The 113,269-nt window shown below is 63.0% G+C and carries 105 protein-coding genes and 2 tRNA genes (1 of these 107 cut by a window edge); 60 read left to right on the top strand and 47 right to left on the bottom strand.

What is annotated here, in order from left to right; all coding sequences use genetic code 11:
• The 4 genes from PJE01S_RS16575 to PJE01S_RS16560 all read left to right on the top strand — a co-directional run.
• Positions 1-380, top strand: partial view of an aspartate aminotransferase family protein gene (locus PJE01S_RS16575; protein ID WP_068834748.1) — the end only. 943 nt of this gene lie to the left of the window's left edge; 380 of the gene's 1,323 nt are visible here — the last part of the coding sequence; its start codon lies off the left edge, out of view; its stop codon occupies positions 378-380.
• Between the two features lie 29 nt (positions 381-409).
• Positions 410-1,390, top strand: a complete 981-nt coding sequence (locus PJE01S_RS16570; RefSeq protein ID WP_068834747.1) for a Bug family tripartite tricarboxylate transporter substrate binding protein — start codon at positions 410-412, stop codon at positions 1,388-1,390.
• Between the two features lie 2 nt (positions 1,391-1,392).
• The gene (locus PJE01S_RS16565) at positions 1,393-2,913 is read left to right on the top strand and encodes an amidase (RefSeq protein WP_084389603.1); all 1,521 of its coding nucleotides are present in this window, start codon (positions 1,393-1,395) and stop codon (positions 2,911-2,913) included.
• A gap of 66 nt (positions 2,914-2,979) precedes the next feature.
• Entirely contained in the window at positions 2,980-3,612 is a 633-nt protein-coding gene (locus tag PJE01S_RS16560; protein WP_068834745.1) for a class I SAM-dependent methyltransferase, read from the top strand.
• A gap of 126 nt (positions 3,613-3,738) precedes the next feature.
• Here PJE01S_RS16560 and PJE01S_RS16555 read toward each other — a convergent pair whose 3' ends face one another.
• From PJE01S_RS16555 to PJE01S_RS16510, 12 genes are all read right to left on the bottom strand, one after another.
• Positions 3,739-4,620 carry a DMT family transporter gene (locus PJE01S_RS16555; RefSeq protein WP_068834744.1) on the bottom strand — a complete coding sequence of 294 codons (882 nt, stop codon included), beginning with the start codon at positions 4,618-4,620 and terminating at the stop codon, positions 3,739-3,741.
• Positions 4,613-5,443: a DUF2182 domain-containing protein gene (locus PJE01S_RS16550; protein WP_068834743.1), complete on the bottom strand. Its 831-nt coding sequence runs from the start codon at positions 5,441-5,443 to the stop codon at positions 4,613-4,615. The genes PJE01S_RS16555 and PJE01S_RS16550 overlap by 8 nt, the downstream gene beginning before the upstream one ends.
• A gap of 12 nt (positions 5,444-5,455) precedes the next feature.
• Positions 5,456-6,058: a DUF1326 domain-containing protein gene (locus PJE01S_RS16545; protein WP_068834742.1), complete on the bottom strand. Its 603-nt coding sequence runs from the start codon at positions 6,056-6,058 to the stop codon at positions 5,456-5,458.
• A gap of 263 nt (positions 6,059-6,321) precedes the next feature.
• Positions 6,322-6,792 carry a C40 family peptidase gene (locus PJE01S_RS24610; RefSeq protein ID WP_157090370.1) on the bottom strand — a complete coding sequence of 157 codons (471 nt, stop codon included), beginning with the start codon at positions 6,790-6,792 and terminating at the stop codon, positions 6,322-6,324.
• A gap of 579 nt (positions 6,793-7,371) precedes the next feature.
• The gene (locus PJE01S_RS16540; protein WP_068834741.1) at positions 7,372-8,418 is read right to left on the bottom strand and encodes an XdhC family protein; all 1,047 of its coding nucleotides are present in this window, start codon (positions 8,416-8,418) and stop codon (positions 7,372-7,374) included.
• Between the two features lie 21 nt (positions 8,419-8,439).
• Complete coding sequence (locus PJE01S_RS16535) at positions 8,440-10,686, bottom strand: xanthine dehydrogenase family protein molybdopterin-binding subunit (RefSeq protein ID WP_068834740.1); 2,247 nt, start codon at positions 10,684-10,686, stop codon at positions 8,440-8,442.
• A gap of 10 nt (positions 10,687-10,696) precedes the next feature.
• Complete coding sequence (locus tag PJE01S_RS16530) at positions 10,697-11,170, bottom strand: (2Fe-2S)-binding protein (RefSeq protein WP_068834759.1); 474 nt, start codon at positions 11,168-11,170, stop codon at positions 10,697-10,699.
• A 235-nt stretch (positions 11,171-11,405) separates the two neighbouring features.
• On the bottom strand, positions 11,406-11,780 hold the full coding sequence (locus PJE01S_RS16525) for a c-type cytochrome (protein ID WP_157090366.1): 375 nt from the start codon (positions 11,778-11,780) through the stop codon (positions 11,406-11,408).
• Positions 11,781-11,924: 144 nt separating this feature from the next.
• On the bottom strand, positions 11,925-12,347 hold the full coding sequence (locus PJE01S_RS24600) for an aldo/keto reductase (protein WP_084389600.1): 423 nt from the start codon (positions 12,345-12,347) through the stop codon (positions 11,925-11,927).
• A complete protein-coding gene (locus PJE01S_RS24595; protein ID WP_174548552.1) occupies positions 12,289-12,708 on the bottom strand; it encodes an ester cyclase in 420 nt (139 codons plus the stop codon). Before PJE01S_RS24595 ends, PJE01S_RS24600 begins: the two co-directional genes overlap by 59 nt.
• Before the next feature lie 88 nt (positions 12,709-12,796).
• Positions 12,797-13,174 carry a DUF1330 domain-containing protein gene (locus tag PJE01S_RS16515; RefSeq protein ID WP_218017527.1) on the bottom strand — a complete coding sequence of 126 codons (378 nt, stop codon included), beginning with the start codon at positions 13,172-13,174 and terminating at the stop codon, positions 12,797-12,799.
• A 23-nt stretch (positions 13,175-13,197) separates the two neighbouring features.
• Positions 13,198-13,836 carry an NAD(P)H-dependent oxidoreductase gene (locus PJE01S_RS16510; RefSeq protein ID WP_068834737.1) on the bottom strand — a complete coding sequence of 213 codons (639 nt, stop codon included), beginning with the start codon at positions 13,834-13,836 and terminating at the stop codon, positions 13,198-13,200.
• A 237-nt stretch (positions 13,837-14,073) separates the two neighbouring features.
• Here PJE01S_RS16510 and PJE01S_RS16505 point away from each other — a divergent pair, with 237 nt between their 5' ends.
• Positions 14,074-14,970 carry a LysR family transcriptional regulator gene (locus PJE01S_RS16505; RefSeq protein WP_068834736.1) on the top strand — a complete coding sequence of 299 codons (897 nt, stop codon included), beginning with the start codon at positions 14,074-14,076 and terminating at the stop codon, positions 14,968-14,970.
• 687 nt (positions 14,971-15,657) lie between these two features.
• Here PJE01S_RS16505 and PJE01S_RS16500 read toward each other — a convergent pair.
• Together PJE01S_RS16500 and PJE01S_RS16495 are read right to left on the bottom strand one after the other, a co-directional pair.
• Positions 15,658-16,842 (bottom strand): IS91 family transposase, encoded by a 1,185-nt coding sequence (locus PJE01S_RS16500; RefSeq protein WP_068834735.1) that lies wholly within the window; start codon positions 16,840-16,842, stop codon positions 15,658-15,660.
• A gap of 10 nt (positions 16,843-16,852) precedes the next feature.
• Positions 16,853-17,728: a tyrosine-type recombinase/integrase gene (locus PJE01S_RS16495; RefSeq protein WP_068834734.1), complete on the bottom strand. Its 876-nt coding sequence runs from the start codon at positions 17,726-17,728 to the stop codon at positions 16,853-16,855.
• A gap of 480 nt (positions 17,729-18,208) precedes the next feature.
• Here PJE01S_RS16495 and PJE01S_RS16490 point away from each other — a divergent pair, with 480 nt between their 5' ends.
• The 10 genes from PJE01S_RS16490 to PJE01S_RS16445 all read left to right on the top strand — a co-directional run bounded on the left by PJE01S_RS16490 (position 18,209) and on the right by PJE01S_RS16445 (position 27,218).
• The gene (locus PJE01S_RS16490) at positions 18,209-19,861 is read left to right on the top strand and encodes a cbb3-type cytochrome c oxidase subunit I (RefSeq protein ID WP_068834757.1); all 1,653 of its coding nucleotides are present in this window, start codon (positions 18,209-18,211) and stop codon (positions 19,859-19,861) included.
• A complete protein-coding gene (locus PJE01S_RS16485) occupies positions 19,851-20,453 on the top strand; it encodes a cbb3-type cytochrome c oxidase subunit II (protein WP_068834733.1) in 603 nt (200 codons plus the stop codon). The genes PJE01S_RS16490 and PJE01S_RS16485 overlap by 11 nt, the downstream gene beginning before the upstream one ends.
• A 15-nt stretch (positions 20,454-20,468) precedes the next feature.
• Positions 20,469-21,077: a c-type cytochrome gene (locus PJE01S_RS16480; RefSeq protein ID WP_068834732.1), complete on the top strand. Its 609-nt coding sequence runs from the start codon at positions 20,469-20,471 to the stop codon at positions 21,075-21,077.
• Positions 21,078-21,203: 126 nt separating this feature from the next.
• Complete coding sequence (locus PJE01S_RS16475; protein ID WP_068834731.1) at positions 21,204-21,845, top strand: SCO family protein; 642 nt, start codon at positions 21,204-21,206, stop codon at positions 21,843-21,845.
• 5 nt (positions 21,846-21,850) lie between these two features.
• Positions 21,851-22,504 carry a hypothetical protein gene (locus PJE01S_RS16470; protein WP_068834730.1) on the top strand — a complete coding sequence of 218 codons (654 nt, stop codon included), beginning with the start codon at positions 21,851-21,853 and terminating at the stop codon, positions 22,502-22,504.
• Positions 22,505-22,677: 173 nt separating this feature from the next.
• Positions 22,678-23,415: an IclR family transcriptional regulator gene (locus PJE01S_RS16465; RefSeq protein WP_068834729.1), complete on the top strand. Its 738-nt coding sequence runs from the start codon at positions 22,678-22,680 to the stop codon at positions 23,413-23,415.
• Between the two features lie 3 nt (positions 23,416-23,418).
• Complete coding sequence (locus PJE01S_RS16460; protein WP_068834728.1) at positions 23,419-23,817, top strand: cupin domain-containing protein; 399 nt, start codon at positions 23,419-23,421, stop codon at positions 23,815-23,817.
• A 26-nt stretch (positions 23,818-23,843) separates the two neighbouring features.
• Positions 23,844-24,818, top strand: coding sequence for a Bug family tripartite tricarboxylate transporter substrate binding protein (locus PJE01S_RS16455; protein ID WP_068834727.1), 975 nt, complete (start codon positions 23,844-23,846; stop codon positions 24,816-24,818).
• 19 nt (positions 24,819-24,837) lie between these two features.
• Entirely contained in the window at positions 24,838-26,055 is a 1,218-nt protein-coding gene (locus tag PJE01S_RS16450; RefSeq protein ID WP_068834726.1) for a CaiB/BaiF CoA transferase family protein, read from the top strand.
• Positions 26,052-27,218, top strand: a complete 1,167-nt coding sequence (locus tag PJE01S_RS16445) for an acyl-CoA dehydrogenase family protein (protein WP_068834725.1) — start codon at positions 26,052-26,054, stop codon at positions 27,216-27,218. Before PJE01S_RS16450 ends, PJE01S_RS16445 begins: the two co-directional genes overlap by 4 nt.
• Positions 27,219-27,246: 28 nt before the next feature.
• On the opposite strand, the gene PJE01S_RS16440 is transcribed toward PJE01S_RS16445, so the two are convergent.
• Complete coding sequence (locus PJE01S_RS16440) at positions 27,247-28,149, bottom strand: LysR family transcriptional regulator (protein WP_068834724.1); 903 nt, start codon at positions 28,147-28,149, stop codon at positions 27,247-27,249.
• Between the two features lie 113 nt (positions 28,150-28,262).
• Between PJE01S_RS16440 and mdlC the strand changes: the two genes are divergently transcribed.
• From mdlC to PJE01S_RS16425, 3 genes are all read left to right on the top strand, one after another.
• The gene (mdlC, locus tag PJE01S_RS16435) at positions 28,263-29,885 is read left to right on the top strand and encodes a benzoylformate decarboxylase (protein ID WP_068834723.1); all 1,623 of its coding nucleotides are present in this window, start codon (positions 28,263-28,265) and stop codon (positions 29,883-29,885) included.
• A gap of 91 nt (positions 29,886-29,976) precedes the next feature.
• A complete protein-coding gene (locus PJE01S_RS16430; RefSeq protein ID WP_068834722.1) occupies positions 29,977-31,428 on the top strand; it encodes an aldehyde dehydrogenase in 1,452 nt (483 codons plus the stop codon).
• Between the two features lie 46 nt (positions 31,429-31,474).
• Positions 31,475-32,479, top strand: a complete 1,005-nt coding sequence (locus PJE01S_RS16425) for a Bug family tripartite tricarboxylate transporter substrate binding protein (protein WP_068834721.1) — start codon at positions 31,475-31,477, stop codon at positions 32,477-32,479.
• A gap of 53 nt (positions 32,480-32,532) precedes the next feature.
• Here the strand turns inward: PJE01S_RS16425 and PJE01S_RS16420 are convergent, their stop codons facing one another.
• Positions 32,533-33,879 carry a glycerate kinase type-2 family protein gene (locus PJE01S_RS16420; RefSeq protein WP_068834720.1) on the bottom strand — a complete coding sequence of 449 codons (1,347 nt, stop codon included), beginning with the start codon at positions 33,877-33,879 and terminating at the stop codon, positions 32,533-32,535.
• 88 nt (positions 33,880-33,967) lie between these two features.
• On the opposite strand from PJE01S_RS16420, the gene PJE01S_RS16415 reads away from it, so the two are divergent.
• Positions 33,968-34,300 carry a DMT family transporter gene (locus PJE01S_RS16415; RefSeq protein ID WP_068834719.1) on the top strand — a complete coding sequence of 111 codons (333 nt, stop codon included), beginning with the start codon at positions 33,968-33,970 and terminating at the stop codon, positions 34,298-34,300.
• 130 nt (positions 34,301-34,430) lie between these two features.
• On the opposite strand, the gene PJE01S_RS16410 is transcribed toward PJE01S_RS16415, so the two are convergent.
• Both PJE01S_RS16410 and PJE01S_RS16405 read right to left on the bottom strand, forming a co-directional pair.
• Positions 34,431-35,432, bottom strand: coding sequence for a Bug family tripartite tricarboxylate transporter substrate binding protein (locus tag PJE01S_RS16410; RefSeq protein WP_084389598.1), 1,002 nt, complete (start codon positions 35,430-35,432; stop codon positions 34,431-34,433).
• 28 nt (positions 35,433-35,460) lie between these two features.
• Entirely contained in the window at positions 35,461-36,558 is a 1,098-nt protein-coding gene (locus PJE01S_RS16405; protein ID WP_068834718.1) for a tartrate dehydrogenase, read from the bottom strand.
• 129 nt (positions 36,559-36,687) lie between these two features.
• Between PJE01S_RS16405 and PJE01S_RS16400 the strand changes: the two genes are divergently transcribed.
• Positions 36,688-37,623 carry a LysR family transcriptional regulator gene (locus tag PJE01S_RS16400; protein ID WP_068834717.1) on the top strand — a complete coding sequence of 312 codons (936 nt, stop codon included), beginning with the start codon at positions 36,688-36,690 and terminating at the stop codon, positions 37,621-37,623.
• A gap of 30 nt (positions 37,624-37,653) precedes the next feature.
• Here the strand turns inward: PJE01S_RS16400 and PJE01S_RS16395 are convergent, their stop codons facing one another.
• Both PJE01S_RS16395 and xdhC read right to left on the bottom strand, forming a co-directional pair.
• Entirely contained in the window at positions 37,654-38,871 is a 1,218-nt protein-coding gene (locus PJE01S_RS16395; RefSeq protein ID WP_068834716.1) for a urate hydroxylase PuuD, read from the bottom strand.
• Positions 38,872-39,024: 153 nt separating this feature from the next.
• Positions 39,025-39,861: a xanthine dehydrogenase accessory protein XdhC gene (xdhC, locus tag PJE01S_RS16390; protein WP_068834715.1), complete on the bottom strand. Its 837-nt coding sequence runs from the start codon at positions 39,859-39,861 to the stop codon at positions 39,025-39,027.
• A 156-nt stretch (positions 39,862-40,017) separates the two neighbouring features.
• Here xdhC and PJE01S_RS16385 point away from each other — a divergent pair, with 156 nt between their 5' ends.
• Entirely contained in the window at positions 40,018-40,524 is a 507-nt protein-coding gene (locus tag PJE01S_RS16385) for a hypothetical protein (protein WP_068834714.1), read from the top strand.
• Positions 40,525-40,749: 225 nt separating this feature from the next.
• On the opposite strand, the gene PJE01S_RS16380 is transcribed toward PJE01S_RS16385, so the two are convergent.
• Together PJE01S_RS16380 and uraH are read right to left on the bottom strand one after the other, a co-directional pair.
• Positions 40,750-41,766 (bottom strand): tripartite tricarboxylate transporter substrate binding protein, encoded by a 1,017-nt coding sequence (locus PJE01S_RS16380; RefSeq protein WP_068834755.1) that lies wholly within the window; start codon positions 41,764-41,766, stop codon positions 40,750-40,752.
• 105 nt (positions 41,767-41,871) lie between these two features.
• Positions 41,872-42,225, bottom strand: coding sequence for a hydroxyisourate hydrolase (gene uraH / locus PJE01S_RS16375; RefSeq protein WP_068834713.1), 354 nt, complete (start codon positions 42,223-42,225; stop codon positions 41,872-41,874).
• A 92-nt stretch (positions 42,226-42,317) separates the two neighbouring features.
• Between uraH and PJE01S_RS16370 the strand changes: the two genes are divergently transcribed.
• The 7 genes from PJE01S_RS16370 (at position 42,318) to PJE01S_RS16340 (ending at position 52,155) form a co-directional block, all read left to right on the top strand.
• Positions 42,318-42,983, top strand: coding sequence for a GntR family transcriptional regulator (locus PJE01S_RS16370; protein WP_068834712.1), 666 nt, complete (start codon positions 42,318-42,320; stop codon positions 42,981-42,983).
• Positions 42,984-43,101: 118 nt separating this feature from the next.
• On the top strand, positions 43,102-44,049 hold the full coding sequence (puuE, locus tag PJE01S_RS16365; RefSeq protein ID WP_068834711.1) for an allantoinase PuuE: 948 nt from the start codon (positions 43,102-43,104) through the stop codon (positions 44,047-44,049).
• 3 nt (positions 44,050-44,052) lie between these two features.
• Entirely contained in the window at positions 44,053-45,828 is a 1,776-nt protein-coding gene (uraD, locus tag PJE01S_RS16360; RefSeq protein WP_068834710.1) for a 2-oxo-4-hydroxy-4-carboxy-5-ureidoimidazoline decarboxylase, read from the top strand.
• On the top strand, positions 45,825-47,048 hold the full coding sequence (locus PJE01S_RS16355) for a M20 family metallopeptidase (protein WP_068834709.1): 1,224 nt from the start codon (positions 45,825-45,827) through the stop codon (positions 47,046-47,048). The genes uraD and PJE01S_RS16355 overlap by 4 nt, the downstream gene beginning before the upstream one ends.
• A 216-nt stretch (positions 47,049-47,264) precedes the next feature.
• Positions 47,265-49,568, top strand: a complete 2,304-nt coding sequence (locus PJE01S_RS16350; protein WP_068834708.1) for an NADP-dependent malic enzyme — start codon at positions 47,265-47,267, stop codon at positions 49,566-49,568.
• Between the two features lie 551 nt (positions 49,569-50,119).
• The gene (locus PJE01S_RS16345; protein ID WP_068834707.1) at positions 50,120-51,445 is read left to right on the top strand and encodes a C4-dicarboxylate transporter DctA; all 1,326 of its coding nucleotides are present in this window, start codon (positions 50,120-50,122) and stop codon (positions 51,443-51,445) included.
• 11 nt (positions 51,446-51,456) lie between these two features.
• A complete protein-coding gene (locus PJE01S_RS16340) occupies positions 51,457-52,155 on the top strand; it encodes a GntR family transcriptional regulator (protein WP_068834706.1) in 699 nt (232 codons plus the stop codon).
• Between the two features lie 91 nt (positions 52,156-52,246).
• On the opposite strand, the gene PJE01S_RS16335 is transcribed toward PJE01S_RS16340, so the two are convergent.
• Positions 52,247-53,161 (bottom strand): LysR family transcriptional regulator, encoded by a 915-nt coding sequence (locus PJE01S_RS16335; protein WP_068834705.1) that lies wholly within the window; start codon positions 53,159-53,161, stop codon positions 52,247-52,249.
• A 111-nt stretch (positions 53,162-53,272) separates the two neighbouring features.
• Between PJE01S_RS16335 and gcl the strand changes: the two genes are divergently transcribed.
• The 6 genes from gcl (at position 53,273) to PJE01S_RS16305 (ending at position 59,621) form a co-directional block, all read left to right on the top strand.
• Positions 53,273-55,066, top strand: a complete 1,794-nt coding sequence (gene gcl, locus PJE01S_RS16330) for a glyoxylate carboligase (protein WP_068834704.1) — start codon at positions 53,273-53,275, stop codon at positions 55,064-55,066.
• A gap of 10 nt (positions 55,067-55,076) precedes the next feature.
• Positions 55,077-55,856: a hydroxypyruvate isomerase gene (hyi, locus tag PJE01S_RS16325; RefSeq protein WP_068834703.1), complete on the top strand. Its 780-nt coding sequence runs from the start codon at positions 55,077-55,079 to the stop codon at positions 55,854-55,856.
• A gap of 9 nt (positions 55,857-55,865) precedes the next feature.
• Positions 55,866-56,768 (top strand): 2-hydroxy-3-oxopropionate reductase, encoded by a 903-nt coding sequence (locus PJE01S_RS16320; RefSeq protein ID WP_068834702.1) that lies wholly within the window; start codon positions 55,866-55,868, stop codon positions 56,766-56,768.
• A gap of 151 nt (positions 56,769-56,919) precedes the next feature.
• Entirely contained in the window at positions 56,920-57,948 is a 1,029-nt protein-coding gene (locus tag PJE01S_RS16315) for an ABC transporter substrate-binding protein (RefSeq protein ID WP_068834701.1), read from the top strand.
• A gap of 84 nt (positions 57,949-58,032) precedes the next feature.
• Positions 58,033-58,857 carry an ABC transporter ATP-binding protein gene (locus PJE01S_RS16310; protein WP_068834700.1) on the top strand — a complete coding sequence of 275 codons (825 nt, stop codon included), beginning with the start codon at positions 58,033-58,035 and terminating at the stop codon, positions 58,855-58,857.
• Complete coding sequence (locus PJE01S_RS16305) at positions 58,854-59,621, top strand: ABC transporter permease (RefSeq protein ID WP_068834699.1); 768 nt, start codon at positions 58,854-58,856, stop codon at positions 59,619-59,621. The genes PJE01S_RS16310 and PJE01S_RS16305 overlap by 4 nt, the downstream gene beginning before the upstream one ends.
• 121 nt (positions 59,622-59,742) lie before the next feature.
• On the opposite strand, the gene PJE01S_RS16300 is transcribed toward PJE01S_RS16305, so the two are convergent.
• Both PJE01S_RS16300 and PJE01S_RS16295 read right to left on the bottom strand, forming a co-directional pair.
• Positions 59,743-60,240, bottom strand: coding sequence for a cyanophycin metabolism-associated DUF1854 family protein (locus PJE01S_RS16300; RefSeq protein ID WP_068834754.1), 498 nt, complete (start codon positions 60,238-60,240; stop codon positions 59,743-59,745).
• 14 nt (positions 60,241-60,254) lie between these two features.
• Complete coding sequence (locus PJE01S_RS16295) at positions 60,255-62,630, bottom strand: cyanophycin metabolism-associated ABC transporter (protein ID WP_068834698.1); 2,376 nt, start codon at positions 62,628-62,630, stop codon at positions 60,255-60,257.
• A 334-nt stretch (positions 62,631-62,964) separates the two neighbouring features.
• On the opposite strand from PJE01S_RS16295, the gene PJE01S_RS16290 reads away from it, so the two are divergent.
• From PJE01S_RS16290 to PJE01S_RS16280, 3 genes are all read left to right on the top strand, one after another.
• Positions 62,965-65,184: a cyanophycin synthetase gene (locus PJE01S_RS16290; RefSeq protein WP_068834697.1), complete on the top strand. Its 2,220-nt coding sequence runs from the start codon at positions 62,965-62,967 to the stop codon at positions 65,182-65,184.
• Complete coding sequence (cphA, locus tag PJE01S_RS16285) at positions 65,184-67,790, top strand: cyanophycin synthetase (RefSeq protein ID WP_068834696.1); 2,607 nt, start codon at positions 65,184-65,186, stop codon at positions 67,788-67,790. Before PJE01S_RS16290 ends, cphA begins: the two co-directional genes overlap by 1 nt.
• 160 nt (positions 67,791-67,950) lie before the next feature.
• The gene (locus PJE01S_RS16280; RefSeq protein ID WP_068834695.1) at positions 67,951-68,781 is read left to right on the top strand and encodes an urease accessory protein UreD; all 831 of its coding nucleotides are present in this window, start codon (positions 67,951-67,953) and stop codon (positions 68,779-68,781) included.
• 108 nt (positions 68,782-68,889) lie between these two features.
• On the opposite strand, the gene PJE01S_RS16275 is transcribed toward PJE01S_RS16280, so the two are convergent.
• Positions 68,890-70,053 (bottom strand): MFS transporter, encoded by a 1,164-nt coding sequence (locus PJE01S_RS16275; protein ID WP_068834753.1) that lies wholly within the window; start codon positions 70,051-70,053, stop codon positions 68,890-68,892.
• 268 nt (positions 70,054-70,321) lie between these two features.
• Here PJE01S_RS16275 and PJE01S_RS16270 point away from each other — a divergent pair, with 268 nt between their 5' ends.
• Positions 70,322-70,765, top strand: coding sequence for a hypothetical protein (locus tag PJE01S_RS16270; RefSeq protein ID WP_068834694.1), 444 nt, complete (start codon positions 70,322-70,324; stop codon positions 70,763-70,765).
• Between the two features lie 264 nt (positions 70,766-71,029).
• On the opposite strand, the gene alaC is transcribed toward PJE01S_RS16270, so the two are convergent.
• Together alaC and PJE01S_RS25245 are read right to left on the bottom strand one after the other, a co-directional pair.
• Positions 71,030-72,238, bottom strand: coding sequence for an alanine transaminase (alaC, locus tag PJE01S_RS16265; RefSeq protein ID WP_068834693.1), 1,209 nt, complete (start codon positions 72,236-72,238; stop codon positions 71,030-71,032).
• A 425-nt stretch (positions 72,239-72,663) separates the two neighbouring features.
• Positions 72,664-72,828 carry a hypothetical protein gene (locus tag PJE01S_RS25245; RefSeq protein ID WP_157090364.1) on the bottom strand — a complete coding sequence of 55 codons (165 nt, stop codon included), beginning with the start codon at positions 72,826-72,828 and terminating at the stop codon, positions 72,664-72,666.
• Between the two features lie 120 nt (positions 72,829-72,948).
• Between PJE01S_RS25245 and PJE01S_RS16260 the strand changes: the two genes are divergently transcribed.
• Positions 72,949-75,054 carry an ATP-dependent nuclease gene (locus PJE01S_RS16260; RefSeq protein WP_068834692.1) on the top strand — a complete coding sequence of 702 codons (2,106 nt, stop codon included), beginning with the start codon at positions 72,949-72,951 and terminating at the stop codon, positions 75,052-75,054.
• A gap of 1 nt (position 75,055) precedes the next feature.
• Positions 75,056-76,894, top strand: coding sequence for a UvrD-helicase domain-containing protein (locus tag PJE01S_RS16255; protein WP_068834691.1), 1,839 nt, complete (start codon positions 75,056-75,058; stop codon positions 76,892-76,894).
• A 509-nt stretch (positions 76,895-77,403) separates the two neighbouring features.
• On the opposite strand, the gene PJE01S_RS16250 is transcribed toward PJE01S_RS16255, so the two are convergent.
• Entirely contained in the window at positions 77,404-77,670 is a 267-nt protein-coding gene (locus PJE01S_RS16250; RefSeq protein WP_174548551.1) for a hypothetical protein, read from the bottom strand.
• 274 nt (positions 77,671-77,944) lie between these two features.
• Between PJE01S_RS16250 and PJE01S_RS16245 the strand changes: the two genes are divergently transcribed.
• Positions 77,945-78,442: a VOC family protein gene (locus PJE01S_RS16245; protein WP_068834690.1), complete on the top strand. Its 498-nt coding sequence runs from the start codon at positions 77,945-77,947 to the stop codon at positions 78,440-78,442.
• Between the two features lie 635 nt (positions 78,443-79,077).
• Here PJE01S_RS16245 and urtE read toward each other — a convergent pair.
• The 5 genes from urtE to urtA form a co-directional block, all read right to left on the bottom strand.
• Positions 79,078-79,770, bottom strand: coding sequence for an urea ABC transporter ATP-binding subunit UrtE (gene urtE, locus PJE01S_RS16240; protein WP_068834689.1), 693 nt, complete (start codon positions 79,768-79,770; stop codon positions 79,078-79,080).
• Positions 79,771-80,408: 638 nt separating this feature from the next.
• A complete protein-coding gene (gene urtD / locus PJE01S_RS16235; protein ID WP_068834688.1) occupies positions 80,409-81,290 on the bottom strand; it encodes an urea ABC transporter ATP-binding protein UrtD in 882 nt (293 codons plus the stop codon).
• Positions 81,287-82,420: an urea ABC transporter permease subunit UrtC gene (gene urtC / locus PJE01S_RS16230; protein ID WP_377372289.1), complete on the bottom strand. Its 1,134-nt coding sequence runs from the start codon at positions 82,418-82,420 to the stop codon at positions 81,287-81,289. The genes urtD and urtC overlap by 4 nt, the downstream gene beginning before the upstream one ends.
• Positions 82,417-84,003 carry an urea ABC transporter permease subunit UrtB gene (gene urtB, locus PJE01S_RS16225; protein ID WP_174548550.1) on the bottom strand — a complete coding sequence of 529 codons (1,587 nt, stop codon included), beginning with the start codon at positions 84,001-84,003 and terminating at the stop codon, positions 82,417-82,419. The genes urtC and urtB overlap by 4 nt, the downstream gene beginning before the upstream one ends.
• Positions 84,004-84,210: 207 nt before the next feature.
• Complete coding sequence (urtA, locus tag PJE01S_RS16220) at positions 84,211-85,488, bottom strand: urea ABC transporter substrate-binding protein (RefSeq protein WP_068834686.1); 1,278 nt, start codon at positions 85,486-85,488, stop codon at positions 84,211-84,213.
• A 312-nt stretch (positions 85,489-85,800) separates the two neighbouring features.
• Between urtA and PJE01S_RS16215 the strand changes: the two genes are divergently transcribed.
• Positions 85,801-86,862 carry an NAD(P)-dependent alcohol dehydrogenase gene (locus PJE01S_RS16215; protein ID WP_068834685.1) on the top strand — a complete coding sequence of 354 codons (1,062 nt, stop codon included), beginning with the start codon at positions 85,801-85,803 and terminating at the stop codon, positions 86,860-86,862.
• A gap of 257 nt (positions 86,863-87,119) precedes the next feature.
• On the opposite strand, the gene PJE01S_RS16210 is transcribed toward PJE01S_RS16215, so the two are convergent.
• On the bottom strand, positions 87,120-88,742 hold the full coding sequence (locus PJE01S_RS16210) for an AMP-binding protein (RefSeq protein WP_084389597.1): 1,623 nt from the start codon (positions 88,740-88,742) through the stop codon (positions 87,120-87,122).
• A gap of 231 nt (positions 88,743-88,973) precedes the next feature.
• On the opposite strand from PJE01S_RS16210, the gene PJE01S_RS16205 reads away from it, so the two are divergent.
• From PJE01S_RS16205 to PJE01S_RS16195, 3 genes are all read left to right on the top strand, one after another.
• Entirely contained in the window at positions 88,974-89,678 is a 705-nt protein-coding gene (locus PJE01S_RS16205) for a TetR/AcrR family transcriptional regulator (RefSeq protein ID WP_068834683.1), read from the top strand.
• Between the two features lie 54 nt (positions 89,679-89,732).
• Positions 89,733-90,488: an enoyl-CoA hydratase/isomerase family protein gene (locus PJE01S_RS16200; protein WP_068834682.1), complete on the top strand. Its 756-nt coding sequence runs from the start codon at positions 89,733-89,735 to the stop codon at positions 90,486-90,488.
• A gap of 252 nt (positions 90,489-90,740) precedes the next feature.
• Entirely contained in the window at positions 90,741-91,124 is a 384-nt protein-coding gene (locus PJE01S_RS16195; RefSeq protein ID WP_068834681.1) for an EF-hand domain-containing protein, read from the top strand.
• 212 nt (positions 91,125-91,336) lie between these two features.
• On the opposite strand, the gene PJE01S_RS25240 is transcribed toward PJE01S_RS16195, so the two are convergent.
• Together PJE01S_RS25240 and PJE01S_RS16190 are read right to left on the bottom strand one after the other, a co-directional pair.
• Positions 91,337-91,510: a hypothetical protein gene (locus PJE01S_RS25240; protein WP_157090363.1), complete on the bottom strand. Its 174-nt coding sequence runs from the start codon at positions 91,508-91,510 to the stop codon at positions 91,337-91,339.
• A complete protein-coding gene (locus PJE01S_RS16190; RefSeq protein WP_174548549.1) occupies positions 91,507-91,881 on the bottom strand; it encodes a hypothetical protein in 375 nt (124 codons plus the stop codon). The genes PJE01S_RS25240 and PJE01S_RS16190 overlap by 4 nt, the downstream gene beginning before the upstream one ends.
• A 388-nt stretch (positions 91,882-92,269) precedes the next feature.
• Between PJE01S_RS16190 and PJE01S_RS16185 the strand changes: the two genes are divergently transcribed.
• The 3 genes from PJE01S_RS16185 to PJE01S_RS16175 all read left to right on the top strand — a co-directional run bounded on the left by PJE01S_RS16185 (position 92,270) and on the right by PJE01S_RS16175 (position 94,994).
• Positions 92,270-92,884, top strand: a complete 615-nt coding sequence (locus tag PJE01S_RS16185; RefSeq protein ID WP_068834680.1) for a DUF502 domain-containing protein — start codon at positions 92,270-92,272, stop codon at positions 92,882-92,884.
• 26 nt (positions 92,885-92,910) lie between these two features.
• Entirely contained in the window at positions 92,911-93,480 is a 570-nt protein-coding gene (locus PJE01S_RS16180) for a glutathione S-transferase family protein (protein ID WP_068834679.1), read from the top strand.
• A 170-nt stretch (positions 93,481-93,650) separates the two neighbouring features.
• The gene (locus PJE01S_RS16175; protein ID WP_157090362.1) at positions 93,651-94,994 is read left to right on the top strand and encodes a dicarboxylate/amino acid:cation symporter; all 1,344 of its coding nucleotides are present in this window, start codon (positions 93,651-93,653) and stop codon (positions 94,992-94,994) included.
• A gap of 46 nt (positions 94,995-95,040) precedes the next feature.
• Here the strand turns inward: PJE01S_RS16175 and infA are convergent, their stop codons facing one another.
• The 4 genes from infA to PJE01S_RS16155 all read right to left on the bottom strand — a co-directional run bounded on the left by infA (position 95,041) and on the right by PJE01S_RS16155 (position 100,472).
• Positions 95,041-95,298 carry a translation initiation factor IF-1 gene (gene infA, locus PJE01S_RS16170; RefSeq protein ID WP_068834677.1) on the bottom strand — a complete coding sequence of 86 codons (258 nt, stop codon included), beginning with the start codon at positions 95,296-95,298 and terminating at the stop codon, positions 95,041-95,043.
• Positions 95,299-95,364: 66 nt separating this feature from the next.
• The gene (locus tag PJE01S_RS16165) at positions 95,365-95,604 is read right to left on the bottom strand and encodes a hypothetical protein (protein ID WP_068834676.1); all 240 of its coding nucleotides are present in this window, start codon (positions 95,602-95,604) and stop codon (positions 95,365-95,367) included.
• A gap of 355 nt (positions 95,605-95,959) precedes the next feature.
• A complete protein-coding gene (locus tag PJE01S_RS16160) occupies positions 95,960-96,973 on the bottom strand; it encodes a response regulator transcription factor (protein ID WP_068834675.1) in 1,014 nt (337 codons plus the stop codon).
• Positions 96,957-100,472, bottom strand: a complete 3,516-nt coding sequence (locus tag PJE01S_RS16155) for a hybrid sensor histidine kinase/response regulator (protein ID WP_068834674.1) — start codon at positions 100,470-100,472, stop codon at positions 96,957-96,959. Before PJE01S_RS16155 ends, PJE01S_RS16160 begins: the two co-directional genes overlap by 17 nt.
• 158 nt (positions 100,473-100,630) lie before the next feature.
• Between PJE01S_RS16155 and PJE01S_RS16150 the strand changes: the two genes are divergently transcribed.
• The 9 genes from PJE01S_RS16150 (at position 100,631) to PJE01S_RS16110 (ending at position 106,135) form a co-directional block, all read left to right on the top strand.
• Positions 100,631-100,933: an urease subunit gamma gene (locus tag PJE01S_RS16150; RefSeq protein WP_068834673.1), complete on the top strand. Its 303-nt coding sequence runs from the start codon at positions 100,631-100,633 to the stop codon at positions 100,931-100,933.
• A 39-nt stretch (positions 100,934-100,972) separates the two neighbouring features.
• Positions 100,973-101,593, top strand: a complete 621-nt coding sequence (locus tag PJE01S_RS16145; RefSeq protein WP_068834672.1) for a HupE/UreJ family protein — start codon at positions 100,973-100,975, stop codon at positions 101,591-101,593.
• A 13-nt stretch (positions 101,594-101,606) separates the two neighbouring features.
• Positions 101,607-101,912 (top strand): urease subunit beta, encoded by a 306-nt coding sequence (locus tag PJE01S_RS16140; protein WP_068834671.1) that lies wholly within the window; start codon positions 101,607-101,609, stop codon positions 101,910-101,912.
• Positions 101,912-103,630 (top strand): urease subunit alpha, encoded by a 1,719-nt coding sequence (gene ureC, locus PJE01S_RS16135; protein WP_068834670.1) that lies wholly within the window; start codon positions 101,912-101,914, stop codon positions 103,628-103,630. Before PJE01S_RS16140 ends, ureC begins: the two co-directional genes overlap by 1 nt.
• A gap of 8 nt (positions 103,631-103,638) precedes the next feature.
• On the top strand, positions 103,639-104,292 hold the full coding sequence (gene ureE, locus PJE01S_RS16130) for an urease accessory protein UreE (RefSeq protein WP_068834669.1): 654 nt from the start codon (positions 103,639-103,641) through the stop codon (positions 104,290-104,292).
• A 13-nt stretch (positions 104,293-104,305) separates the two neighbouring features.
• Positions 104,306-105,007 (top strand): urease accessory protein UreF, encoded by a 702-nt coding sequence (locus PJE01S_RS16125; protein ID WP_068834668.1) that lies wholly within the window; start codon positions 104,306-104,308, stop codon positions 105,005-105,007.
• 38 nt (positions 105,008-105,045) lie between these two features.
• Positions 105,046-105,702, top strand: coding sequence for an urease accessory protein UreG (ureG, locus tag PJE01S_RS16120; protein ID WP_068834667.1), 657 nt, complete (start codon positions 105,046-105,048; stop codon positions 105,700-105,702).
• A gap of 88 nt (positions 105,703-105,790) precedes the next feature.
• Positions 105,791-105,878, top strand: a tRNA-Ser gene (locus PJE01S_RS16115).
• A gap of 181 nt (positions 105,879-106,059) precedes the next feature.
• Positions 106,060-106,135: transfer RNA gene (locus PJE01S_RS16110), tRNA-Ala, on the top strand.
• Positions 106,136-106,341: 206 nt separating this feature from the next.
• On the opposite strand, the gene PJE01S_RS16105 is transcribed toward PJE01S_RS16110, so the two are convergent.
• The 6 genes from PJE01S_RS16105 to PJE01S_RS16080 all read right to left on the bottom strand — a co-directional run bounded on the left by PJE01S_RS16105 (position 106,342) and on the right by PJE01S_RS16080 (position 111,338).
• Entirely contained in the window at positions 106,342-106,554 is a 213-nt protein-coding gene (locus PJE01S_RS16105; protein WP_068834666.1) for a hypothetical protein, read from the bottom strand.
• Between the two features lie 16 nt (positions 106,555-106,570).
• Positions 106,571-107,734 carry a radical SAM family heme chaperone HemW gene (gene hemW, locus PJE01S_RS16100; RefSeq protein WP_245660815.1) on the bottom strand — a complete coding sequence of 388 codons (1,164 nt, stop codon included), beginning with the start codon at positions 107,732-107,734 and terminating at the stop codon, positions 106,571-106,573.
• Between the two features lie 178 nt (positions 107,735-107,912).
• A complete protein-coding gene (rdgB, locus tag PJE01S_RS16095; protein WP_068834664.1) occupies positions 107,913-108,524 on the bottom strand; it encodes an RdgB/HAM1 family non-canonical purine NTP pyrophosphatase in 612 nt (203 codons plus the stop codon).
• Between the two features lie 44 nt (positions 108,525-108,568).
• Positions 108,569-109,297 (bottom strand): ribonuclease PH, encoded by a 729-nt coding sequence (gene rph / locus PJE01S_RS16090; RefSeq protein WP_068834663.1) that lies wholly within the window; start codon positions 109,295-109,297, stop codon positions 108,569-108,571.
• A gap of 134 nt (positions 109,298-109,431) precedes the next feature.
• Entirely contained in the window at positions 109,432-110,334 is a 903-nt protein-coding gene (locus tag PJE01S_RS16085) for a PP2C family protein-serine/threonine phosphatase (RefSeq protein WP_068834662.1), read from the bottom strand.
• Positions 110,331-111,338: a serine/threonine protein kinase gene (locus PJE01S_RS16080; RefSeq protein ID WP_068834661.1), complete on the bottom strand. Its 1,008-nt coding sequence runs from the start codon at positions 111,336-111,338 to the stop codon at positions 110,331-110,333. The genes PJE01S_RS16085 and PJE01S_RS16080 overlap by 4 nt, the downstream gene beginning before the upstream one ends.
• A gap of 69 nt (positions 111,339-111,407) precedes the next feature.
• On the opposite strand from PJE01S_RS16080, the gene PJE01S_RS16075 reads away from it, so the two are divergent.
• From PJE01S_RS16075 to rpoZ, 3 genes are read left to right on the top strand one after another with little or no spacing between them, the layout of a single operon-like run.
• Positions 111,408-112,325, top strand: a complete 918-nt coding sequence (locus PJE01S_RS16075) for a YicC/YloC family endoribonuclease (protein WP_068834660.1) — start codon at positions 111,408-111,410, stop codon at positions 112,323-112,325.
• A gap of 43 nt (positions 112,326-112,368) precedes the next feature.
• Positions 112,369-112,989, top strand: a complete 621-nt coding sequence (gene gmk / locus PJE01S_RS16070; protein ID WP_068834659.1) for a guanylate kinase — start codon at positions 112,369-112,371, stop codon at positions 112,987-112,989.
• Between the two features lie 24 nt (positions 112,990-113,013).
• Entirely contained in the window at positions 113,014-113,217 is a 204-nt protein-coding gene (gene rpoZ / locus PJE01S_RS16065) for a DNA-directed RNA polymerase subunit omega (RefSeq protein WP_068834658.1), read from the top strand.
• Positions 113,218-113,269 lie beyond the last annotated feature (52 nt).

The raw sequence follows: 113,269 nt of genomic DNA, 5'->3' as shown, positions 1-113,269 counted from the left end.
CCGCCGGCCTGGCCGGCCTGACGCAGGTGCTGACACCGGCTGCCCTCGACGCGCTGAACCAACGCGGCGAGCGCCTGCGCGAACGGCTCAATGGCGTGTTCACACGGCACGCGGTAGGGCTGCAGTTCACCGGCCTGGGCTCGGTGATGCAACTGCATGCCACCGACCGTCCCCTGCGCAACGCGGCCGACCTGGCCGGCACCGACGACCGCATCAAGGCACTGCTGTTTTTCGACCTGCTGGAGCGCGGCATCTTTCTGGCGCGGCGCGGGCTGGTGGCGTTGTCGCTGCCGTTCGGCGAAACCCAGGCCGATGAATTCGTGACCGCGCTGGACGCCGTGGTCGCTGCGCGCAGGCCGCTGCTGCCTGCCGCGCGCTGAAGTCCAAACTTTCATCCACTAAGGTCATCATGCAAAACAAACCCTTCAAGCTGCTGCGCCGCACACTGATTGCCAGCAGCCTCCTCTTCGCCGGACTCGCCTGCGCGGCGGGCTACCCCGAGCGGCCCGTCACGCTGGTCGCACCCTACCCGGCCGGCGGCGCGGCCGACGTGCTGGCGCGCATTCTGGCCGGGAAGCTCGAAGAGCAGCTGGGCCGGCCGGTGATCGTGGACAACAAGCCTGGCGCCGGCACAGCCATCGGAGCGGCTGCCGTCGCCAACGCCAAACCCGACGGCTACACCCTGCTCATCAGCTCCAACTCCACGTTCACGCTCAATCCGGCGCTGCAGGCCAAGCTTTCCTACGACCCGGTCAAGGGCTTTGAGCCCATTGGCATGGTCGGCACGGTGGCGCTGGCGCTGCTGGCCAATTCGTCGGTCGCCGCCACCAGCGTGCCGCAGCTGGTGGCTGCCGCAAAAGCCAACCCGGACAAGTTCGTCTATGGCAGCTTCGGCAACGGCACCTCCTCCAACTTTGCCGGGGCCATGTTCAACGCCGCCACCGGCCTGAAGATGATGCATGTGCCGTACAAGGGCAGCGCGCCGCTGATGACAGACCTGATAGGCGGGCAGATTCCCTTGTCGTTCGATACCGTGGTGGCCGCCATGTCGCAGCTCAAGAGCGGCAAGATCAAGGTGCTGGCGGTGACGACAGCAAAACGCTCGGCCCTGCTGCCCGACGTTCCCACGGTGGCCGAAGCGGGCTATCCCGGCTTCGAGATGAATGCCTGGCTGGCGCTGGTAACGCCGCACGGCCTGCAACCGGACGTCAAGGCCCGGCTCGACAAGGCACTGGCAACCCTGATGGCCAGCCCCGACACCCAGAACAAGATGAAGGCCGCCGGCTTCGAGCCCGGCTACCACGCCATCGCAGACTGGCCAGTCATGGTCTCGGCCGAGATCACCCGCATGCGCGGCATTGCCGAACGTGCGCAAATCAGAATGGATTGAACATGGACCAGACCCTGCCCGAAAAATCCGCCGTTGAACTGCGCCGCCTGATCGGCAGCCGCCAGATCTCGCCGGTGGAACTGCTGGACGCCTGCATCGCCCGCATTGAAAGTATCAACCCCGCCATCAACGCGATTTGCGCCACCGACTTCACCCGTGCCCGCGAGGCCGCACGCCAAGCCGAGGCGCAGGTGATGCGCGGCGAGCCGCTGGGCCCGCTGCATGGCCTGCCGCTGGGGGTGAAAGACCTGCAGGACACGGCCGGCCTGCTCACCACCTATGGCAATGTGCGGCTGCGCGGCAACGTGCCCAGCGCCGACAACGCGCTGGTGGCCCGGCTGCGCGCGGCGGGCGCCATCATCACCGCCAAGACCAATGTGCCCGACATGGGCGCGGGCGCCAACACGCGCAACCCGGTCTGGGGCGCCACCGGCAACCCGTTCAACCCCGCGCTCAATGCCGGTGGTTCCTCGGGCGGCTCGGCGGCGGCGCTGGCCACCGACATGCTGCCGCTGTGCACCGGTTCGGACACCGGCGGCTCGCTGCGCATTCCGGCGGCGCTGTGCGGCGTGGTGGGCCTGCGCCCCTCGCCCGGCCTGGTGGCCAATGATGCGCGGCCGCTGGGCTGGTCCGTCATTTCGGTGCTGGGGCCGATGGGGCGCAACGTGCTTGACACCGCGCTGATGTTTGCCGCCAGCGTGGGCCCCGACGCGCGGGATCCGCTGTCCTACCCGGTGGAGGCGTCGACGCTGTGGCCGCTCAAGGAGGTCGATCTCTCGACCCTGCGCGTCGGCACGACGGAAGACTTCGGCCTGTGCATCGTCGACCCGGAAATACGCAGGGTGTTCCGCCAGCGCGTCGAAGCAATCCGGCCGCTGGTGGCGAGCTGCGAGCCGGTGGACCTGCAGCTGGGTGACGCCGACCGCGCCTTTGACATCCTGCGTGCGGAAAGCTTTGTTGCCGCGTTTGCCGACACCTGGCGCAAGGAGCCCGAGACGCTGGGCCCGAATGTGCGCGCCAACATGGACATCGCGGCGGCCATCACCCTGGCGGACCGGGCCTGGGCCCACCTGGAGCAGACCCGCATTGCGCGCCAGTTTGCCAGGGCGTTCGAGCAATACGACCTGATCCTCGCGCCGACAACGCCGGTCACGCCCTTCCCCTGGACCGAGCTGTACGCCGGCAACATCGACGGCCAGGCCATGCGCAACTATTACCACTGGCTGGGCCTGACCTATGTGGTGACGCTGGCCACCAACCCGGCCCTGTCGCTGCCCTGCGGCAGCGACGAACACGGCATGCCGTTTGGCCTGCAGGTCATCGGGCGCCTGCGCGGCGACGCGCAGTTGATGGCGGCGGCCCAGGCGCTGGAGCAGGCGTTTGAAGCCACGCCGGCGCTGCGCCGCCCGAAGCCAGACATGGATGCGCTGCGCACCGCGCGGCCCGAGCTCAAGTCCATCGTCACGCATCCGCCTGAGGCAGACGGTTTCAGAGACTCCGGCGACGGCATGACGGCTGTTTAGCCAATATGTTGGGCAGAAAGGCAGCGAGTGAGCTGCCTTTCAACAAATCGAATAGCATGAGAAGCTATGACCCTGACCCCCGAAGCTCTCAAACGCATCGCCGCACTGACGCTGGCGCATTATGAGCATCACGCCGATGAGTTCTGGCAGGGCACGCGCGATCATGACGTCAGCCAGAACATCGCCGCGCTGCTGCAATATATCGAGGCAAGCCCGCCGTTCGAGCTGCTCGACTTCGGCTGCGGGCCAGGACGCGATCTCAAGACCTTCAAGGAACTCGGACACCACCCCACCGGCCTTGAGGGTGCCGCGCGGCTGGCCACCATGGCGCGCGCCTACAGTGGCTGCGAAGTGCTGCAGCAGAACTTCCTCGAACTCGATTTGCCTGACGGGCACTTCGACGGCGTGTTCGCCAACGCCGCACTGTTCCATGTCCCCTGCCAGGCCTTGCCGCAGGTGCTCAAGCAACTGCATGCCACCCTCAAGCCGGGCGGCGTACTCTTCAGCTCCAACCCCAGGGGCGACGGCCGGGAGGGCTGGAGCGGCGAGCGCTACGGCGCCTTCCATGATTGGCAGACTTGGCGCAACTACCTGCTGGCTGCAGGATTCGTCGAACTGACGCACTACTACCGCCCCGCCGGCCTGCCCTTCGAACAGCAGCCCTGGCTGGCCAGCGTGTGGCGCAGGCCGACGGTCTGAATGGCCGGGCGGTCACTTCGTACGCCGCTTCTATTCAAGTCTGTCTCAGTCGCAATGGAGTGCAAGCGGTCGGCATGGTCCACCATGCGTGATCGGGAACACGGTGCGCCAGATTCGCGATGGGCACTACGGGCGCGGTTTCGGTTTCTCCTGCCTGCGGGTCAGCACCAACGCAATGCCACCCAGGATTGCCACGGAGGCAGCCGCCAGGCGTGGTGTGATCGCTTCCGACAGGAACACCACTCCGCCAAATGCGGCGATCAGCGGCACCGACAACTGCACCGTGGCGGCTCGCATGGCGGAAAGCTTGTTCAGCGCGGCATACCAGATGACATATCCGAGACCGGACGTGAGTGCGCCAGAGGCAATGGCCAGGGTGACCCCGGCCGCATCCGCGTGAGCGTTGGCAACGAAAAGCAGGCTCAGCACGAGGGCGAGCGGCGCCGCCCGCACGAAGTTGCCCGCCGTGGCGACCAGCGGGTCGGGCAGGCCGCGGCCGCGCAGCGAGTACACCCCCCACGCCACGCCTGCGATCGCCATCAATGCCGCGCCGAGGAGCGGCGGCGCAGCGACACCCGGCGACACCAGGTAGACGAGCCCCGCGACAGCCAGGGCGAGACCGAACCATGCGATGAGCCCGAACCGCTCGCCCGAGTGCAGGCCGACGCTGAACATCGTCAACTGAACAGCGCCGAACAGAATCAACGCGCCCGTGCCCGCGGGCAAGGTGAGATACGCGAAGGAGAAGAACGCGACATAAGCAAACAGCATGGCCGCCGCGAGCCAGTCGGCATGGCCGGGCGAGGACCGTTGCGACCGGAATCGCACGATGACGGCGAGCGTGATCGCTCCGGAAACCAGTCTGATGCTGGCGAAGCTGGCCGGATCGATGCTCCCTTGCTGCAACGCGAGCCGGCACAACAGTGAATTGGCCGCGAAGGCGAGCATCGCCACCGCGGTGAGGACGGCCGTCTTCAGGGTGAGCCGGCCATCGCCCGCTTCAGGCATGGGTCGCCACCAGGATGACGGCCCAGGACAGTAGCGCGACACCGAGCGGCGTGCTGAGACGCTGGCCCCAGCGAACGTTCTTTTCAATGGCCATCACGGCCGCGAGCAGGAGCATCCAGCCAAGGCTGCCGGTGCCGAGCGCGAACATCAACAGCATCAGCGCCCAGCAGCAGCCAACGCAAAACAGGCCGTGGTGCGCGCCAAGCGCGAACGCATGCCGAGCCTGGCGCTCGCCACGCCAGTGCCCGATCACGAAGCTCAAGGGCGTGCGGCACTTTTCCAGGCACCGGTACTTGAGCCTGCTGAACTGAAAGGCGCCGGCCAGGGCAATGGTCGCGGTGCCGATCAGCCAGCCATGCCAGGCCAGTGCGGGGACGCTGGCGAGCAGGGTCAGCACTGCGCTGTGAAGTGCATGCGCCAGCAGCCCGAAGGCGCCCCACACCGTCATGTAGCCCAGGCCGAGCAGCATGAGGAGGCGCCCGTGGTCCGGGCGGTGGGCCGTCAACCGGTCGAAGGTATTGAACAACGGCAAGGTGGTCGGCAGCATCATGGCCGCCGTCATGAGTATCCACGCGGCGGCGTAGAGCGCCATGGGCACGACCACATCGCCGGCGGGAACGACACGGCACAGAAACGCCGCCGGTCCCGACGCGGTCCAGTCATCATGTTCGAGATAGCGCCCGTACGGGCTGCGCGCCCACGCCCACAAGGCCACCCACGCGAGCGCAATCAGCGCGGCCAGGACCGGGATGAACACGCGGCGGTGACGAGCGGCGCCGGCCGGCGATGTCCGCGCCGGCGTGGCGCCCGCGGTAACGCTCATGGGTGCACCGCCTCATGCGTCGAAGACGAAGGTGCTCTGCAGGGCGTTGTGGTTTTTGATGTCAAGGTCGATGCCGAGGGCGGCGTTCCTGGACCGATAGGTCGGGGCCTTGCCAACAAACACCGGCGCCCCCGGCACCGTCGAGAACACGGTATCGGAGAGCGTGGTCAGCCCCCCCATCGCACCACGATAGGGCTCGAGTTCGGCATAGTAGTTTTTTCCGATCTCGAGCTGGCCCTTGCCTTCCTCGACGGTGAAGCGGATCGGCGCCCGCTCCACCGACACGACCTCGCCGATCAGCTTGGCGAGATCGGCGACCGGTCCACCGGCCTGGCCGGTGTAGACCTTGAGCAGCGCCTCTTCCTGCGCCTTGGAGGCCTGGTCGTCGACAAAGATCGCGGCCCTCCAGTTGCCTTCCAGGATATTGCCGGGCACATGGGCCACGGCCGCGATGGTGTTACCGCCGACGTCGACGCCGTCGACCGTTCCCTTGTCTATGCGCCACGCGACAATGGTGTCGCAGGTGCCGTTGTCCGGGTCCTCGCCAATCCAGCAGGGGCACAGGACGTCGCAGTTGCAGACCTCGAGCAGGCGACCTTCCAGGTGATAGCTCATACGAACCTCCGTTAAAGAAGCCACACGAACACGGACTTGTCGCCGCGGATCGCTGCGGCAAGGAAGACAAAATTCTACGCCGCGTGGTGAACCAAATCAAGTTCGATGACGGCCAGGCAAGCCGTCATGCGAGGACGTTGAGTCAATCAACCTGGGTGTCGAAAGGACTCTTTGCAGTCGCTGGGCCATGTCGAAAGCGGACCGTCGCCCCGTCGCCTTCGAGTAAAGCAGATTAGCAACATCCGCTCCTGCCTCGGCCGACCTTAAGGCCGTCGAAACGTCACTTGCTGGGACGACCAATATTTTGAATTCAGTTGGTCAAGCCTGACTTCTCCGCCAGTGGACGGCGCGTGCACAAAACGGCCACCTCCGACATAGATGCCAGCATGGGTAACTACGTCGCCTTGTGCAAAAAGGACCAAATCACCCGAGCGAATGTGGTCACTCGAAACCGTCTGCCCCCAATATTGCAGCCTTGACACGGTTCGAGGTGGCGCAACCCCCACTCTCGTTTGGTACACGTGGCCAATCAGTCCACTGCAGTCAAAACCCGACTCTGGCGTATTGCCCCCATAGCGATATGGCGTTCCGACGAGGCCGACAGCATAGATCGTTATGTCGTTGGCCTGCCCTGACGAGATGCTCGATGACACTACCGACGTTTCCCTGGAGGCATCGTCCCCAAGAAAGGATGGCGTGGTGTTGCATCCACCCAAAGCGAGAAAAAGCGTCATCGCACCGTAAGCAGCCGCGAGCTTTTTGCAAGTGTCCATGTCATTATCTTGACCGTTCGCAATCAAAAAATATAGCGTTGGTCAGTTCCATTTGGCATAAACCCAACAGCTAAACGCTGCGCCAACGGCCCAGAGCAACCACGTCTGCGGGACTGCGTATGGGTACGCCATCAAGGCTACGCCTATCCAGGTAAGCGCAGGACGTGATGTTTTCCGACCCCGCCTAAACGAGACATATCCAACGATACCGAACAAGATGGCGCCGGCGATGTAGGCCGGGCTGGGTAAAACCAAGCCAAGTGCTTCAAGATTTTTCAGTTCATCCATGCCGCATCCTAGCGGCATCGCCAGTTACCTCAGTCTTGCGCTCTGGGCCCGAACGGCTCCGGCAGAATACGGTCAGAACCGGCCGGTTCGGTATCCAATCGCAGGTCTACTTCAGACTGACTCCTGACTGTCGAATATCGAAACGGCCTGGTCCAGACCGGTCACTCAAGGCTACAGGTTTTGGTCAGCAATGCGGCCGCGATTCCGATGGCCCCGGCACCCGCGGATCCGTCCGAAAGCGGTCGCTCAGGGTCAGACCGCACAACCGGCCGTGGCAACAGCCTCAAGTCCTGGCACTTCATGGTGCGACTTGCCGGCCGCGACCTGCGCCGACGCGCTCGACTGAATGCCATTCTTCGCGGCCACCACTTCCGCCATGATCGACAGTGCGATCTCGGCCGGCGTCTTGCTGCCGATGTACAGGCCTGCCGGTCCATGCAGGGCCTGCAGCGCGGGTTCTGAGAGATCGAAGTGCTCGCGCAGCCGCTCCCGACGCTGAGCGGTGTTGCGACGCGAGCCGATGGCGCCGACGTAGAACGCGTCGGACTGCAATGCGTCGATCAGTGCCAGGTCATCGAGTTTCGGGTCGTGCGTCAGGGCCACGACGGCGGTACGGGCATCCGGCTGTAGTCGCATGATCAGGTCATCCGGCATCTCGCGGCTCAGCACCACGCCATCCAGACTCCAGCTGACGCCGTGCTCCTCGCGCGGGTCGCAGACGATCACCTCGAAGCCCAGGCTCAGCGCCATCTGGCACAGGTAGCGCGACAGATCGCCGGCACCGATCACGATGAGGCGTGCCTTCGGACCCAGGTAGGTGGTGAGGTGGCGGTCGTCCAGCCGGGGCACGCCGTCGCGCCGGCCTTCGTGCAGTGCCACCCGGCCCGTGCGCAGGTCCAGCAACCGCTCGGTACTGCGCCGCTGCTGGCAGGCCAGCAGCAATTCATCCAGCCGGCTGTGGCCCGACACCGGCTCCAGCACGAGCTCGACCGAGCCGCCACAGGGCAGGCCGAAGCGGTGAGCTTCATCGGCCGAGATGCCGTAGCGCAGCACGGCAGGCGTGGGCGTGGCGCAGACCGCCCGCACGCCGCCTTCGCGGATGCAGTGGATCAGGTCATCCTCGATGCAGCCGCCCGACACCGAGCCGACGGTCTCGCCCCTGCCATTGATGGCCATGAGCGAGCCGGGCGGCCGGGGCGAGGAACCCCAGGTCCGCGCGACGGTGACGAGCACCACCGACAGGCCCGCCGCCTGCCAGCTCAGCGCGGTGCGCAGGACCAGGGTGTCGAGATCTTCCATGGTGCCGGTGTCCTTCTGGGTTCAGGCCAGGTTGAACGGCAGTTGGCGCAGCCGCTTGCCGGTCAGTTGCGCGATGGCGTTGGCGAATGCGGGTGCCAGCGGCGGCAGACCCGGTTCGCCCATGCCCTTGGGCGGCTCGGCGCTGGGCACGATGTGGACATCGAACGCCGGCATGTCGGTGATGCGGGCCACCGTGAAGTCGCCAAAGTTGCTCTGTTCAACCACGCCATCCTTGAGTGTGATGGCCGAACCTGGCAGGCACATCGACAGGCCCATGACCGCCGCGCCCTGCACCTGCGCTTCCACGCTGCGCGGGTTCACAGCCAGGTTGCAGTGCACGCCGGAAGTGACCCGGTGCAGCACGGGTTTGCCTTCCCGCACCGAAGCTTCCACCACGTAGGCCACCACGGATTCGAAGGACTCGTGCACCGCCACGCCCCAGGCGCGGCCGGCGGGCAAGCGCCTCTTGCCGTAGCCGCTCTTGTCCACCGCCAGTTGCAGCGCGGCGCGGTGGCGCGGGTGCTTGTCGCCCCACAGCTGCATGCGGTAGGCCACCGGGTCCTGCTTCGTGGCGCGGGCGATCTCGTCGATCAGGGTCTCCATCACGAAGGCGGTGTGGGTGGAACCCACGCTGCGCCACCACAACACCGGCACGTTGAGCTTGGGGTGGTGAACGGTGAGCCGCATCGGCAACGGGTAGGGGTCCCGCATGCCCTCCGTGGCTGTGGCGTCGATGCCGTTTTTCACCTGGAAACCCTCGAACACCGAGCCCGAGGTGACGGACTGGCCGACGATGACGTGGTCCCAGGCCAACACCTTGCCGCGTTCGTCGAAGGCGATGCGTGCAGTGTGCACATGCATGGGGCGGTAGTAGCCGCCCTTGATATCGTCCTCACGGCTCCACAGCGTGCGCACCGGCAGGTTCAGGCCGGCAGCACGTGCGGCCTTGGCGACCTCGCAGGCCTCGACCACGAAGTCGCTCGTGGCCGAGAAACGCCGGCCAAAGCCACCGCCGGCCATCTGCACATTCACCCTCACCTGCTCGGGCTTGAGGCCCAGCACGCGGGCGACCGCGGCGCTGTCCAGACCGGGGCACTGGGAGCCGGTCCACAGCTCGGCACGCCCTTCGGTCAGCACAACGGTGCAGTTGAGCGGCTCCATCGGCGCGTGGGCCAGGTAGGGGAACACGAACTCCGCTTCCAGTTGCCGGGGTGCGTTCGCGAGCGGCCCCATGTCGGCGTCGAAGTGGCGCGGGCCGGGCCGTGCGGCCAGTTCGCGATACTGGACCAGTTGCCGTTCGCTGTCTACCTTCTCTGCGGCGGCTGTGTCCCACTGCAGCTTCAGCGCGTCGCGCCCCTGCTTGGCCTGCCAGTAGCCGTCGGCCACCACGGCTACGCCTTCGCCGCCGCGGTCCAGCGGCACGCGCAACACAGCCTTCACGCCCTTGATGGCGCGCGCCGCGCTGTCGTCCACAGCGGAGAGCTTGGCGCCAAACACTGGCGGACGGGCCACCAGGGCGGTGAGCTGGCCGGGCAGGCGAACGTCGATGCCGAAGTCCTGACGCCCGCTGCTCTTGGCGCGCGCGTCCAGGCGCGTAGTGGGGCGGCCGATGATGCGGAAATTCTTGGGGTCCTTCAGGGTCACCTTTTCGGGCACCGGCAGGGCCATGGCGGCCTCGGCCAGTTCACCGTAGCCGAGTTTGCGTCCGTCAGGCGCGAGCACCTGGCCGGCCTGCGTGCGCAGCGTGGTCACGTCCACGTTCCAGCGCGCAGCCGCAGCGGCCAGCAACATGGCCCGGGCGCGGGCGCCCAGTTCGCGGTACTGCGTGAAGCTGTTCTTGATCGAGTTGGAGCCGCCGGTCAGGTGAATGCCAAAGAGCGGGTCGAGGTAGGCGGGGTCGCTCGAGCCGTTGCGGCTGCGGACCAGGCTCCAGTCCGCATCCAGCTCCTCGGCCAGGATCATCGGCAAGCCGGTCTGCACACCCTGGCCAAACTCCAGCCGGTTGATGGTCACGGTGACCTCGCCATTCGGGGCAATCTGCACGAAGGCCGACGGCTGCTGCGTCGGCTTGAGGGCGCTGGCCGCCTGCCCGCCACCGTTGGCCTGCGCCGTTGCCAGGTGAGGAAAGGCGCCGAGCGCCAGGCCGCTGGCACCAGCCAGCTTCAGGAAGCTGCGGCGCGGCAGCGTGGCGCTTGGGTCGGATTGGCCCCGGGCCAGCAGGTGCTGCAGGGCGCGCGGCAGTTCGCGGTAGTCGGTATGGGGCAACATGACGGCTCCTTCAGGCGAGGGCTTTGGCGGCATCGGCCACCGCGGCGCGAATGCGGGCGTAGGTACCACAGCGGCAGATATTGCCGGCCATGGCGGTGTCGATCTCGGTAGCGCTAGGCTGCTTGCCGCGCGGCAGCGACTTCAGGAAGGCGGTGGCGCTCATGACCTGGCCACTCTGACAGTAGCCGCACTGCGCCACGTCGTGCTTGACCCAGGCTGCGTGTACGGCTGTCCCGACACGGTCACTGCCATCGGTCGCTGATTCGATGGTGGTAATTGTCTTTCCTTCGGCGGCGGAGATGGGCGTGATGCAGGAGCGGATGGCCTGGCCGTCCAGATGCACGGTGCAGGCGCCGCACAGCGCAGCCCCGCAACCGAACTTGGTGCCGGTCATGCCCAGCGTGTCGCGCAGGGCCCAGAGGATGGGGGTGCCGGGGTCGGCGTCGACCCTGTGGTCACGGCCGTTAACGTTGAGCGTGTTCATGGTGGTCAGTTCTCCGTGGGTGAGTTCTGTAACGCTGCCTGTGCCCTGTGCCTGTGTGAGCCAGACTTTGCTCATGTGTCAGAACTCCTTATCTGGCGGATGAACTGTAGGGGTGAGCGTTAGAAAGAAAAAGCGCCAAATAATTAATGACTTGTGAAGGGTTGCTTCAATATAGAAACCCGATCAAGTGACCAGATTGAGTGCGTTTGTGGAAGGAGGGATGTTTCTCCCGAGATCACTTGGCGCCGTCGAGCACCCATTGCGCCAGCGACTGCAGATCAGCATCGGGAACCTGGGCCTGCGCCGGCATAGGCATCGGCCCCCACTTTCCCGAGCTGCCCGACTTGATGCTTGCCACCAGCTGCGCGGCGGTTCCTTTTCCCCCGCCGTATCTTGCTCCGATATCTTTCCAGGAAGGGCCGACCACTTTGACGGCGGGCTGGTGGCATGCGACGCATGTGTACTTTTGCGCCAGTGCCTGGCTGGCCGATGCGCAGACCGGCCAGACGCTCACACAGGCAGCCAGCGTTGCAAGCAGAGCGGTCGCCAAGGAGCGCAGAACAGCTGTGGTGGGAGGAGTGCTGCGTTTCTGTTTCGATTCTTCGGTCATTTCTGTTTCATCCTCGATAGGGTTGTGGGGTTCAGCAGACACTGTTTCGTCGATTTCGCGCAGCTCTTCGAGCGGGAGCTGGAGACCAGCTGCCGCCTTCGGTCGCAGTCAATGCCCGGTTCAAAGACGCCTTGAAACAACGGGTCAGCGATTGACGAGTTGCTGTCGGTCTTTTGCGTACCGGCCACCTTGCACGGTGATGTTCGAGACGGCATCGTTGATTTCGCGAAGCTCCTCCGGGGACAGTTCCACGTCAGTGGCCCCGACGTTCTCTTTCAAGCGATGCAGCTTCGTCGTCCCGGGAATTGGAACGATCCAGGTTTTTTGGGCCAGAAGCCAGGTGAGCGCGATCTGTGCAGGCGTTGCCCGCTTCTGCGACGCAATCCCGCCGACCAGATCCACCAGCACCCGGTTCGCCTTGCGGGTCTCTGGTGCAAACCGTGGAACGGTGTTACGGTAACGGGGCCAGGGTCGCACCCACGTGGTAGATTGGGCAGAACTTGCATGCTCAATGCGATGGCACCGCGCCGATTTGCTGTAGCAAACCCAACATATCAGGCTGGCCATGCTCTTCAACAAACTTACCGTCAGAGAGACGATAAAAGTTCATGGCCTGTACGACAATTTTTCTTCCAGAGGGTGGGACACCGAAGAACGTTCCTTGATGCGTGCCGCGCATAGTGAAGCGGGCAGCTACTTTTTCTCCTTCAACCACCAATTCGTCAAGAACCCACTGAATATCAGGAAAGCCTGCTCGCATCATTCCAATGATTGTTAAATACCCAACTGGGCCTCGCATTGGTTCTGGTTGTCCCGGCACATGAAATATGGCATCTATCGAGATGAGTTCTTCCGCTAATTTTTCATTGGCGGTATTAATAAACTCTACAAAGCGATGCATCGTAACTTTATTGGCTTCTGTAGTCACAGTAATGTTCTTTATTGATGTTTATGGCGGTTTAAGTGCTCTTGGTATTTGCGCATGGGCGTATTAAAACGCCCCATGTTTTTGATAACTACTGTGGCAAGCCTTCCGTCAGAATGACTGTGCTGGTGCCCTTGGTCGCCGCGATGCGGAATTTGCGCGCTGCGGTGTATTCGGGCGAGTTATAAAAGCGCTGGGCATCCGCAAGGTTTGGAAACTCAACCATGCCAAAGACGGACCGAGGCTTACCTTCCGCGCCTTTGACCTTCATGTTGAATATGGTCACCTTGCCGTTGTAATTCGCAGCCAGCGAACCCGCCGCGTCCATGTATTTTTGAAACATGGCTTGGTCTTTGATGTCATAGCTGATCACCATGTAGCCATGCGGTTGCACTGTGGGCGCTGGAGCGGGTGTGGCATTCTGTGCTTGCGCATGTCCGGTTGCGGCAAGTACGAAGGCGGTCGCCAAAAGGCTTTGGGCGATGATTTTTTTTATGCTACGTTTTCCTCAAGTTGCTGGGTAGAGTGGGTGGAGTGACTTTTGAATGCCTGTTGCAGATGCGCACGAAGTCTCACAATGTCGCCTTCAACATCGGCTTGCTTCATCACGTCATGGCAAGAGAATGAGGGCAGAATTTCTACGCCACAGAACTTGTAGTTGGCGGTGTTGGTGACGAAGACATCATCAACGGTTTTGCCCTCAAATAGATTTTGGCGTGCGTCGCCGAATGCTTGCGCTGGGGCGTTCCACGTCAATGAAATCATGTATTGCTTGCCCTGCAGCAAGCCGCCCGTGCCGTACTGCTTGGTGGGGTCTTCGCGGGTGCGGCCATCACCTGTGATAAAGCTCCCCTGCATCATGCCGGCGGTAAACACCTCATCCACGTATTTCTTGTAGATCCACGGCATGCCAAACCAGTAAACCGGAGATTGCAAGATGATGAGATCGGCCCACAGGTGCTTCTCCACCTCATCCCCAATGTCAAAACCCTTTTCGATGTCGGTTTGCTGGAATTCGTATCCGCGCTTTTCCATTTCTTCCTGGATGACGCCCACCACGGTCCTGTTGAGGCCGCCGGACGAAATTCCCTCATGGAACTGGTGTGCGTTGATCAGTAAAACTTTCTTCATTTCTGCTCCTATGAGTAGTTAACGACCCTATTCAGAATGAGCCGTCAACCGAATGACACGGCTCCGCATGTACGCGCATATCACGCTGGCGAGCTGCACTGCCCGGCATGAACATCGCAATCGCATCTGGTGGCTTGCTCACCAAGCATTCCTTGTGCAATGGCCGAAGTTTAGGGATCACCATAAGAAAGAAAAATACCCTAATGCTGCATGCCTTGTGAAGGTATGCTTCAAGGTATGAAACTGAATCAGATGGACGGATTGATGGCGTTCTGGAAGGTGGCGGAGCACCGCGGGTTCACTGCGGCTGCGGCGGAACTGGAGGTCTCGCCCTCCGCCCTCAGCCAGGCCATCCGGCAGCTGGAGGCCCGCCTGGGCGTGCGGCTGTTGAATCGGACGACACGCAGCGTGAGCCTGACGGAAGCCGGCGAGGCCTACCTCGCACGGATCGGCCCGGCCCTTGGCCAGGTGGTCGAGGCGGGGGAGGAACTGAACGTCCTCCAGGGACGGCCCGCCGGCACCTTGCGGCTCAATGCCGCAAGGATTTCCACCGCGATGGTTCTGCGCCCGCTGCTGGCCGGCTTCCTCCAGGAGAATCCCCATGTCCAGCTCGAGCTCACCAACGATGAGGGCTTCGTGGACATCGTCGAGAAAGGTTTCGATGCCGGTGTCCGCATGGGCGAGAGCGTCCACCGGGACATGGTGGCCGTCCCCTTGGGCGGGCCGGTCACCGTCGCGGTGGTTGCTTCACCCGAATACCTGCGGCGCTTTCCTGCGCCGCGCCATCCGGATGAGCTGGTGCGGCACAACTGCGTGCGCTTCCGCTTTGCAGCCACGGGGGCGATCTACAAATGGGAATTCCAGGTGAATGACCGTCTGGTGGAGTACGAGGTCAAGGGGAGCCTGACCATCAGCGACACGCTGTTCAGCGTGGACGCCGCACTTGAGGGCGTCGGCTTGGCCTACACCTTCGAGCAGCTGGCACTGCCCCATATCCGGGCCAAGCGGCTCAAGCGGGTATTGACCTCGTTCTCACCGACGTTTCCCGGCTTTTACCTGTACTACCCCAGCAGGCACGATCAGCCGACGAAATTGAAGGCACTGATTGAGTACACCAGGCGTCACACGTCTTGAGTGAGGTGTCTCTACACGTGTTAAAACCTGCTCGCTCGCCAGCGACGTCTATGGGCAGGCTCGAGCCGTAACACCCGCGGACGCGGCTTGGGGGGTCTGACGCCTCCTCCGGCCGCCGCTTTGATTCCGCAGTGTGCGCCTTAGGCACACGTTTTCTGACATGTACCTTCACGCCTGCTTTGGGCACGAAGCTGGCCGCCACGAGAGACGGCTGACGGGTAACCCCGCTCATGCAATTGGGTTGCCAGGAAGCGGGCACTGCCCACCGGCAGCTATCGTTTAGGTTTGTTCATCGTTTAGGTTTGTTCATCGTTTAGGTTTGTTCATCGTTTAGGTTTGTTCATCGTTTAGGTTTGTTCGACACCTGCCCGCGCAACACACCAATGACGTGATGCCCCTGAATGGAGGACAGGTGTCGAACAAACCTCGAGGGAGGAAACCGCGGCGCACGTGGCGGTGTCGGTTGACGCTATGGCGATTGCAGGCGTGCGGTGGCGCGGTGATGGTGCGCTCGATTGGCGTGCAGACTCTCGGCGACGAGGCGAATGCAGGCAATGGTGCGCAAGGTCGCGTCAGACAAGATGGTGCGCAGGCATGGACGTAAGGGTACAACGCGCCAGACACGAGGTGACCGTGCCGACGCGTGAAGCGTCGACGAACTTGAGTTGCGCTGGCAGCCAGGAGTGCTCATGGCGTGGGCCGATGAGGTGGCGCGCGGATCGTCTCGCCGCGCGTGAAGGTCTGCACGATGGTCATCGCGTGGCCGCAGTGCGGGCAGACGAAGGTCGGTCGCGCCGTGTCCAGAGAATCGTCGCAGGGCTGCGGATCCTGCGGCGGCACTTGCAGCAACTGGCGTGCGAGAGCTAGGCTGGCGGTTCGGTTGCAGTTGGCCAGCAGCCCGTAGTGGCGGATGCGGTGGAAGCCGCCGGGCAGCACGTGCAACAGAAAGCGGCGCATGAACTCGCCCGCGTCGAGCGTCATGGCCTTGTAGCGGGTGCGGCCCTTGGCGCGGTAGTCCTTCCAGCGGAAGGTCACGCCGTGCTCATCGAGCGCGATGAGACGGCTGTTGGAGATGGCCACGCGGTGCGTGTAGCGCGACAGGTACGCCAGCACCGCCTCGGGCCCGGCGAACGGGCGCTTGGCGTAGACCACCCACTCGCATTGGCGCAGCGGTGCTAGCCAGCGGGCGAACGCCTCGGCGTCGGCCAGCGGCGCGTGCTCACCGAAGAATTGCAACCGGGCATCGCGATGCGCCTGTTGCAGCGCTTCGAGAAAGCGCCGGCGGAACAAGCGGGACAGCACGCGCACCGGCAGGAAGAACCCGCGCCGGCAGGCGATCCAGTGTTCGCCATCGCGCGTCAGGCCGCCGCCGGGGACAACGCCATGCACGTGCGGGTGGTGCGTCAGAGCCGAGCCCCAGGTGTGCAGCACCAGCGTCACGCCCAGGCGCGCGCCAAGGTGCTTCGGGTCGCCGCCGATGGTCAAAAGGGTCTCTGCGGCGATGTCGAACAGCAAGCCGTAAACGACGGCTTTGTTGCAGTACGCGATGTCGGCGATGGGCGCCGGCAACGTGAAGACAACGTGGTAGTACTCCACCGGCAGCAGATCGGCGGTGCGTGCTTCGAGCCAACGTTGGGCCGCGCCGGCCTGGCACTTCGGGCAGTGCCGGTTGCGGCAGGAGTTGTAGGCGATCTGATCGGTGCCGCACCCGTTGCAGCGCAAGACATGCCCACCCAATGCCGCGCTGCGGCACTGCTCGATGGCCGACATGACCTTGAGTTGGGCCAGGCTCAGGTGGTCACGCTGAGCCTGACGCCAGGCAGGTCCATGGAGGCGGAAGATGTCGGCGACTTCCAGGGCGGCGTGCCCCACGACGGCAGGACTACGACGACGGCAGCGTCTCCAGTGGACTGATCACCGCGCGCAGCACTTCGGTGGCCACATGGGTGTACAGCGCGGTGGTCTCCAGCCGCTTGTGGCCGAGCAGCACCTGGATCACCCGGATATCGACCTTCTGCTCCAGCAGGTGCGTTGCGAAGCTGTGGCGCAGCGTGTGCATCGACACTCGCTTGTCGATATGGGCGGCGTCAGCGGCCAGGTGGATCGCGCGATTGAGTTGCCGGGTGGACAGCGAGTCCATGGGGTTGAGCCCCGGAAACAGCCAGCCATTGGGCAGGATCTTGCCCTGCGCGTGGCCCACCCGCCACCATGCCCGCAGCCGCTCGAGCAGCACGGGCGAGAGCAAGGCATAGCGGTCCTTGCGGCCCTTGCCTTGCTCCACGCGCAGCGTCATGCGCTCGCTGTCGATGTCGGTGACCTTCAGCGCGCAGACCTCGCTGGCGCGCAGCCCGGCCCCATAGGCCACGGACAGTGCCGCCTGATACTTGGGGTTCGGTGCAGCAGCGATCAGGCGAGCGACCTCGTCGCAGCTCAGCACTACCGGCAGCGGGCGCGGCTGGTGCACAGGCTGCACCTTGACCATCAGCTCGGCGTGGCCCAGCGTCACATCGAAGAAGAACTTCAGGCCGCTGAGCGTGGAGTTGATGGTCGGCGGGGACGTGCCAGTGTCGACCATGTGCAGTTGGAAGGCCCGAAGGTCCTCGGCGGTGGCGGTGTCCGGCGATCGCTTGAGAAAGGCGGCGAGCCTGCGCACGGCGCGGATGTAATGGATTTGGGTCTTGCCGTTGAACTTGCGCATGCGCATGTCGTCGATCATGCGTTGCCGCAACGGGGAGACGGAGGGCGTCAATGAGCTCATGGTTCACTCCAGTCGAAGAGCGAGGCGGATTGCCTCACCCGTCAACTTGGCAGAACCAGCGGCGGAACGAATAACCACGATGTCGCCGAAGCGATTACCGCGAGAGCGGTTTAGTCCCCCGCTGCCATCCCGTCGTTCGAATCCCAACCACCAGTGACCGCCAAGGGCACTTGGCGGACCTGCAACTACGAGAGCCGACCATGCCGACCGCCCTTGCCTGGGTCGGTGTTTTCATCTTGTATGTTTGGCGCTTTTCCCCCATGATGATCCGGCCACGGCCCGACAAGGGACGTTGAACCGTCCGAGACAAAAGATCCACCCCTGATGCTGACAAGGGGCACCCGCGAATGACAGGGTCAGCAGGTCCGTCCCTACAGGAGGAATGATGAACGTTGCCCACCCCATCCGCAACACGGTATGGCACTACCGTCACTCCAGCCAGCCCCCGGGGGCTTTCTTGTGCCTGCGGGGAGCCGCATGATGGATAGCGCCATTCTCAGCCTGCTCGGCGCATTCCTGCTGTCCATCATCGGCCTGTTTGTTTTCATCTGGTCCCTGCGCAGGGGCTTGCTGCTGGAAAATTCCGCCGCCGCCTCGGTGATCTTCGCGCGCGGCGAGATCGGGCGGGTGGATGATCCGGCACTGGCAGATGCGGCGCATGACTCCATGCAGCGGGCGGCGAAGGAAGGCGGCATCGAGGTGCACGCCGCCGATGCCGCCGAACTGCAGGACCGTATCGAATCCGACCGCTCAAGCGCATTCCCGGTCTTCATGTTCATCGCCTTCGCCTGCTTCTGGCTGCTGGTCGGCTCGCTCGCGGGCCTGACCTCTTCCATCAAGCTGCACGAACCCGACTGGCTGACCCAGCAGGCCTGGCTGACCTTTGGCCGCATCCGCACCGTGCACCTGAACGCCGTGCTGTACGGCTGGATCACCAATGCCGCACTGGGCATGATCCTGTGGCTGCTGCCGCGCCTGCTGCGCACGGAGCTGTACGGTGCGATCTGGGCCATGCTGGGCGGGGCGCTCATCAACACGGGGATCGCCGCCGGCATTGGCGCCATTGCGGTGGGCTGGACCGATGGCATGGAATACCTGGAGATTCCGTGGCAGATCGCCATCTTCATTTTTGCCGGCTTCGCGCTGGTCATCCTGCCGGTACTGTTCACGCTGGTGAACCGCAAGGTCGAGCACCTCTATGTCAGCGTCTGGTACATGGTGGCGGCGCTGCTGTGGATTGCCTTGCTGTTCCTGGTGGGCAAGCTGCCCGGTGTGCACACCGGCGTGCAACAGGCCACCACCAACTGGTGGTACGGGCACAACGTGCTGGGCCTGTGGTTCACGCCGGTCAGCGTGGGGGCCATCTACTACTTCCTGCCCAAGACCATAGGCCGGCCGGTGAGTTCCTACAACCTGTCGATACTGGGTTTCTGGACGCTGGCCTTTTTTTATGGCCAGGTCGGCGGTCACCACCTGATTGGCGGCCCGGTGCCGGGCTGGCTGACCACGCTGTCCATCGTGCAAAGCATCATGATGGTGATCCCGGTGATTGCCTTCAGCATCAACATGGGCGGCACGCTGAAGGGGCGCATGCACCTGGCGCGCTACTCGCCCACCCTGCGCTTCATGATGTTTGGCGGGCTGATGTACCTGGCCTCGTCGCTGCAGGGCTCGTTCGAGGCGCTGCGCAGCGTCAATCAGGTGGTCCATTTCACACACCACACGGTGGGGCATGCGCATCTGGGTGCCTATGGTTTCGTCACCATGGTGCTGTTCGGCGCCGTTTATTTCATGATGCCGCGCGTGCTGAACTGGGAATGGCCCTACCCGCGGCTGATCACCCTGCACTTCTGGCTGGCGGCAACCGGTATCGCGATCTATTTCGTCGGACTGTCGATCGGTGGCTATCTGCAGGGGGTCGCCATGCTGGACGCGGCCAGGCCCTTCATGGATTCGGTCACATTGACCGCACCCTATCTGAAGTGGCGCTCGGTGGGCGGCACCCTGATGGTGCTCAGCCACATTGTCTTCGTCGGCCACTTCCTGGCGATGGCGCTGCGCTTTGGACCGACACGTGCCGGCGCGGCCCTCTTCTGGTCCAACAAGCAACAGGAGCTGGCGCATGGAAAATGAAGTCAAGCTGGTTTCGGGCGCCATGGTGGCCCTGGCGGTTGCCACCGCGGCGCTGGTGGTCATGCCCTACATGGAGGTGCGCGACATCCAGCCGCCCCCGGGACTCAAACCCTATACCAGCGCGCAGTTGCGCGGGCGCGAGGTCTACATCGCCAACGGCTGCGTTTACTGCCACAGCCAGCAGCCGCGCGACCGCAACTTCGGCCCCGACCTGGCACGCGGCTGGGGACGCGCCTCGGTGCCCGGCGACTACTTCTACGACAAGCCGCACCTGCTGGGCAGCATGCGCACCGGTCCGGACCTGTTCAACATCGGCGTGCGCCAGCCCAGCCGTGACTGGCACCTGGGCCACCTCTACCAGCCGCGTGCCTATGTGCCGGACTCGATCATGCCGTCCTACCCTTATCTGTTCATCGTCAAGGATGCGAAGGACGCCGAGAGCGAGGGCGAGCAGCCACTGGCCCTGCCGCCCGCCTATGGCCCCAACGTCGGCCAGGTGGTGGTGCCGACACCCCAGGCGCTGGACCTGGTCAAGTACCTTCAGGGCTTGAACCACACCTACCCGGTGCTGCCGCCCGTCCCCAAACCCTGAACACAAGGTGCACCCATGCTGAACGAACCAGAATCACGGCGCCAGGCGCAAGCGCGTGAGCAGGAAGAGCCGACCGAGCGCAGCCAGCCGATTCCCGTCATCGTGGCGATCATCACGCTGGCCGTGGTGCTTTCCGGGGTCGCCTACATCGTGCTCTCGGAACCCTTTGGCCGGGCCGATCTAGGGGACAGGCGCACCGTGGCCGACCTGAGGGGCCCGGCGCCGGGTGCCGCAGCAGGTGCCGCTGATGGCAAGCAGGTTTTCACCGCCAATTGCGCAGCCTGCCACCAGGCCACCGGCAAAGGCTTGCCGGGGGTGTTCCCGCCACTGGACGGCTCCGAGTGGGTGGCCGGCGATGAACGCACGGTGGCCAACATCCTGCTGCATGGGATCACCGGGGAACTGACGGTGATGGGCAACAGCTTCAAGGGCGCCATGCCCTCATTCCAGCAACTCAGCGACGCCGAACTGGCCGCCGTCGCCAGCTATGTTCGCGGCGAATGGTCGAACAAGGCCGGCGCCCTCAAGCCCGAACTGTTCGAGACCGAACGCAAGGCCAGCACACGCACCACCCCGTTCAACGGCGGCGCCGAGCTCAAGGCGCTGACGGCCAAAGCGCCCTGAACAGCAACGTCCGGAGAGGGGTGTGCGAGACACCAACATGACAGACTCCATTGCGCCCATCGCGACCGATGCAGCCACGGCGCATGGGGTCCGCATGAAACCGCCGGCCCGGGAGCGCCGGGCCTGATGCTTCGCACCACTTTGCTGAGCGCAAGCCTGGCGTTGGCCGGCTATGGCTGCGCAGCGTGCCTGACGCATGATTTTCAGGTCTGGACCGCGGAAGGGGCGCGCCGTCTCGAGGTGGCCCTGGCGCCGGTCGCCACCCCTGCGGTGCGGATTGACGGGCCCGGCATTCCCGCACAGCCACTGCACCAATGGCTGACCGATGGCCGATCTGTCACGCTGGTGGACTTTGTCTATACCCGTTGCCAGACGGTTTGCCTGGCGCTGGGCAGCGCTTACCAGCAATTGCAGGCAACGCTGCAAGCCGCCAGCCAAACCGATGCCTACGCCAAACAGGTGAAACTGCTGTCTATCAGCTTTGACGGGCAGCACGATAGCCCGCAGGTGCTGCAGACTTATGCGGCGCGATTGCATGCCGATCCGGACCTTTGGCGCTTTGCGCGCGTTCAGGACGCACAGGAAACCCAGCGCCTGCTGGAAGAATTCCAGGTCGTGGTGGTGCCCGACGGGCGGGGCGACTTCGAACACAATGCGGCGCTGCTGGTGGTCAATCAACAGGGTCGCCTGGTGCGCATCTTTGACTATGCCGAGCAACAGCTCGCACTCGACTACGCGCGCGATCTGGCCAGCCGCTCTTCACCATAAAGACCATGAAGCCCTTGCCGCAACACTGGCGCCTATGGCTGGCCTCCGCCGCCCTGGCATGGCTGGGTTTGCTGGCCTTGCCCGCTGCGAGGCACTGGCTGGAAGCCGGCATGAGCACCCACATGCTGATTCAATATCCCCTGATCGCCTTGGCCGGATTTTTGCTGGTTGCTGCCTTGCCAACCCGCTGGCGGCTACGCCTGAGTGCCTGGAATGCTTACGGCATCAGTGGCCTGTTCGCCACCGCACTGATCCTGGCCATCTTGATGATTCCGCGCCTGCTCGACCTGGCACTGCTCGATGGCCGGATCGAGCTGGCCAAGTGGCTGGCCCTGCTTGCTTGCGGCGCGGCGGTGCGGCTCTCGTGGCAACCGGCTGGTTGGCTGGTGCAAGGGTTCTTTCTCGGCAATGTGCTGCCCATGATGGCCGTCGTGGGCACCCTGTTTGAGAGCTCGCCGGTACGGGTGTGCAACGCCTACCTGCTCGACGATCAGGAACGGTTGGGGCAAAGGCTGGTCTGGACGGCGGCCGCCATCGGGCTGGTGTGGTTTGCCAGCCTCGTGCGTACGCTGATGCGCAGAGAGGCTGCAGCCGTGTTGCCCGCACCTTCCAATGAAGGCCCAGCCACTACGGAATCAAGAGCGCCCGGAAGTCATTGACATTGGTGCGAATCGACGCCGAATTCGCTCACATGCTTCCTGTTGTCATCCTGGCCAGAGCCGTCATCCCCGGCACTTTGAAGCTGATTGATAGCCCTCTTTGCACGGACTAGCTTCTCTCAATCGGGAAAAAATGGCTTGACTATATTTTTCATACAGGCGAAACTTAATTCATGGGAGTGAAAAATACATTACAAATTTCTCAACTTTTTGAGGTTTTTTCCAGGGAAAAAAGGGCCTTGACCCTCTCGGAATTGGCCCGGCAACTTGAGATGCCTGCATCCAGTTGCCTGAATTTGATCCGGACACTGGAGCTGACCGGATATCTCTACGAAATCGGCCGGCGCCAGGGTTATTACCCGACGGGGCGGCTACTCAAAATAGCTCAAACCATTTCCGCCAACGACCCCGTTCTGGACCGGGTAAAGCCCGCGCTGCAGGAGCTTCGCGATGCCTCCGCGGAAACCGTGGTGCTGTCGAAATTCCGCGATGAGTATCGCGTGGTGTACCTCGACGTACTGGACTCGCCCAGCAGCATCCGCTACACGGCCCAGCCGGGCGAAGTGCGCGACGCCTACTGCAACTCTGCAGGCAAGGCCTTGCTGTCAACCCTGGAGCCCAAAGAACAGGCCCGCGCGCTGGCAGGCATGAAGATGGTGCGGAAAACAGAACGCACGCTGGTAACCCCCAAAGCGGTGGCCGCCAACCTGCTGGAGACGCAGCGCAAAGGCTGGTTTTCCAATCTCGGTGAAACACTGCCGGACCTGGCCGGGGTTGCCTGGCCCTTCAAGTTGGGGACGGAACATTACGCGATCTCGATCGTGGGTCCGCTCTACCGCATTGAGCCCAATATCGAGCGGTTGGCTTCCATGCTGCGCGTGGCCTGTGCAGCCATTGAACAGAAAGACTGATGCATGAAACCCGCCCCGCCCCTCAAACACGTCAACTACTTCATCCGCGAAGCGGACATTGACGGCTACCACCCCGCCAACCACACCGGTACGCTGAACAAGCGACTGATCGGGCCCGAAACCGTGGGCGCCAAACAGCTCGAAGTTTTGGTCGGCAATATCCAGAAGGGCAAAGGCGCCCTGCCCCATGCACACCCCGGCATCGAGCAGGTCTGCTACATGCTGCAAGGCCGCGCTGTCGCAGAAGTCGCAGGCCAACGCTGCGAACTGGGCCCGGGCGACTGCTGCTTTTTTCCAGCTGACCAGATGCACACCTTCACGGTGGTCAGTGAAGAACCAGTGCGGGTTCTCGTTATTTACAGCCCGCCGTATGAAGAGTCCCCCGACCGGGTGATTCGCTGAAGCCCCCCAAAAAAACAGGAGACAAAATGAAACTTAATCGACGCCAGCTTTGCCTGCTTGCCGCCCTCGCAGGCCTGGGCCCCACCTTCGGGGTGCAGGCCGCCGACTATCCCACGCAGCCGATCAGGCTGATCGTGCCATTCGCGGCAGGAAGCGGAACCGATGCCATTGCACGCATCACCGCACAGGCCCTGGGGGAAACGCTCAAAGGCACGGTGATCGTGGAGAACAAGGCGGGGGCGAACGGCGCCATTGCCGCGGAGTACGTGGCCAAGGCAGCCCCGGATGGGTACACCCTGTTCATGACGACCAACACCACGCACTCGGCCAATCCGAGCCTGATGAAGCGTTTGCCTTATGACCCGATCAAAAGTTTCGCCCCCGTGTCGCGCATGGGCAACCTGCCCTTTCTGCTCGTCGTCAACAACAGCCTGCCTGTCAAGACAGTGGCCGAACTGATCGCCTATGGCAAGGCCAGGCCCGGTCAGCTCAGTTATGCCAGCGGCAACAGCACGGGCATTGTGGCAGGAGCCACCTTTGCCGGCATGGCAGGCATCGACATGCTGCATATCCCCTACAAGAGCACGCCACCGGCCATCGTCGACGTCATCGGCGGGCAGGTCTCCATGATGTTCGTCGACACCGCGGCCGGCCTGGCAACCGTCAAGGCAGGCAAGATGCGCGCGCTCGCAGTCACCACCGAAGAGCGCAGCAAACTGTTTCCCGAGCTGCCGCCCATTGCTGCAACGCCGGGTTTCAAGGGGTTTGACATCACGTCATGGAACGGCGTTTTTGCACCAGCGGGAACACCGAAAGATGTTGTCGGGAAACTGAACAAGGCCCTGGTCAGGATTGCCAGCGACAAAGTGGCACGGGAAAAGTTCGCCGGGCTCGGATTCGACGCCTTCGGCAGCACGTCCGACGAACTCGGTGTGTTCGTTGCGACCGAACTGGTCAAGTGGACCAAGCTCGTCAAGAACGCGGGCATTCAGCCTGAATGAGTGCATCGCGCCAACGCCAATGAACACCTTGACTCCCAACACGGGTCCCCTCCAGGGGATCCGCATTCTTGACCTGACTTCCGTCGTCATGGGCCCCTACGCCACGCAGACGCTGGGCGACCTGGGTGCCGACATCATCAAGGTAGAACCGCCCGCCGGCGACAACCTGCGCGCGGTCGGCCCGATGCGCAACCCCGGCATGGGACACATGGCGATACACCTGAACCGCAACAAGCGCTCGGTGGTGCTTGATTTGAAGCAGCCCGAGGGACGCGAAGCCTGCCTCAAGCTGGCTGCGGGCTGCGATGCACTGATCTACAACGTCAGGCCCCAGGCGATGGCGCGCCTGGGTCTAAGCCATGAAGATGTCGCGGCAGTCAACCCGAAAATCGTTTACATCGGAGCCTTTGGCTATGGCGAGGACGGCCCCTACGCCGGCAAGCCGGCCTATGACGACCTGATTCAGGGCGCGGCCGGCGTGCCTTCGCTTTCTGCCCGGCAAAGCGGCGATGTGCCCCGTTACGCCCCCGTCACGCTGGCTGATAGAAGTGTGGGCCTGCAGGCTGCCATTGCCCTGTTGAGCGCGGTCTTGCACGCCCAGCGCACCGGACAGGGACAGGCTGTCGAGGTGACCATGTTCGAAGCCCTGTCGCAGTTCGTCCTGGGTGACCACCTGGGCGGCAAAACTTTCGAGCCGCCGCTTGGCGATATGGGCTACGCGCGGCTGCTGGCAGAACACCGCAAGCCTTATGCCACTGCAGATGGTTACCTGTGCGTGCTCATCTATAACGACAAACACTGGCAGAGCTTTTTCAAGGTGATCAACCGGCCCGACCTGGCGAGCGACCCGATGTTTTGCACGCACACGGCCCGCGCCGCCAACATCGCTGCCGTCTATGCCTTTGTGGCCGATGCCATGAAAACCCGATGTTCTGAAGAGTGGCTGCTGGCGCTGGAGGCCTGTGACATACCGGTGACCCGGCTGCACACGATGGACAGCCTGGTCGAAGACGCACACCTCAATGCCGTCGGTTTTTTCCCCGAGTTCGAGCATCCCACGGAGGGACACATCCGTACGCTGGCGCCGGTGGGCCGCTACAGCGCAACCCCACCCGGCATTCGCCTGCTGACACCGCGTGTTGGCGAGCACAGCGCCGAGCTGCTGCGCGAAGCAGGTTACGACGACTCATCCATTAGCACCTTGCTGGCCAAGGGCGTCACAAGGCAAGCCACATGAATTTCTCCCTGAATGAAGACCAGCAGGCTTTGGTGGCCGCCATTGAGCGCCTGTGCGAGCGATTTCCCCTTGACTACTGGCGCGACCATGACGTTCACGGTGGCTTTCCGCACGAGTTCCACCGTGCGGTAGCCCAGGCGGGCTGGCTGGGCATCGCCATGCCGCAAGCGCAAGGCGGAGCGGGTCTGGGCATTACCGAGGCAGCGCTGATGATGCGCGCCATCAGCGAGTCCGGCGCCGGCATGTCAGGCGCATCGGCCATCCACATGAACATCTTCGGCCTGAACCCGGTGGTGGTGTTTGGCACCGAAGCACAGAGGCAGCGCTTTTTGCCGCCACTGATTTCAGGCGCGGAAAAGGCCTGCTTCGCCGTCACGGAGCCGGATGCCGGACTGGACACCACCAAGCTCAAAACCCAGGCAATTCGTGATGGCGATCACTATGTGATTTCCGGCCGAAAGATCTGGATATCGACCGCCCAGGTGGCCGACAGAATGCTGATTCTGACCCGGACGACCCCGCTGAATGCCGTGAGCAAGCCCACGCAAGGACTAACCCTGTTCTACACCGCGCTGGACCGCGAGCATGTGGAGGTGCGCGAGATCGACAAGATGGGTCGCGCTGGCGTGGACTCCAACATGCTGTTCATAGACGGGCTTCGCGTGAGCGAAGCGGATCGTATCGGTGAGGAGGGTCGTGGCTTTGAGTACATCCTGCATGGTCTCAATCCTGAGCGCATTCTGATTGCTGCCGAAGCCATCGGCCTCGGACGTGTGGCGCTGCGCCTGGCAACGCAGTACGCCAAGGAAAGAGTGGTCTTTGGCCGCCCCATCGGGCAGAACCAGGGCGTAGCACACCCACTGGCCCGGTCCTGGATGCAGCTTGAAGCGGCCAACCTGATGGTCTTGAAAGCAGCGTCGCTCTATGACGCGAATCAGGCCTGCGGCGCAGAGGCAAATACGGCGAAGTACCTGGCCGCTGAAGCCGCGCAGGACGCCTGCCAGACCGCCATATTGACGCTGGGCGGCATGGGCTATGCGCGCGAGTACCACGTCGAACGCTTCCTGCGGGAGAGCTACATTCCGCGCATCGCCCCGGTGAGTCCGCAGATGATCATGAACTTCATCTCGGAGAAGGTGCTGGGGCTGCCCAGGTCCTATTGACCAGGGCCTGTTCCCGATCTACAGGCTCTCAGCCTTCGGCAAACAAATCCACAATCGTCTGCCGCAGCCAGCGATTGCCGGGGTCGGCCTCAAAGCGCTTGCTCCAATGCAGCGACACCGTGAAATCCCGCAAGGGAAGCGGCGGCTCGATGATGGCGTAGCCGCCGGCCGCGGCAAATGTCCGTGCGATATTGCGCGGCATCACCACCCCCAAGTCGGTGCTTTTGACAATGGCCGGCAGCACCATGAAATGTTCGGTGGTCAGGCGCAACCGATCTTCCAGCTGCAGCAGCTGCAGGATGCGCAGCGTGTCGGAGTGGGTGCGCACCGCCACAAACTCCAACTGGTGCAGGTCGTCCAGCAGCGCCTGGCCGCTGCGGCGCCGCTTGATGAAGGGATGCCCCTCGCGCAGCAGCACGATGTAGCGGTCCTTGAGCAGCTGCACGCGCTGCGTATCCTTGACGGTGGGCAAAAAGCCGAACGCAAAGTCGATGCGCCCGCTGTCCAGTGTTTGGGCAATGTCGCTGCTGGCCAGCGGCAAGGTTTCCAGGCGCACGCCTGGCGCAAGCCGCCGCAGCGCCACCATCAGATCCGGCAGAAAACGGCCCTCGCCAATGTCGCTCATGTGGATGCGAAACACCTTGCGCGACTGCAACGGCTCAAACAGCGCCGACTCATTGAGCGCCTGCTCCAGCGTGCCTAGCGCGCTGCGCACCGCATCGGCCAAGCGGTCGGCCTTGGGGGTGGGTTGCACACCGCCGCCGGCACGCACAAACAGCGGGTCCTTGATCAGCAGGCGCAGCCGCGTCAGGCCCTGGCTGGCGGCGGGCTGGGTCAGGTCCAACAACTCGGCCGCGCGGCTGACGTTGCGGGTGCGGTACACCGCGTCAAACAGCCGCAGCAGATTCAGGTCGATGTCTTTTATATGCATGTATCTAATACTACTTAGTCTTTTTATTTTATTGATTTATGACAGGCCAGCACCGAAGATTCGCCAACAACGCAAGTCGCGCGCTCTACCCGCCCAAAACCAGGACCCTTCAGATGCCCCAGGCCAATGCCCTCCCCTTGACGGCAACAACACTCCGCCCGGCCCCCCACACCAGCGTGCGTGAAGCCGTGCTGGATTTGCTGCGCGCTTTCAAGATCGACACCATTTTTGGCAACCCCGGTTCAACCGAGCTGCCGCTGTTCCTGGATTTCCCGCCCGACTTCCGCTACATCCTGGGTTTGCAGGAGTCGGTGGTGGTCGGCATGGCCGACGGCTATGCCCAGGCCACGCGCAATGCCGCCTTTGTCAACCTGCATTCGGCGGCCGGTGTGGGCCATGCCATGGGCAATATCTTCACGGCGCACAAGAACCGCACGCCCATGGTGATCACCGCCGGGCAGCAGGCACGCTCCATCCTGCCGTTTGACCCCTTCCTGTTCTCGAGCCAAGCCACCGAGTTGCCCAAGCCCTATGTCAAATGGAGCATCGAGCCCGCACGCGCCGAGGACGTGCCCCTGGCCATTGCGCGCGCCTACTACATCGCCATGCAGCAACCGCGCGGGCCGGTGCTGGTGTCGATTCCGGCCGATGACTGGGAGAAATCGTGCGAACCCGTGCAAGCGCGCCTGGTCAGCACCGAAACACGGCCCGAGCCGCACGTGCTGAATGCCATCGGCCACACGCTGGATGCGGCCGAACGCCCGGCTTTCGTGGTCGGTGCCGCGGTGGACCGCGATGCTGCCTGGCCCGAGGTGGTGGCGCTGGCCGAACGGCATAACGCCGCGGTGTGGGTCGCACCGATGTCAGGGCGCTGCGGCTTTCCAGAAGACCATCGCCTGTTTGCTGGTTTTCTGCCGGCCATGCGCGAAAAAATTGTGAGCCTGCTGGCCGGCCACGATGTGATTTTTGCCCTGGGCGCCGCGGCGTTCACCTACCACGTTGAGGGCTTTGGCCCGCATGTGCCCCCCGGCGCCCAACTGGTGCAACTGATTGAAGACCCCGGCATCGCCGCCTGGGCGCCCGTGGGCACCTCGGCCGTGGGCGGCATTCGCCTGGGGGTGCAGGACCTGCTGGCCCGCCCGGCGCCCAAGGCCAGGGCCTTGCCGGCGCCACGCCCACCGCGCCCCAGGGCCGAACCGTCCGCGTTGATGAGCGTGGCCTATGTGATGCAGACACTGGCCGAAGTGCGCGCTGCCGACTCCATCGTGGTGGAAGAGGCGCCCAGTTCGCGCGCGGCCATGCAGAACTACCTGCCCATACTGCACAGCGAAACCTTCTACACCATGTGCAGCGGCGGCCTGGGCCACGGCCTGCCCGCGGCGGTGGGCGTGGCACTCGCCAAGCCGGATAAAAAAGTCATCGGCCTGATCGGCGATGGCTCCAGCATGTATTCGATCCAGGCCTTGTGGAGCGCCGCACAGCTGAAGCTGCCCATTACCTTCATCATCCTGAAAAACCGCCGCTACGCTGCGCTGCAGGAGTTTGCTCCGACCTTTGGCTTCCAGCCGGGCGAAACCCTGCAGGGCACCGACCTGCCCGAACTTGATTTTCTGGCCCTTGCCAGGGGCCAGGGCTGCGACGCCATCCATGTGCGCGATGCCGCCCGGTTGGCCGGCGCCTTGCGCGAAGCCCTGCATTCCCCCCGGCCCCTGTTGCTTGAAGTGGAGGTAGCTTGATGAACAAAAAGACGATCAAGCCCCTTTATAACGGGCGCATGCAGCTACTAATTTCATAGCAAATTCAATCTGTTCCAGCAGGAGACACAACATGCCCAGCATTTCCCTTTTAATCAACGGTGAACAGCGCGCCGCCTGTGACGCGGCCACCTTCGAGCGCCGCAACCCGCTCGACGGCACGGTGGCCACCACGGCCCCCGCCGCCACGGTGCAAGACGCCATCGCCGCCGTCGAAGCCGCCGCCAAGGCCTTCCCGGCCTGGTCTGCCACCGGCCCCGGCGAGCGCCGCGCGCTGCTGACCAAAGCCGCCCACGCGCTGCAAGCCAAGGCGCCCGCCTTCATCACGGCCATGGCGGCCGAAACCGGCGCCTCCGGCCTGTGGGCGGGGTTCAACGTGCACCTGGCCGCCGGCACCCTGCTGGAAGCCGCCGCACTGACCACGCAGATCACCGGCGAGGTGATTCCCTCGGACGTGCCCGGCAGCCTGTCCATGGGCGTGCGCCAGGCCGCCGGCGTGGTGCTGGGCATGGCGCCCTGGAATGCGCCCGTCATTCTGGGCGTGCGCGCCGTGGCGGTACCGCTGGCCTGCGGCAACACCGTGGTGCTCAAGGGCTCCGAGCTGTGCCCGGCCACCCATGGACTGATCATCGAAGCGCTGCAGGAAGCCGGCCTGCCGCCCGGCGTCGTCAACTTCATCACCAACGCCCCGGCAGATGCCGCAGCCGTGGTGGAAGCCATGATTGCCCACCCGGCGGTACGCCGCGTGAACTTCACCGGCTCCACCGCGGTCGGCAAGATCATCGCCGGCCATTGCGCCAGGTACCTGAAACCCTCGGTGCTGGAACTGGGCGGCAAGGCCCCGCTGGTGGTGCTGGACGATGCCGACCTCGACGCCGCGGTCAACGCCGCCGCCTTCGGCGCTTTTGCCAACTCGGGGCAGATCTGCATGTCCACCGAGCGCATCATCGTGGACGAAAAAATCGCCGACGCCTTCGTCGCCAGGCTCGCAGCCAAGGCGGCCAGCCTGCCGCTGGGCGACCCGCGCAACGGCCCGGTGGTGCTGGGCTCGGTGGTGGACATGGCCACCGTGCAGCGCTGCAACGCGCTGATTGACGATGCGCTGAAGAACGGCGCCAGGCTGCTGTGCGGCGGCAAGGCCGACAGCACGCTGATGGCCGCCACGCTGATCGACCACGTGACACCCGCGATGAAGATTTACCGCGACGAGTCTTTCGGTCCGGTCAAGGCCATCGTGCGCGTGAGCGGCGTGGAAGAAGCCATTGCCTGCGCCAATGACAACGACTACGGCCTGTCCAGTGCCGTCTTTGGCGCCGACATTGCCCGCGCCCTCCAGGTGGCCGGGCGCATCCAGTCCGGCATCTGCCACGTCAACGGCCCGACCGTGCACGACGAGCCGCAAATGCCCTTTGGCGGCGTCAAGGGCAGCGGCATCGGCAGCTTTGGCGGCCAGGCCGGCATCGCGGCGTTTACCGATTTGCGCTGGCTGACCGTGCAGACCACGCCGCGCCATTACCCGTTCTGAATTTTTTCCATTCACGGGGACAAGTCCCCCACTACAGGAGACACACATGCTTCAAAAAATTCAGGGAAAACCGCACCAGGCGCTTATGCGACGCGCGCTGATCGCTCTCTTTTTGGGAGCAACCGTGCTGTCACCGGTCGCGGCGCTGGCGCAGGCCTGGCCGAGCAAACCGATCCGGCTCATCGTCAACTTCCCACCCGGCGGCGCCGCCGACCAGATCGCCCGCGCCATCGCCCAGCCTTTGCAGGAGGCCCTGGGCCAGCCGGTGATCGTGGACAACCGGGCGGGGGCCGGCGGCAACATAGGCGGTGACGCCCTGGCCAAATCGCCCCCCGACGGCTACACCCTGCTGCTGACCTCGGGTGGCCTGGTGTCCATCAACCCGGCCATTTACCCCAAGATGTCCTTTGATCCGGCCAGGGACATCATCCCCGTGGCCGCTGCGGCCCGCGTGCTGGTGTTTCTGGAAGTCAGGCCGTCACTGCCCGTCAAGGATGTGAAGGCCTTCATCGCCTACGTCAAGGCCAACCCCGGCAAACTGAGCTACGGCTCGCCGGGCAATGGCACGTCCCCCCACCTGGCGGGAGAAATGTTCAAGGACATGACCCAGTCCTTCGCGGTGCATGCGCCTTACCGCGGCGCGGCGCCCGCGATGCAGGATTTGCTGGGCGGGCAGGTGGATTTCATGTTTGATCCGGGCGTAGGCCTGAACCATGTGCGCGCGGGCAAGCTCAGGCTGCTGGCCGTGGGCAGCCCCAAGCGCTCGCCGCTGTTCCCTGACGTTCCCACGCTCAGCGAGGCTGGCCTCAAGGGCTTTGACGCCGACACCATCTTCGGCTTCTACGCGCCGGCAGGAACGCCGGCCAGCATCACGGCCCGGCTGAACCGCGAGATCAACAAAATCCTGGGCACCCAGGCGGTAAAGGACCGCATCGCCACGCTGGGCGGCGAGGTGGCGCCCATGACCCCCGCCGAATTCGACGCCAAAGCGCATGAGGACACGGCGCGCTTCGGCAAATTGATCAAGGAACGTCACATCATGGGGGACTGATCCCCGCCGTGAACACGGATTCCGCGCTCACGGCTCGCTCAAGGCCAAATGACCTAAATAATCAGTATGGCCCTGAAGTCGTTGACGTTGGTATGCGTCGGCCCGGTGATGACCAGATCGCCCAGCGCATCGAAATAGCCGTAGGCATCGTTGCGGTCCAGGTAGGCATCTATCTTCATGCCGGCCGCCAGCGCGCGCTGCAGGGTATCGGGCGCCACATAGGCCCCCGCGTTGTCTTCGGTGCCGTCAATCCCGTCCGTATCGGCCGCCAGCGCGTACACGCCGGGCTGGCCCTGCAGGGCCAGCGCCAGCCCCATGCAGAACTCTGCGCCGCGCCCACCCCGCCCCTTGGCGACCCCCGGCGGCAGCGGCTTGATCGTCACGGTGGTTTCGCCGCCGCTCAAAATCACGCAGGGCTTCTGGAAAGGCTGGCCCCTGAGCGCCACGGCACGCGCCAGCGCCGCATGTACCTTGCCGACTTCGCGCGACTCGCCTTCGATTTCATCGCTCAGGATGTGCGCCGTCAACCCTGCCGCCCGGACCGCCTCGGCTGCCGCCTCCAGGCTTTGCTGCGGCGTGGCAATCAGGTGCACCTCATGGCCGTTGAAAATCGGGTCACCGGGTTTGGGTGTCTCGAGCGCGCCCTGCTCCAGCAGGCTCATGATGTCACCCGGCACATCAATGCCGTAGCGCTGAAGAATGGCCACCGCCTCGGCGCAGCTGCTGGCATCGGGCAGGGTCGGGCCGCTGGCGATGATGGACGGATCGTCTCCCGGCACGTCGCTGATGGTGAGCGTGACCACGCGCGCGGGTGCACAGGCCGCAGCCAGACGCCCGCCCTTGATGCGCGAGAGGTGCTTGCGCACGCAATTCATCTCGGCAATGTTGGCGCCGCTGCCCAGCAGGGCCTTGTTGATGCGCTGCTTTTCTTCCAGGCTCAGGCCCTCGGCCGGCAGGGTCAGCAGCGCCGAGCCACCACCCGAGATCAGGCACAGCACCAGGTCGTTTTTGGTCAGGCCCTGCGTCATCGCCAGAATGCGCTGCGCGGCGGCCAGGCCGGCGGCATCGGGCACCGGGTGTGCCGCTTCGACGACCTCAATGCGCTGCTTGAGGCCCGCGGGACGCGGCGGCGTGTGGTGGTAGCGCGTCACGACCAGGCCTTCAAGCGGCGCGTCGGCCGGCCAGAGCGCCTCCACCGCATGCGCCATTGAGCCGCCCGCCTTGCCGGCGCCCAGAACAATCGTGCGGCCGCCGCTTTCCGGCGTCGGGGGCTTGGGCAAATACCTGGCGGTGTTTTCCAGCGGCAGGGCACGCGTCACCGCAGCCTGGAACAGGTATTCGAGAAATTGGCGGGGTTGCGCGCCGGCGTCGGGAATCGAGGTGGTCTTGAATGTGGTCATGAAATGTCTCCTCCCCCGATTGTGCCGTGGTAACCGGCCGGTAACCAAGCTGCCTAGAATGCCCCATCACCACCCGCAAAAAAACCGCATGAATTCCTACCTGGCCCTGGGCATCGCCATCGTTGCCGAAGTCATCGCCACCACGGCATTGAAGTCCAGCGACAGCTTCAGCCGCCTGGTGCCTTCGATCATTACCGTGACGGGCTATGGGATCGCCCTGTATTTCCTGACGGTCACCATGAAAGCCATTCCCACCGGCGTGGCCTATGCCATCTGGTCGGGCCTGGGGATTGTGCTGATCAGCATCGCCGGCTTCGTCGTCCACCAGCAAAAGATCGACCTGGCCGGCATGCTGGGCATGGCACTCATCATTGCCGGCGTGGTGGTGCTGAACCTGTTTTCCAAATCCACCCTGCATTGAAGCCGGCGCCCCTGCCTTCCATCATCATGCAGGCCTGCAGCCTTGGCAGGCAAAGCGCCAGCAGCTATTGATTCAGTAGCAGCCGGCGTTCCCGGCCGGCCGCACCAAGGCCGCTGCCGGCAACGCCGCTTCACTCGATCGTGACCCTGGCGTCCTTCACCAGCCTGGCGAAGCGATCCGTATCGTCCTTGATCTGGCGGGCCATCTGCTCGGGCGTGTTGCCGACAGGCTCGGCGCCGATATCTTCCATTTTTTTGCGGAAGTCCGGTGAGTTGATGATCTTCACCAGCTCGGTGTTCAGGCGCAGCACGACTTCCTTGGGAGTTGCGGCCGGCGCCAGCAGGCCAAACCAGGTGCCCAGGTTAAAGCCCTTGAGACCCGACTCGTCCAGCGTAGGCACGTCAGGCAGCGTCGGCGAGCGCTTGCCGGTGGTCACCGCCAGCGCCCGCAGCTTGCCCGCCTTGATGTGCGCCAGCACCGGCGTGATGGTGTCGAAGGACATGTTGATCTGCCCGCCCAGCAGGTCGGTGGTCAGCGGACCGCTCCCTTTGTAAGGCACGTGCAGCATCTGCACGCCGCCCATGCCCTCGAACTGCGCGCCTATCAGGTGCTGGCCTGTGCCGTTGCCGTTGGAGCCATAGGTCAGCTTGCCGGGCTCGGCCTTGGCCAGGGCCAGCAGCTCTTTCACGTTCTTTGCCGGCACATTCGGGTTGACGACCAGCACATTGGGCACCAGCGCCACCGTGCTGATGGGGGCGAAGTCCTTCTGGAAGTCATAAGGCAGCTTGCGGTACACGCTGGTGGCGATGGTGTGGTGCACCGCGCCCATCAGCAGCGTGTAGCCGTCGGCCTTGGACTTGGCCACGAAGTCGGCGCCCAGCGTGGCGCCGGCGCCCGGCCGGCTTTCCACCACCACGGGCTGGCCCAGGCTCTTGGACAGCTCCAGCCCCACGGCGCGCGCCAGCAGGTCGGTCGTGCCGCCCGCGGGGAAGGGCACGATCAGGATGATGGGCTTGGCCGGCCAGGCCTGCGCGAAGGCCACGCTGCTGGCCAGACCCAAGACCATCGCTGCGGCCATCGCCACCGCATGAGCCAATTTCAAAACGTACCGGCCTTGTTTTTGTGATTGCATGTCTTGTCTCCTTGGGGTGGTTCTGGAATCAGGCGGCGGCTGCCAGCGGCGGCTGCGCGGTGGCGGCGATGCGCTCGCAGATGGCCTGGGTCACCTGGGCCGTGGTGGCGGTGCCGCCCAGGTCGCGGGTGTGCAGCGCGGCGTTGGCGGTGATCTGCTCGATGGCCTGCATCAGTTGCTGCGCGGCAGCGTTCTCGCCCAGGTGCTCCAGCAGCATCACGCAGCTCCAGAAGGTGCCCACCGGGTTGGCCAGTCCCTTGCCCATGATGTCGAAGGCCGAGCCGTGAATGGGCTCGAACATCGACGGATAGCGGCGTTCGGGATCGATGTTGCCGGTCGGTGCGATACCCAGGCTGCCGGCCAGTGCGGCGGCCAGGTCGCTCAGGATGTCGGCATGCAGGTTGGTGGCGACTATGGTGTCCAGCGTGGCCGGGCGGTTCACCATGCGGGCGGTGCAGGCGTCGACCAGTTCCTTGTCCCAGCTCACGTCCGGAAATTCCTTGCTGATCTGCAAGGCAATCTCGTCCCACATCACCATGGCATGGCGCTGCGCGTTGGATTTGGTGACGACGGTGAGCAGCTTGCGCGGGCGCAACTGGGCCAGCCTGAAGGCGTAGCGCATGATGCGCTCGACGCCGGCGCGGGTCATCATCGATACGTCGGTGGCGACTTCGATCGGGTGGCCCTGGTGGGCACGCCCGCCCACGCCGGAGTACTCGCCTTCCGAGTTTTCGCGCACGATGACCCAGTCCAGTTGCGCCGGCGTGCAGCGCTTGAGCGGCGCGTCGATGCCGGGCAGGATGCGCGTGGGCCGCACATTGGCGTACTGGTCAAAGCCCTGGCAGATTTTCAGGCGCAGGCCCCACAGCGTGATGTGATCGGGGATGTGCGGGTCGCCGGCCGAGCCGAACAGAATGGCGTCCTTGTTGCGCAGCGCGTCCAGGCCGTTCTCCGGCATCATCACGCCGTGCTGGCGATGGTAGTCGCCCCCCCAGTCGAAGTTCTCGAACTCGAATGCGAACGCCTTGGTCGAGGCCGCCAGTGCTTCCAGCACCTTCTGGCCCGCAGGCACCACTTCCTTGCCAATGCCGTCGCCCGGGATGCAGGCTATCTTGTAGGTTTTCATATGTCGTTCCTTGAATTGGTTGAAAGGGGGTGAAATGATTGAAATAGGTGAGGCGTGGACACGACTCTACCGGTTGCCATATTCAATGGAAGCCGCTAAAGTTATGGCATTGTTTACTTTGATTCAACAATGTCCACACCCGTATCCGCTCCATCCGAGATGGCCTTTTTCAGCCTGCTGGCGCGCTGCGGCAGCTTTTCGGCAGCGGCACGCGAGCTGGACGTGAGCACGCCGGCCGTCAGCAAGCGCCTGGCCCAGATGGAAGCGCGGCTAGGCGTGCAGCTGCTCAACCGGACCACGCGGCGGGTCGGCCTCACGCCCGAGGGCGAGACCTACCTCCTGCATGCACGCCGCATCCTGGCCGACATCGACGACATGGAGCAACTGGTCTCCAGCGCCGTGGCGGCGCCCAAGGGCCTGCTGCGCGTCAACGCCACGCTGGGCTTCGGACGCAGCCACATCGCGCCGCTGATCTCGGGCTTTGTCAAACTGCATCCCGAGGTGCAGGTCCAGCTGCAGCTGTCGGTGAACCCGCCGCCGCTGAGCGAGGATGCTTTCGATGTGTGCGTGCGCTTCGGCGAGCCGCCCGATGCGCGTGTCATGGCCAGGCGCATCGCCCCCAACCGGCGCCTGCTATGCGCCGCGCCGTCCTACCTGGCCAAACATGGCACGCCCAAGGTGCCGCACGATCTCACGCGCCACGACTGCATAGGCATCCGCCAGGGCGACGAGGCCTACGGCATTTGGCGCCTGTCGTCGGGCAAGCACACGGAAGCCGTCAAGGTGCGCGGCAATCTGAGCACCAACGACGGCGAGATCGCCGTGAACTGGGCGCTGGCCGGCCAGGGCATCGTGATGCGCGCCGAGTGGGACATCGCCCGCTACCTGCGCAGCGGCAGGCTCAAGCAGGTGCTGGACAACTACCGCACGCCGCCGGCCGATATCCATGCGGTCTACCCGCAGCGCCACCAGGCCTCGGCCCGGGTGCGCGCCTTCGTGGACTTTCTGGCGACCCACTTTGAAAAGTCGTCAATACGCGCGGCCGGCCTGGTGGTGGACTGGTAGCCGCGCCGGCAGCTATTCACCTTCCCACGGTCACGGCGTCCTGGCGCCCGCCAGGAACCACTGCCCGATCAGCGCGCGCTCGGCCTCGGTGATGCCGGTGGCATTGTTCATGGGCATGGCCTTCGTGACCACGGCCTGCTGGTACACGGCCTGCGCATGCTGCTTCACCAGTTCCGGCGAATCCAGCCGTATGTTTTTCATCTGCAGCTGCGCGCCGTGGCAGAGGTAGCAGCGCTGTTCCAGCACCTTCTGCACTTGTTCATAGGCAATTTGGCTTGTAGCCGTGGAAGGACGGGCGCCAACAGCTATCGATTCAGTAGCAACCGGTTTCATCCAGACGATCACGCCGATGATCACGGCCAGCCCCACCAGCGCATAGGGCAGCGGATGGCGGTTGCGCCCCAGCTTCCAGCCGTGGCGCAGCACAAAGAACTGGCGGATGGCCGCGCCGGCCAGCATCATCAGCATCAGCACCAGCCAGTTCCGCGGATGGCTCCAGGTAAAGCTGTAGTGGTTGCTCAGCATGGAAAACAGCACCGGCAGCGTGAAGTAGGTGTTGTGCACGCTGCGCTGCTTGCCGCGCTGGCCGTGCACCGGGTCCACCGCTTCGCCGGCCTTGATCGCGGCGACGACCTTGCGTTGCCCCGGGATGATCCAGAAAAAAACATTCGCGCTCATCGCGGTGGCCATCATGGCGCCCACCAGCAAAAAGGCCGCACGCCCGGCAAACCAGTGGCAGGCCAGCCACGAGGCCACGCAGACCAGCACCGCGACCAGCGCGCCGACGATGGCGTCGCCATTTTTGCCACGACCGAAAAGTTGACAGATGCCGTCATACAGCATCCAGAACACCACAAAGACGGACAGCGCAACCCCTGCGGCCGCGCCGGGCGACCAGTTCATCAATGACCTGTCAACCAGATAGGTGCCGGCGTTCCAGAGGTAGGACACCGTGAAGAGCGCAAAGCCCGACAGCCAGGTGCTGTAGCTTTCCCAGTAAAACCAGTGCAGGTGCGCCGGCAGCTGCGGTGGTCTGACGGCGAACTTGACGGGGTGGTAAAAACCGCCGCCGTGCACCGCCCAGAGCTCACCGCTGGCGCCCTGCTTTTTGAGTTCTTCGTCGACCGGCGGCGTCAGGCTGCTGTCGAGAAAAACGAAGTAGAACGAGGAACCGACCCAGGCGATGGCGGTGATGACGTGGACCCAGCGCAGCAGCAGGTTGGCCCAGTCGAGAAGGTAGTTTTCCATATCCCTCAACCTTTGCAAGCCTGCTCACCACTGCGGGCGCTGTAAGCAGAAACTCGGTCACGAACAAGAGAAATTGCGCCTGGCGGTCAATTTCCCGGCTCCGCTGCGACCTGATGCAGCGAGTTTATCGGGTTTCCGGCCAGCGCCCAGCCATCAAGTCGCGTTGACCGTTTGCAATAGCTGCGCCGCCACCGCCACGGCAATCACCTCGGGCTCCTTGCCTGTGATGCCCGGCACGCCGATCGGACAGGTGACCTGCGCGATTTCGGCGGGCGTAAAGGCGCGCGCCTCCAGGCGGTGGCGAAACGCCGCCCATTTGGTTTTGCTGCCAATCAGCCCGATATAGGGCAAGTCGGCTCTCTCGCGCTGGCGCTGCAGGCAGGCCGCCACCACGTCCAGATCTTCGGCGTGGCTGAAGCTCATGATCAATACGCTGGAGCCGGCAGCCAGTGTCGCGACGGCCCCCTGCACCGGGTCCGAGTATTCGGCATGGACGTTGGAGGGCAGGTCTGCGGGAAATATTTCGTCGCGGCTGTCAATCCAGGTCACCTCAAACGGCAGGCTCGCCAACAGCTGGATCAGCGCCTTTCCCACATGGCCGCCGCCAAACAACGCAACCGGCGCCAGTGCGCGCTGGCTCAGGCGCAGCGCCAAAGCCGGCATGTCGGCGGCGCTGACCCGCTCGAAACGAAGGTGGACCACACCGCCGCAGCATTGGCCGAGAGACGGCCCCAGCGCCACGCGGACCAGCGCATCGTCGCCTTCGCTGCCGGCCTTTTGCAGCCGCGTGCGCGCCTGGGCAATGGCCTCGTATTCCAGGTGGCCGCCGCCGATCGTGCCCACCAGGGCCTCGGCAAAAACGGCCATCCATGTGCCCGCTTCGCGCGGAACGGATCCCTGTGTGGACGCCACCTGCACCAGTACCGCCGGCTCATGGGCCAGCCGGCTCAGGAAGGCCTCGGTGTGGTGGCTCGTGGTGCTGGAAACCATTGGTAACGTTCAGATCAGATCGGGTTAGCTGACAGCTGACAATAGCAGGCAAAATAGCCTGAAGCACCACCTTAGCACCAAGCGACATCGACTGATTACCCTCCGGGCAAGAAGATAGAGATAGTCCGAGCCATCCTCCAGAAAAAGAGACACGACATGCCCGACTCCACACCTCGCCGCTTCTGGCTGCTGGCCATGCTTTCCGCCGCCGCGGCGGCGGTGGTGAGCGCCTGTAAAACCGCGCCCGGGATCGCACCTGGAGAGACCCCTGCAGCACCCGCCGTGACAGGGCCTGTCGCTCCCCCGCAAGGCCCGGCCAAGAGTTCAAGTGCGACTACGGCCCGCGCCTACCGTGCAGACGGTGCCGCCCACATCTATGGCCTCAACGCCGACCGCATCTACAAAGGCAAAATGCCACCCCTGTTGTACGCCGTTGGCGTGCTGAACGTGGAGATAGACCGGACAGGCCGGGTGATCCGCCTCGACTGGATGCGCGCGCCCCGCCATGCACCGGAGGTGATGGCAGAAATTGAGCGAACCGTCCAGCAGGCCTCGCCGTTTCCGGCACCCGTGCGACTGGGCAAGGTGGTTTACACCGACACCTGGTTGTGGCACCAAAGCGGCAAATTTCAGCTGGATACGCTGACTGAAGGGCAGAATTAAAGCCCCCACGTTCGCTCACTGCGTGTAGCTCTCGAGGCCTTGCAGGCCGCGGCTTGCGGGACGCTTCGCCTCTGTCGCCTGTCCAAACCTGCTCAAGCAGGCTTGGAGCCGCAGGCTCCAGCCCCTCGGGGGCGCATTTTTCCTTGGGGCAGCCCTGCGGAAAAACGAGGCCCCACACCGCTCACTGCGTGTGGTGCACTGCCTCAGGATTGGGCAGATTCTTGACTACTCAATTTTGAGATTCTGCGTTTTCACGACGTTGCGCCAGGCGCGGTAATCCGCCTCGATAAAGTTGCCGAGCAAAGCTGGCGAACCGGGTGCGGCTTCCACCGCATCGACCTTGAACCGCGCCACCACGTCGGGCAGGGTCACCACTTTGTTGATGGCCTCGTTCAGGACCTTGACGATGGCAGCGGGCGTGCCTGCGGGCGCCATCAGTGCGAAATAGTTCACCACATCGATGCCGGGCAAACCGGCCTCGGTCATGCTGGGCACATCGGGCAAGGCGCTGGAGCGCCTGGCGCTCGTCACCGCCAGCGGCCTGACGCTGCCGTTCCTGATGAAAGGCAGCAAGGCCGGGATGGTGCCGGTGATGAGCTGGATTTGCCCGCCTATCATGTCCATGGTGGCGGGCGCCACGCCACGGTAAGGGATGTGGGTGATGAAGGTGCCGGTGCGCGCCTTCAGCAGTTCCAGCACCAGGTGGTTGACACCACCCGCACCGGCCGAGCCATAGTTGAGTACGCCGGGTTTCTGTTTGGCCAGCGTGACCAGCTCTTTCATGCTCTTGACCGGCAACTGGTTGCTGGCCGCCCAGACCAGCGGACCGCTGGCAATCATGCCGACCGGCGTGAACTGGCGCAGCGGATCGTAATTGGCGCTGGGAAGCGACGCCGCGACCGTGGTGAAAGGCGAGGCTACCAGCAGCAGCGTGTAGCCGTCCGCAGGCGCTTGTGCCACAGACTGTGTGCCTATTGCCCCCGAAGCGCCGGCGCGGTTCTCCACCACGAAAGTGGCATTCATGACCTCCCCAAGCTTTTGCGCCACCAGGCGCGCCATGGCGTCGGTTCCGGCGCCGGGTGCAAAGGGCACCACGATTTTGATCGCCCGCTCGGGATAAGGCCCCGACGGCCCCGACGGCCCCTGCGCCCATGCAGCCGGCGCGACCAGGCCGGCGGCGGTACCCGCTGAGAAAAGCAGCGCCTGGCGGCGGCTCAGCACACCCGTGGATTTGACATTCATGGGAAGGACAAAAAGTTGTAACAGCCAATTGTCGCCCCGCCCCATGACGCTCTCATGACAAGCGGACAAACGCCGGAGCAGAGAAACGCGGCGCTTTTCAGCCCTTCAGCTACCGCGGTAGGTCGAATAGCTCCAGGGGCTGACCAGCAGCGGCACATGGTAGTGCTGGCTGGTGTCGGCCACACCAAAATCCAGCGTGACCTGGTTCAGAAAGGCCGGTTCGGGCAGCACCACGCCTTGGGCCTTGAAGTAGCCCGCCACGTCAAACACCAGGCGGTAGGTGCCGGCCTGCAAGGACGCCGCGTCATAGAGAAGCCCATCAGGGTTGCGCCCATCCTGATTAAGCACGAAGCTTTTCACCAGCTGGGCCTGGTCGCCCTGCGTGGTGTAAAGCGCGACCTTCATGCCCCGTGCCGGCGTGCCGTGCATGGTGTCCAGTACATGTGTGCTCAAGCCCATGGCATTCCTTGGAAAGTTGATGAATGATGGCCGCAATGATTCGGTCCACCAAAAGTGTATACACTTTTTGCTTTTAGGGCTATGATGGCTTCATGGAATCATCCACGACCGACACCATTGTTGAAGCCCTGACCAAGGCCATTGTGGAGCACAGGCTGCAGCCGGGCACCAAGCTGGCCGAACAAAAACTGGCCGACCATTTCGGCGTCTCGCGCACGCTGGTGCGGCAAGCGCTGTTTCAGCTCTCGCAAAACCGCCTGATCCGCCTGGAGCCTGCGCGCGGCGCCTTTGTCGCCACACCCTCGGTGGTGGAGGCCAGGGAAGTGTTCGCGGTGCGGCGCATGCTGGAAGCCGAAATGATCCGCGCCTTTGTGCGCGAGGTGACACCCGCCAAGATCAAGGCGCTGAAAGATCATGTGGCCCAGGAAAAATCCGCCGTCGACCGCGAGGATGTGCCGGGGCGTACCGAGCTGCTGGGCGATTTTCATGTGCGCATGGCCGAGCTCATGGGTAACGAGGTGCTGGCGCAAATGCTGGGCGAGCTGATCTCGCGCTGCGCGCTCATCACCCTGATGTACCAAACCACCAGTGCCGCCGAACATTCCAACGACGAGCACGCCGAAATCGTCAAGGCCCTGGCCGCCAGGAACGAAGCACGTGCCGTGCAGCTGATGCACGAACATTTGCTGCACGTTGAACAAAACCTCGCTTTCGACCGCAAGGTTCCCACCAACGATATTTCCATGGCCTTGTCATGAACAAAACTCAGGCATTGAGAAACACAGTGGCCGCCCCGTTTTCCGTCGGGCCGCCGCAAGGGAAATCCGCCTCCGCGGGAGCGGCGCGGCAAACACAGCGACAGGCACAGGAGACCCCATGAATTACGACACCACCGCACCTTATCCACGCGACCTGATCGGCTACGGCCGCACCCCGCCGCAAGCCCAGTGGCCCGGCCAGGCACGCATCGCCCTGCAGTTCGTCCTCAACTACGAAGAAGGCGGCGAAAACGCCGTGCTGCATGGCGATGCCGGCTCCGAGCAATTCCTCTCGGAAATGTTCAACCCGGCCAGCTTTGCCGACCGGCACCTGAGCATGGAAGGCATCTACGAATACGGCTCTCGCGCGGGCGTGTGGCGCATCCTGCGCGAATTTGAAAAACGCCAGTTGCCGCTCACCGTATTTGGCGTCGGCATGGCCTTGCAGCGCCACCCTGAAGTGACCGCCGCGTTTGTCGAGCTGGGCCATGAGATCGCCTGCCACGGCTGGCGCTGGATCAATTACCAGGGCGTGGACGAAGCCACCGAACGCGAACACATGCGCCTGGGCCTGGATGCCATCGAACGGCTCACCGGCACGCGCCCGCTGGGCTGGTACACCGGCCGCGACAGCCCGCGCACGCGGCGCCTGGTGGCCGACGATGGCCGGCTGGAATACGACAGCGACTATTACGGCGACGACCTGCCTTTCTGGATGAAGGTCGCCCGCAGCGATGGCACGGTGGTGCCGCGCCTGGTGGTGCCCTACACCCTGGACACCAACGACATGCGCTTTTCGCTGCCGCAAGGCTTTGCGCAGGCTGAAGACTTCTACACCTACTTGCGCGACAGCTTTGACGCGCTCTACGCCGAAGGCGCCGAGTCGCCCAAGATGCTCAGCATCGGCATGCACTGCCGCCTGCTGGGCCGCCCGGGCCGCATCGTGGCGCTGCAGCGTTTTCTGGACCATGTGCAAAAGCACGACCACGTCTGGATCTGCCGCCGCATCGAGATTGCCCGGCACTGGCAACAAACCCATCCCTACCAGGCAACCTTGGGAGCATAAGACATGGCCATCACGCTGGAACAAGTCAACAACGCGCCCCGCGCCGCAGCGCTGCAACTGCTGGACGGACTGTACGAACACTCGCCATGGGTGGCTGAAAAAGCACTGGATGCACGCCCCTTCCGCTCCCTGGCGCATCTGAAGCATGTGATGACACGCGTGCTGCAGGAGGCCGGCCAGGAGGCGCAAGTCCGGCTGATCCGGGCCCACCCGGAGCTGGCCGGCAAGGCCATGGTCAGCCAGAGCCTCACCGACGAATCAGCCAGCGAACAGGGCAAGGCAGGCCTCACGCAATGCACGCCCGAAGAGTTCGCCACGCTGCAGCAGCTCAACCAAGACTACAACGCCAAATTCGGCTTTCCTTTCATCCTGGCGGTGCGCGGCGCGCGTGGCAACGGCCTGAACAAGCAGCAAATCATCGATACCTTTGCGCGGCGCCTGCAGAACCACCCGGACTTCGAGTTGCAGGAATGCCTGCGCAACATCCACCGCGTGGTGGAACTGCGGCTCAATGACAAATTTGCCGCAGAACCCGCCCTGGGCAACGAAGTCTGGGACTGGCATGAAGCACTGGCGCAATACAGCGACCCGGGCTATGCCGAAAAAGGCCAGCTCACGGTGACCTACCTCACCGACGCGCACCGTGCCTGCGCCCAGTTCATCAGCAAGACCATGCAGGGCTGCGGCTTCGACGAGGTGAACATTGATGCCGTTGGCAATGTAGTAGGCATTTACAAGGCCGCCACGCCCAACGCCAAAACCCTGCTCACCGGCAGCCACTACGACACCGTGCGCAACGGCGGCAAATACGACGGCCGGCTCGGCATTTTTGCGCCCATGGCCTGCGTGCGCGAACTGCACCGCCAGGGCAAGCGCCTGCCCTTCAATTTTGAAGTGGTCGGTTTTGCCGAGGAAGAAGGCCAGCGCTACAAGGCCACCTTCCTCGGCTCGGGCGCGCTGATAGGCGACTTCAAGCCCGAATGGCTGGACCAGAAGGACGCCGACGGCATCACCATGCGCGAAGCCATGCAGAACGCGGGCCTGAAGCCCGAAGACATCGCAAAAATCAAACGCCAGGCGGACAGCTATCTCGGTTTCGTGGAAGTCCACATCGAGCAGGGCCCGGTGCTCAACGAGCTCGACCTTCCGCTGGGCATCGTGACCTCCATCAACGGCAGTGCGCGCTACCTCTGCGAAATTACCGGCATGGCCAGCCATGCCGGTACCACGCCCATGAACCGCCGCCGCGACGCCGCCGCCGCGGCCGCCGAACTCGCGTTGTATGTGGAAAAGCGCGCCGCGCAGGACGGCGACTCGGTCGGCACCGTCGGCATGCTGAACGTGCCGAACGGCTCCATCAACGTGGTGCCCGGACGCTGCCTGTTCTCGCTCGACCTGCGTGCGCCGGTGGATGCGCAGCGCGACGCACTGGTGGGCGATGTGCTGACCGAGTTGAAGGCGATTTGCCAGCGCCGCGGCGTGCACCACACGCTGGAGCTGACCGAACGCGCCGCCGCTGCGCCCAGCGCGCCGGCCTGGCAAAAGCGCTGGGAGCACGCCGTCGAAACCCTGGGCGTACCGCTGCACCGCATGCCCAGCGGCGCCGGCCACGACGCCATGAAGCTGCACAAGGTGATGCCGCAGGCCATGCTGTTCGTGCGCGGCCAGAACTCCGGCATCAGCCACAACCCGCTGGAAAGCACGACGAGCGACGACATTCAGCTCGCCGTCGAAGCCTTCCAGCTTCTTCTCAACAACCTTGCAAGCACCACACCATGACCGACTACGAAAAACTTGACACCTGGATCGACGCCCACTTCGACGAGGAAGTGCGCTTTCTGCAGGAGCTGATCCGCGTTCCCACCGACACCCCGCCCGGCAACAACGCGCCGCATGCCGAGCGCACGGCCGAGCTGCTCAAGGGCTTCGGCTTCGAGGCCGAGCCGCACGCCGTGCCGCAGGCCGAGGTCAATGCCTACGGCCTGGAGTCGATCACCAACCTGATCGTGCGGCGCAACTACGGTGAGGGCCGCACCATCGCCCTCAACGCCCATGGCGATGTAGTGCCGCCCGGCGAAGGCTGGACCCATGACCCCTACGGCGGCGAGATTGTGGACGGCAAGATTTACGGCCGTGCCGCAGCCGTCAGCAAATGCGACTTCGCCACCTTTACCTTCGCCGTGCGCGCGCTCGAAGCGCTGGGCGCCAGGCTCAAGGGCAACGTGGAGTTGCACTTCACCTATGACGAGGAATTCGGCGGCGAAATGGGGCCGGGCTGGCTGCTCAAAAACCGGCTCACGCAACCCGATTTGATGATTGCCGCCGGTTTCAGCTACGAGGTGGTGACGGCCCACAACGGCTGCCTGCAGATGGAAGTCACGGTCCACGGCAAGATGGCCCATGCGGCGGTTCCCGACACCGGTGTCGATGCGCTGCAGGGCGCGGTACACATCCTGAATGCGCTGTATGCGCAAAACACCCTGTACCAGCAGGTGACGTCGCAGGTCGACGGCATCAATCACCCTTACCTCAATGTAGGCCGCATCGAGGGCGGCACCAACACCAATGTGGTGCCCGGCAAGGTCAGCTTCAAGCTCGACCGCCGCATGATTCCGGAAGAAAGCCCCGTGGAAGTCGAAGCGTCGATTCGCAAAGTGATTGCCGATGCCGCTGCCGAGTGCCGCGGCATCACGGTCGACATCAAACGCTTGCTGCTGGCCAACGCCATGAAGCCCCTGGCAGGCAACCAGCCCTTGGTCGACGCCATCCAGAAACACGGTGAAACACTGTTCGGCCAAAAGATTCCGGCCATGGGCACACCGCTTTACACCGATGTGCGCCTGTATGCCGAGGCGGGCATTCCCGGGGTCATCTACGGCGCCGGGCCGCGCACCGTGCTGGAGTCGCATGCCAAGCGCGCCGACGAACGGCTGGAGCTGGAAGACCTGCGCCGCGCCACCAAGGTGATTGCACGCACCCTGCGCGACCTGCTCAACTAGGAGCCCTGGCGCACCCGCGCCAAGGGCATGGTGAGCGCGCCGCGGTTCGCCCTGAGACCCGTAATGGGGCGGGATAGCCCTGGAACCGTTCGCCATGGATTGCCCGCAGGGGCTGCCAGCAAAAAAATTTGATCTGCGCAGCCCCTTGCATGGCAAAGAGGCCCGACTTTGCAGTAGCCTCTTTTTCTGTCAACACAACCTATATTGGAGACACTCATGACCGCCCCCCTGTCCCCCGCCGAAGCCGCCCTGCGCGACGCCGCCCGTGAATACCACCGCAGTCCGGTGCGCGGCAAGATATCGGTCACGCCGACCAAACCGCTGTCGAACCAGCGCGACCTGTCCCTGGCCTATTCACCGGGCGTGGCCTACCCCTGTCTTGACATCGAGGCGGACCCCTCGCTCGCGGCCGAGTACACCTCGCGCGGCAACCTCGTGGGGGTGATCACCAACGGCACGGCCGTCCTGGGCCTGGGCGACATCGGCCCGCTGGCCAGCAAACCGGTGATGGAAGGCAAGGGCTGCCTGTTCAAGAAGTTCGCCGGCATCGACGTGTTTGACATCGAACTGGCCGAGCGCGACCCCGACAAGCTGATTGACATCATCGCCGCCATGGAGCCCACGCTGGGCGGCATCAACCTTGAGGACATCAAGGCGCCGGAGTGCTTCTACATCGAGACCAAGCTGCGCGAGCGCATGAACATCCCGGTGTTCCATGACGACCAGCACGGCACCGCCATCATCTCGTCGGCCGCCATGCTCAACGGCCTGGAGCTGGTAAACAAGCGGATTGAAGACGTCAAGATCGCGGTCTCGGGGGCGGGAGCGGCCGCACTGGCCTGCCTGGACGTGATGGTGGGCCTGGGGGTGCGCCGCGAAAACGTCTATGTCTGCGATTCCAAAGGCGTGATCTACCACGGCCGCCCTGGCGGCTTTGACGAGTCCAAGAAACGCTACGCCCAGGAAACGGCGCTGCGCACGCTGGCCGACGCGGTCAACGGCGCGGACGTGTTCCTGGGGTGCTCGGCGCCCGGCGTGCTGACGCAGGACATGGTCAAGACCATGGCCGCCAGCCCTATCATCCTGGCGCTGGCCAACCCCGAACCGGAAATCCGGCCCGAGCTGGCCAAGGCGGTGCGGCCGGACTGCATCATTGCCACGGGCCGCTCGGACTACCCGAACCAGGTCAACAACGTGCTGTGCTTCCCCTACATCTTTCGCGGCGCGCTGGATTGCGGCGCCACCAAGATCACCGAGGAAATGAAGCTCGCCTGCGTGCGGCAGATCGCCGACCTGACCAAGGCGGACATCAGCGAGGAAGTCGCCCGTGCCTATGTGGGGCAGGAGCTGGTGTTCGGCCCCGACTACATCATTCCCAAGCCTTTTGACTCGCGCCTGATTCTCAGGATCGCACCGGCGGTGGCGCAGGCCGCGCAGGACTCCGGCGTGGCAACCCGGCCCATCACGGACATGGCCGCTTACCGGCAGGAACTGTCGCGTTTTGTGTACTCGACCGGCATGCTCATGCAACCGGTTTTCAATGCGGCGCGCGCGGTGCCGGAGTTGCAAAAACGCGTGGCCTACGCCGAAGGAGAAGACGAGCGGGTGCTGCGCGCGGTGCAACTGGTGCTCGACGAAGGCCTGGCCCGCCCTATCCTGATTGGTCGTCCCGCCGTGATCGAAGCCCGCATCGCCAAGGCCGGCTTGCGGCTGCGGCTGGGCCACGATGTGGAATGCGTGAATCCCGAGGACGACCGGCGCTTTCGCCAGTACTGGGAAACCTACCACCGGCTCATGGGTCGCCAGGGCGTGACGCCCGACGCCGCCAAGGCGGCGGTGCGCCGCTCCACCACCACCATCGCCGCGCTGATGATCAAACTGGGCGACGCCGATGCCATGCTGTGCGGCATGGTGGGCCGCTACGACGGGCATCTCGAGCATGTGCGCGACATCATCGGGCTCAAAAATGATGCTTTCGGGTTCGCGGCGCTGAATGCGCTGATGCTGGACAAACGCACCCTGTTCATCGCCGACACCTTTGTCAACGAGGACCCGAGTGCCGAGCAGCTGGCCAGCATTGCGCTAATGGCCGTCGATGAGGTGCGGCGCTTCGGCATCCCGCCCAAGGTGGCCTTTTTGTCGCATTCCAACTACGGTTCGTCCAACCGTGCGTCGGCGCGCAAGATGCGGCTGGCCCACGCGCTGTTCGCCAAAATGGCGCCCGACGTGGAGTCCGATGGCGAGCTGCATGGCGATGCGGCACTGTCGGAAGAGGTGCGGCGGGCTTCCCTGATGGAAAGCAATTTGAGCGGGGAGGCCAACATCCTGATTTGCCCGAATCTGGACTCCGCCAACATCCTCTTCAATGTGCTCAAGATGACGGGCGGCCAGGGTGTCACCGTCGGCCCCATTCTGCTCGGCACGGCCGCCTCGGCCCACATCCTGACCACCTCGGCCACCGTGCGGCGCGTGGTCAACATGACGGCACTGGCCGTGGCCAGCGCGGCAGCCGCGCGCTGAAGGAAAGACCTGCGCCCTGCGCGCCCCTGCCTGGCAGCGCGGGCGCGCAGCGGTTGACGCCGGTTCAGGGCCTGTTCACGCTAAAACGGGAGTGCGTTTTAGTTTTAGAACCTGTTTACGATCTATGTGGGGTCGCGTTGGGACGCAATCGGGATGAGTTGCTTGCCCAGATTGCGCCGCATGGGCTTGTGCCCATGCAAGCAATTGGGTGAGCAAATCGCCCGATTTCGTCCCAACCCGCAGGGCAAGTGGATTCTCGGGCGGTCTGCGGCGTTGCAAAACCAGGCAAGGCATCAGCCTTGCCTTGGGTTTTGCGCCTTGCATCCCATCCCGGTAATCCACTTGCGCGACCCCACATAGAGCGTAAACAGGTTCTTAGGGCGAACAGGCCCTGCCTGATTACGGCTCTCCCATTCAAACAGTTGTGACCTGAGGTCAGCAATAAGGCGGGATTACCCTAGAGACAGTTCGCGGCCCATTGCCTACATTGCTTGTATGCAAGGCTTGCGAGCAAGCAGCCTTGCTGTTCAGAAACCCCTTCGGAGACTGCGATGCCCAAGTTCTTTCGTTCCCTGTTCGGCCAGGTGCTGCTGGCCCTGATAGTCGGCGTGATCATCGGTTTTGTCTGGCCTGACACGGCCATCAAGCTCCAACCGCTAGGTGATGCGTTCATCAAACTGATCAAGATGATCATCCCGGTGCTGGTCTTTTGCGTCGTGGTGCACGGCATCGCCGGTGCCGGCGACCTCAAGCGCGTCGGCCGGGTCGGCGTCAAGGCGCTGATCTACTTTGAGGTCGTGACCACCATCGCCCTGGCGCTGGGCCTGTTGCTGGCCTTTGTGTTCCAGCCCGGCGTGGGCATGAATGTCGACCCCAATACGCTCGACGCCAGCACCATGAGCGCCTACACCACGAGCGCGAGCAAACTCACCAGCGGCGGAACGGTCGAATTTTTGATGCGGCTGATTCCCTCCACGGTGGGCGATGCCTTTGCAAAAGGTGACGTGCTACAGGTGTTGTTGTTTGCCGTCCTGTTTGGCTGTGCGCTGTCCCTGCTCGGCGAGCGCGGCGCTCCGGTGGCCAATTTCATCGATACCCTCAGCCATGTCCTGTTCAAGATTATGGGCATCATCATCAAGCTGGCACCGCTGGGCGTGCTCGGGGCCATCTCCTTCACGGTCGGCAAATACGGCATCGGCTCACTCAAACAGCTGGGCATGCTGGTCGTGCTGTTCTACGGTGCTGTGGTCATTTTCGTATTCGTGATTCTCGGCGCAATCCTGCGCATGACGGGTTTCAGCATTTTCAAGCTGCTCAAGTACCTGCGCGAGGAACTGATGATCGTGCTGGCCACCACCTCGTCGGACAGCGTGCTGCCGCAGGTCATGGCCAAGCTCAAACGCATGGGCATCCGCGACTCGACGGTCGGCCTGGTGATCCCCACCGGCTACTCGTTCAACCTCGACGCGTTCTCGATCTACATCACGCTGGCGGCCGTGTTCATCGCGCAGGCGACCAACACGCATATCTCGATGAGCCACTTGCTGACCATCCTGGCGGTTGCACTGGTCACCTCCAAGGGCGCGCACGGCGTGCCGGGCTCGGCCATTGTGGTGCTGGCGGCCACGCTGCAGGCGATTCCCGAGATTCCCGCGATCGGCCTGGTGATGGTGCTGTCGGTGGACTGGTTCATGGGTATTGCCCGCGCCCTGGGCAACCTGACCGGGAACTGCGTCGCGACCGTGGTGGTTGCGGCCTGGGAGGGCGACATCGACCGCGAACGGGCGCATGCCGTGCTCAATGGCGAGCCGCACGCGGTGTTCGACATCGAAGACGACGAGCCTGCCCCCGTGCAGGTCACCGTGCCAGCCCGCTAAGATTCCACGCCATGACCAACCAAACCCAGATCGCCCAACAGGTCGTCGAGTCCATCCTCGCGCAAAAACTCGCACCCGGTGAACGCCTGGGCGAGCAGGAACTGGCCGAGCTGTTCGGCGTGAGCCGAACCCTGGTGCGCGAAGCGCTGATGCAGCTGCAGGCGCGCGGCTTCGTCGAGGTGCGCACCCGCAAGGGCTGGTATGTGGTGGAGCCCTCGGTCGAGGAGGCGCGCGATGCGTTCTCGGCCCGCCGCATCATCGAGGCCGGCATCCTGCGCGAAGCCGGCCGGCCGCTGCAGTCGGTGGTGCGCAAGCTGCGCCAGCACATTGCCCAGGAAGAGCAGGCGATCGAAGGGGCGGACGCCGCCACCCGCGCCTTCCTGCTGGCCGACTTCCACGTCTGCCTGGCCGAATGCCTGGGGCAGCGGCTGCTGTGCGATGTACTGCGCGACCTGACCGCGCGCACCACCCTCGCCGCTTCGCTGTACCAGTCCAAGCACGACGCCGGCCAGTCCTGCGCCGAACATGCGGCCATCGTGGCTGCACTCGAAGAAGGCCAGCTGGAACTGGCACGCGAGCGCATGCTGGCGCACATCGGCAGCGTCGAAGCGGCGCTGGGCTCGTCGGCGTCCGACACCCTGCTCAGCAGCGAGCGGCTGCGCGCGGCACTGTCGCCGCTGGCGCGGCCGTCCTTGCGGCGGGTTGGCTGACGCGAATTGCTATCGATTTAATAGCTTTATTCGCAATACCCACGCCGGCCGGAGGCCGATTCCTTCAATAAATATTTTCGACTGGACCGCTTCAGGCTTTCGGCAAGCGCTCCCACCAATGCTCGCCAAACCAGCCCTGCAGATAAGCGACAAAGGCCTGGACCTTGCCCGGCACCAGCTTGGGCGAGGGGAACACGGCATGGATTTCCTGCTCGGGCAGCGCGTAGTCCTTGAGCATCTCGACGATGTGGCCCGAGACCAGCGAGTCCTCGGCCACGTAGCGCGGCAGCGCCGCAATGCCCAGGCCGCCGCGCGCCGCCGCCAGCACGGCCGACAGGTTGTTGGAGCGCAGCCGGCCCGTCACCGGCACCGTCACCGGCTCGCCCTTGGGCGTCAACAGCCGCCAGACATCGTCGCCCTGCACGCTGCTGTAGATCAGCGCGTTGTGGCTGCTCAGCTCGGCCGGGCGTTTCGGCGTGCCGTGTGTCTTGAGGTATTTGGGCGAAGCGGCCAGCACCCAGGGGTTCATGCCGAGAAAGCGCGCGCCCAGCGTCGAGTCGGCCAGCTTGCCCATGCGCACCGCCACATCGATGCCCTGCGCCACCAGGTCGGTGTAACGGTCTTCAAAGCTCAGGTCCACCTGCACCTGCGGGTGCTTGGCCATGAAGTCCAGCGCCAGCGGCACGATGACGCGCCGGCCAAAGGCCACCGAGGTGCCGATGCGCAGCAGGCCCTGCGCCTGCGACTGGCGCAACTTCACGATGTTGTCGGCCTCCTCGGTCTCGCGCACGATGATCTTGCATTTCTCGTAGTACAGCGCCCCTGATTCGGTCAGGCTGACGCCTCGCGTGTTGCGATTCAACAGGCGCACCTTCAGGCGCGCCTCGGTGGCGGCCACCTGTTTGGTCACGGTGGGCTGGGTGGTGGCGAATTCTTTGGCCGCTTTCGAGAAGCTGCCGGTCTCCACCACGCGCACAAAAATATGCATGGCCTGTAGTCTGTCCATGCCGTCATCATAGTCAGTTATTCCTTGCAGGAATAGGTTTTATGGTCTCCAGCCGTCTTCTGCCGGCGTCGCTTGATCCCTAAAGTTCACTCAACCAAAGGAGATCAAGACATGGCAAAAATGACTGCCATCCAGGCAGCCGTCTGGGTGATGGAAAAAGAAGGCGTGACGCAGGCGTTCGGCATTCCCGGCGCGGCGATCAATCCACTGTACGCGGCGCTGCGCAAGCAGGGCACGATCAGCCATATCCTGGCGCGCCACGTCGAGGGCGCCTCGCACATGGCCGAGGGCTACACCCGCGCCTGCCCCGGCAACATCGGCGTCTGCATAGGCACCTCGGGCCCGGCCGGCACCGACATGATCACCGGCCTGTACTCGGCCCAGGCCGACTCGATTCCCATCCTCTGCATCACCGGCCAGGCGCCGCGCGCCCGCCTCTACAAGGAAGACTTCCAGGCGGTGGACATCGAATCGATTTCCAAGCCGGTCACCAAATGGTCGGTCACCGTGCGCGAGCCGGCCCAGGTGCCGCGCGCCTTCCAGCAGGCCTTTCACCTGATGCGCTCGGGCCGCCCCGGCCCGGTGCTGATCGACCTGCCCTTCGACGTGCAGATGGCCGAGATCGAGTTCGACCCCGACACCTACTCGCCGCTGCCGGCCTACAAGCCCGCCGCCACCCGCGCGCAGATCGAAAAAGCGCTGACCATGCTGGGCGAGTCCGACAAGCCGCTCATCGTGGCCGGCGGCGGCATCATCAATGCCGACGCCTCGGAGCTGCTGGTGCAACTGGCCGAGATCACCGGCATCCCCGTGATCCCGACACTGATGGGCTGGGGCACGATTCCCGACAACCACCCCTTGATGGCCGGCATGTGCGGCCTGCAGACCAGCCACCGCTACGGCAACGCCACCATGCTCGAATCCGACTTCGTGCTCGGCATAGGCAACCGCTGGGCCAACCGCCACACCGGCTCGGTCGAGGTCTACACCAAGGGCCGCAAATTCGTGCATGTGGACATCGAGCCCACGCAGATCGGCCGCGTCTTTGCGCCCGACTATGGCATCGTCTCCGACGCCAAACTGGCGCTGGAACTGTTTGTGCAAGTGGCCGGCGAAATGAAGGCCGCGGGCCGGCTCAAGGACCGCAGCGAATGGGTGGCGCAATGCCAGGAGCGCAAGCGCACCCTGCTGCGCAAAACAAACTTTGACCAGGTGCCGATGAAGCCGCAGCGCGTCTACCAGTGCATGAACAATGCGTTCAGCGAGGACACCTGCTATGTGTCAACCATCGGCCTGTCGCAAATCGCGGCCGCGCAGTTCCTGCATGTCTACAAGCCGCGCCACTGGATCAACTGCGGCCAGGCCGGCCCGCTGGGCTGGACCATTCCCGCCGCTTTGGGCGTGCGCGCGGCCGACCCCACGCGCAAGATCGTCGCGCTGTCGGGCGACTACGACTTCCAGTTCATGATCGAGGAACTGGCCGTGGGCGCGCAGTTCAAGCTGCCCTACATCCACATCGTGGTCAACAACTCCTACCTCGGCCTGATCCGCCAGGCGCAGCGCGGCTTCGAGATGGACTACTGCGTGCAGCTGGGCTTTGACAACATCAACACGCCCGAGGAAGAGGTGGCCGTGAAGGGCTACGGCGTCGATCACCTCAAGGTGGTTGAAGGCCTGGGCTGCAAGGCCTTGCGCGTGCTCAAGCAGGAAGAACTGGCGCCCGCCATCAAGCAGGCCGAGGCCTGGATGGAGGAGTTCCAGGTTCCCGTCGTCATCGAGGTGATCCTGGAGCGCGTGACCAATATCGCCATGGGCACCGAGATCAACAACATCAATGAGTTCGAGGAACTCGCCGTGACGAAGGCCGATGCGCCGACGGCGATCGCCTGCTCCCTGCTTGATTAAAGGACATCCCATGCCAAAATTCGCCGCCAACCTCACCATGCTGTTCACCGAAGTACCCTTCATGGAGCGCTTCGCCGCAGCCCGCGCCGCCGGCTTCGATGCCGTGGAATACCTGTTTCCCTATGCCTACCCCAAGGAGGAGCTGGTTGCCGCGCTCAAACACAACCAGCTGACCCAGGTGCTGCACAACCTGCCGGCCGGCAACTGGGAGGCCGGCGAGCGCGGCATTGCCTGCCACCCGGACCGGGTCGCCGAGTTCCGCGAAGGCGTGGCCCGCGCCATCAGCTACGCCACGGCGCTGGGCTGCAAACAGGTCAACTGCCTCGCGGGCAAGCTGCCCGAAGGCGTGCAGCGCGAGCATGCCCATGCCACCCTGGTCGGCAATCTGCAGTTCGCGGCGGCGGCGCTCAAGGAAGCCGGCATCCGCCTGCTGATAGAACCGATCAACCACTTTGACATTCCGGGCTTCTTCCTCACGCGCACCGACCAGGCGCTGGCCCTCATCGACGAAGTCGGCTCGAGCAACCTGTTCGTGCAGTACGACATCTACCACGCCCAACGCATGGAAGGCGAGCTCGGCAACACGATCAAGAACCACCTGGCCCGCATCGGCCATATCCAGCTGGCCGACAATCCCGGCCGCAACGAGCCCGGCACCGGCGAGATCAACTACGCCTGGTTGTTCAAGCACATCGACGCCATCGGCTACACCGGCGCTATCGGCTGCGAATACAAACCCAAAACCACCACCACCGAAGGACTCGGCTGGCGCACTGCTCTGACTGCATAAGGAAAAACAATGACCAAATCAGGACTCAAACTCGGCTTCATCGGCCTGGGCATCATGGGCTCGCCCATGGCCGGCCACCTGCTCAAGGCCGGGCACATGCTGTTTGTCAACACCCGCGGCAAAGTGCCCGAGGAACTGGCACAAAGCGGCGCCACGATCTGCACCACGGCGCAGGGCGTGGCCCAGCGTGCCGACATCATTTTCCTGATGCTGCCCGACACACCCGATGTGGAACTCGTGCTGTTTGGCGCGGACGGTGTGGCCTCAGGGCTCAGCGCCGGCAAAACCGTGGTGGACTGCAGCTCCATCGACCCCCTTGCCACCAAAACCTTCGCGCAAAAAATCAAGGCCCTGGGCTGCGACTACCTCGACGCCCCGGTCTCGGGCGGCGAAGTCGGCGCCAAGGCAGCCAGCCTGACCATCATGGTCGGCGGCGAGCAGCCCGCGTTCGATCGCATCAAGCCGCTGTTCGAGCTGATGGGCAAGAACGTGACCCTGGTGGGCGGCGCCGGCGACGGCCAGGTCTGCAAGGTGGCCAACCAGATCATCGTGGCGCTCAACATCGCTGCCGTTGGCGAAGCCCTGGTGTTCGCCTCCAAGGCCGGCGCCGACCCGGCCAAGGTGCGCGAGGCGCTGATGGGCGGCTTTGCCGCGTCGCGCATCCTCGAAGTGCATGGCGAGCGCATGATCAAGCGCACGTTTGCGCCGGGCTTTCGCATCGCCCTGCACCAGAAGGACCTGAACCTCGCCCTGCAAAGTGCGCGCGCCCTGGGCGTGGCGCTGCCGCAAACCGCGAACGCGGCGCAGCTCATGCAGTCCTGCGCGGCCCTGGGCCACGGCCAGGCCGACCACTCGGCCCTGGTGCTCGCCTTGGAAAACATGGCGCAGCACCCGGTTGCGCCCGGCGCCTGAGTGGCCCGGCTTCGGGGGTAATTCCCGAGGCCCGCGAACGCTTTCCGGGCTGAACTTCACCGAAAATACGCTGCATTGCGGTGCCTGGCTCCGGCCACGGCACCGTTTTTGCTTGGTAATTGTTCGTTGTAGTTCTTGCGCTGGAGCATCCATGAAAAAACGCGTCTTTCTTCGCATGGCAGCGGCCCTGTCACTGGCCACCGCCTTCAGTGCCGTGCAGGCACAAACCACGCCGATCAAATTCCAGCTCGACTGGCGCTTTGAAGGACCGGCCGCGCTGTTTCTGACGCCCCTGGCCAAGGGCTATTTCAAGGCCAGGCAGCTGGACGTGACGGTGGATGCCGGCAACGGCTCGGGCGGCGCCGTCACGCGCGTGGCCTCGGGCAGCTATGACATGGGTTTTGCCGACCTGGCCTCGGTGATGGAGTTTCACGCCAACAACCCCGACGCGCCCAACAAGCCGGTGGCCGTGATGATGGTCTACAACAACACCCCGGCCTCGGTGATGGCGCTGAAAAAGTCGGGCATCAAAACGCCGGCCGACCTCAGCGGCAAAAAGATGGGCGCGCCGGTATTTGACGCGGGCCGCCGCGCCTTCCCGGTGTTTGCCAAGGCCAACCACATCACCGGCTTCCAGTGGACGGCCATGGACCCGCCGCTGCGCGAAACCATGCTGGCCCGGGGCGATGTCGATGCCATCACCGGCTTCACCTTCACCTCCCTGCTCAACCTGGAAGCGCGTGGCGTGAAGGCCGAGGACGTGGTGGTGCTGCCCTATGCCGACTTTGGCGTGAAGCATTACGGCAATGTGGTGATCGCCTCGCCCAAACTCATCCGCGAAAATCCGGCCGCCATCAAGGCTTTTTTGCAGGCCTTTGCCATGGGCGTGAAAGACGTGGTGGCCGACCCCGCCGCCGCCATTTCACATGTGAAGGCCAGGGACGGCATCATCAACGTGCCGCTCGAAGTGCGCCGCCTGCGGCTGGCGATCGACACCGTCATCAACAGCCCCGACGCGCGCGCCGAGGGCTTTGGCCAGGTGAAAACGCCGCGCCTGACGCTGATGGCGTCGCAAGTCTCCGACGCCTTTGGCACCAAGACCCGCGTCAACCCGGATCTGGTGTGGAACGGCTCTTTCCTGCCCACGGTCGCCGAGCTGAATGTGCTGCCGAAGAAATAAGCCAGCATCGCCGCCGGATTACTACTCTTTTCATAGCAAGCTGCACCCGTAAACACTGGGCCAGTTGCCAATTTGACGCGCTTCATGACAACCCAAGTCCTCGCTGACACGCCCTTTGTCGACTTTCGCGATGTCTGGCTGGCCTACAACGACGAGTTGCTCGCACAGAACAACTTTGCGGTGGAGGCCATCGACCTGCAGGTGCGGCAGGGCGAATTCATCGCCATCGTCGGCCCCTCGGGTTGCGGCAAGTCCACCTTCATGAAGCTGGCCACCGGGCTGAAGATGCCCTCGCAAGGCCGTATCCTGATCGGCGGCCAGGCCGTCACCGGGCCGCTGAAGATCTCGGGCATGGCGTTTCAGGCGCCCTCACTGCTGCCCTGGCGCACCACGCTGGGCAACGTGCTGCTGCCGCTGGAAATCGTGGAGCCCTACCGCGGCAACTTCAAGGCAGAGCGCAAGCAGTACGAGGAACGGGCGCGCCAACTGCTGAAAAAAGTCGGCCTGGCCGGTTACGAAGACAAGTTTCCCTGGCAGCTCTCGGGCGGCATGCAGCAGCGCGTGAGCATCTGCCGCGCGCTGATCCACGAGCCCAGGATGCTGCTGCTCGATGAACCCTTCGGCGCGCTGGACGCCTTCACGCGCGAAGAGCTCTGGTGCATTCTGCGCGACCTCTGGACCGAGCAGCCGTTCAACGTGATCCTGGTCACGCACGATTTGCGCGAGTCGGTGTTTCTGGCCGATACCGTTTACGTGATGCGCAAAAGCCCGGGCCGCTTTGTGGTGAAACGCGACATTGAGCTGCCGCGCCCGCGCGACCTGGAAGTGACCTACACGCGCGAATTCAGCGACATCGTGCATGAATTGCGCGGCCACATCGGCGCCGTGCGCAGTGGAGCACACGCATGAGCAACAAGCAGATGGAGCGCTGGGCGCCTTTCGCGCTGCTGGCGCTGGTGGTGGCGCTGTGGCAGGGGGTGTGCAGCGTTTTCTCGATTGCCGAGTTCATTTTTCCGGCGCCGCTGGCCATCGCCCAGGCCATGGCCGAATTTGCCGGCCCGATTGCCGAGGCCGCCTGGAAAACCTTCTGGGTCACGATGCTGGGCTTTGGCCTGTCCATCGTGGTCGGCGTCATGCTGGGCTTGCTGGTGGGCTCGTCGCGCCTGGCCTATGCGGCCGTCTACCCGCTGCTGGTGGCCTTCAACGCCGTGCCCAAGGCCGCCATCGTGCCGATTCTCATCGTCTGGTTTGGCATTGGCGTGGGGCCGGGCATACTCACGGCCTTTTTGATCTCGTTTTTCCCCATCACCGTCAACATGGCCACGGGCCTGGCCACGCTGGAGCCCGAACTCGAAGACGTGCTGCGCGTGCTGGGCGCCAGGCGCATGGACGTGCTGGTCAAGGTGGGCCTGCCGCGCGCCCTGCCCTACTTTTTTGCCTCGCTCAAGGTCGCCATCACGTTGGCCTTTGTGGGAACGGTGCTGGCCGAGATGACCGCCGGCGACTCCGGCATTGGCTACCTCATGCAAAGCGCCGGCTCCCAGCAGCGGCTGGCGCTGGCCTTTGCCGGGCTGGTGGTGATAGGCGCCATGGCGATGGCCATGTATGAGCTATTCAGCCATGTGGAAAAGCACACCACCGGCTGGGCGCACCGCGGCTCGCAGGGCGGATAACAGACGCCAAAAAGCCGAATCCTTATAAGAAACAGGCCTCCAGCCCCTGTCCTGCCTGCGCTGGCAGCTACTCATTTGATAGCACTTTCCCGCGCCACGAGCCTGCGCCAGGGGCCAGGGATCAGAGAAAGCGCTCCAGCAGCCGGCGCGAGGCCCGGTCCAGCGCGCCCATGTCGGGCACGCGGTACTGCACACCCTGGCTGCCCGCGATCAGCAGCGCGCGGCCTGCGAGGCGGCGTATGTCTTCTTCGCCCTTCAGCACAAAAGAGGTGTCGCCCCGGTCCGTGGCCACCGTCCAGACGCTGGGCGTGCCAAAGCTTGAAACGCTTTTGAGCTGCTTGATCTCGGGCGCAAAGTCACGCAGGGCCAGCTCCTCCTGAAGCAGCGCGCGCATGGCGGGCGGCAAGGCCTGCAACTGCTCTATCCAGGCCAGTTCATGGCCTTCGGTGCTGACCAGTGAAATGCCCTCATCGGGCGCGGCAATCGGAAAGGCCCGCACCGGCACCACGCCGGCATGCGGCTGGCCATCCGCGCCAATGAAAAGCAGCCGGCCCGAGGGCTGGCGCTCCAGCCGAAAAGCCGGAGCAGCCGTGGCGGCATTGAAATCGGGATTCATCATATGCAGTCCTTCGCTCATGGGTTGCCGGCCTGTTGCGGCGCATGCTGGGCGGCATGCGCCAGCTGCGACATGGCCAATGCGACACGTGCCTCGTCTGCGCCCGCCTCAGCGTCGATGTCGGTTTGCCGCGCTTGCGCCTCATACAGCCGCCAGTAGGCGCCCTGCTTGGCCATGAGCTCGTCATGCGGCCCGACCTCCACCACCTGCCCGCGGTCCATCACCACCAGCCGGTCGGCTTTGCGCAGTGTCGACAGGCGGTGGGCAATGGCAATGGTGGTGCGGCCCTGCACCAGGTTGTCGAGGGCGCGCTGGATTTCCTTTTCGGTTTCGGTGTCCACCGACGAGGTGGCCTCGTCCAGGATCAGGATGCGCGGGTCTATCAGCAAGGCGCGCGCAATCGAGATGCGCTGGCGCTCCCCGCCCGACAGGCCCTGGCCGCGCTCGCCCACCAGCGAATCGTAGCCCTGCGGCAGGCGCAGGATGAACTCGTGAGCATGGGCGGCGCGTGCGGCGTCCACAATCTCGCCGCGCGTGGCACCGGGCTTGCCGTAGGCGATGTTTTCCGCAATCGTGCCGAAAAACAGAAAGGGCTCCTGCAGCACCAGGCCGATGTGGCGCCGGTAGTCGGCCACGCCAAAGCGCCGGATGTCGGTGCCGTCCACCTGAATGGCGCCGTCGCTGACATCGTAAAAACGGCACAGCAGGTTGACCAGCGTGCTCTTGCCCGAGCCGCTGTGGCCGACCAGGCCAATCATTTCGCCGGGCCGGATCTGCAGGTCCAGGCCGCGAATGACGGAGCGGTTGCCATAGCGAAAGCCCAGTCCCTTCATGTCGATGCGGCCGGCAAGCGCGCCTATCTTCACCGGCTGGGACGGCTCGGGCACGTTGGACACATGGTCCAGAATGTCGAAAATCCGCTTCGCGCCGGCCGCGGCCTTCTGCGTCACCGAGACGATGCGGCTCATGGAATCGAGCCGGCCGTAAAAGCGGCCTATGTAGGCAATAAAGGCCGTCAGCACGCCCACCGTGATCTGCTGGCGCGACATCAGCCAGATGCCGAAGGCCCAGACCACCAGCAGGCCGATTTCCGTGAGCAGCGACACCGTCGGCGTGAACAGCGACCAGGTCTTGTTGAGCTTGTCGTTGACCGCCAGGTTGTGCTGGTTGACCACGCGAAAGCGCTGGGCTTCGCGCTTTTCCTGGGCAAAGGCCTTGACCACGCGGATGCCGGGAATGGTGTCGGCCAGCACATTGGTGACCTCGGACCAGACGCGGTCGATTTTTTCAAAGCCGGTGCGCAGCTTGTCACGCACCACATGGATCATCCAGCCGATAAAGGGCAAGGGCAGCAGGGTCACCAGCGCCAGCCAGGGGTTGATGGAAAACAGGATGACGGCGGTCATGCCTATCATCAGCACATCGGTGGCGAAGTCCAGCGCATGCAGCGACAGGAACACGCAGATCCGGTCGGTCTCGGAGCCAATCCGCGACATCAGGTCACCGGTGCGCTTGCCGCCGAAATAGTCCAGCGACAGTTCCAGCAAATGGTCAAAGGTGGCGGTGCGCAGGTCGGCGCCTATGCGTTCGGACACCAGGGCCAGAATGTAAGTGCGGGCCCAGTTCAAAGCCCAGCCCAGCACCGCAGCCCCGAGCAGCCCACCCAGGATCGCCCCGACTTTCCAGGCCTGAATCTCCTGGCCATTCTGGAAGGGAATCAGCACGTCGTCCATCAGCGGAATGGTCAGGTAGGGCGGCACCAGCGTCGCCGCCGTGGAGGCCAGCGTCAGCAAAAAACCGGACAACAGCTGATAGCGGTAGGGCTGGGCAAAACGCCACAGCCGCAGCAGCACCCAGGTCGAGGGCGGCGTGTGCAGCTCGCGGGCGCAGGCCGGGCATTCCTCGCTGTCCGGCGGCAGCGGCAAATCGCATGTCGGGCACAGGGCGATGTCATCGGCCAGGCCGTCCTCAGGCACCGCGGCCCCCGCCCGACCCTGGGCCCGCTGGCGCGCAAACAGCCGCACCAGGCGCAGCGCCTGCACATTCGCCGCCAGGGTAAAGCGCCAGCTGGCCAGCCGCCGGGGCATGCCGTTTTGCAGCGCATGCAGCTCCAGCGTGCCCACACCCGCATGGTCGAAGTGGCGCAGTTCCAGCCCGGCCATCGGGGCGCCGCTGGCGTCCAGGAGGGGCCAGCTGGTCCATTCCCCTTCAGTGCCCAGGGTCAACAGGCGGCGATCCGTCAGGGCCAGCAGACCCTCGGTAAAACGAAGTTGCTCATTCAGGTCAACCGCCAGGGTGCACAAAACGTTTTCATCGGCTGCGAGTTGTGAGCGGAGCCCTGTCAATACGGGGTCGGTATGGCTGGAATCGTCCACCGGGTGTTTATGTTGCATTGTGTTTTAAATTCTTTGTCCGGTACTTGGGGCGGCCTTCCTGCGGGTCGCAGGTCCAGCTTTGGAGGCCTTGGCATGGCGCGGGAAACGGGCCCGGAACAGTGATTTTCGCCGAAGCCAATGCGTTCCGGTTTCCTGGCCAGCTGATTGAGCCTCTGCCCATCAAAAACGCGCCAAAAGCCAGAAAGAAGCCCCGACAATCTGCCACATTCTGTAAAAACAAATCCAGCCAGCAGGCAGACGGAATCCCATCAAGACCCGCTGCCGGTATTCGCCGGCCCGGAATCAAAACGTTGCACCGGCCCGGCCGGTTGACCCGAAAATCTTGCACAACATGAGCAAACAGGACGACATCAAGCTGCTGCGCATCAATTACCTGCGCGGCCCCAACATCTGGACTTACCGGCCCGTCCTGGAGGTCTGGCTTGACCTGGGGGGTCTCGAAGACTTCCCCAGCAACCTGCTGCCCGGCTTCAATGAGCGCCTGGTCGCCCTGCTGCCCGCGCTGCTCGAACACCACTGCGGTGTGGGCGAGCGCGGCGGTTTTCTGCAGCGGCTGCACGAAGGCACCTGGCTGGGCCATGTGCTGGAGCATGTGGTGATCGAGCTGCTGAACCTGTCCGACATGCCCACCGGCTTCGGCCAGACCCGCAGCACCTCCCAGCGCGGCGTCTACCGCATGGTCTTCCGGGCCCGCGACGAACAGGTGGCGCGCACCGCCCTGGCGGAAGGCCATCGCCTGTTGACCGCCGCCATCAACAAGCAGCCCTACGGCGCTGCCGATGTGCAGGCGGCGGTTGAAAAAATCCGCGCCAAGGTCGATGACTGCTACCTTGGCCCCAGCACGGCCGCCATTGTGGCGGCCGCGACCGACCGGCGCATTCCCCACATTCGCCTGAACGACGGCAATCTGGTGCAGCTGGGCTACGGGGCCCGCCAGCACCGCATCTGGACGGCCGAGACCGACCTCACCAGCGCAATCGCGGAAGGCATTGCCCACGACAAGGACCTGACCAAAAGCCTGCTGGCCACCTGCGGCGTACCGGTGCCGGAAGGCCAGATCGTCGGCAACGCCCAGGAAGCCTGGGAGGCCGCCGAAGACATAGGCCTGCCCGTCGTCGTCAAGCCCTCGGACGGCAACCATGGCCGCGGCGTGTCGCTGGACCTGAATACCCGGGATGAAGTGGAAGCGGCCTTCCGCGTGGCCGAACCGCATGGCAGCGAAGTCATTGTGGAGCGCTTTGTGCGCGGCCACGAGCACCGCCTGCTGGTGGTGGGCGGCCGCGTGGTGGCGGCGGCACGCGGCGAAACCGCCAGCGTTACCGGTGACGGGGTTTCCACCGTCGCCCAGCTGGTGGACGCGCAACTCAATACCGATCCGCGGCGCGGCCACGGCGAAGACTTTCCCCTGGGCCCGATCCAGGCGGCCAATGACGGCGCGGTCATACTCGATCTGCAGCGCCAGGGCCTGAGCGCCGACGCCATTCCGGCCGCGGGCCGCGAGGTGCTGATCCAGCGCAACGGCAATGTGGCCATTGACTGCACCGACGAGGTCCATCCGGAGGTCGATTACATCGTCTCCCTGGCGGCCCGCGTGGTGGGCCTGGACATTGCCGGCGTGGACGTGGTGGCGCAGGACATCTCGCGCCCGCTGCATGAACAGGGCGGCGCGATTGTGGAAGTCAATGCCGGACCGGGGCTGCTGATGCACCTCAAGCCCGCCGAAGGTTCGCCGCGCCCCGTGGGCCGCGCGATTTGCGACCACCTCTTCCCCGACACTCCGGATCACCAGCAGCCCGGTGGCCATAGCGGCCGCATCCCGCTGGTCGGGATTACCGGTTCCGGTGAGACGCATCATGTCGCGCGCCTGGTCGCCTGGCTGCTGCACCTGTCGGGTTATTACACCGGCCTGGCTTGCCGCAATGGCCTGTATCTGGACCAGCGCTGCGTCGACGACACGGATTGCGCCCACTGGGAAGCCGGCCAGCGCCTGCTGATGAACCGCGCGGTGCAGGCCGCCGTGTTTGAAAACGGCGCCGAAACCATTTTGCGCAGCGGCCTGGCCTATGACCGCTGCCAGGTCGGCGTGGTCACCGACCTCGGCGGTGCCGCCGGCCTGGCCGAATTCGACATCACCGAAGACGGGCAGATGTTCAAGGTCATGCGCTCGCAAGTGGATGTGGTGCTGCCCGATGGCGTTGCCGTCCTCAATGCGGCCGATGCGCGCCTGGCCGAAATGGAAGAACTCTGCGACGGCGAGGTGATTTTCTACGGCCTGGTCCCCGATGCTGCCGTCATTGCGGCGCACCGCAACAAGGGCGGCCGGACCCTGTACATCCGCCAGGACCAGGTGGTTCTGGCCAACGGCAGCACGGAAAACTTCCTGCCCGGTCTGGGCAAGCTGTCGGCCTGGTGCAAACGCCGTGCCATCCCCGAAGACATGCTGCTGGCCGCCATTGCGGCGGCCTGGGCGCTGGACATCCCGCTCAACCTGATAGGCGCAGGCCTGAACGCCTTCGAATCCACCGACAAACCTGCCGGGAGGGCAGACTGATGGAAGTTTCACGCATCCGGGCCCTGCGTGGCCCCAACCTCTGGAGCCGTCACACGGCACTGGAAGCGATTGTCTCCTGCACACCGCAGGAATGCTCCATTGACACCCTTCCCGGCTTTGAAGCACGTGCCCGCGCCCTGTTTCCGGGCATGGGCACCTTGCGGGAAACCGGCCATGCCGGCCCGATTTCACTGGCCCATGTGCTGGAAGCCGCCGCGCTTGAACTGCAGGCGGCCGCGGGCTGTCCCGTCACCTTCAGCCATACCGCCGCCACCGTGGAAGCCGGCACTTACCAGGTGGTGGTGGAATACAGCGAAGAGGCTGTGGGCCGGCTGGCCTTCGAATTGGCGCAAGCCCTGATCCATGCCGCCCTGCGCGACACCACTTTTGACCTGGAAGCCGCCATCGCCCAATTGAGCGAGCTCGATGAAGACGAACGCCTGGGCCCCAGCACCGGCGCGATTGTGGACGCGGCCGTGGCGCGCGGCATTCCCTACCGGCGGCTGACCAAGGGCAGCATGGTGCAGTTCGGCTGGGGCTCGCGCCAGCGGCGCATCCAGGCCGCCGAGCTGGATGCCACCGGCGCCGTGGCCGAGGCCATTGCCCAGGACAAGGACCTGACCAAGAAACTGCTGCGTGCCGCCGGCGTGCCGGTGCCCCTGGGCCGGCCGGTCGCCGACATGGACGATGCCTGGGCCGTGGCCCAGAAAATCGGCCTGCCCGTCGTCGTCAAGCCGCAAGGTGGTAACCAGGGCAAGGGCGTCACCGTCAACATCAGCACCCGCGCGCACCTCGACATGGCCTACCAGGCGGCCGCCGAATACGGCGAAGTCATGGTTGAAAAGTTCTTCCCGGGCAGCGACTACCGCCTGCTGGTGGTGGGCGGCAAGCTGATTGCGGCGGCCCGGCGCGACCCGCCCCAGGTGGTGGGCGATGGCCTGCACACCGTGCGCGAGCTGGTGGACATCGTCAACCAGGACCCGCGGCGCGGCGAAGGGCATTCCACCTCGCTGACCAAAATCCGTTTCGACGACATCGCCGTGGCGCGCCTCGATGTGCAGGGACTCACGCCCGAATCGATTCCGCCCAAGGGTCAGCGCGTCATCCTGCGCAACAACGCCAACCTGAGCACCGGCGGCACCGCCACCGACGTGACCGACGACGTGCACCCGGCGGTGGCCGCGCGCGCCGTGGCCGCCGCCCAGATGGTGGGCCTGCATATTTGCGGCGTCGACGTGGTCTGCGAAAGCATGCTGCGCCCGCTGGAAGCACAAAACGGCGGCGTGGTCGAAGTCAATGCCGCACCGGGCTTGCGCATGCACCTGTCGCCCTCCTACGGCAAGGGCCGCGCCGTGGGCAAGGCCATGATCGACGAGCTGTTCCCGGCCGATAACAATGGCCGCGTCCCCGTGGTGGCCGTGACCGGCACCAACGGCAAGACCACCACCACGCGCCTGATCGCCCATCTGCTGGCGGCCCAGGGCCTGCGCACCGGCATGACCAACACCGACGGCGTCTACATCAATGGCCGGCAGACCGACAGCGGCGACTGCAGCGGCCCCAAAAGCGCCCGCAACGTGCTGATGCACCCCGATGTCGATGCCGCCGTGTTTGAAGTGGCGCGCGGCGGCGTGCTGCGCGAAGGCCTGGGCTTTGACCGCTGCGAGGTGGCGGTCGTCACCAACATCGGCAGCGGCGACCACCTGGGGCTGAACTACATCACCACCGTGGAAGACCTGGCCGTGCTCAAGCAGGTGATTGTGCAGAACGTATCGGCCACCGGCCATGCCGTGCTCAATGCCGCCGACCCCATCGTGGCGGAAATGGCCGCCACCTGCCCCGGCAAGGTGATCTTTTTCGCGGCCGACCGGCACCACCCGCTCATGGCCACCCACCGCGCCCAGGGCAAACGCACGGTGTATGTCGATGGCCCCATGCTGGTGGCCGCCGAAGGCTCCTGGGTGGAACGCATCCCCTTGCACAGCATTCCCGTGACGCGCGGCGGCAGCATAGGCTTTCAGGTGGAGAACGTCATGGCCGCCGTGGCTGCGGCCTGGGCGGCGGGTGTCAGCTGGGACACCATCAAAAGCGGGCTGGCCAGCTTCGTGACGGACTCGCACAATGCGCCCGGCCGCTTCAACGTGATGGATTACAGCGGCGCCACCGTGATCGCCGACTATGGCCACAACCCGGACGCCATGCGCGCCCTGGTGGCGGCCGTGGACGCCATGCCGGCGGCGCCCGGCCAGCGCCGCAGCGTGGTGATCAGCGGCGCAGGCGACCGCCGCGACAGCGACATCCGCGACCAGACCGTCATCCTGGGCGCCGCCTTTGACGACGTCATCCTGTACCAGGACGCGGCCCAGCGCGGCCGCGCCGACGGCGAAGTGATGAAGCTGCTGCGCCAGGGCCTGGAGGGCCCGGTCAAGGCCAGCCGGACCCGCCATATCGATGAAATACGCGGCGAGTTTCTGGCCATTGACACCGCGCTGGCTCGCCTGCAGCCCGGCGACCTGTGCCTCATTCTGGTCGATCAGGTGCAGGAGGCGCTGGACCATCTGGGCATGCGCGTGAAGGAAGCCAAAGAGAAAACCGTCGTCCACTGACAGCGCCTCTTCTCCGTATCGCCGCAGCCTTGCAGCAGGTTGCGGCGATAAAATTTTATGCAGAAAGTGGCTGCAGCCCTTATCTGCAAAGCGCCAGAAGCTATCCAATTAATAGCTGAAGGCCGCCTGGGCAGGCACGGGTCCACGCTAAACTTGGCCCATGACCTGGAACGCAACGCTGGCACTCGACTATTCACGGCAGGCCGACAAGACCATTGCCCACTTTCGCCACAGCGGCCCCCTGCGAATTTTGCAAAGCCTCTACCCGGAGGGCGAGGCCATCTGCCACAACGTCATCGTGCATCCACCCGGCGGGCTGGTCGGCGGCGACACGCTGGACCTGCAATTCCATGTAGCCACCGGGGCGCACGGCCTGGTCACCACCCCCGGCGCCACGCGCTTTTACCGTTCCAGCGGCGAGCCCGCGCTGCAGCGCACGCAAATCAGCCTGGACGCCGGTGCCCGCATGGAGTGGCTGCCGCTGGAGGCGATCTGCTACAGCGGCTGCCTGGCGGAAAACCGCCTGACCATGACGCTGGCCCCCGGCGCCGAACTGCTGGGCTGGGACATCACCGCCTTGGGGCTGCCCGCAGCCGGCCAGCCCTTTGAGCGCGGCAGCCTGCTGCAGCATATCGAGGTGCCGGGCCGCTGGCTGGAACGCGGCCGCATCGACTCGGCCGACCCGCTTCTGCTGGACAGCCCGCTGGGCATGGCCGGCCATCGCTGCATGGCCTCGCTGTTCTTTGTCGCCGGCTCGGCGATGGCGCGTGCGCGGCGCGAGGCCCTGCTGGACATCGCGCGTGGGCTGGCCGACAGCCACGCGCTGAGCGACACCGCGGGCGCCACCAGCCCGAACGCCGAAGTGATTGTGCTGCGCGTGCTGGCGCCGCTCGTCGAGCCGGCCATGCAGTTGCTCAGGAATGTCTGGCAGGCCTGGCGCACCGAACTCTGGTCGCTGGGCAGCCACCCACCCCGCATCTGGGCCACGTAGCGGCCCACGGGTCGCAGCGCCGCGCACGCCGCGATGTTTTCAGACAAAAACAGGGCCTGGCGCCCGCCCATCCTGCGCAATCAGCTATCAAATAGGTAGCAAGCAAGCCTAGGCGGGCTGCGCGATGCCTCTGCGCTCGCCCAGCCGGCTGCTCCAGGCCGCCAGCGCCAGCGCGCCCAGGGTGATCACCGCCCCGACCCAGGGCAGGTCGGCCAGGGGCGCGCCCGCCGCCAGCATGCCGCTGCCAATCCAGGCGCCGCTGGCATTGCCCAGGTTGAAGGCGCCCTGATTCAGGGTGGAAGCGAGATTCGGCGCGCTGGCGGCATGGCGCACGATCAGCGTCTGCAGCAGGGGCACCAGCGCGAACGACAGCGCGGCCCAGACCAGCAGCACCGCCACCGTCAGGGCGCCCACCGGCAGCACAAAATGCAGCAGCGCCAGCACCAGCGCGTTGAGGCCCAGCACCATCAGCGTGGACGGCACCAGCCGGCGGTCGCCCAGGCGGCCACCCACCGTGCTGCCAATCGTCAGGCCCACGCCCAGCACCAGCAGGACGGGCGCGACCGCGTTACTGGAAAAGCCGCTGACCTGGGTGAGCAGCGGTGCTATGTAGGTGAACACCACGAACAGGCTGGCCGACACCAGCGCGCTGGTGGCCAGCGCCAGCAGCACGCGGCCATCGGCCAGCACGCTGAATTCGCGCAGGATGTTGCCGCGCTGCATAGCGATCTGACGCGGCAGCAGCATGACCAGCGAGGCCACGGCCGCCAGCGCCATCACCACGATGGCCGCAAAACTCATGCGCCAGCCGTAATGCTCGCCAATGATGCGGCCCAGCGGCACGCCCAGCACATTGGCCAGCGTGAGCCCGGTGAACATCAGCGCAATCGCCTGGGCGCGCTTGTTGGGCGCGACCAGACCGGCCGCCACCACCGAGCCAATGCCAAAGAAGGTGCCATGGGCCAGCGCCGTGACCACCCGCGCGGCCATCAGCAGGGCGTAGGTCGGGGCCAGCGCGCACAGCAGGTTGCCGAGCACAAACAGTGTGGCCAGCCCGATCAGCGTGGCCTTGCGCGGCAGCCGCGCCGTGGCCACGGCAAACACCGGTGCCCCCACCACCACCCCCAGCGCGTAGCCGGTCACCAGCAGGCCGGCCTGGGCCAGGGTGACGCCCAGGTCGGTGGCGACTTCGGGCAGCAAGCCCATCACGACAAACTCGCTGGTGCCGATGGCAAATGCGGCCGCCGCCAGCGCCAGCAGGGCAATCGGCATTTTTTCGGAAGAGGCTGGGGTCTGGGGCTCGGTCGAAGTGCTCATTTAAAATTAAGGGTTAACCCTGATTATTTCATCAAATGGCATGTCGGGCCGTCCCGGTCCGCGCGCCTGCAAGCCATCAGCGCCCAGGCGTCCCGCCCTCTGCCAGCCTTGTCCTACAGGCGAATCGGCACGGGGCACGGCTTGCCCGGTGCATTTCCTGTCATGACAAACCGGCCCGGCGGGCCAGACTTGATTCATCGAGATTCCCACAAGGAGTTAGGTCATGGTTTTTTCAAGCCCTTCCCATACCCAACGGTGCCTCTGGTTAAACCGCTGGGGTAAAAGTGCCGCCGGTTTCGGACTGACGGCCCTGCTGGCCCTGTCCGCCACGGCACAAATCGCTTCAGGCACCACCGGCATTGACGCCACGGGTAACGCAAAAAGCGAAATGACCGCCTGCAACAGCGGCAAAACCCAGCAGGACCGGGCCACCTGCATCAAAGAGGTCAAAAGCGCCCAGGCCGCCAAGCGGGCCGGCAAGCTGGGCACTGGAGACTCGCAGCAATACGCCGCCAATGCCCTCAAACGCTGCGATGCCTTCAAGACCAGCGACGACCAGGCAGCCTGCCGGGCCCGTATTGAGGGTCAGGTCAAAATAGATGGCAGTGTTGCCAGCGGTGGCGTGCTTCGCGAAGTGGAAACGGTGGTGACGCCGGCAACGCAATAACGGTTGCAACTCGCTTCGCCGGGGTTTGATGAATTCACCGGATGAAGCTGAAGCAAAGTGGGCCGCTTGCGACCCACTTCTTTTTTCTCCTCTCATGGCGCTTGCGGAAACATCCGCCTGAGCCCGATGCCATTGGCTTTTCTGGCGCCAGCCGGCAACGCACACCCCCAAGCGGGCATGCAAAGCCTGCCGGCCCTCTTGTAATGCCCTGCATCACAAGAGGGGCCAGATCACCGAGCCCGCGCAGCTGGGCGATGCAGGCCGCTACCCTTTCAGCACGCCATCGGCCTTGAACATGGCCTTGATGCCGCGCACGGCCTGGCGGATGCGGGCCTCGTTCTCGATTAAGGCAAAGCGCACGAAGTCGTCGCCCTGGTCGCCAAAGCCGATGCCCGGCGAGACGCAGACCTTGGCCTTCTCCAGCAGCTGCTTGGCGAACTCCAGCGAACCGAGCTTGCGGTAGGCCTCGGGGATGCGGGCCCAGATGTACATCGAAGCCTTGGGGCAGTCCACCGGCCAGCCCGCTTCGGTCAGCCCCTTGTAGAGCACGTCACGCCGGCTCTGGTACTGCGCGGCAATTTCTTGCACGCACTGCTGGTCGCCCTCCAGCGCGGCGATGGCCGCCACCTGCAGCGGGGTGAAAGTGCCGTAGTCGTGGTAGCTCTTGATGCGCGCCAGCGCAGCCACCAGGTCGGGGTTGCCCACCATGAAGCCGATGCGCCAGCCCGCCATGTTGTAGCTCTTGGACAGCGTGAAGAACTCCACCGCCACGTCCTTGGCGCCCGGCACCTGCATGATGGATGGCGCCTTCCAGCCGTCGAACACGATGTCGGCATAAGCCAGGTCGTGCACCACCAGGATGTCGTGTTTCTTTGCCAGCGCGACCACGCGCTCGAAGAAGTCGAGCTCCACGCACTGCGCCGTGGGGTTGGACGGAAAGCCCAGCACCATCATCTTGGGCTTGGGATAGCTGCCGCGGATGGCCTTCTCCAGCTCCGCGAAAAAATCAATGCCGGGGGCGACCGGCACCGAGCGGATGTCGGCGCCCGCGATCACCGCGCCGTAGATGTGGATCGGGTAGCTCGGGTTGGGCACCAGCACCGTGTCGCCGCGATCCAGCGTGGCCAGCATCAGGTGCGCCAGGCCCTCTTTGGAGCCGATGGTGACGATGGCCTCGCTGTCGGGGTCGATCTCGACGCCGTAGCGGCTCTGGTACCACTGCGCGATGGCGCGGCGCAGGCGCGGGATGCCCTTGCTGGCCGAGTAGCCGTGGGTGTCGGGCCGCTGCGCGACCTCGGTGAGCTTGGCCACGATGTGCGCGGGCGTCGCGCCGTCGGGGTTGCCCATGCTCATGTCGATGATGTCCTCGCCGCGCCGGCGCGCGGCAAGCTTGAGCTCGGCAGTGATGTTGAAGACGTAGGGAGGAAGGCGGTCGATGCGCGCAAAGCGGCGCTTGCCTGAAGCAGCGGTCATGATGAACTTTCACGTAAGCGCCCGGAACCGTCCGAGCGACGTGGCCGGCAATGGGGCCGGCCCATAGCGATAGTAACCGACGGCGATGCCGGGCATCTGATGTGCAATGAACTCACCGGGACCGACATGAGAAACCGCGATGAATCAACCTTGGCCGTTGCAGCAACTTTGTCATGTTGGCGGTCATTGTGGAGGGTGCGACTGCGTAGTATTACCCTGAGCGGTCAGTCATGACTTGTTCCTGGAATGACCGCAGCGCAGCGGGAGCAGCCGCTAAAATTTGTAGCTCAGACTACTGGTTGCGGCCATCAGCGGCTGTAGGTGACCGGCAGCTTTGCGGTGCGCTGGGTTGCATATTGAGCCTGGTGCCGGGGCTGCCCAGGCTCAGGTAATGAAACCAACTTGCCGGCGTAACCCGTTGACTGTTACGTAGACTTGCGCGTGCGGCGGTTTTCGTCGGCACTCAAAGCGCGACGTGCGCTGGCTGCCGTAGCACGAAATGACGTCACTGCCTTCACGTAGCCTTCGATCGGATCGCAGCGTTCGCCGACGGCCTTACGCCGGCACGCGCGGTGGCCCATCTCGCTCATACGGTGCTCCTCTCGATCGCAGAAGTCGATTCCCTTCGTGTTTTCTACAGACGTTACATTTACTGAACGGCGGGCAGCGAGATTGACTGCTCTCTAATTACAACGTGGAGGAGGTTATTTATGAGGGTCAGCGGTGTCGCCATTCGAAATTTCCGGCGGTTGGAGAATGTTCAGATCGACATTGAAGAACGCGAGTCAATCTTTGTTGGCCCCAATAACAGCGGCAAGACGTCAGCCACCGCAATCTTTCGCTGCTTTCTCGGGGGGCGAGATTTCAAGATTCACGACTTCTCAGTGGCGCGAATGGCCGATTTCGACGCCTTTGTCGCCATCGGAGATGCAGAGCGGCTTCCCAAGATTAGCCTCGATTTGTGGTTCACCATCGATCCTGAAAGCATCGCGTTCGGCACGGTGTTCACGCTGCTGCCCAAGCTTTCGGACTTCACGCGCGTCGGTATCCGACTGTCCTATGAGATCGAGGATGCAAAGAAGTTGCGCGAGCATTATGACGCCGCCTATCCCGCACAGGAAGATGGGACGCGTGCAAAGGCGCTGTCGCAATATCTGGCGATCGACGGAAATCTTGGGCGCCATTGCACGGTTCGCTATTTCTCGCTCGACGAGAAATCACAGGACGGCACCCCACCGGAGATAGTGACTAGCGAGCTTGAGCCTGACGAAGGCAAGCGGCTCCTGAAGCATCTCATACGAGTCGAATTCGTCGACGCGCAGCGCAACATCAACGACGACGACAGCAGCCGCAGCAACCGGCTTTCGTCGGCCTTCGCCGCCTTTTACCGGAAGAATCTCGAGCAGGTTGGCCATGCCGCCGATGCGCACAGTGTGATCGATGAAAACAACCGGCAGCTAACCGATCATTACGCCAAGCAGTTCGACCCGCTGATCAAGCTCATCAAGCATCTTGGCGTTCCGTCGATCAACGATCGAGAGCTGCGCATCATCTCGTCGCTCAGTCCTGAAACTGCGTTGCGCGGCAGCACCGAGCTGCTCTACGTTGATCCCAGCCGGCAGCATGAACTGCCAGAACTCTACAATGGTCTCGGCTTTAAGAATCTCATTTACATGGCCATTCAGGCCCGACATTTTCATTCTCAGTGGGTGATGACCGCCGAGAACAGGCCACTATGCCTGATGATCTTCATCGAGGAGCCCGAGGTCCATCTCCATGCTCAGGTGCAGCAGACCTTTATCTCGAACATATGGGAGGTGATCAATCAGTCCGCCGAGGCGGCCGGCACACCTGACCTCGTGCCGCAACTCGTCGTCACCACCCATTCCTCCCACATCATGGAGGCCGTGGATTTCGAGAAAGTCCGCTATTTCCAGCGCTGCCATATCGAGGGCGAGACGGCCGCGTCCGGCATCCGCAATGCATCTGCGGTTCGCAGCCTTCGGGCTTTCCAGCCGGATGTTGAGACGATCGACGGCAAGCTAGTGTCGCCCTCGGAATCGCTGGCCTTCCTCAAACGCTATCTACGTCTGACGCACTGCGATCTGTTCTTCGCCGATGCGACCATTCTCGTTGAAGGTGCCGTCGAAAAGCTCCTCATGCCGGCGATGATAGAGAATGCCGCAAAGCGGCTGCGAACCACATACCTCACAATCCTGGAGGTCGGCGGCGCTTATGCCCACCGTTTCGAGGGGCTGCTCAGCTTCCTTCACATTCCCTATCTTGTTATCACGGATCTCGATTCCGTGGTGCCCACCGGCTACCCAAGTTCCTGCCGGGCGGACGTCGTGGGCGCGCGAACATCCAATGCATCTCTCAAGAAGCTGTGCGGGTGGACAACTGTCGCCGATCTGATTGCGCTAGCCCCGGCGGACAAACAGCACGCTGCGAAGGACCGCTGCATCGCTTTCCAAACAGATATTCTGGTGACCGATGGCACTGCCCAGGCGACGCTCCGCCCCCGAACCCTGGAGGAAGCTATTGTCTACGAGAATTTCGGACTGCTAAGGTCCGGCACGCTGTCGATCGGCATCGCCATCCCCGAGCTTCTCGACGACGCTTATCAAGATGTCTACGACCGGATTAGGTCGGACAGTTTCAAAAAGACCGACTTCGCCATGGATATCTTGGCCTGCGACGAGGAATGGATTGTCCCTGGCTACATTGCCGAGGGGTTGCATTGGCTCGAGGCGCGCCTGTGCGCACCTCTCACTTCGGCAACGGCGACAGCAGTCGCTGTTGCGGCGGGGGCATAGCATGGGCGCCAGGGTTGAAAGCGAAGCGGATGCTTTGGTCCACAAATGCTTAGATGACCGTCGTAGCTTCGCGATGATTGCCGGCGCGGGTTCGGGCAAGACAAGCTCGCTGGTCGATGCTCTCAGCCGAATCCGGGATCGCGAGGGAGTCGCCCTTAGGAAGCATGGTCAGCGTATCGCCTGTATTACATTCACCAACCGAGCAGTCGAGGTGATCAAAGCACGGCTGGGGTTCGACGACCTCTACTTGGTCTCGACGCTTCACGGCTTTCTGTGGGGGCAGATCAGCCGCTTCCACGACGATGTTCGGGAGGCGCTACGCGAGAGCCGCATCCCGACCCTTATCGAAAAGGCCAAGGAAGACGATAACGGCGGCAAAAGCAAAAAAGCACAGAAGGCCCGCGCCAAGATCGAGCGGCTGACGGCAGCGCATGCCGCCCTCGATTCGGTCGACTTCTTTGAGTATGCCGACACCAGCTTCAGCGATTACGGCAAGGGCCAGATCGGCCATGATGACATTATCGAGATCGCAACCTATCTGTTTGCAAAGAATGCCACCTTCAGGCGAATCACTGGCCTACGTTTCCCTTATATTTTCGTCGACGAGGCGCAGGACACATTCGAGGGCATCGTTGCCGGGCTCAATCTCGTTTGTGCCGGCACGGGTCTACCGATGATCGGCTATTTTGGTGACCCGTGGCAGCAGATCTATGACCGGAGCGCCGGGGCCTTCGCGCCACCTGAGGGGGGCGAGGTCATTGCGAAAACGGAAAATTTCCGCTGTTCGAAGAGTGTCATCCGGCTTCTTAACGCCTATCGCAGTGACGTCGAGCAATATGCTGCAGGCGACAACAAGGAATGTGAAGGCAGTGTCGAATTTCGACTGGTCAAGGCGGAAGAGCCAACCGAGCCGCGCAAGCGCTATTCAGAGGATCAGGTTGATCGCGCGCTGGCACGGATGGACGCGGTGGTCGCAGACTGGGGCTGGACCGGACGCGAAGAAGTTGTGAAGCTCTTCCTTGCCCGTCAAATGATTGCGCGGCGGCTGGGCTTTGCCGATCTCAACCGTCTCTTCACTGGCGACTATGCCTCGTCGCGCGCGCAAGATGCCTTCGAGGCTGGAGAGCATTTTCTTCTCAAGCCTCTTCTGTCGACTATTTACCCTCTGATCACTGCACAGGAACAGGGCGATGGTCGCAAGATCATCAATTTGCTGCGGCGTGACAGTCCGGCCTTCGCGGTCCACGGATTGAACGCCGAAAAGTCGCTGAAGTTGATGATCGAGACCTCGAACGCGCTGATTGGCCAGCTGCAGGCTTTGTGGGGCACCGAGACGATCGGCGCCATCCTGCGCTTTTGTATCGACAAGCAGATCATCCAGCCTTCGGAGAGACTGTGCGAGCATCTTGGTCGCGCCCCTCGGGTTGAGGCGTTCGACGAGGATCTTCACGGCCTCGACAAGGGCGATTGGCTCGCAGACTCGCTGTTCCAAATGACGTCCGGGCCAGTCGCCCGCTACGCCGGCTACATTGCCAACAACACGGCCTATAGCACGCAGCACGGCGTGAAGGGCGAGGAATATGAAAAGGTTATGGTCGTCTATGACGATGTCGAGGCGGCGTGGAACCAGTACAGCTTTAACAAGGTCCTGACTCCGCTCACGGCCGGAGAGCCCACCGAACGGCAGCGTTCCCTGACTCAGAAACTCGCCTATGTCTCGTTCTCGCGCGCGACGGAGGATCTGCGTGTCCTAATGTTTACCACCGACCCCGAAGGGGCACGAGCGGAGCTCATCAACAGCAAGCTGCTAGAGCCTGATCAAATCCGCGTCGTGACGTAAGGCTCTCGGTCCTTGCCTCGTTATCTCGAAAATGATGATGCTAGTGCCGGGCGGGCCGGCGCCTCTCTGCCGGTGTATTTGAATAGCGAGGAAGGTGTGCTGCAAACTGCTCAACCCCCAGGCGCTGCGTGATGGGCAACCGGCGAATTAGGGCTTGTTAACACTAATCGATTTGACGAATCCAACGGTTGACACTGCTCGTCATAGAAGTCACAGCCGACCAATTCGCGCTCATCGAGCACTGCTTTCCAAAGAGCAAATTCGACGCGAGTGGAGCGCATAAGAAGGGCGCAAAGGCAGGCTAATGACTGGTTTTCGACGTCGATTCGGGCCACGCGGATGTCGCTCTGGGTCGAAACCAGCCGGATCGCTCGCGAGGCGCGAACGTCTGCAAGCAGTCTGAGTTGACTTCCGTTTTGCAGCATTTTCGGGTAGTCGCCAGCGGCAGCTTTCTGGTCAACAACGGGCCCATTGCGGCTGTGCGGTGCGTTCGGTCGTTGCCTCGAACATCAGCGACGTTGAGCAGCAAGGCTCAAAGCCAGTCCCGCTGCCACGAGCGAGCGCGCGCGCCCCTTCTTGCCGAGAAACGGACCGTTCATATAGGCACCATCGATGAGAAGCACAAGCTGGTCGGCCAGCTCGTCAGGCTTGCGAGCCCCTATTTTCCTGGCCAGCACGCCGAGACGGCGATGCAGTTCCACCTTGTTCCTTCTGGCGACTGCGCGGGCGGGATGGATCACCACGCTCGGCGCCCATCCGTCGCTTGCGATCGGCAAGCTGCTCGCAGCGTTCGCCCAGCCCCAAGGTTGATGGGAGCGGGTGCGGGGTAGAAAGCCTGACCCAGGACCGACAGCGACAGCCCGCCCGCGGAGCTGGCGAAACCGGAACCGGAACCCTGAACGCCTTGGCAGAGTGTGCGGCATCGGCGGATCCCTACAACAGCATCAGTCCCATCCGACAGACCGAGATCCCGCCATGAGTACGATTTGAGCTGTTTGGACGGTGGCGGATGCCGGGTCCTCAACTCTTCAAGACTTCAGGAGACACGAAATGACCAGCAAGAACACGATCTGTCTGTGGTACGACGGCGACGCCGCTGACGCCGCAAACTTCTATGCCGAAACATTCCCTGACAGCGCTGTCGGGGCCGTCCTCCGCGCACCGGGCGATTATCCCGACGGCAAGCAGGGCGATGTCCTGACGGTCGAGTTCACCGTCGCCGGCATCCCCTGCCTCGGGCTGAACGGCGGCCCGCATTTCAAGCACAACGAGGCCTTCTCTTTTCAGATCGCGACCGACGACCAGGCCGAAACCGACCGCTTGTGGAGCGCGGTCGTCGGCAATGGCGGCCAGGAAAGCGCGTGCGGCTGGTGCAAGGACCGGTGGGGATTGTCGTGGCAGATCACCCCGCGCGTCCTCACCGCGGCGATATCCGACCCCGATCGCGCGGCGGCCAAACGCGCATTCGATGCGATGATGACCATGAAAAAGATCGACATCGCCGCGATAGAGGCCGCATGGCTGGGCCGAAACCTATCCTCAAGCTGATGGAGCGTGTCCCGCACGTTCTCTCATGTTCAGATTTGAGGCGGAATATTGGCGTCAGGTGATCAGCGAAAACCGGGCGCCACGGGTCAACTACACAGGAATAGGCGCCTCATGCCAAGCTGATTCAAATTGTTTGGGGGGAGTATCATGCTGCGATAGTAGAGACCAGAGACGCGAGAGCTTCCATGAATACGATTCTCAAGACCGCAGCAGCGCTTACCTCAGTGTTCATTCTGCTGGGCCACGCCGAGGCCGCCTCAGAGGAACCCGCGGAGTCAACCACGAGCACCGCGCCTGGCGTAGTTGGCAAGGTGGGAAATGCGGTCGCGCGAGGCGCAAAAGCCGCTGCCAGCGGCGTCGAGCGTGGGGTGAAGGCAGCAGCTAGCGGGGTCGAGCGCGGAGCGAAGGCTGCAGCCAGCGGCATAGAACGTGGAGCCAAGGCAACGGCCCGCGGAGTCGAACATGGCGCGAAGGCAACTGCGAGCGCGGCTAGCCGTGTTGCCGGCAAGGTGGGCGGTTCACCCGCGTCCCCACCGGCATCCTCACCCGCGACCGACATATAACGGAACGGCCGCGTGAGTTCAGTCGCACGGGCGCCCAACCCGTCGAGCGGACACGGCCTGGCACCACCGCGCTCATATCGCCACCAACTGCCGCACGCCGTTGGCTTCCATGTCTTTGCCCTGGCCGCGTGCGATGAACTCGCCGCGCTCCATCACCAGGTAATCGTCGGCCAGGTCCTGCGCAAAGTCGTAGTACTGCTCGACCAGCAGGATGGCCATGTCGCCGCGGTCAGCCAGCATGCGGATGACGCGGCCGATGTCCTTGATGATGCTGGGCTGTATGCCCTCTGTGGGCTCGTCCAGGATCAGCAGCTTGGGTTTGGCGGCCAGGGCGCGCGCAATCGCCAGCTGCTGCTGCTGGCCGCCCGAGAGGTCGCCGCCGCGCCGGCCCAGCATCTGCTTGAGCACGGGGAACAGCTCGTAGAGTTCGGCGGGGATCGGCGTTCCAGCGCTTTTGTAGGCCAGGCCCATGCGCAGGTTTTCTTCAACGGTGAGTCGCGCAAAGATCTCGCGGCCCTGGGGGACAAAGCCTATGCCGGCGCGGGCGCGTTCGTAAGGTGTGGCATTTTGAATCGGTCTGCCGTCGAACTCGATGGTGCCGGTTTTGATGGGGACCAGGCCCATCAATGATTTGAGCAAGGTGGTCTTGCCTACGCCGTTGCGGCCGAGCAGCACTGTGACCTTGCCGAGGTGGGATTGCAGGCTCACGTCGCGCAGGATGTGGGAGCCGCCGTAGTATTGGTTGATATTTTTGACGTTCAGCATGTCATGAACTCCCAGTGCTTTGTTGAGGGTGGAAGCCGGGGGTAGCCCGGCGGCTACTCACTTTCTTTTGCTTCGCCAAAAGAAAGTAAGCAAAGAAAAGGCGACCCTACTGTCTGCGTCCCTGCGCTTCGCTCCGGGCAACCTGCGGTGCTCGGTCCAGGCGGGGTCTGGCACAAACTCGCCTTCGGCTCAAACAAGTGCCAGCCCTGATCCGCCTGCACCTGCGCTCCTCGGCGCATACAGAAGGGGGTGGGGAAAGAAATACCAACAGCCGAATACCAAATACATAAACCCACAAGGGCACGCCATGGCGTGTCCTTGTTTGTCTTGGTTTTCTTTGTATTCGGACTGCCCCGTCCTGGCTGGGCCGAGCAGCGCAGATGGAGGCGGGATCAGGGCCGCAGTTGTTTGAGCGAAGCGAGTTCTGCGGACCCCCGCCGGAGTCGAGCAGCGCAGGTTGCCCGTAGCGAAGCGGAGGGACCCAGACTGCGGGTCGCCTTTTCTTTGGTGACTTTCTTTTGGCGAAGCAAAAGAAAGTTACTTGCTGCCGGGCAAGCCCCGGCCAGCAGTCCTTAGCAAAGAGCGCGTCGCCGGAACAAGAACCGGCTTCGACAGGCCCAGCCCGAACAGGTAAAAACCTAGCGTCCAAGATACACCTCAATCACCCGCTCATCCGCCTGCACCTGATCCAGCGTCCCCTGCGCCAGCACAGACCCATCACACAGCACCGTCACGATCTCGGAGATGGTCTTGATGAAGCTCATGTCATGCTCCACCACCATCAGCGAATGCTTGCCCTTGAGCGTCAAAAAGAGCTCGGCGGTGCGCGCGGTTTCCTCATCGGTCATGCCGGCCACCGGTTCATCAAGCAGCAGCAGTTTCGGGTCCTGCATCAGCAGCATGCCGATTTCCAGCCACTGCTTTTGCCCATGGCTCAGGTTGCCCGCCATGCGGTTCACGCTGTCGGCCAGGTGAATCGTCACCAGAACTTCGGCCAGGCGGTCGCTTTGCGCCGAGTCCAGCCTGAAGAACATCGATGACTTCACGCCCTTGTTGGTCTTGAGCGCCAGCTCCAGGTTTTCAAACACCGTGAGCTGCTCAAACACCGTGGGCTTCTGGAACTTGCGGCCAATGCCTAGCTGGGCGATCTCGGCCTCCTTGTGGCGCAGCAGGTCTATGGTGCTGCCAAAAAACACCGTGCCTTCATCGGGCCGGGTCTTGCCAGTGATGATGTCCATCATGGTGGTCTTGCCCGCGCCATTCGGGCCGATGATGCAACGCAGTTCGCCGGGCGCAATGTCCAGCGAGAGCTTGTTGATGGCCTTGAAACCATCGAAGCTGACGCTCACATCTTCCAGGTACAGGATGCGGCCGTGCGTCACGTCAACCTCGCCGGACTCGACAACACGGCCTGTGCTGGCATTGCGGCCACCTGATTCGGTGTTGTTTTTTCCGGCTGCCAGCAGCGCCATGCGCTCTTCAATTCTTCGAGCGCCCTGCTCTAAAAGATCGGGAGTCATTTTTCACCCCCTTGCCTGAGTTTCTTCACCAGCCCCACCACGCCATCAGGCAGGAACAGCGTCACGCCAATAAACAGCGCACCAAGGAAGTACAGCCAGAACTCGGGGTAAGCCACCGTGAGCCAGCTCTTGGCGCCGTTGACGATGAAGGCGCCCAGAATCGGCCCTATCAGGCTGGCGCGCCCGCCCACGGCGGCCCAGATGGCGATCTCGATGGAATTGGCCGGGCTCATTTCACCCGGGTTGATGATGCCGACCTGCGGCACATACAGCGCGCCGGCCACGCCGCACATGATGGCCGAGATGACCCAGATGGTGAGCTTGTAGCCCAGCGGGTTGTAGCCCGAAAACATGACCCGCGTTTCGGCATCGCGTATGGCCTGCAACACGCGGCCAAACTTGCTGCCCACCAGCCATTTGGCAAACAAAAAGAAACCGAGCAGGGTCAGGCCCGTCATGACAAACAGCAGCATGCGCATGGACGGCGTCGCAATCGGTATGTTCAGGATGCGCTTGAAATCGGTAAAGCCGTTGTTGCCGCCAAAGCCGGTTTCATTGCGGAAAAACAGCAGCATGGCCGCAAAGGTCATGGCCTGGGTGATGATGGAAAAGTACACGCCCTTGATGCGCGAGCGAAAGGCGAAGTAGCCAAACACCAAGGCCACCAGGCCCGGCACCGCCACGATCAGGATCAGCGTGGCGATAAAGCTGTCGCTGAAGGTCCAGTGCCAGGGCAGCGTTTTCCAGTCGAGAAACACCATGAAGTCGGGCAGGTCGCTTTTGTAATTGCCGTCGCGGCCAATCTGGCGCATGAGGTACATGCCCATGGTGTAGCCGCCCAGCGCAAAAAACACGCCATGGCCCAGCGACAAAATACCGGTGTAGCCCCAGATCAGGTCCATGGCCAGCGCGCAGATGGCGTAGCACATGATCTTGCCCAGCAGCGCCACCGCATAGGTGCTCATGTGGAGCGCGTTGCCCTCGGGCACCCAGAGGTTCAGCACCGGGGCCAGCGCGCAGACGGCGATGAGCGCGGTGATGAAGGCGCTCCAGCCGCTGCGCGTGAGCAGCGTGCCTTTGGAAGGAAGCAAGACGAAGTTTGCGGGTGTGGAGGGTGTTTTCATGGTCATGCCTCTGCAGAGCGACCCTTCATCGCAAAGATGCCCTGCGGCCGCTTCTGGATGAAGATGATGATGAACACCAGCACGGCAATCTTGGCCAGCACGGCACCCGTCCAGCCTTCGAGGAATTTATTCAAAATACCCAACCCCATGGCGGCATACACCGTGCCCGCCAGCTGGCCCACGCCGCCCAGCACCACCACCATGAAGGAGTCCACGATGTAGCCCTGGCCCAGGTCCGGCCCCACATTGCCGACCTGGCTCAGTGCGCAGCCGGCCAGTCCGGCAATGCCCGAGCCCAGCGCAAAAGCATAGGTGTCGATACGGGCGGTGTTCACGCCCATGCACGAGGCAATCGGGCGGTTTTGCGTGACGCCGCGCACAAACAGGCCCAGCCGCGTCTTGCTGATCAGCCAGGCCATGCCCAGCAGCACGGCGGCGGCAAAAACGATAATGACCAGCCGGTTGTAGGGCAGCGACAAATTGCCCAGCACCTGCACGCCACCGCTCATCCACACCGGGTTCTCCACACCGACGTTTTGCGCGCCGAAGATGGAGCGCACCAGTTGCTGCAGCATCAGGCTGATGCCCCAGGTGGCGAGCAATGTCTCCAGCGGCCGGCCGTACAAAAAGCGGATCACGCTGCGCTCCAGCGCCGCGCCCATCAGCGCCGAAGCCATGAAGGCCACCGGCACCGCGGCCAGCAGATACCAGTCAAAGGCGCCGGGCAGGTATTTCTGGAACAGGCCCTGCACCACATAGGTGGCATAGGCGCCAATCATCATCAGTTCGCCATGCGCCATGTTGATGACGCCCATGAGGCCGTAGGTAATCGCCAGGCCCAGCGCCACCAGCAGCAAAATGCTGCCCAGGCTGATGCCGCTGAAGATGGCGCCCAGCTTGTCGCCCCAGGCCAGCGACGCCTCCACCTTGCTCAATGCCGCCTGCAACGCGACCTTGACATCGGCGTCCGACTCGCTTGCCAGGCGCTCAATCAGCACGGTCTTGGTGTTGGGATTCTTGCTGGCCGATAGCTGCGCGGCCGCCTCCAGGCGCTTGGCCTTGTCGCTGCTGCCCAGCAAAATCGCGGCACGCAGCATTTCCAGCTGGCTTTTCAGACCCGGCACGGTTTCCGCCGCATAGGCCTTTTCAATCAGCGGCAGGCGCGCCTCATCGACATCTTTGTCGTTATTGCCGGCCAGCGTCTTGATGGCAGCCGCACGCAGCCTCTCGTCTTTGGAGAAAAGCTTGAGCGCCGCCAGCGCATTGTCCAGCTCGCTGCGCATCAGGTTGGGGTTGATCACATCTTCGGCATCGGCGGGCAAAGGCAGTTCGGCATCGGTGAGCGGGTCAAACGCCTTGCCGTCCTTGATCACAAAGGCTTTTTCACCACTGGTCTTGACGGCATCGTCAGACAGCGCCTGGATAAACGCCGCCGTCTTCTCATCGCCATTGGCTGCGGCCCTGGCCAAAGCCTCCACCCGCGCCTCGGTTTCGCCAAACGTCATGCCTTTTACCTCGTCGGCGCTTAAGGCATGGGCGCGAGAAGCTATTAAAACAATAGCAAAGAAAAGGAGTTTTCTAAACATCATGAAAAAGAACCTGTAGGTTGGGCGTGGCAAGCTGCGCCCAGACTGCAACTTCCTTGTGGACTCCGTTGCGCCGCGCCAGCCCCTTGGGGGCCGGCACTGCTGGCATATTCCATTTCTAGTTCAATGCGAGAGTAGGCGCCCCGCCGCTGACAGTGCTGTAACGGCCAAGGCGAGGCAACGACCTATCGCGTTGAAATCGAAATGGAATTACTTGGTGGCGACGCTCGTGCCTTTGACCGGCTCATCAGGCTTCTTGTCGTTGCCTTCGATGTACGGGCTCCATGGCTTGGCCTTCACCGGGCCGGGTGTCTTCCACACCACGTTGAACTGGCCGTCGGCCTTGATCTCGCCGATGAACACCGACTTGTGCAGGTGGTGGTTTTTCTCGTCCATCTTCGAGACGATGCCCGAAGGCGCGTTGAAGGTCTGGCCGGCCATGGCGGCAATGACCTTGTCGGTGTCGGTGGACTTGGCTTTCTCGACCGCCTGCTTCCACATGTTGATGCCGATGTAGGTGGCTTCCATCGGGTCGTTGGTCAGGGGCTTGTCGGAGCCGGGGAGCTTCTTCGCCTTGGCATAAGCAGACCACTTCTTGATGAACTCGGTGTTGGCCGGGCTCTTGATCGACTGGAAGTAGTTCCAGGCCGCCAGGTGGCCGACCAGCGGCTTGGTGTCCACGCCGCGCAGCTCCTCTTCGCCCACAGAGAAGGCCACCACCGGCACGTCTTTGGCCTTCAGGCCAGCATTGCCCAGTTCCTTGTAGAAGGGCACGTTGGAATCGCCGTTGATGGTGGAGACCACCGCCGTCTTGCCGCCTTGCGAGAATTTCTTCACATCAGCCACGATGGTCTGGTAGTCGGAATGGCCGAATGGCGTGTATTTCTCGTCGATGTCGGTGTCCTTCACGCCCTTGCTCTTCAAGTAAGCGCGCAGGATCTTGTTGGTGGTGCGCGGGTACACATAGTCGGTGCCCAGCAGCACCCAGCGCTTGGCGCCGCCGCCGGCCTTGCTCATCAGGTAATCGACTGCAGGAATCGCCTGCTGATTGGGCGCCGCCCCCGTGTAAAACACGTTTTTGGACAACTCTTCACCCTCGTACTGCACGGGGTAGAACAGCAGGCCGTTCATTTCCTCAACCACGGGCAGCACCGACTTGCGGGACACCGACGTCCAGCAGCCAAAAATCACGGAAACCTTGTCCTGGCCGAGCAGCTGCTTGGTTTTCTCGGCAAACAGCGGCCAGTTGGAAGCCGGGTCCACCACCACGGGCTCCAGCTTCTTGCCCATCACGCCACCCTTGGCATTGATCTCGTCAATCGCCATGAGCACAGTGTCTTTCAGCGTGGTTTCAGAAATCGCCATGGTGCCCGACAGGCTGTGCAGAATGCCCACCTTGATGGTGTCTGCGGCAAAGGCTGGCGCAGCGCCAAGGCCAGCGAGCGCGACGGCGGCGGTAAGCGCCTTGAGGGTAAAACGACGTTGCATGGTTGCTTCTCCGGTAGGGTGGTAAATCGCATTTCGCCGCGCGGAGGCCCGAAAAATCAGGCTCACGCAGCGATAAATAGATTCTGGGGACCGGAGGGGGATTGGGGAATACGCCGGGTGGCGTATGCGGGCAGCCGAACGCGCCGCAGTTTGGGTTCTTCTGGGATCTTTGAATAGAAAAAACTGGCCATGTTGTTAGCAACTTAAGACCAAGCTCGCATTTCTTTCTGAAAATGTAAGAGAAATGGAGTCCATCACACGGAGGCGCCATAAAGGAATAGGATCACCGCTTTCAAACCAAGGAGCTTCGTCATGCCACAAGCCCACGGCTACGCCGCCCAATCCCCCACCACGCCACTCGCACCCTTTTCCTTCGAGCGCCGCGCGCCCGGCCAGCTGGATGTGGCGCTCGACGTCCTCTACTGCGGCGTTTGCCATTCCGACCTGCACACGGCGCGCAATGAGTGGCACAACACGGTTTACCCCTCGGTGCCAGGCCACGAAATTGTGGGCCGTGTGACGGCGGTGGGTGAGCTGGTGAGCAAGTTCGAAGTGGGCGACATCGTCGGCGTGGGCTGCATGGTCGACAGTTGCCAGCGCTGCGCACCCTGCGCCGACGGGCTGGAACAGTACTGTGACAACGGCTTTACCGGCACCTACAACGGCCCCGAGCAGGGCACGGGCGCCAACACCTATGGCGGCTACTCCAACCGCGTGGTGGTGCGTGAATCGTTTGTGCTGAGTATCTCGCACGATGCGGGCGACCTGGCGGCCGTGGCGCCGCTGCTGTGCGCGGGCATCACCACCTATTCGCCGCTGCGCCAGTGGAAGGTGGGGCCCGGCCACAAGGTGGGCATCGTGGGCCTGGGCGGGCTGGGCCACATGGGCGTGAAGATTGCCGCCGCCATGGGCGCGCATGTGGTGCTGTTCACCAGCTCGGCCGGCAAGCGTGAGGACGCGCTGCGCCTGGGTGCCAAGGAAGTGGTGGTGTCCAAGAACGCCGACGAGATGGCGGCGCATGCCGGCAGCTTTGACTTCATCCTCAACACCGTGGCGGCGCCGCACGACCTGGACGCTTTTCTGGTGCTGCTCAAGCTGGACGGCACCATGACCTTGGTGGGCGCGCCGGCCAGCCCGCACCCCTCGCCCGGCGTTTTCAACCTGATCATGAAGCGCCGACGCCTGGCGGGCTCGCTGATTGGTGGCATCAGGGAAACGCAGGAGATGCTGGACTTTTGCGCAAAGCACGGCATCGTGTCAGACATCGAGTCCATCCGCATGGACCAGATCGAGGCGGCCTATGAGCGCATGCTCAAGAGCGATGTGAAGTACCGTTTTGTGATTGACATGGCGAGCCTGAAAGCCACAGCCTGACAGAAGCCCTTGCGGTGGGTGTTGAGGCTGCGCGGGCTACGGTGGTGGTTGTCACACTGCTTTACCTCCACCCCATTCACTATCTAAAACATAGCTATTCACGCAGCATTCATAAGGGCTAGAGGACTAAAACATCCTCAAAACCTCGCCCAGCCGCGCGTTCACCTGACACCGCGTCCGTCCCCAAAAAGCGAATAACCGGGAAATGGACTCTGTATGCGGGCTCTGCGATGCAGCGGGGAACGACCGATGCAGGCTTATTTCTTTTCTCTGTCCCAGGTGTCCGCAGTGATGCCCTCCTGCAAAAGCCTGAATTTTTCGACCTTGTCAGTCGGTGTTTTGGGCAGCGACTGCAGGAACCGGATGTAGCGCGGCACCATGAACCGCGCCATGCGCGTCGCGCAGAAATCCGCCAGCGCCTGCGGCGTCAGCCCGGCCGACTCCCGCGCCACGACGCACACCATCACCTCCTCCTCGGTCATGTCACTGGGCACGCCAATCACGGCGCACTCCAGTACATCGGGATGGCCTTCCACCCCCATTTCGACTTCGGCTGCCGAAATGTTTTCGCCACGGCGCCGGACAACGTCCTTGCGGCGGCCAACAAAGTAGAGGTACCCGTCCTCGTCCGCGCGCAGCACATCGCCGGTGTGAAACCAGAGATTGCGAAACGCCGCGAGGGTTTCCTCGGGCATGCCGAAATAACCATCCATGAGCAGGGATGGCTGCGTGGCGCGTATGACAAGTTCGCCAGCGCCACCCGCCGGCACTGCGGTGCCATCCTCGTCGACCAGCTGCACCTCAAACGGGCCTGCGGGCTTGCCGCAAGAACCCAGTCTTCGAGGCTTATCCAGCGGCGTGTAAATCATGGTCCCCGCCTCGGTCAGGCCATAGAGCTCCACCAGCCGGCAACCAAAACGCTCTTCAAATTGCGGCGCCCAGGCCGGCAGCGGAACGCCCCAGCCTAGGCGCGCGGGATTGTCTCTATCGTTTGGCTTGGGGGCCTGCTTCCAGAGCATGGTCAGCGTGGCGCCCATGAAATCGAACACGGTGGCGCCCAACGCGCGGACTTCGTCCCAATACCGGGAAACGCTGAACTTCTCGCCAATGGCGGCCACTCCGCGCAAAAGCAGCGCAGGCGCGATGGTCATGACGGCCGCGTCGAGGTGAAACATCGGATACGGGCAATACAGCACGTCATCGCTGCGCAGGCCCAAGCCCTGAATGACCACGCCGGCCTGGCCCAGGACGAAGCGATGCGAAATCATGGCCGCCTTGGACCGGCCGGTGGTCCCTGAGGTATATAGCAGCAGGGAAAGCTCGGAAAACCTGACCGGCGGCGAGAGCGACGCGGTCTCCAGCAATCCATGCTTCCTGAGCTCGACATAGGCAATAACAGGCCGCCCGCCCTCCTCTGGCGGCGTTCCCACCTCATCCACCACGACGATGTTTTCGATGCTGCCCAGCTCCTGCAGTACCTCCCGCAGCTGCGGCAACAACGACGCATGAACCAGCACCAGCCGACTCTTGACCAGGTTGATGGCATTGGCAAGAGCGGCTCCCCTGAAAGAGGTGTTGACCGGCGCGGTCACGGCGCCCAGTTTGGAAAGCGCAAACCAGGCGATGGCGAACTCTATGCAGTTGGGCAGCATCAGGGTCACGTTCTGCCCGCGCTGCACCTTGAGCCGAGCCAGCCCCGCTGCGACCAGATCGGTTTCGCTATCGACCTGGCGATAAGTCCATTCGCCCTGGACCATCCTGATGAATACCTTGTCGGGCGCTTCGGCAGCCGCCTTGCGCAGCTCTTCGCCCAAAGACGCGCTATGCGGGGCTTTCCAGACGGCTCCGCCACCCCTGCCCTGTTCTTTTGACGCGCTCATGCCGGCACCCCGTTGCAGCAGGCATGCGCATTAACGTCTGTCGCCTCTTCCGTGAAAAGGGCGGAAGCAAACAAATCCAGTCGAAAGATGGAGCGGTGGCGGAGGGCTGCGGGCATATGAACTGAAGGGGTTAAGAAATCGGTGCTTGATTTAACGGCGCAATACAAATATGATTATGACGTCAGTTTTATTTAAGAGCAATGCTTGGCCGAGCCTACCCGGAAATATTTGATGACCCCTATCACCATTGCCAATAACAGTGACGTCGACACCCCTCTGGCTTACAGGGATGTGCTGCTGCTCCAATCCGGCCAGGAAGGCCTTCGCAAAGGCATACGAACCGAGATTCGCATCCGGTGGGCTGCCTGCGCGCTGCTGGAGGAGCTTGCGCTCTCTGGCCTGAAAGTCCAGGACATCTGCCTGCGCGCCGAAATCGCACAGGGGACGTTCTACCAATACTTCCCGGACCGCGACCAGTTGCTCAGCTCCTTGTTATCCGATTTCGTTGCCTTCCTGAGAAGCAGAACGATGGAGGCGACTCGCGCTCGTGACGGGCACGCGGACTCGGTCGAACTTTCGACGAGGGCTTATTGCCGGCTGTTCGAGCAGAACCGCGGACTGATGAAATGTCTGCTGAACCACTATGAGGCATTTCCGGATGCCAAAAAGATTCTGCAGGCACTCAACACGGCCTGGATTGAAACGGTAGTCAGTTCGATCAAGAAGAAGCGCAAAGGCCTGAGCGGCAAAAAAACATCCGACCGCGACCTGCGCAAGCGCTGTTATGCCCTTGGCGGCATGGTGGACCAGTACCTGGCCTACATCTATCTCTATGAGGATAAAGACGTCGCCGATGTGGCGGGCGATCTGGACGACGTCGTGGCCACCTTGACGTTCATCTGGAACCAGGCCTTCGCCAAGGAATTTTCCGCCTGAGCACCCCATCCATTCACCCTCCCGCTTGCGCGGGAACCACGAGGAGACAGAAGAATGTCGCGAGTACTTTTTGAGAAACAGGGCCCGGTCGCCATCGTCACGCTAAATCGCCCGGAGCGACTGAATGCCATTAGCGGGCCCATGCTCGATGACATGCACGACACATTCCTGCGAGCCCAGCATGATGCCGAGGTCAAGGCCATCGTTCTCTGCGGTGCGGGCCGCGCCTTTTGCGCCGGCGACGACCTGAAGGAGTTCTCCGAACAAACGGCGACCGCAGAAGGCACGTCCAACTATGTTGACAGGATTCAGCAGGTGACCCGCGACATTATGTTCAGCGGAAAACCCGTCATCGGTGCCATCCAGGGCTATGCGGTGGGCGGCGGCTTCGAGTGGGTGCTGAACTGCGACATGGTGGTCGCTTCTGAGGATTTGCTGTGTTTTTTTCCCGAGATGGCCTGGGGGCAGTTCGTGACGGGCGGGGTGACCCATCTCCTGCCGCGGGCTGTCGGGTACCAGCGGGCCATGGAGTTGTGGCTGCTGGGTGAAAAACAAAGTGCGGCTGCACTGCACGGCCTGGGACTAGTCAATCGCGTGGTGCCCAAGGAAAACGTTCTGAGCACGGCCATCGAATTGGCGCAAAGGATCAGCGAGCGTTCGACATTCACAGTGTCCCGCCTGAAGAAGATGGTGAACATGCAGCTATCGGGCCAGCTCGCGGCGGCTTTGCAACTCGAAGCGGATGCCACCTCAAGCGCCATGGGCCATGAGGACACGAGAAGGCGTGTGGCCGGCTTTGCCAGCAAATAGCGATCAGCGCTGCAAACACACGAATTTAACTGGCGACGCTAAAGGCCGCCGCGTGATCGGTGCGCGCTGGCACGCGCTGGGAATTGACTGGGCTCAAAATGGGCAGACTCCACAAAACCATACCACGCAAAGAAATGTGTCCCGCGCCCGCTTGGCATGTAAACCGGGGAAACACCCTGCAAGTACACTGGCGCTAAGGTAGCGCTTGGCCTTCAATGGTACTCATGTCTAACTTCTTCTCAAAAAAAACTGATGCCTATTCCCGAAGCAACCGCAGCAGACCAGACCTCTTCGCGCTTCAATGTACCTCGTTTTTATTTGCGCGCCACGATGCTCACGCTGAGCGCTGCAGCGGCCCTGTTGGCCCCGGGCGCACATGCCCAGACCGCCGAGCCCGCTGCACCTGCCCCGCAAGCAACGGCATCGCAAACCCCGGCGGCGCCCCGCTACAGCGCGCAAGAGCTGGAGCGTGCGTTCAACTTTATCGACGCCAACCATGACGGCAAGATCAGCCGCGAGGAAGCGGCGGGCTTTCGCGGCGTGGCCAAGTACTTTGACGAAGCCGACCTCAACAAGGACAACTTCTTGTCTCGCGAAGAATTTGACAACGCCATGAACGGCGGAAAGTCCAAATAGGCTGGCCTGTCTCCTCGAACCATGAACGAAAAGTGCACGGATTGGGTTTCGGGCAGCACATAGACCACGCCATAACTTTTGTTGAACACCGGGGCCACCACCGTTTCATGAAAGTCCACCGGCACGACGACGCAGCCGAGGGAGATGCGATTGTCCTCAGGGCTGGGCGAGGCCAGCCGCTCAGCTCGGTGCTCTTTGGGCGCGACGGGCCGCTACTCGTTCGGGTTGTTGCCCTTGAGGCCATGCTCGCCCTTGATGGCGAGCTGGAGTTGCTCAAGCTGGTCTATGAGCGCGTCAATTTTCGGAAAATCCTTGACCGGCTCCGCCAGCAAGTGTTCCAGCTCTGCGCGCATACGCGCGTATGCGGACTCCAGGTCGGGTTTCATGCAGACATGCCCGGTTTGATGCCGCCGCCATTGACCGGCCGGTGGTCCGCAGACGGACTGGCGGCCGGCGCTTTCGGCGCCTGCGCAGCGGCAAGACGGATGAGCGCGGCGTCACTATCGGCATCCTGACGCGGGCCATACTGCAAGTCGGGGCCGATCAGGCGCTGCAACTCGCCATAGCCGGTAGCCAATGCGGTGTCATACGCTGAAAAACTGGTATCGGAACAGGAAACCGGCTCGAACACCTGGGGATTGCCGTGGCTCTCCAGAATACGCCAGCGAAACTCACCCCGCCCGGCTTCCTCAACCGTCAGGGCCAAAGTACGCAAGGGTGTGTTGAGCTGAGTGTTGACCAGTGTGGAATGGCTCATGGGACAAGACCTCTCAAAATATCAGGCGTTGGGATAAGCGGGATAGGTGGGTGTCGCCGTTGCCCCGGGGACTGCAGCCTGGGCCGTGAAATACATCAGCCTGATTTGTAGCCGACGCGGACGGCAACGGTGTGTCAGGCACATGATTCATCGTTTTCATCTCTGCAGCTGGTTCGGATCAAACAGGGGGGCGGCAGCACAACAAAGGGATGTCATCGTCGATAAGCTACTTTAGGCCAAAGGCAGCAATGTGCAACCGTGCTTCATTGGGATGAAATGTAGGACAGAACCGATACCACCCACCTTGAGTCACGTCACATGAAATGGGTATATTGCGCAGGAAAACAAGCCACGGCGCTATGCATTTGGGCCCCACACAAAAACATTCATGAAAAGCCTGTACAAATACTTCTTTCGGGGCCTCATGACCACCCTGCCGGTGGTCTTGACGCTGTACCTTCTTTACATTTTTCTGGCCTCGATGGAAGCGGCCACACTGTGGATGTTGCGCCCCCTGGTCGGCAGCTTTTATGTGCCGGGCATGGGCCTGGTTTTCGGCGTCGTGAGCATTCTTTTGATTGGGTACCTGGTGTCCAGGCAAAGCGTGCGCAAACTGCTGTCATTTGCCGAGTTTCCCTTTACCAACCTGCCGGTCGTTAAAAGCATTTACTCGTCACTCAAAAGTTTTGCCGACTACTTTTCGCCCGCCGGCAAACAGGGCGAACAAAGTGTGGTGATACTGCGCATGCCGGGCCATGCCATGGAAATGGTGGGCCTCATCACGCGCCGCAGTTTTGCCGATTTGCCACAGGGGTTTTTGCCCGGCGAACGGGTGGCCGTGTATTTGCCCATGGGTTACATGATTGGCGGCTACACGGTGTTTGTCCCCTCGGATTGGGTGCAGCCCATCAATATGTCGGTCGAGGAGGCCATGCGTTCCTCGCTGATTGCCTGGATGGCGCGCCCGACAGCCGGCGCCGGCAATGCCGGCCATCAAGGCTGATACATCACCGGAAATGGAGGTTTTGCATGCAGCTTTATTTCAATCCCAAAAGCCGGGCCGCCGTTGCCAAATGGATGCTGGACGAGTGCGGCGCCACTTATGAAATCGTGCCCATTGACCTTGAAAAGCGCGAGCACAAGACCGAGGCATTTTTAAAGATCAACCCGGCGGGCAAGCTGCCGGCGCTGGTGGATGGCGAGGCCAGGCTGTTTGAAAATGCCGCCATCGGTTTGTACCTGGCCGAAAAATTTCTGCAGGCCGGCCTGGCACCTGCCACCGGCTCGCCGGAGCGGGGGCGATTCCTGTCCCTGATGGTGTATTCCACCTCACAGCTGGAGCCGTCCATGGGCGACCATTTGATGAAGCTTGAAACGCCCGCGCAACGCGGCTGGACCGACTTTGAGACCGTCAAGGATGTCGTGGAAACAGAACTGGGCAACGGACCCTACCTGTTTGGCGAACAGTTCACGCTGGCCGACATCATGATAGGCGCCATGTTCATGTGGCAGCGACACTGGGGTATCCCCAGCGGCCGGCCCAAGCTGGAGGCCTACATGGATCGCCTGGCCGCACGGACTGCCGCCATGAAGTTTTAAGGGCCTGGCACGCCGCAAAATCACGGCTCGCCGGCACGGGAGGCGTCAGCCTGAGAGTGTGATATTAAGTAACTTTTGTGAAAATAAGCATCCAGCATGGACAAGCTTTTTCACAGGGCTATATTGGGCCGTTCCTTCATCAACGCCACATCGGCTGATGTGAACTGGCCATGAAAACTACGACAACACGCCAAAAACTCCCTCTCTACCGTTCGCTTTACTTTCAGGTGGTGTGCGCCGTGATTGTCGGCGTGGCACTGGGACATTTTTACCCTGCGCTGGGCGCGGAAATGAAGCCACTGGGAGACGGTTTCATCAAGTTGATCAAGATGATGATCGCCCCCATCATCTTCTGCACCGTGGTGATCGGCATTGCCGGCATGGAGGACATGAAAAAAGTGGGCAAGACGGGGGGGCTGGCCCTGCTCTACTTCGAAGTGGTCAGCACCTTTGCGCTGATCATTGGCCTGGTACTGGTCAATCTTTTCCAGCCCGGTGCAGGCATGAACGTCGACGCGTCCACGCTGGACACCAAATCCATTGCCGCTTACACCGGCCCCGGCAAGATGGTGGGCACCACCGACTTCATCCTCAACATCATCCCGACGGCGCTGGTGGATGCTTTTGCCAAGGGCGAGATTCTGCAGGTGCTGCTGATTGCCGTGATGTTCGGCTTTGCGCTGCACCGCTTCGGCGGCCGCGGCACGTTGGTGTTTGACTTCATCGAGAAAACCTCGCATGTGCTGTTCACCATTGTCGGTTTCATCATGAAAGTGGCGCCCATTGGTGCTTTTGGCGCCATGGCTTTCACCATCGGCAAATACGGTGTAGGCAGTCTGTTTTCGCTTGGCAAGCTGATGGGAGCCTTCTACCTGACCTGCCTGATCTTCATTTTTGGCGTGCTGGGCCTGATTGCCCGCCTTCACGGCTTCGGCATCTGGAAGTTCATCAAGTACATCAAGGAAGAACTGCTGATCGTGCTGGGCACTTCCTCATCCGAGTCGGTGCTGCCGCGCATGATGGAAAAGATGGAGAACCTGGGCGCGAAGAAAACGACGGTGGGCCTGGTGATTCCTACCGGCTATTCGTTCAACCTCGACGGCACGTCCATCTACCTGACCATGGCGGCCGTGTTCATTGCACAGGCTACCAACACGCCGATGACGCTCATGCAGGAGTTGACGCTGCTGGCGGTGCTGCTGCTCACCTCCAAGGGCGCGGCCGGCATCACCGGCAGTGGCTTCATTGTGCTGGCCGCCACGCTGTCCGCCGTGGGTACGGTGCCTGTGGCCGGTCTGGCACTGATTCTGGGCATAGACCGCTTCATGTCGGAAGCGCGGGCGCTGACCAACCTGATAGGCAATGGCGTGGCCACCCTGGTCGTGGCCAAGTGGACGGATGAACTGGATACCGATCGGCTCAGGGCCGGCTTGAACAACGAGACCTGGGTAGAAGCCCAGGAACCGGAAGCCATGCTGGACAAGAAAACGGCGCACATGGCAACTCCACGCTGATGACAGCCTGCGCCGGCACGAGGTGCGCTTGGGTTGGCTGGCCGGCTTAACGGGTCTGGCGCGGAGCAGGGCCCGGTCCGCGGCCTGCGATGTGACGGAAAGTAATCCGGCCCTTGCTCAGGTCATAAGGCGACAGCTCGAGCGACACCTGGTCGCCCGCCAGAATGCGGATATGGTTTTTGCGCATCTTGCCGGAGGTGTAGGCCACGAGCTTGTGACCGTTGTCGAGCGTGACGCGAAAGCGCGAATCGGGCAGGACTTCGTCGACCAGCCCATGCATTTCAATGAGTTCTTCTTTAGCCATGATGTAACTCCTTCAGAATTGAAAAAACTGTATATGAGGCCAACCCCCGACAAGGCCAGCCGCGCGTCAGGCGCAAGCCGGCGATGAGCGTTCGAGGATCCAGCCCATTGCGTGTTCGGTGGCGTAATGCACGGCCGCTGCCGCGCTGTCAAAAAGCCCGTTAAAGCGCAAGACGCGATCATACGTGCCACTGCCGCGGCCGGAGCGGATGGAGACCGATGCAGCGTAGCGGCCTTCGCCCTGCTGCTTGGCAAGCGGGGAGACCAGGTACCTGCCCACCGATATGTTGTTGTAATTAATATTCATAAAGTCTGCGCCGGGTATTTTTCCCGGCTTGATTAATAGAGCCTAAACGGCTTGCGAACAAGCCAGCGAGTGTTCGGTTTCTACCCGCCAGGCCTCTTGAAAGGCCTGAACTGGTTGAGCCACGAGTGGGCACCGTTGGGAAGAAGTGCTCGCTAGGAGAATAGAACAGTGCTGAGAGGGTTCAGGGCTGTATGGGCACTGAAAACACTGTGAATCCGGGCTCTGAGAAGCGCCGCATTTGAGAAGGAAGCCTGGGGTAACAAGGGCTTCGATGTAAAAAGCTGATGCGTTTACCGAATAAGCTATTGTAACCGAGAGGCCAAAACAAGGTCATTTCGTCTTTCGGCGCGTATTTTCAGCACTCAAACTGCGGGTGCAGCAGCCTGATCCGGTTCACGGCCATGCCGGCGGCCGCCGTGCGGGTTTCCACGCCCAGTTTGGCGTAAACCCGCTCCAGGTGTTTTTTGATCGTGGCGGGGCTGGCGCCCAGAATGTCGCCGATATCGCGATTTATTTTGCCCTTGACCACCCAATAAAGCACCTCGGCCTCGCGGGCGGTGAGCTTGAAGCTCAGGCTCATGGCCTCGATCACGGCATCGTCGGAGATTTCGCGCATCACGATGAGCCAGTCGCCGCCGCCATCGCCGTCACCATCGCCCGTCTGCTGGTGCAGCCTGAATGTGAGGCGGCGCGGCCCCTGCTCCACCGCCAGGCGCGGCGGCTCGATCTGGCGCCCGGCTTCCGCCAAATGACGGCGCAGCCATTGCAAAACCGGCTCCGGCGTCTGCGGCGCGGACGTCCCGTAGTAGCGCATCAGCAGATCCCGCGCCAGCGGCGTCTGCCAGATCAGCTTGCCATCGCCCATACCATTCATTCGCACCGTGATGCTGGCATAGCCAAACGCATCCAGCGCATTGCGCGCCTGGCCCGCCTGGCGTGCCTCCTGCCTGGCACGGCGTGCGCCCTGCAGATGCACCCCCATGCGCGCCATCACTTCCTTGGGCTTGATGGGTTTGGTCACGTAGTCCACGCCACCGGCCTCCAGGGCGGCCACCAGGTACTCGGTTTCCGTGAGGCCGGTCATGAAGATGATGGGAATATGCGCGGTTTCGGGCGCTGCTTTCAGCCGCCGGGCCACTTCAAACCCGTCCATGCCGGGCATCATGGCATCCAGCAGCACGATGTCGGGCAAGGCCTGCTGCGCGCGCTGAAGCGCGGCTTCTCCGCTGGTGGCGATCAGCACGGTATAGCCTGACTCATCGAGTGCATCGTGCAGCACCGACAGGTTGTCGGGCACATCGTCAACGATCAGCACGACATCGCTATTGGCGCGGTCCAGTGTCTGTTCGACGTCAAGCGCGCTGGTCATGACCGGGCTCCTGGCTGGTGAGCTGACGGCTCATGGCTTCGAACTGGAACTGCCGCGCCAGCGTACGCATTTCCTCCACAAAGGCAGCGGCAGCGGGTTGCTGCGTTTCGATCTCCGCCAGTTTGTTCATGATGCCGCGGTAAAAACCAAGCCCGACCACTTCCCGCAGCGCGGCCAGTTGGGTCGGCTCAGGTAAAACGGGTGGCTGAGCGTTTTCCGCCGGCATGGCGGCTATTGCGGGCGGGGGCTCATAGTGCCAGCTCAGGGCCAGGCGTCGCTCCAGCCAGTCGATCAGCTCGGTATGGCGCACCGGCTTCAGTATGAAATCTTCAGGACGTATGCCCACGTCGTTGTCCAGGCCCTTGTCGAAGGCATTGGCCGAGACGATGGCCAGGTGAATGCCGGTGAGCCCAGCGCTGCGCACGCGGCGCAGCGTCTCCCAGCCGTCGATGCCGGGCATGGCCAGGTCCATGAAGATCACGTCGGGCCGGTAGCCCGCCGCCAGCAGATCCAGGCAGTCGTGGCCGCTGGCCGCGGTGCGCAACTCGAAGCCCATGGGTTGAAGCAACTGCACCAGCAATTCACGATCGGGTTCCTCATTGTCGACCACCAGCAGCTTACGGCGGGCTCCGTCGTAGCCACGCGGCCGGCGCCGCGCGGGCCGGGCTTGAGTCCCTTGCGCTGCACCCGCGGGCACATGCACTTCCGGCAGAAACAGCCGGACGCGAAATACCGATCCTTCACCCGGCGTGCTGAGCGCGGTCATGTCGCCGCCCATCAGGTCGGTCAGCATTTTGGCGATCGTCAGACCCAGACCGGCACCGGATGTGCCCGCGGCACCGTGGCCGGCCGTACTGCCACGCGCAAAAGGCTCAAAAATCTGCGCCAGCTCCGCCTCGTCCATACCCGGCCCCGTGTCTTCAATATCAATATGGGCCATCTCACGCGCATGGTGCACCTTGAAGCACACCTGACCGGCTGAGGTGAACTTGATGGCATTGCCCAGCAGGTTGATGAGGATCTGCCGGACGCGCTTTTCATCGGCACGCACCAGCTCGGGCAAGTTGCCGCTGGCCTCGAAGCGAAAGCCCAAACCCTTGGCGGTGGCCTGCAATTCAAACATGCCGGCCATTTCGTGCACGCAATCTGCAAACTGCATGGGTTTGACGTTGAGCGTCAGCTTGCCCGCCTCAATGCGGGCGATATCCAGCGTGCCCTCAATCAGCGACAGCAGATGCTCGCCGCCGCGCTTGATGACATTGACCGCCTGCTTGCGGTGCGGCGGTATGGCGCTGTCCTCCCCCATGAGCTGGGCATAGCCCAGAATGCTGTTGAGGGGTGTGCGCAACTCATGGCTGATCGCGCTGATGTAGCGGCTCTTGGCCTGGTTGGCCTGGTCGGCCATGCGCTTGGCCTGCTGCAGGGCTTCGTCGGTTTGCCGGTGGGATTCGATTTCGCGCATCAGCAGATGGGTCTGGCGGTTCGACTCCTCCTGCGCCACCTGCCGGCTCTTGTGCGCCAGCACCAGCCACCAGGCCACCAGCCCGGCAATGACCAGCAGCGCCATGTAGGCTTTCAGAAAGCCCGAACGCAAGGCCGATTCGGAGGGGGCCATGTCCACCAGCGCGCCCATCTCCTGGTGGTAAAGCAAACCGAACACGCTGGCCAGCAGCGGCACGATGATCAGCATGAGCAGCAAAAAGTGGCCGAGCCCGGTGTCGAGGTAAGGCCAGGCGCGGCGCGGCAGCAGCCAGCGCAGCGCGGCCGACCACTGGGCCGAGAGGCTGGCGTGCGGCTTGCACAAATCGCCGCAGCGCGCGTCCAGCGTGCAGCACAGTGAGCAAATGGGGCCCTGGTAAGCGGGGCAATGCGCCATGTCGGGGCCTTCGTACGCACGTTCGCAAATGACGCAGTTCTGCGTGGCGTAGCGCTTGTAGGGGCCGTCACCGCCCGCCGTTTCCGAACCCCGCGCAATGTAATAACGTCCCTTCGTCGCCCAGGCAATCAGCGGCGCCGTCACAAACGCGGTGGCCATGGCGATCACCGCCGAAAACGCCTGCGCCAGTTCGCCGTAAAGCCCCAGATGGGCCGTCACCGAGAGCAGCGAAGCCAGGGCCATGGCCCCGACACCGACCGGGTTGATGTCGTAAAGATGGGCGCGTTTGAACTCGATGCCCGGCGGTGACAAACCCAGCGGCTTGTTGATCACCAGGTCCGCCACCACGGCCATGACCCAGGCGATCGCAATATTGGAATACAGGCCCAGCACATCGCCCAGTGCCTGAAACACATTCATCTCCATCAGCATGAAGGCAATGAGTGTGTTGAACACCACCCATACCACCCGGCCGGGGTGGCTGTGCGTGATGCGCGAGAAAAAATTGGACCAGGCCAGCGAGCCGGCGTAGGCGTTGGTGACATTGATCTTGAGCTGGGACACCACCACGAACAGCGCGGTGGCCGCCACCGCCAGCCCGTAATGGGGGAACACGTACTCATAGGCGGCCAAGTACATCTGGTTGGGGTCCACGGCCCGGTCCAGCGGCACCATATTGGAAATCGCCAGGTAGGCCAGCAGCGAGCCCCCCAGCATCTTGACCACGCCCAGCAAGACCCAGCCCGGCCCGCCCGCCAGCACCCCGCCCCACCAGCGCCAGCGATTGGCGCGGGTCTGCACCGGCATGAAGCGCAAATAGTCGGCCTGCTCGCCCATCTGGGTGATCAGTGCGATACCCACTGTGAGTGCGGCACCAAATAGGTGCAAATTGAATTCACCACCCACGCCCTTCTCACCACCGTAGTGCACAACGTCCGAAAAAGCAGCGGGATCGCGCAAAAACACATAAACAAAGGGCACCACCAGCATCACCAGCCACAAGGGTTGCGTCCAGACCTGCAGCCGACTGATGACCGACACCCCATGGGTGACCAGCGGAATCACGACCAGCGCGCAAATCAGGTAGCCCCAACTGGGCGGAATACCCAGGGCGAGGTCCAGCGCATAGGCCATGACAGCCGCCTCCAGCGCAAAGAAAATGAAGGTGAACGACGCGTAGATCAGCGAGGTCAGCGTCGAGCCGATATAGCCAAAGCCGGCGCCGCGGGTCAGTAAATCCATGTCGACGCCATAGCGCGCGGCGTAAATGCTGATGGGCAGGCCGGCCAGAAAAATGATGAGGCCCGTGGCCACGATCGCCCAGAAGGCATTGGTGAAGCCGTATTTCACCAGCAGGGTGGCGCCCACGGCCTCAAGCACCAGGAACGAGGCTGCGCCAAACGCGGTGTTGGCCACTCGCCATTCGGACCATTTGCGAAAGCGCTGCGGCGTAAAGCGCAGCGCGTAGTCTTCCATGGTCTCACTGGCCACCCAGCTGTTGTAGTCGCGCCTGACCTTGATGATGCGCTGCACCGCCACGTCGGAGCCGGCCTCCGCGTCTGGCGAGGCCGGCGGCCCATTGGGTCGGACTGACAGCAGCGAAGGCATGACTGGGGCGTCCATGGATTGGGTGGGTACGTCGAGGACGAAGTGAGGAGCAGCCTTCAGTGCAGGTTTTGTGCCATGTGCCTGCGGGCCGCTTGGTCTGGCATGACTCTTGTGGCACCATTCTTGCACCCGGGCAACCGTCCCCACGCAGGTAGCCCGCCCGAAAGAGCCCCATGGAATTAACCCCCCGAGAAAAAGACAAGCTGCTTATTTTTACGGCAGCCCTGCTGGCCGAGAGGCGCCGCGCCCGCGGCCTCAAGCTCAACTACCCGGAGGCCGTCGCCCTGATCAGCGCCGCCGTGATGGAGGGTGCGCGCGACGGCAAAACCGTGGCGCAGCTCATGAGCGAGGGCCGTACGATCCTGACGCGCGCCGACGTGATGGACGGCATCCCCGAATTGATCCCCGACATCCAGGTCGAAGCGACCTTTCCCGATGGAACCAAGCTGGTCACGGTGCACCAGCCCATCGTCTGAATCCCCATTTCACTTTTAAGAGTTCAACAGGAGAACACCATGCGCCTTTTCGGCTTGCCGCAAACCACTTGCCTGTCCCGCCTGCTGTTTGCACTGGTGTCCGCGCTGCCGCTGGCCGCGGCAGCCCACACTGGCGTTGACGGCCATGCACATCCCGGATTCCTGATGGGATTTTTCCATCCCCTGACCGGCCTGGACCATCTGGCTGCCATGGTATCGGTGGGCCTGTGGAGCGCGCTGGCGGCGCGCCGCGCCGGGATAGAGTTGGTGTGGGGCCCCCTGGGCTTCGCCAGCATGCTGCTGGTGGGTGCCAGCCTGGGCTTGCAGGGCGTGCAAATCCCGGCCGTTGAACCCATGATTGCGGCCTCGCTGCTGGTCACCGGCCTGCTGGTGGCGACACGCTGGCGCGTACCGGGCATGGCGGCGGCGCTGCTGGTCGGCGTATTTGCGCTGTTCCATGGCCTGGCCCATGGCTATGAACTGGCGGATGCCGCCGACGCCTGGCCCCCGCTGGCGGGGATGTTGACAACTACTTTGCTGCTGCACGCCACGGGTCTGGGGCTTGGTTGGGCCTTGCGCCGCAACAGCGTCTGGATCCCGCGTGCAGCAGGTGCCGGCGTCGCCGCATTTGGCGTCACGCTGCTCGCGCAACTGGCCTGAAGGAAGCAAAGGCATGATTCCTGGCGAACTGTTGACCGATGGCCCCGACCATGTACTGAACGCGGGCCGCCGCACGCTGACCGTGGTCGTGCAAAACACGGCAGACCGGCCCATACAAGTGGGCTCTCACTACCACTTCGCGGAGACCAACGCAGCGCTGGGTTTTGACCGCGATGCGGCGCGCGGCATGCGCCTGAATATCGCGTCAGGTGCTGCCGTGCGGTTTGAACCGGGCCAGCAGCGCACGGTTGAACTGGTGGATTTCGCCGGTGGCCGCAAGGTCTACGGATTCCGTGGTTTGGTACAGGGAAAACTCTGATGGCAACGATTGGACGCCGCGCCTACGCGGAAATGTTTGGCCCCACCATGGGAGACCGCCTTCGGCTCGCCGACACGGATCTGATGGTCGAAGTCGAAGCCGACTACACCTTGCGCGCCGGCAGCTACGGCGAAGAGGTCAAATTTGGCGGCGGCAAAACCATTCGCGACGGCATGGCGCAGTCGCAAAAAACCCGTGCCGAAGGCGCCATGGACACGGTGATGACGAACGCGCTCATCCTGGACCACTGGGGCATTGTCAAGGCAGACATCGGCCTCAAGGGCGGGCGCATTGCCGCCATCGGCAAGGCCGGCAACCCCGACACCCAATCGGGCGTAGACATCATCATTGGGCCCGGCACCGAGATCATCAGCTGCGAAGGCATGATCGTCACCGCGGGCGGCATCGACTCGCACATCCACTTCATCTGCCCGCAGCAGATCGAAGAAGCCCTGGCTTCCGGCATCACCACCATGATGGGAGGCGGCACCGGCCCGGCCACCGGCACCTTTGCCACCACCTGCACGCCCGGCCCCTGGAACATCGAGCGCATGCTGCAGGCGGCCGATGCCTTTCCCATGAACCTCGGCTTTCTGGGCAAGGGCAACGCCAGCCTGCCCGCTGGACTGCACGAACAAATCAACGCCGGGGTGATCGGCCTGAAGCTGCATGAAGACTGGGGCACCACACCGGCCGCCATCAGCAACTGCCTGGACGTGGCGGAAGAAACCGACACCCAGGTGGCGATTCACAGCGACACGCTCAACGAGTCGGGTTTTGTCGAAAACACCATTGCGGCGACCAAGGGCCGCACGCTCTGCGCCTTTCACACCGAAGGCGCGGGCGGCGGCCATGCGCCGGATATTTTGCGGGTGGTGGGCGAGCCCAACTTTTTGCCCTCCTCCACCAACCCGACCATGCCCTACACCGTCAACACGCTGGACGAGCATGTGGACATGCTGATGGTGTGCCACCACCTGGACGCGGGCATTGCCGAAGACCTGGCCTTTGCCGAAAGCCGCATCCGCAAGGAGACCATTGCCGCCGAAGACATCCTGCATGACCTGGGCGCGATCAGCATGTTCAGCTCCGACAGCCAGGCCATGGGCCGTGTCGGTGAAGTCATCATCCGCTGCTGGCAAACCGCGCACAAGATGAAGCAGCAGCGCGGCAAACTGCCCGGCGACACGGAGCGCAACGACAATTTCCGCGCCAAGCGCTACATCAGCAAATACACCATCAACCCGGCGATTGCGCATGGCATCTCGCACGAGGTCGGCTCGGTGGAACAGGGCAAATGGGCCGACCTGGTGGTCTGGAAGCCGGCATTTTTCGGCATCAAGCCCTCTATCATCCTCAAGGGCGGATTGATCGCCATGGCCGCCATGGGCGACCCGAATGCATCGATCCCCACGCCGCAGCCGGTGCATTACCGGCCCATGTTTGGCGGCTTCGGCGGTGCCATTGCCAAAGGCTCCCTCACTTTCGTATCGCAGGCAGGCCTGTCCGCTGACATCAAGGAACGCTTTGGCCTGGCCAAAACGCTGAGCGCGGTGAAAAACATACGCGGCGTGCGCAAGCAGCACATGGTCCACAATGACTACCTGCCCAGGATGGAAGTCGACGCCCAGACCTACCTGGTTCGTGCGGACGGGCAACTGCTGACTTGCGAACCCGCCAGCAGCCTGCCCATGACGCAACGCTATTTTCTTTTCTAACGAACCTGATGCTTCAAGTTTCCAAAATCATTGCACAGGGCGCCGGCCTGGCCCCTGTGCTTGTCAAACGCGCCGCCACCGTCGAACTCGACTGGGATGTGCGCCAAAAAAGTCGCTTTGATGCGACCGACTCATTGGGCCGCCAGCTCGGCGTGTTTTTGCCGCGCGGCACGCTGGTGCGCGGCGGGGACGTGTTGGTGGCCGAAGACGGCTCCATGGTCAAAGTGATTGCTGCGCCGCAGGCTGTGCTGCGCATCGCGCACTGCACGACCCATGGCACGCCCTTCGATCTGACCCGCGCGGCCTACCACCTGGGCAATCGCCATGTTCCGATCGAGCTCAAGCCCGATCACCTGAAGATTGAACCCGACCACGTGCTGGCCGACATGCTGCGTGCCATGCATCTGATCGTGCAGGAGGTTGAGGAGGCATTTGAGCCCGAAGGGGGTGCGTACAGCGCGGGTGGCCATGGTCATGCCCACAGCCACGCCGCGGGTGACGAACACGCCCATGGCTCCCTTACCGCGCCTGCCGCCCCAGTCATATCCGTGCCCATTCATGTCCACGGACCTGACTGCAATCATGACCACGAGCATGCGCGGCCCGAGACAACGAAACCGGTTGCCATTCAAATTCACAAGCACAAGCCCCACAGCCACTGAGTCAGGTCTGCGAATGCTTACCCAGCCCGCGGAACCCTTGCCGGCACCCAGCCTGCTCCAGCTGATCTGGCTGGCCTCCCCGGCTTTGCCCGTGGGCGGATTTTCCTACTCGGAAGGGCTTGAGGCCGCCGTGGAACGGTCGGGAGTAGCTACAGAAAGCATAGCATCCAACTGGCTCAGCGACCAGCTCCAGCTGACATTGGCACGCGGGGACCTTGCCGTCATTGCCCAGGCCATCCCCGCCTGGCGCGAAGGCGACCTGCTCCACGTCCGGCAGCTTAACGACTGGGTGCTGCACACGCGGGAAACCAGCGAACTGCGGCTGCAGGCGGAGCAGATGGGGCGCTCGCTGCTGGACTGGCTGCGCAACCATGACGGCGCCAATGCCGAACACATTGAGGCTTGCGCCCGCTTGCAGCCCACCTATCCGGTCGCGTTTGCACTGGCGGCCTCGCAGACCGCAGCCGGTGTGCGCGACTGCCTGCTGGCCTACGCATTTGGCTGGGCCGAGAACATGATGCAGGCCGCGCTCAAATCCGTACCGCTGGGGCAAAGCGCCGGACAGCGCATGCTGGCGCAGCTGAGCCGAGACATTCCTCCTGCGGTTGAAGCGGCCATGCAGCTTTCAGACGGCGAACGCCAGGCTTTTTCACCCATGCTGGCGATTCTTTCCTCGCAGCACGAAACCCAGTATTCACGGCTGTTCCGCTCCTAGCCGGGCGCTTCACCCAGTTTTTTCAAGGTATTCACCCCATGAGCTTGCACCACATCGCCAACCGCACCAAAAAACTGCCGCCCCTTCGCGTGGGCATAGGCGGGCCCGTCGGCTCCGGTAAAACCACCCTGCTGGAAATGCTTTGCAAGGCCATGAAGAACAAATACGACCTCGTGGCCATCACCAACGACATCTACACCAAGGAAGATCAGCGACTGCTCACGGTCAGCGGCGCGCTGGCCGCCGAACGCATCATGGGCGTGGAAACGGGCGGCTGCCCGCACACGGCCATACGCGAAGACGCCTCCATCAACCTGGAAGCCATCGACCGCATGCTGGTGGATTTTCCCGATGCCGATGTGGTGTTCGTCGAATCCGGCGGCGACAACCTGGCCGCCACTTTCAGCCCGGAGCTGAGTGACCTCACCATCTATGTGATCGACGTGGCCGCCGGTGAAAAAATCCCGCGCAAGGGCGGCCCCGGCATCACCAAGAGCGATTTGTTCGTCATCAACAAAATCGATCTGGCCCCGTACGTGGGCGCCGACCTGGGCGTGATGGAAGCCGACACCATCCGCATGCGCACCACGCCCAAGGGACTGAAACCCTTTGTGATGACCAATCTCAAAACCAATACCGGCCTGGCCGAGGTGATTGCATTCATCGAAACCAAGGGCATGCTGCAGGCGGCCTGACGCTATTTTTCCGGGCCTGCCCCGCCGCCCGCCTGCCCAGCGGTTAAACTATCGGGCTTCGGATCGCTTGCGCGACCCCTGGATTTTTGGAGACTTGGGTGAGTGGTTTAAACCAGCAGTCTTGAAAACTGCCGACGGGCAACCGTCCGTGAGTTCGAATCTCACAGTCTCCGCCACACAGCAAAACGGCCCTCGCGCGGGGCCGTTTTCATTGGGGCTTGCTTACCCTCTACGCGGGAACTGATTTCGCCAGCCGCGTCAGCGGGCACCGCCATGACACGGCATGGGCCATGCCGGCAAGACGTTCCGGGCATGCACTTGTCGCGGACTCACCTTTGCTGTTAGACTTTTTCCGTTGGGGAGGTAGCTCAGTTGGGAGAGCGCTGCGTTCGCAATGCAGAGGTCGGGAGTTCGATCCTCCTCCTCTCCACCAGACAACATCGGTACTTGACGGCGGGGCTCACTCCCTCAGCAGAACACCAGCGCCAGCATCGCGGCATCATCGACCAGGTTCAGCAGCGCGTAAGCTGCCCACCGGTAGGCCAGCATTACGGTTTGGGTCATCAAATATTCGGCGGTCATTGGCTTTCTTGAGGGTTGCGTGATTGTCGCTTGAGCTCGTCGGAATCCCCGGCGCCCCTAGGGCTTTCCGGCCCGCTTCTCAAGCTGCTGCCGCTTGCGTTTGCTCTTGTTTCTGGATTCGGTCTCGGCCGGCCGGTCACGCAGGACCTGGGCCTGCCGCTCCTGCGCCTGCTTGCTGCGCTTTTTATCCCGAAAATGCACAAAGATGCGTCCCAGCCCCAAGCAGATCGCACCGCTGATAACGAAAAAAATGATGCCCGTAGTTTCCATAAGGTCGCGCTGCCGCTTACTCTGTCAAAAATAATGATTGCAGGTCGTTCAAAAAATCAAAGCCGCGCTCGGTCGGCTTGACTTGGACAAAATCGCGCTCTATCAAACCCTTGCGTTCGGCCTCTTCCAGCCCCTTCTGGATGGCGCTCAGGGGCAGACCTGTCTTGTCAGCAAAATCCTGCAATTTGAAGCCATCCCTGAGCCGCAAGGCATTGAGCATGAATTCAAAAGGCAAGTCGGCGCGGGCGACTTCGGTTTCCTGCGTGACGGCGTCGCCTGCCAGGGCTTTTTCCATGTAGAGCTTGGGCTCACGAAAGCGAACCTGGCGAACCACCCGGTGCGCGAAGCTGAGCTTGCTGTGGGCACCGGCACCAATACCCAGGTAATCGCCAAACTGCCAGTAATTGAGGTTGTGAAAGCAGCGGTGGCCCGGTTTGGCGTAGGCCGACACTTCATAACGCTGCAGCCCCGCAGCCCCGGTCATCTCGGTGATCTTGTCGAGCATGGCGTAAGCCATGTCTTCCTCGGGAATCACCGGCGGAAATTTGGCGAAATAGGTGTTGGCCTCAATCGTCAGGTGGTAAATCGAGATATGGGGCGGCTGCAGCGCCAGGGCTTGCCGCATGTCCTGCTCCAGGCTTTCCAGCGTCTGGCCGGGCAAGGCATACATGATGTCGAGGTTGAAGGTGTCAAAGGCCTGAGCCGCTTCTTCCACGGCGGCAATCGCCTGGGCACGGTCATGCACGCGGCCCAGGGCCTTGAGGTGGCGGTCATCAAAACTCTGCACCCCCACGGAAAGGCGCGTCACCCCGGCGCTGCGAAAGGCCCGGAAACGGTCTTTTTCAAAGGTGCCGGGGTTGGCCTCCAGGGTGATTTCGCAATCCGGCGTCAGCTTCAGGCGCGCCCGGATATCGGCCAGCAGGCGATCAATGGCCTGCGGCGAAAACAGGCTGGGCGTGCCGCCGCCAATAAAAATGCTGTGCACCGTGCGGCCCCAGACCAAAGGCAGCGAAGCCTCCAGATCGGCCACCACCGCGTCGATGTAGCGCTGCTCGGGCATCTCGCCCGCCACCTCATGCGAGTTGAAATCGCAGTAAGGGCATTTTTTCAGGCACCAGGGCAGGTGCACATAGAGCGACAGCGGCGGCAACGCCGCCAGCTGCAGCGTGCCGCTGCGCATGTAGTGCTGAATGTCTTTCACGATCGGCTCAGGTCAATGAATGCATATAACAGGTACGAGGCCTTGCACCAGTCGCAGCGCCGGCCAGCGGACACCGCGGAACCGGCTTCGCCGGGCCGCAGGTGTCGCCCCTTGAGGGGGAGGCTGCGACACGAAGTGCGCAAAGCCACGGGGTGAATCATGCTATCCAGCGCTCGCGCATCAGCGCCATCATCTGGCGCGCGGCCTTGCCGCGGTGGCTGTTGGCGTTTTTCACGCTCACAGGCAGCTGCGCAAAGGTTTGACCAAACTCGGGGATGAACATCACCGGGTCAAAGCCAAATCCGTTGCTGCCCATGGGCTGCTGCGCAATTTCACCAGCCACCCGTCCGGACGCAATCAAGGGCTCGGGATCGTCCGCCGAACGCACCGCCACCAGGGTGCTGACCAGCGCCGCGCGGCGCTGGGAGCGCTCCGTCAGGCCGGCCATCTGCTCCAGCAAGGCCTTGACGTTGTTGGCATCGCCCTTGGCATAGCCAAACTGCGTGGCATAAAACGCCGTGTCCACGCCGGGCAGGCCGCCAAAAGCCTCCACGCACAGGCCGGCATCGTCGGCCAGGGCCGGCAGGCCGCTAAGCCGTGACGCATGGCGGGCCTTGCTGAGTGCATTTTCCACAAAGGTGCGAAATGGCTCTTCGGCTTCGGGGATGGCCAGCTCGGCCTGGCTCAGCAATTCCAGGCCCAGGGGGGCCAGCATGGCCTGCAGCTCGGCGAGCTTGCCCTGGTTATTCGATGCAAGTACGATTTTCATAAGAAACAAGGCTATAACCCTTGATGGTAAAGCGCTATCAGCTATTAATTCAATAGCGAATTCTTCTGCAGGGCGATCAGCTCGGCGATGCCTTTTTCGGCCAGCACCAGCAGGGCGTCCATTTCCTGGCGCGAAAAAGCGGCGCCCTCCGCCGTGCCCTGCACTTCCACATAGTGGCCGGCGCCGGTCATGACCACATTCATGTCGGTGTCGCAGGCCGAGTCTTCGGTGTATTCCAGATCGAGCAGGGGCGTGCCCTGCACAATGCCCACCGAGATGGCTGCCACGTGGTCGAGGATAGGCGTTTGCAGTATCTTGCCGTCGGCCAGCAATTGGTTGACGGCATCCTGCGCAGCCACAAAGGCACCGGTAATGCTGGCCGTGCGGGTGCCGCCATCGGCCTGAATCACGTCGCAATCAAGGTAAATGGTGCGTTCACCCAGTTTTTTCAGGTCAAACACGGAGCGCATGGAGCGGCCAATCAGGCGCTGGATTTCCTGGGTGCGGCCGCTTTGCTTGCCGCGGGCCGCTTCCCGGTCGCTGCGCGTGTGCGTGGCGCGCGGCAGCATGCCGTATTCGGCCGTCACCCAGCCTTCGCCGCTGCCCTTTTTATGGCCCGGCACTTTTTCCTCGACGGAGGCGGTGCACAGCACCTTGGTGCCGCCGAATTCAATCAGTACCGAACCTTCGGCATAGGCCGTGTAGCGGCGGGTGATGCACACGGGGCGCAGGGCATCGGTCGCACGGGCGCCGCTTCGTTCAAACTGACTCATGATGAATGGCTTTCTTGAATGGCTTTTTGACAGAAAACGCCGGACTTGATGGTGAAAAAGAGAGATAAAAATAGGGCACCGCGGCACTCTCACCCGCGCCGCAGCAGTCAAGCCCCGAATTCAAACCCTGGGATTCAGGTTTTTCTGGTGGCCGATCGGCGTATCGCCTCGTTGATTTCAGCGATCGACCTTTCGATCGTGGCCTCGTCGAGGTCATCGACCATATTGTCGAGCACGCCGGCCTGAATCGTGGAGGCAAACACACCATCCATGATGTCGTCGGTCGACACGCCGCGGGTGGATTCAAACGCATCCGGCGTTTCCCACTCCATGGCAAGAACCGTCACGTTATCGCTGTGCGTGCCACCGATGCGCAAGGCATTTTCGACCAGGTCGGGGACCGCGACAGACACGCCTTTGCCGGCCAGTTGACGGACAATTTCGGCGTCACCCAGGCTGCTCCACAAGCCATCAGAGCACAGCAGCATCTTGTCGCCCTGCTGCAGGACCACGGGGCCCGCGACGTCAAAAATAGGCTTGGTCGGCGAACCCAGGCAGGTAAAAAGAATGTTGCGATTGATGTGCTCCAGCTTGATCACCCCGGCGCTTTGCTGCTCCAGGTAGGAGTGATCGCGCGTGCGCGTCAGCAGTTCGCCATCACGCACGACATACAGGCGCGAGTCCCCGCAATGCACCCAGGTGGCCCCGCTGCCCTGCAAGATGGCCGCCACCAGCGTGGTGCGGGGCGTGTCGAGCATGCCTTTTTCACTGGCGTAGCGGATGATCTGGTGATGGGCCGCCATCACGGCGCCCGACAGAAACTCCACCGTGTCCCTGATGGTGGGACGCGCTTCCCGCTGGTACAGCGCGGAAATGGTCTGCAGCGCCAGCTGGGCCGCCACTTCGCCCTCGGGATGGCCGCCCATGCCGTCGGCCAGAACGAAAAGGCCCGATTCACGCGTGTAGCAATAGCCCATGCGGTCTTCGTTTTTTTCCCTCCCGCCCCTGCGACTCACCTGAAAGACAGAGAATTTCATTTGAACTTGGTCGCAAGGTCGGTGGCTCTGCGCGCGGTTTTTTTGGTATCGGACACCATGTTGTCAAACTGGAGACGTACCTTTTCGCTGACAGTGAGCTTGGTGTAGCGACGTTCACCTTCCCGGCTCAACTCCTTTTGCAGGGCAAATACCGACTGGGGCCGGGACAGCGGGTCCAGCGACATGCACCACTCGACGACTTCAATCAGGTTATCCGAGTAAACACCCCGCAGGCGCGACAAGGCCAGCGACAACCGGTCTTTTTCAAGGCGTTGCGGCGCATCATTGGGTGGGTAGCCCTGCATGGTGGCGTAAATACAGGCGCCAATCGCATAAATATCGGTCCAGGGTCCCATCGACGAATCGCGCCGGTACATTTCAGGGGCGGCGAACCCGGGCGTGTACATGGGGCGGATGAAATTGCCCTCTTTGCTCAGCACCTCGCGGGCCGCGCCAAAGTCGATCATCACGGCCCGGTTGTCGTCGGTGATGAAGATGTTGGCGGGTTTGATGTCCAGATGCAGCATTTTGTGCTGGTGCACGATGCGCAGTCCGCGCAGGATTTCGTCAAACAGCGAGCGAATGGTCGACTCGCGGAACACTTTCTGCTTTTTCAGCTCGCGGGCCGTGATGATGAAGTCCTGCAGGGTCCCGCCCTCCAGGTAGTTCATGACCATGTAAACGGTTTCGTTCTCGCGGAAGAAATTCAGCACGCTCACCACCGAGCCGTGCGAGATCTGGGCGAGCGAGCGGCCCTCTTCAAAAAAACTCTTGAGCCCCAGGCGGTACAGCGAGAGCTTGTCAGGCTGAACCTGCGGCAGCAACTCACCGGCCGCGCGGCTGGCCAGAGAAGCCGGCAGGTACTCCTTGATGGCGATCTGCTGGCCTTCGTTGTCCACGGCCAAGTAAACTACACCAAACCCGCCGGCCGAGAGCTTTCGCACAACACGATAGCCACCAATGACGGTGTCGGGCGGCAACGGTGCAGGCTTGACCTTTGACATAATTTGGGATGAGCTTGGTGACGATGTCACGCAAGTCTTGTTCTCTCTCTTTATAAAGCGTATCAGCAAATGTCAGTTTACAGCATGACGGGTTATGCAACCGTGCAATCCAGCACGGCGCAGTCGGCCCTGGAAACTGAGTCAAGCCCGGACGCCAACTCCCGGCTGGGTGTCGAAATACGCTCCGTGAACAGCCGCTTCCTGGACCTGGCTTTTCGCCTTCCCGATGAGTTGCGGCAGGCCGAGCCCGCCCTGCGCGAGCTGCTGACCGGTCAACTCAAACGCGGCAAGGTGGAGGTGCGGGTCTCGCTTGAAAGCACATCGGCCAGCAACCTGCGTGCGCCCTCGTCGGCCACCCTGCAGCGCCTGGGCTCCCTGGAAGACAGCATCAAGTCGTGGCTGCCGCAGGCCGCAGCGCTCAGCGTGGCCGATGTCCTGCGCCTCGCGACCAATGAAGACAAAAAACCGCATGACCACAGCCCGGAACTGCTCAAACTGGCAAAAAAGACCCTGACGGAACTGATGGCGGCCCGGGAGCGCGAAGGCGCCCGCCTGGCGGACATGCTGCTCGACCGCACCGGGCAATTGCGCGCCCTGGCGAAGCTGGCGGTACCCATGGTTCCCAAGCTGGTGGAGCAGCAGAAGGCGCGTTTCCTGGAGCGCTGGAAAGAGGCCATGGCCCTGTCGGAAAGCGCGACCCTGCCCGAAATCGCCCAGGACAGGGCGCTGACCGAGGCCACCGCCTTTGCCATCCGGATTGACGTGGCCGAGGAAATCACCCGCCTGTCGTCCCACCTGGATGAAATTGACCGCCTGCTCGCCGACGGCGGTGAATTGGGCAAGCGCCTGGACTTCCTGATCCAGGAGCTGCACCGCGAAGCCAACACCCTGGGCTCCAAATCCGCCTCGCTGGAGCTGACGCGCATTTCCGTGGACATGAAAGTGCTGATCGAGCAGATTCGTGAGCAGGTGCAGAACATCGAGTGACGCCAATTACTACAAAATTTATAGCAGAAAAGAGTCAGTACGCATGGACTATCCCGGAAATCTATTTGTTGTAGCCGCCCCCAGTGGCGCGGGCAAATCCAGCCTGGTGAAGGCGCTGATGGAGCTGGATTCAGCGATCCAGCCTGCCGTGTCACACACCACCCGGCCGCCGCGCGGGCAGGAAAAACATGGCCGCGAGTATTTCTTCCTGTCTCCCGAAGAATTTGACGGCATGGTGCAGCGCGATGCCTTTCTGGAGTGGGCGAATGTCCACGGCCACCGTTACGGCACCTCGCGCCAGACCATCGAAGAGCGGGTTGCCCATGGTGCCGACGTCATTCTTGAAATTGATTTTCAGGGCGCCATCAATATCAAGCGGATTTTCGCGAACGCGGTGCTGATATTCATACTTCCCCCGAGCTGGGAGGAGTTACGCTCCCGCCTGCAGCGCCGGGGTGAGGACAGCGCCGAGGTGATCGAATTGCGGCTTAAAAATGCCGCCACGGAGATGGCTCAGGCCCGGGAATTCGACTTCGTTATAATCAACGAGTTGTTTGAGCGGGCAGTTTTCGACCTGAAAACCATTGTGCATGCCCAGCGGCTCAAGTTTTCGGCCCAGCGACGTGCCCGCGCCGAGACTTTCGAGGCCCTTCAAATTCCCTAAGTTACGATCACACCGGAGATCACCATGGCCCGCATTACCGTCGAAGATTGCCTCGAAAAAATCCCCAACCGCTTTCAGCTTGTTCTGGCCGCCACGTACCGCGCCCGCATGCTCAGCCAGGGCCATGCCGCGAAGATCGAAAGCAAAAACAAGCCCGGCGTGACCGCCCTGCGCGAAATCGCTGATGGCAAGATCGGCCTGGAAATGTTGAAAAAAGTACCCAACTGACCCCAATAGCTCTGGAAAAAGCACCGTAACCCGGTGCTTTTTTTATGGCCTT

Origin of the sequence: Polaromonas jejuensis NBRC 106434 (assembly GCF_001598235.1) — a bacterium.
GTDB classification, from domain to species: Bacteria; Pseudomonadota; Gammaproteobacteria; order Burkholderiales; family Burkholderiaceae_C; genus Polaromonas; species Polaromonas jejuensis.
This window is presented reverse-complemented; position numbering and strand designations above follow the sequence as displayed.

Bases quoted from the DNA above. Each gene is read 5' to 3' on its own strand.
- PJE01S_RS16570 (WP_068834747.1), top strand. From the start codon at position 410: ATGCAAAACAAACCCTTCAAGCTGCTGCGCCGCACACTGATTGCCAGC.
- PJE01S_RS16565 (WP_084389603.1), top strand. From the start codon at position 1,393: ATGGACCAGACCCTGCCCGAAAAATCCGCCGTTGAACTGCGCCGCCTG.
- PJE01S_RS16560 (WP_068834745.1), top strand. From the start codon at position 2,980: ATGACCCTGACCCCCGAAGCTCTCAAACGCATCGCCGCACTGACGCTG.
- PJE01S_RS16555 (WP_068834744.1), bottom strand. From the start codon at position 4,620: ATGCCTGAAGCGGGCGATGGCCGGCTCACCCTGAAGACGGCCGTCCTC.
- PJE01S_RS16550 (WP_068834743.1), bottom strand. From the start codon at position 5,443: ATGAGCGTTACCGCGGGCGCCACGCCGGCGCGGACATCGCCGGCCGGC.
- PJE01S_RS16545 (WP_068834742.1), bottom strand. From the start codon at position 6,058: ATGAGCTATCACCTGGAAGGTCGCCTGCTCGAGGTCTGCAACTGCGAC.
- PJE01S_RS24610 (WP_157090370.1), bottom strand. From the start codon at position 6,792: ATGACGCTTTTTCTCGCTTTGGGTGGATGCAACACCACGCCATCCTTT.
- PJE01S_RS16540 (WP_068834741.1), bottom strand. From the start codon at position 8,418: ATGGAAGATCTCGACACCCTGGTCCTGCGCACCGCGCTGAGCTGGCAG.
- PJE01S_RS16535 (WP_068834740.1), bottom strand. From the start codon at position 10,686: ATGTTGCCCCATACCGACTACCGCGAACTGCCGCGCGCCCTGCAGCAC.
- PJE01S_RS16530 (WP_068834759.1), bottom strand. From the start codon at position 11,170: ATGAACACGCTCAACGTTAACGGCCGTGACCACAGGGTCGACGCCGAC.
- PJE01S_RS16525 (WP_157090366.1), bottom strand. From the start codon at position 11,780: ATGACCGAAGAATCGAAACAGAAACGCAGCACTCCTCCCACCACAGCT.
- PJE01S_RS24600 (WP_084389600.1), bottom strand. From the start codon at position 12,347: ATGGCCAGCCTGATATGTTGGGTTTGCTACAGCAAATCGGCGCGGTGC.
- PJE01S_RS16510 (WP_068834737.1), bottom strand. From the start codon at position 13,836: ATGAAGAAAGTTTTACTGATCAACGCACACCAGTTCCATGAGGGAATT.
- PJE01S_RS16505 (WP_068834736.1), top strand. From the start codon at position 14,074: ATGAAACTGAATCAGATGGACGGATTGATGGCGTTCTGGAAGGTGGCG.
- PJE01S_RS16495 (WP_068834734.1), bottom strand. From the start codon at position 17,728: ATGAGCTCATTGACGCCCTCCGTCTCCCCGTTGCGGCAACGCATGATC.
- PJE01S_RS16490 (WP_068834757.1), top strand. From the start codon at position 18,209: ATGGATAGCGCCATTCTCAGCCTGCTCGGCGCATTCCTGCTGTCCATC.
- PJE01S_RS16485 (WP_068834733.1), top strand. From the start codon at position 19,851: ATGGAAAATGAAGTCAAGCTGGTTTCGGGCGCCATGGTGGCCCTGGCG.
- PJE01S_RS16480 (WP_068834732.1), top strand. From the start codon at position 20,469: ATGCTGAACGAACCAGAATCACGGCGCCAGGCGCAAGCGCGTGAGCAG.
- PJE01S_RS16475 (WP_068834731.1), top strand. From the start codon at position 21,204: ATGCTTCGCACCACTTTGCTGAGCGCAAGCCTGGCGTTGGCCGGCTAT.
- PJE01S_RS16470 (WP_068834730.1), top strand. From the start codon at position 21,851: ATGAAGCCCTTGCCGCAACACTGGCGCCTATGGCTGGCCTCCGCCGCC.
- PJE01S_RS16465 (WP_068834729.1), top strand. From the start codon at position 22,678: ATGGGAGTGAAAAATACATTACAAATTTCTCAACTTTTTGAGGTTTTT.
- PJE01S_RS16460 (WP_068834728.1), top strand. From the start codon at position 23,419: ATGAAACCCGCCCCGCCCCTCAAACACGTCAACTACTTCATCCGCGAA.
- PJE01S_RS16455 (WP_068834727.1), top strand. From the start codon at position 23,844: ATGAAACTTAATCGACGCCAGCTTTGCCTGCTTGCCGCCCTCGCAGGC.
- PJE01S_RS16450 (WP_068834726.1), top strand. From the start codon at position 24,838: ATGAACACCTTGACTCCCAACACGGGTCCCCTCCAGGGGATCCGCATT.
- PJE01S_RS16445 (WP_068834725.1), top strand. From the start codon at position 26,052: ATGAATTTCTCCCTGAATGAAGACCAGCAGGCTTTGGTGGCCGCCATT.
- PJE01S_RS16440 (WP_068834724.1), bottom strand. From the start codon at position 28,149: ATGCATATAAAAGACATCGACCTGAATCTGCTGCGGCTGTTTGACGCG.
- mdlC (WP_068834723.1), top strand. From the start codon at position 28,263: ATGCCCCAGGCCAATGCCCTCCCCTTGACGGCAACAACACTCCGCCCG.
- PJE01S_RS16430 (WP_068834722.1), top strand. From the start codon at position 29,977: ATGCCCAGCATTTCCCTTTTAATCAACGGTGAACAGCGCGCCGCCTGT.
- PJE01S_RS16425 (WP_068834721.1), top strand. From the start codon at position 31,475: ATGCTTCAAAAAATTCAGGGAAAACCGCACCAGGCGCTTATGCGACGC.
- PJE01S_RS16420 (WP_068834720.1), bottom strand. From the start codon at position 33,879: ATGACCACATTCAAGACCACCTCGATTCCCGACGCCGGCGCGCAACCC.
- PJE01S_RS16415 (WP_068834719.1), top strand. From the start codon at position 33,968: ATGAATTCCTACCTGGCCCTGGGCATCGCCATCGTTGCCGAAGTCATC.
- PJE01S_RS16410 (WP_084389598.1), bottom strand. From the start codon at position 35,432: ATGCAATCACAAAAACAAGGCCGGTACGTTTTGAAATTGGCTCATGCG.
- PJE01S_RS16405 (WP_068834718.1), bottom strand. From the start codon at position 36,558: ATGAAAACCTACAAGATAGCCTGCATCCCGGGCGACGGCATTGGCAAG.
- PJE01S_RS16400 (WP_068834717.1), top strand. From the start codon at position 36,688: ATGTCCACACCCGTATCCGCTCCATCCGAGATGGCCTTTTTCAGCCTG.
- PJE01S_RS16395 (WP_068834716.1), bottom strand. From the start codon at position 38,871: ATGGAAAACTACCTTCTCGACTGGGCCAACCTGCTGCTGCGCTGGGTC.
- xdhC (WP_068834715.1), bottom strand. From the start codon at position 39,861: ATGGTTTCCAGCACCACGAGCCACCACACCGAGGCCTTCCTGAGCCGG.
- PJE01S_RS16385 (WP_068834714.1), top strand. From the start codon at position 40,018: ATGCCCGACTCCACACCTCGCCGCTTCTGGCTGCTGGCCATGCTTTCC.
- PJE01S_RS16380 (WP_068834755.1), bottom strand. From the start codon at position 41,766: ATGAATGTCAAATCCACGGGTGTGCTGAGCCGCCGCCAGGCGCTGCTT.
- uraH (WP_068834713.1), bottom strand. From the start codon at position 42,225: ATGGGCTTGAGCACACATGTACTGGACACCATGCACGGCACGCCGGCA.
- PJE01S_RS16370 (WP_068834712.1), top strand. From the start codon at position 42,318: ATGGAATCATCCACGACCGACACCATTGTTGAAGCCCTGACCAAGGCC.
- puuE (WP_068834711.1), top strand. From the start codon at position 43,102: ATGAATTACGACACCACCGCACCTTATCCACGCGACCTGATCGGCTAC.
- uraD (WP_068834710.1), top strand. From the start codon at position 44,053: ATGGCCATCACGCTGGAACAAGTCAACAACGCGCCCCGCGCCGCAGCG.
- PJE01S_RS16355 (WP_068834709.1), top strand. From the start codon at position 45,825: ATGACCGACTACGAAAAACTTGACACCTGGATCGACGCCCACTTCGAC.
- PJE01S_RS16350 (WP_068834708.1), top strand. From the start codon at position 47,265: ATGACCGCCCCCCTGTCCCCCGCCGAAGCCGCCCTGCGCGACGCCGCC.
- PJE01S_RS16345 (WP_068834707.1), top strand. From the start codon at position 50,120: ATGCCCAAGTTCTTTCGTTCCCTGTTCGGCCAGGTGCTGCTGGCCCTG.
- PJE01S_RS16340 (WP_068834706.1), top strand. From the start codon at position 51,457: ATGACCAACCAAACCCAGATCGCCCAACAGGTCGTCGAGTCCATCCTC.
- PJE01S_RS16335 (WP_068834705.1), bottom strand. From the start codon at position 53,161: ATGGACAGACTACAGGCCATGCATATTTTTGTGCGCGTGGTGGAGACC.
- gcl (WP_068834704.1), top strand. From the start codon at position 53,273: ATGGCAAAAATGACTGCCATCCAGGCAGCCGTCTGGGTGATGGAAAAA.
- hyi (WP_068834703.1), top strand. From the start codon at position 55,077: ATGCCAAAATTCGCCGCCAACCTCACCATGCTGTTCACCGAAGTACCC.
- PJE01S_RS16320 (WP_068834702.1), top strand. From the start codon at position 55,866: ATGACCAAATCAGGACTCAAACTCGGCTTCATCGGCCTGGGCATCATG.
- PJE01S_RS16315 (WP_068834701.1), top strand. From the start codon at position 56,920: ATGAAAAAACGCGTCTTTCTTCGCATGGCAGCGGCCCTGTCACTGGCC.
- PJE01S_RS16310 (WP_068834700.1), top strand. From the start codon at position 58,033: ATGACAACCCAAGTCCTCGCTGACACGCCCTTTGTCGACTTTCGCGAT.
- PJE01S_RS16305 (WP_068834699.1), top strand. From the start codon at position 58,854: ATGAGCAACAAGCAGATGGAGCGCTGGGCGCCTTTCGCGCTGCTGGCG.
- PJE01S_RS16300 (WP_068834754.1), bottom strand. From the start codon at position 60,240: ATGATGAATCCCGATTTCAATGCCGCCACGGCTGCTCCGGCTTTTCGG.
- PJE01S_RS16295 (WP_068834698.1), bottom strand. From the start codon at position 62,630: ATGCAACATAAACACCCGGTGGACGATTCCAGCCATACCGACCCCGTA.
- PJE01S_RS16290 (WP_068834697.1), top strand. From the start codon at position 62,965: ATGAGCAAACAGGACGACATCAAGCTGCTGCGCATCAATTACCTGCGC.
- cphA (WP_068834696.1), top strand. From the start codon at position 65,184: ATGGAAGTTTCACGCATCCGGGCCCTGCGTGGCCCCAACCTCTGGAGC.
- PJE01S_RS16280 (WP_068834695.1), top strand. From the start codon at position 67,951: ATGACCTGGAACGCAACGCTGGCACTCGACTATTCACGGCAGGCCGAC.
- PJE01S_RS16275 (WP_068834753.1), bottom strand. From the start codon at position 70,053: ATGCCGATTGCCCTGCTGGCGCTGGCGGCGGCCGCATTTGCCATCGGC.
- PJE01S_RS16270 (WP_068834694.1), top strand. From the start codon at position 70,322: ATGGTTTTTTCAAGCCCTTCCCATACCCAACGGTGCCTCTGGTTAAAC.
- alaC (WP_068834693.1), bottom strand. From the start codon at position 72,238: ATGACCGCTGCTTCAGGCAAGCGCCGCTTTGCGCGCATCGACCGCCTT.
- PJE01S_RS25245 (WP_157090364.1), bottom strand. From the start codon at position 72,828: ATGAGCGAGATGGGCCACCGCGCGTGCCGGCGTAAGGCCGTCGGCGAA.
- PJE01S_RS16260 (WP_068834692.1), top strand. From the start codon at position 72,949: ATGAGGGTCAGCGGTGTCGCCATTCGAAATTTCCGGCGGTTGGAGAAT.
- PJE01S_RS16255 (WP_068834691.1), top strand. From the start codon at position 75,056: ATGGGCGCCAGGGTTGAAAGCGAAGCGGATGCTTTGGTCCACAAATGC.
- PJE01S_RS16245 (WP_068834690.1), top strand. From the start codon at position 77,945: ATGACCAGCAAGAACACGATCTGTCTGTGGTACGACGGCGACGCCGCT.
- urtE (WP_068834689.1), bottom strand. From the start codon at position 79,770: ATGCTGAACGTCAAAAATATCAACCAATACTACGGCGGCTCCCACATC.
- urtD (WP_068834688.1), bottom strand. From the start codon at position 81,290: ATGACTCCCGATCTTTTAGAGCAGGGCGCTCGAAGAATTGAAGAGCGC.
- urtC (WP_377372289.1), bottom strand. From the start codon at position 82,420: ATGACCATGAAAACACCCTCCACACCCGCAAACTTCGTCTTGCTTCCT.
- urtB (WP_174548550.1), bottom strand. From the start codon at position 84,003: ATGATGTTTAGAAAACTCCTTTTCTTTGCTATTGTTTTAATAGCTTCT.
- urtA (WP_068834686.1), bottom strand. From the start codon at position 85,488: ATGCAACGTCGTTTTACCCTCAAGGCGCTTACCGCCGCCGTCGCGCTC.
- PJE01S_RS16215 (WP_068834685.1), top strand. From the start codon at position 85,801: ATGCCACAAGCCCACGGCTACGCCGCCCAATCCCCCACCACGCCACTC.
- PJE01S_RS16210 (WP_084389597.1), bottom strand. From the start codon at position 88,742: ATGAGCGCGTCAAAAGAACAGGGCAGGGGTGGCGGAGCCGTCTGGAAA.
- PJE01S_RS16205 (WP_068834683.1), top strand. From the start codon at position 88,974: ATGACCCCTATCACCATTGCCAATAACAGTGACGTCGACACCCCTCTG.
- PJE01S_RS16200 (WP_068834682.1), top strand. From the start codon at position 89,733: ATGTCGCGAGTACTTTTTGAGAAACAGGGCCCGGTCGCCATCGTCACG.
- PJE01S_RS16195 (WP_068834681.1), top strand. From the start codon at position 90,741: ATGCCTATTCCCGAAGCAACCGCAGCAGACCAGACCTCTTCGCGCTTC.
- PJE01S_RS25240 (WP_157090363.1), bottom strand. From the start codon at position 91,510: ATGAAACCCGACCTGGAGTCCGCATACGCGCGTATGCGCGCAGAGCTG.
- PJE01S_RS16190 (WP_174548549.1), bottom strand. From the start codon at position 91,881: ATGAGCCATTCCACACTGGTCAACACTCAGCTCAACACACCCTTGCGT.
- PJE01S_RS16185 (WP_068834680.1), top strand. From the start codon at position 92,270: ATGAAAAGCCTGTACAAATACTTCTTTCGGGGCCTCATGACCACCCTG.
- PJE01S_RS16180 (WP_068834679.1), top strand. From the start codon at position 92,911: ATGCAGCTTTATTTCAATCCCAAAAGCCGGGCCGCCGTTGCCAAATGG.
- PJE01S_RS16175 (WP_157090362.1), top strand. From the start codon at position 93,651: ATGAAAACTACGACAACACGCCAAAAACTCCCTCTCTACCGTTCGCTT.
- infA (WP_068834677.1), bottom strand. From the start codon at position 95,298: ATGGCTAAAGAAGAACTCATTGAAATGCATGGGCTGGTCGACGAAGTC.
- PJE01S_RS16165 (WP_068834676.1), bottom strand. From the start codon at position 95,604: ATGAATATTAATTACAACAACATATCGGTGGGCAGGTACCTGGTCTCC.
- PJE01S_RS16160 (WP_068834675.1), bottom strand. From the start codon at position 96,973: ATGACCAGCGCGCTTGACGTCGAACAGACACTGGACCGCGCCAATAGC.
- PJE01S_RS16155 (WP_068834674.1), bottom strand. From the start codon at position 100,472: ATGGACGCCCCAGTCATGCCTTCGCTGCTGTCAGTCCGACCCAATGGG.
- PJE01S_RS16150 (WP_068834673.1), top strand. From the start codon at position 100,631: ATGGAATTAACCCCCCGAGAAAAAGACAAGCTGCTTATTTTTACGGCA.
- PJE01S_RS16145 (WP_068834672.1), top strand. From the start codon at position 100,973: ATGCGCCTTTTCGGCTTGCCGCAAACCACTTGCCTGTCCCGCCTGCTG.
- PJE01S_RS16140 (WP_068834671.1), top strand. From the start codon at position 101,607: ATGATTCCTGGCGAACTGTTGACCGATGGCCCCGACCATGTACTGAAC.
- ureC (WP_068834670.1), top strand. From the start codon at position 101,912: ATGGCAACGATTGGACGCCGCGCCTACGCGGAAATGTTTGGCCCCACC.
- ureE (WP_068834669.1), top strand. From the start codon at position 103,639: ATGCTTCAAGTTTCCAAAATCATTGCACAGGGCGCCGGCCTGGCCCCT.
- PJE01S_RS16125 (WP_068834668.1), top strand. From the start codon at position 104,306: ATGCTTACCCAGCCCGCGGAACCCTTGCCGGCACCCAGCCTGCTCCAG.
- ureG (WP_068834667.1), top strand. From the start codon at position 105,046: ATGAGCTTGCACCACATCGCCAACCGCACCAAAAAACTGCCGCCCCTT.
- PJE01S_RS16105 (WP_068834666.1), bottom strand. From the start codon at position 106,554: ATGGAAACTACGGGCATCATTTTTTTCGTTATCAGCGGTGCGATCTGC.
- hemW (WP_245660815.1), bottom strand. From the start codon at position 107,734: ATGCGCAGCGGCACGCTGCAGCTGGCGGCGTTGCCGCCGCTGTCGCTC.
- rdgB (WP_068834664.1), bottom strand. From the start codon at position 108,524: ATGAAAATCGTACTTGCATCGAATAACCAGGGCAAGCTCGCCGAGCTG.
- rph (WP_068834663.1), bottom strand. From the start codon at position 109,297: ATGAGTCAGTTTGAACGAAGCGGCGCCCGTGCGACCGATGCCCTGCGC.
- PJE01S_RS16085 (WP_068834662.1), bottom strand. From the start codon at position 110,334: ATGAAATTCTCTGTCTTTCAGGTGAGTCGCAGGGGCGGGAGGGAAAAA.
- PJE01S_RS16080 (WP_068834661.1), bottom strand. From the start codon at position 111,338: ATGTCAAAGGTCAAGCCTGCACCGTTGCCGCCCGACACCGTCATTGGT.
- PJE01S_RS16075 (WP_068834660.1), top strand. From the start codon at position 111,408: ATGTCAGTTTACAGCATGACGGGTTATGCAACCGTGCAATCCAGCACG.
- gmk (WP_068834659.1), top strand. From the start codon at position 112,369: ATGGACTATCCCGGAAATCTATTTGTTGTAGCCGCCCCCAGTGGCGCG.
- rpoZ (WP_068834658.1), top strand. From the start codon at position 113,014: ATGGCCCGCATTACCGTCGAAGATTGCCTCGAAAAAATCCCCAACCGC.